This is a genomic window from Shinella sp. GW821-FHT10F02, from assembly GCF_058809275.1.
Genome location: NZ_JBXASL010000001.1, coordinates 1,184,899 through 1,298,665, shown reverse-complemented (window position 1 = coordinate 1,298,665; position 113,767 = coordinate 1,184,899). Strand labels below are relative to the sequence as shown.

The 113,767-nt window shown below is 64.8% G+C and carries 100 protein-coding genes (2 of these 100 running past the window's edge); 39 read left to right on the top strand and 61 right to left on the bottom strand.

Annotated features, from left to right (window positions below):
- On the bottom strand, positions 1-124 hold the 5' end (the start) of the coding sequence (locus AC1RWL_RS05965; protein ID WP_493092808.1) for a CoA transferase subunit A. It extends 593 nt beyond the left edge of the window; the window shows 124 of its 717 coding nt (coding positions 1-124); it begins with the start codon at positions 122-124; its stop codon lies beyond the left edge, outside the window.
- Positions 125-201: 77 nt separating this feature from the next.
- On the opposite strand from AC1RWL_RS05965, the gene AC1RWL_RS05960 reads away from it, so the two are divergent.
- Positions 202-804, top strand: a complete 603-nt coding sequence (locus AC1RWL_RS05960; RefSeq protein ID WP_256114440.1) for a PAS and helix-turn-helix domain-containing protein — start codon at positions 202-204, stop codon at positions 802-804.
- A 52-nt stretch (positions 805-856) separates the two neighbouring features.
- On the opposite strand, the gene AC1RWL_RS05955 is transcribed toward AC1RWL_RS05960, so the two are convergent.
- On the bottom strand, positions 857-2,023 hold the full coding sequence (locus AC1RWL_RS05955) for a multidrug effflux MFS transporter (RefSeq protein ID WP_493092809.1): 1,167 nt from the start codon (positions 2,021-2,023) through the stop codon (positions 857-859).
- 323 nt (positions 2,024-2,346) lie between these two features.
- Here AC1RWL_RS05955 and AC1RWL_RS05950 point away from each other — a divergent pair, with 323 nt between their 5' ends.
- The 3 genes from AC1RWL_RS05950 to AC1RWL_RS05940 all read left to right on the top strand — a co-directional run bounded on the left by AC1RWL_RS05950 (position 2,347) and on the right by AC1RWL_RS05940 (position 4,432).
- Positions 2,347-2,901: a methylated-DNA--[protein]-cysteine S-methyltransferase gene (locus AC1RWL_RS05950; protein WP_493092810.1), complete on the top strand. Its 555-nt coding sequence runs from the start codon at positions 2,347-2,349 to the stop codon at positions 2,899-2,901.
- A complete protein-coding gene (locus tag AC1RWL_RS05945) occupies positions 2,898-3,617 on the top strand; it encodes a 2OG-Fe(II) oxygenase (RefSeq protein ID WP_493092811.1) in 720 nt (239 codons plus the stop codon). Before AC1RWL_RS05950 ends, AC1RWL_RS05945 begins: the two co-directional genes overlap by 4 nt.
- A 110-nt stretch (positions 3,618-3,727) precedes the next feature.
- Positions 3,728-4,432, top strand: a complete 705-nt coding sequence (locus AC1RWL_RS05940; protein ID WP_439622006.1) for a DUF599 domain-containing protein — start codon at positions 3,728-3,730, stop codon at positions 4,430-4,432.
- A gap of 10 nt (positions 4,433-4,442) precedes the next feature.
- Here the strand turns inward: AC1RWL_RS05940 and AC1RWL_RS05935 are convergent, their stop codons facing one another.
- The 10 genes from AC1RWL_RS05935 to AC1RWL_RS05890 all read right to left on the bottom strand — a co-directional run bounded on the left by AC1RWL_RS05935 (position 4,443) and on the right by AC1RWL_RS05890 (position 18,948).
- Positions 4,443-5,384, bottom strand: a complete 942-nt coding sequence (locus AC1RWL_RS05935; protein WP_493092812.1) for an MBL fold metallo-hydrolase — start codon at positions 5,382-5,384, stop codon at positions 4,443-4,445.
- A 43-nt stretch (positions 5,385-5,427) separates the two neighbouring features.
- Positions 5,428-6,228 carry an SDR family NAD(P)-dependent oxidoreductase gene (locus tag AC1RWL_RS05930; RefSeq protein WP_493092813.1) on the bottom strand — a complete coding sequence of 267 codons (801 nt, stop codon included), beginning with the start codon at positions 6,226-6,228 and terminating at the stop codon, positions 5,428-5,430.
- A gap of 77 nt (positions 6,229-6,305) precedes the next feature.
- Positions 6,306-7,286: an alpha/beta fold hydrolase gene (locus AC1RWL_RS05925; protein WP_493092814.1), complete on the bottom strand. Its 981-nt coding sequence runs from the start codon at positions 7,284-7,286 to the stop codon at positions 6,306-6,308.
- 144 nt (positions 7,287-7,430) lie between these two features.
- Positions 7,431-7,973, bottom strand: a complete 543-nt coding sequence (locus AC1RWL_RS05920) for a type 1 glutamine amidotransferase family protein (RefSeq protein ID WP_493092815.1) — start codon at positions 7,971-7,973, stop codon at positions 7,431-7,433.
- An 81-nt stretch (positions 7,974-8,054) separates the two neighbouring features.
- The gene (locus AC1RWL_RS05915) at positions 8,055-10,742 is read right to left on the bottom strand and encodes an ATP-binding protein (RefSeq protein WP_493093827.1); all 2,688 of its coding nucleotides are present in this window, start codon (positions 10,740-10,742) and stop codon (positions 8,055-8,057) included.
- Positions 10,743-10,911: 169 nt separating this feature from the next.
- Complete coding sequence (locus tag AC1RWL_RS05910; RefSeq protein WP_493092817.1) at positions 10,912-12,126, bottom strand: MFS transporter; 1,215 nt, start codon at positions 12,124-12,126, stop codon at positions 10,912-10,914.
- A gap of 28 nt (positions 12,127-12,154) precedes the next feature.
- Positions 12,155-14,425, bottom strand: coding sequence for a TonB-dependent receptor (locus AC1RWL_RS05905; protein ID WP_493092819.1), 2,271 nt, complete (start codon positions 14,423-14,425; stop codon positions 12,155-12,157).
- Positions 14,426-14,707: 282 nt separating this feature from the next.
- Complete coding sequence (locus tag AC1RWL_RS05900; protein ID WP_493092820.1) at positions 14,708-16,495, bottom strand: ABC transporter ATP-binding protein; 1,788 nt, start codon at positions 16,493-16,495, stop codon at positions 14,708-14,710.
- Positions 16,485-18,260: an ABC transporter ATP-binding protein gene (locus AC1RWL_RS05895; protein ID WP_493092821.1), complete on the bottom strand. Its 1,776-nt coding sequence runs from the start codon at positions 18,258-18,260 to the stop codon at positions 16,485-16,487. Before AC1RWL_RS05895 ends, AC1RWL_RS05900 begins: the two co-directional genes overlap by 11 nt.
- A complete protein-coding gene (locus AC1RWL_RS05890; RefSeq protein ID WP_493093828.1) occupies positions 18,253-18,948 on the bottom strand; it encodes a protein-S-isoprenylcysteine O-methyltransferase in 696 nt (231 codons plus the stop codon). The genes AC1RWL_RS05895 and AC1RWL_RS05890 overlap by 8 nt, the downstream gene beginning before the upstream one ends.
- Positions 18,949-19,176: 228 nt before the next feature.
- Between AC1RWL_RS05890 and AC1RWL_RS05885 the strand changes: the two genes are divergently transcribed.
- On the top strand, positions 19,177-20,160 hold the full coding sequence (locus tag AC1RWL_RS05885) for a helix-turn-helix transcriptional regulator (protein ID WP_493092822.1): 984 nt from the start codon (positions 19,177-19,179) through the stop codon (positions 20,158-20,160).
- On the opposite strand, the gene AC1RWL_RS05880 is transcribed toward AC1RWL_RS05885, so the two are convergent.
- From AC1RWL_RS05880 to pstS, 7 genes are all read right to left on the bottom strand, one after another.
- Positions 20,157-21,182, bottom strand: coding sequence for an ABC transporter ATP-binding protein (locus AC1RWL_RS05880; protein WP_493092823.1), 1,026 nt, complete (start codon positions 21,180-21,182; stop codon positions 20,157-20,159). The two genes, AC1RWL_RS05885 and AC1RWL_RS05880, sit on opposite strands and share 4 nt — an antisense overlap.
- A complete protein-coding gene (locus AC1RWL_RS05875) occupies positions 21,170-22,864 on the bottom strand; it encodes an ABC transporter permease (protein WP_493092824.1) in 1,695 nt (564 codons plus the stop codon). The genes AC1RWL_RS05880 and AC1RWL_RS05875 overlap by 13 nt, the downstream gene beginning before the upstream one ends.
- A 19-nt stretch (positions 22,865-22,883) precedes the next feature.
- Positions 22,884-23,861: an ABC transporter substrate-binding protein gene (locus tag AC1RWL_RS05870; RefSeq protein ID WP_493092825.1), complete on the bottom strand. Its 978-nt coding sequence runs from the start codon at positions 23,859-23,861 to the stop codon at positions 22,884-22,886.
- Positions 23,862-23,925: 64 nt separating this feature from the next.
- Positions 23,926-24,891: a magnesium and cobalt transport protein CorA gene (locus AC1RWL_RS05865; RefSeq protein WP_256114451.1), complete on the bottom strand. Its 966-nt coding sequence runs from the start codon at positions 24,889-24,891 to the stop codon at positions 23,926-23,928.
- A 32-nt stretch (positions 24,892-24,923) separates the two neighbouring features.
- Positions 24,924-26,381, bottom strand: a complete 1,458-nt coding sequence (locus AC1RWL_RS05860; RefSeq protein WP_493092826.1) for a CYTH and CHAD domain-containing protein — start codon at positions 26,379-26,381, stop codon at positions 24,924-24,926.
- A 121-nt stretch (positions 26,382-26,502) separates the two neighbouring features.
- Positions 26,503-28,233: a Na/Pi cotransporter family protein gene (locus AC1RWL_RS05855; protein ID WP_493092827.1), complete on the bottom strand. Its 1,731-nt coding sequence runs from the start codon at positions 28,231-28,233 to the stop codon at positions 26,503-26,505.
- A 43-nt stretch (positions 28,234-28,276) separates the two neighbouring features.
- Positions 28,277-29,353: a phosphate ABC transporter substrate-binding protein PstS gene (gene pstS, locus AC1RWL_RS05850; protein ID WP_493092828.1), complete on the bottom strand. Its 1,077-nt coding sequence runs from the start codon at positions 29,351-29,353 to the stop codon at positions 28,277-28,279.
- Between the two features lie 293 nt (positions 29,354-29,646).
- On the opposite strand from pstS, the gene AC1RWL_RS05845 reads away from it, so the two are divergent.
- From AC1RWL_RS05845 to AC1RWL_RS05830, 4 genes are all read left to right on the top strand, one after another.
- Positions 29,647-30,453 carry a 3-hydroxybutyrate dehydrogenase gene (locus tag AC1RWL_RS05845; RefSeq protein ID WP_493092829.1) on the top strand — a complete coding sequence of 269 codons (807 nt, stop codon included), beginning with the start codon at positions 29,647-29,649 and terminating at the stop codon, positions 30,451-30,453.
- A 43-nt stretch (positions 30,454-30,496) separates the two neighbouring features.
- Positions 30,497-31,240: an acetoacetate decarboxylase gene (locus AC1RWL_RS05840; protein ID WP_256114460.1), complete on the top strand. Its 744-nt coding sequence runs from the start codon at positions 30,497-30,499 to the stop codon at positions 31,238-31,240.
- Positions 31,241-31,251: 11 nt separating this feature from the next.
- Entirely contained in the window at positions 31,252-32,424 is a 1,173-nt protein-coding gene (locus AC1RWL_RS05835; RefSeq protein ID WP_493092830.1) for a patatin-like phospholipase family protein, read from the top strand.
- A 135-nt stretch (positions 32,425-32,559) separates the two neighbouring features.
- A complete protein-coding gene (locus AC1RWL_RS05830; RefSeq protein ID WP_435264994.1) occupies positions 32,560-32,841 on the top strand; it encodes an amphi-Trp domain-containing protein in 282 nt (93 codons plus the stop codon).
- A gap of 93 nt (positions 32,842-32,934) precedes the next feature.
- Here AC1RWL_RS05830 and AC1RWL_RS05825 read toward each other — a convergent pair whose 3' ends face one another.
- Genes AC1RWL_RS05825 through AC1RWL_RS05815 form a run of 3 tightly spaced genes read right to left on the bottom strand, consistent with a single transcriptional unit; the run spans position 32,935 to position 35,869 of the window.
- Positions 32,935-33,708 carry an SDR family NAD(P)-dependent oxidoreductase gene (locus tag AC1RWL_RS05825; RefSeq protein ID WP_493092831.1) on the bottom strand — a complete coding sequence of 258 codons (774 nt, stop codon included), beginning with the start codon at positions 33,706-33,708 and terminating at the stop codon, positions 32,935-32,937.
- Positions 33,705-34,502 carry an SDR family NAD(P)-dependent oxidoreductase gene (locus AC1RWL_RS05820; protein ID WP_493092832.1) on the bottom strand — a complete coding sequence of 266 codons (798 nt, stop codon included), beginning with the start codon at positions 34,500-34,502 and terminating at the stop codon, positions 33,705-33,707. Before AC1RWL_RS05820 ends, AC1RWL_RS05825 begins: the two co-directional genes overlap by 4 nt.
- Positions 34,503-34,504: 2 nt before the next feature.
- Positions 34,505-35,869 (bottom strand): transaminase, encoded by a 1,365-nt coding sequence (locus tag AC1RWL_RS05815; protein ID WP_493092833.1) that lies wholly within the window; start codon positions 35,867-35,869, stop codon positions 34,505-34,507.
- 155 nt (positions 35,870-36,024) lie between these two features.
- Here AC1RWL_RS05815 and AC1RWL_RS05810 point away from each other — a divergent pair, with 155 nt between their 5' ends.
- A complete protein-coding gene (locus AC1RWL_RS05810) occupies positions 36,025-36,798 on the top strand; it encodes an IclR family transcriptional regulator (RefSeq protein WP_493092834.1) in 774 nt (257 codons plus the stop codon).
- Here AC1RWL_RS05810 and AC1RWL_RS05805 read toward each other — a convergent pair.
- The 4 genes from AC1RWL_RS05805 to AC1RWL_RS05790 are packed head-to-tail and all read right to left on the bottom strand — an operon-like array spanning position 36,770 to position 41,323.
- Positions 36,770-38,257 (bottom strand): aldehyde dehydrogenase, encoded by a 1,488-nt coding sequence (locus AC1RWL_RS05805; protein WP_493092835.1) that lies wholly within the window; start codon positions 38,255-38,257, stop codon positions 36,770-36,772. The genes AC1RWL_RS05810 and AC1RWL_RS05805 overlap by 29 nt on opposite strands.
- Positions 38,258-38,267: 10 nt before the next feature.
- Entirely contained in the window at positions 38,268-39,770 is a 1,503-nt protein-coding gene (locus AC1RWL_RS05800) for a tripartite tricarboxylate transporter permease (protein ID WP_493092836.1), read from the bottom strand.
- A gap of 12 nt (positions 39,771-39,782) precedes the next feature.
- Entirely contained in the window at positions 39,783-40,340 is a 558-nt protein-coding gene (locus tag AC1RWL_RS05795) for a tripartite tricarboxylate transporter TctB family protein (protein WP_493092837.1), read from the bottom strand.
- Positions 40,341-40,384: 44 nt separating this feature from the next.
- The gene (locus AC1RWL_RS05790) at positions 40,385-41,323 is read right to left on the bottom strand and encodes a tripartite tricarboxylate transporter substrate binding protein (RefSeq protein WP_493092838.1); all 939 of its coding nucleotides are present in this window, start codon (positions 41,321-41,323) and stop codon (positions 40,385-40,387) included.
- A 155-nt stretch (positions 41,324-41,478) separates the two neighbouring features.
- On the opposite strand from AC1RWL_RS05790, the gene AC1RWL_RS05785 reads away from it, so the two are divergent.
- Genes AC1RWL_RS05785 through AC1RWL_RS05775 form a run of 3 tightly spaced genes read left to right on the top strand, consistent with a single transcriptional unit; the run spans position 41,479 to position 44,765 of the window.
- Positions 41,479-42,729, top strand: coding sequence for a Tm-1-like ATP-binding domain-containing protein (locus tag AC1RWL_RS05785; protein ID WP_493092839.1), 1,251 nt, complete (start codon positions 41,479-41,481; stop codon positions 42,727-42,729).
- On the top strand, positions 42,729-43,409 hold the full coding sequence (locus AC1RWL_RS05780) for an HAD family hydrolase (protein WP_493093829.1): 681 nt from the start codon (positions 42,729-42,731) through the stop codon (positions 43,407-43,409). The genes AC1RWL_RS05785 and AC1RWL_RS05780 overlap by 1 nt, the downstream gene beginning before the upstream one ends.
- Before the next feature lie 3 nt (positions 43,410-43,412).
- The gene (locus AC1RWL_RS05775; RefSeq protein ID WP_493092840.1) at positions 43,413-44,765 is read left to right on the top strand and encodes an aminotransferase class III-fold pyridoxal phosphate-dependent enzyme; all 1,353 of its coding nucleotides are present in this window, start codon (positions 43,413-43,415) and stop codon (positions 44,763-44,765) included.
- A 9-nt stretch (positions 44,766-44,774) separates the two neighbouring features.
- Here AC1RWL_RS05775 and AC1RWL_RS05770 read toward each other — a convergent pair whose 3' ends face one another.
- The 4 genes from AC1RWL_RS05770 to AC1RWL_RS05755 all read right to left on the bottom strand — a co-directional run bounded on the left by AC1RWL_RS05770 (position 44,775) and on the right by AC1RWL_RS05755 (position 48,169).
- Positions 44,775-45,266, bottom strand: a complete 492-nt coding sequence (locus AC1RWL_RS05770) for a GAF domain-containing protein (RefSeq protein ID WP_493092841.1) — start codon at positions 45,264-45,266, stop codon at positions 44,775-44,777.
- A gap of 69 nt (positions 45,267-45,335) precedes the next feature.
- Positions 45,336-46,106 carry an ABC transporter ATP-binding protein gene (locus AC1RWL_RS05765; protein WP_493092842.1) on the bottom strand — a complete coding sequence of 257 codons (771 nt, stop codon included), beginning with the start codon at positions 46,104-46,106 and terminating at the stop codon, positions 45,336-45,338.
- Complete coding sequence (locus tag AC1RWL_RS05760; RefSeq protein WP_493092843.1) at positions 46,103-47,131, bottom strand: FecCD family ABC transporter permease; 1,029 nt, start codon at positions 47,129-47,131, stop codon at positions 46,103-46,105. The genes AC1RWL_RS05765 and AC1RWL_RS05760 overlap by 4 nt, the downstream gene beginning before the upstream one ends.
- The gene (locus tag AC1RWL_RS05755) at positions 47,132-48,169 is read right to left on the bottom strand and encodes an ABC transporter substrate-binding protein (protein WP_493092844.1); all 1,038 of its coding nucleotides are present in this window, start codon (positions 48,167-48,169) and stop codon (positions 47,132-47,134) included.
- A 139-nt stretch (positions 48,170-48,308) separates the two neighbouring features.
- Here AC1RWL_RS05755 and AC1RWL_RS05750 point away from each other — a divergent pair, with 139 nt between their 5' ends.
- From AC1RWL_RS05750 to AC1RWL_RS05710, 9 genes are all read left to right on the top strand, one after another.
- A complete protein-coding gene (locus AC1RWL_RS05750; RefSeq protein ID WP_493092845.1) occupies positions 48,309-49,541 on the top strand; it encodes a DUF2325 domain-containing protein in 1,233 nt (410 codons plus the stop codon).
- A 166-nt stretch (positions 49,542-49,707) separates the two neighbouring features.
- The gene (locus AC1RWL_RS05745; protein WP_493158253.1) at positions 49,708-50,415 is read left to right on the top strand and encodes a GntR family transcriptional regulator; all 708 of its coding nucleotides are present in this window, start codon (positions 49,708-49,710) and stop codon (positions 50,413-50,415) included.
- Complete coding sequence (locus AC1RWL_RS05740) at positions 50,412-51,272, top strand: ABC transporter permease (RefSeq protein WP_493092846.1); 861 nt, start codon at positions 50,412-50,414, stop codon at positions 51,270-51,272. The genes AC1RWL_RS05745 and AC1RWL_RS05740 overlap by 4 nt, the downstream gene beginning before the upstream one ends.
- Positions 51,269-52,057 (top strand): ABC transporter permease, encoded by a 789-nt coding sequence (locus AC1RWL_RS05735; protein ID WP_493092847.1) that lies wholly within the window; start codon positions 51,269-51,271, stop codon positions 52,055-52,057. Before AC1RWL_RS05740 ends, AC1RWL_RS05735 begins: the two co-directional genes overlap by 4 nt.
- A 31-nt stretch (positions 52,058-52,088) precedes the next feature.
- The gene (locus AC1RWL_RS05730; RefSeq protein ID WP_439615130.1) at positions 52,089-53,117 is read left to right on the top strand and encodes an ABC transporter substrate-binding protein; all 1,029 of its coding nucleotides are present in this window, start codon (positions 52,089-52,091) and stop codon (positions 53,115-53,117) included.
- A 100-nt stretch (positions 53,118-53,217) separates the two neighbouring features.
- Entirely contained in the window at positions 53,218-54,303 is a 1,086-nt protein-coding gene (locus AC1RWL_RS05725) for an ABC transporter ATP-binding protein (protein WP_493092848.1), read from the top strand.
- A gap of 14 nt (positions 54,304-54,317) precedes the next feature.
- Positions 54,318-55,013: an RraA family protein gene (locus tag AC1RWL_RS05720; RefSeq protein ID WP_256114489.1), complete on the top strand. Its 696-nt coding sequence runs from the start codon at positions 54,318-54,320 to the stop codon at positions 55,011-55,013.
- On the top strand, positions 55,006-55,728 hold the full coding sequence (locus AC1RWL_RS05715) for an HpcH/HpaI aldolase family protein (RefSeq protein ID WP_493092849.1): 723 nt from the start codon (positions 55,006-55,008) through the stop codon (positions 55,726-55,728). Before AC1RWL_RS05720 ends, AC1RWL_RS05715 begins: the two co-directional genes overlap by 8 nt.
- Positions 55,729-55,748: 20 nt before the next feature.
- The gene (locus tag AC1RWL_RS05710; RefSeq protein WP_493092850.1) at positions 55,749-57,350 is read left to right on the top strand and encodes a 5-guanidino-2-oxopentanoate decarboxylase; all 1,602 of its coding nucleotides are present in this window, start codon (positions 55,749-55,751) and stop codon (positions 57,348-57,350) included.
- A gap of 9 nt (positions 57,351-57,359) precedes the next feature.
- On the opposite strand, the gene AC1RWL_RS05705 is transcribed toward AC1RWL_RS05710, so the two are convergent.
- Entirely contained in the window at positions 57,360-58,358 is a 999-nt protein-coding gene (locus tag AC1RWL_RS05705; RefSeq protein ID WP_493092851.1) for a helix-turn-helix transcriptional regulator, read from the bottom strand.
- A gap of 108 nt (positions 58,359-58,466) precedes the next feature.
- Here AC1RWL_RS05705 and AC1RWL_RS05700 point away from each other — a divergent pair, with 108 nt between their 5' ends.
- The 10 genes from AC1RWL_RS05700 (at position 58,467) to AC1RWL_RS05655 (ending at position 75,603) form a co-directional block, all read left to right on the top strand.
- Entirely contained in the window at positions 58,467-59,720 is a 1,254-nt protein-coding gene (locus tag AC1RWL_RS05700) for an MFS transporter (RefSeq protein ID WP_493092852.1), read from the top strand.
- Positions 59,720-61,720: a TonB-dependent receptor gene (locus AC1RWL_RS05695; protein ID WP_493158251.1), complete on the top strand. Its 2,001-nt coding sequence runs from the start codon at positions 59,720-59,722 to the stop codon at positions 61,718-61,720. The genes AC1RWL_RS05700 and AC1RWL_RS05695 overlap by 1 nt, the downstream gene beginning before the upstream one ends.
- Positions 61,721-61,730: 10 nt before the next feature.
- Positions 61,731-62,888, top strand: a complete 1,158-nt coding sequence (locus tag AC1RWL_RS05690) for an FAD-dependent monooxygenase (RefSeq protein ID WP_493092855.1) — start codon at positions 61,731-61,733, stop codon at positions 62,886-62,888.
- Between the two features lie 88 nt (positions 62,889-62,976).
- Positions 62,977-63,804, top strand: coding sequence for a helix-turn-helix transcriptional regulator (locus tag AC1RWL_RS05685; protein ID WP_493092856.1), 828 nt, complete (start codon positions 62,977-62,979; stop codon positions 63,802-63,804).
- Positions 63,805-63,904: 100 nt separating this feature from the next.
- Positions 63,905-66,010 (top strand): TonB-dependent receptor, encoded by a 2,106-nt coding sequence (locus AC1RWL_RS05680; protein WP_493092857.1) that lies wholly within the window; start codon positions 63,905-63,907, stop codon positions 66,008-66,010.
- 5 nt (positions 66,011-66,015) lie between these two features.
- Positions 66,016-67,266 (top strand): MFS transporter, encoded by a 1,251-nt coding sequence (locus AC1RWL_RS05675; protein ID WP_493092858.1) that lies wholly within the window; start codon positions 66,016-66,018, stop codon positions 67,264-67,266.
- A 16-nt stretch (positions 67,267-67,282) separates the two neighbouring features.
- On the top strand, positions 67,283-67,918 hold the full coding sequence (locus AC1RWL_RS05670; protein WP_493092859.1) for a class I SAM-dependent methyltransferase: 636 nt from the start codon (positions 67,283-67,285) through the stop codon (positions 67,916-67,918).
- Positions 67,911-68,192 carry a cupin domain-containing protein gene (locus AC1RWL_RS05665; RefSeq protein WP_493092860.1) on the top strand — a complete coding sequence of 94 codons (282 nt, stop codon included), beginning with the start codon at positions 67,911-67,913 and terminating at the stop codon, positions 68,190-68,192. Before AC1RWL_RS05670 ends, AC1RWL_RS05665 begins: the two co-directional genes overlap by 8 nt.
- A gap of 156 nt (positions 68,193-68,348) precedes the next feature.
- Positions 68,349-73,832: a glutamate synthase-related protein gene (locus AC1RWL_RS05660; protein ID WP_493092861.1), complete on the top strand. Its 5,484-nt coding sequence runs from the start codon at positions 68,349-68,351 to the stop codon at positions 73,830-73,832.
- 10 nt (positions 73,833-73,842) lie between these two features.
- The gene (locus tag AC1RWL_RS05655) at positions 73,843-75,603 is read left to right on the top strand and encodes a sulfite reductase subunit alpha (protein WP_493092862.1); all 1,761 of its coding nucleotides are present in this window, start codon (positions 73,843-73,845) and stop codon (positions 75,601-75,603) included.
- Positions 75,604-75,605: 2 nt separating this feature from the next.
- On the opposite strand, the gene AC1RWL_RS05650 is transcribed toward AC1RWL_RS05655, so the two are convergent.
- A complete protein-coding gene (locus AC1RWL_RS05650) occupies positions 75,606-76,103 on the bottom strand; it encodes a DUF3016 domain-containing protein (protein WP_493092863.1) in 498 nt (165 codons plus the stop codon).
- Positions 76,104-76,298: 195 nt separating this feature from the next.
- Between AC1RWL_RS05650 and AC1RWL_RS05645 the strand changes: the two genes are divergently transcribed.
- Positions 76,299-77,192, top strand: a complete 894-nt coding sequence (locus AC1RWL_RS05645; protein WP_493092864.1) for a helix-turn-helix domain-containing protein — start codon at positions 76,299-76,301, stop codon at positions 77,190-77,192.
- Between the two features lie 10 nt (positions 77,193-77,202).
- Here AC1RWL_RS05645 and AC1RWL_RS05640 read toward each other — a convergent pair whose 3' ends face one another.
- On the bottom strand, positions 77,203-79,320 hold the full coding sequence (locus AC1RWL_RS05640; RefSeq protein WP_493093830.1) for a TonB-dependent siderophore receptor: 2,118 nt from the start codon (positions 79,318-79,320) through the stop codon (positions 77,203-77,205).
- A gap of 269 nt (positions 79,321-79,589) precedes the next feature.
- On the opposite strand from AC1RWL_RS05640, the gene AC1RWL_RS05635 reads away from it, so the two are divergent.
- The 4 genes from AC1RWL_RS05635 to AC1RWL_RS05620 are packed head-to-tail and all read left to right on the top strand — an operon-like array spanning position 79,590 to position 83,459.
- Positions 79,590-80,588: an iron-siderophore ABC transporter substrate-binding protein gene (locus AC1RWL_RS05635; protein ID WP_493092865.1), complete on the top strand. Its 999-nt coding sequence runs from the start codon at positions 79,590-79,592 to the stop codon at positions 80,586-80,588.
- On the top strand, positions 80,585-81,622 hold the full coding sequence (locus AC1RWL_RS05630) for a FecCD family ABC transporter permease (RefSeq protein ID WP_493092866.1): 1,038 nt from the start codon (positions 80,585-80,587) through the stop codon (positions 81,620-81,622). Before AC1RWL_RS05635 ends, AC1RWL_RS05630 begins: the two co-directional genes overlap by 4 nt.
- The gene (locus AC1RWL_RS05625; RefSeq protein WP_493092867.1) at positions 81,619-82,659 is read left to right on the top strand and encodes a FecCD family ABC transporter permease; all 1,041 of its coding nucleotides are present in this window, start codon (positions 81,619-81,621) and stop codon (positions 82,657-82,659) included. Before AC1RWL_RS05630 ends, AC1RWL_RS05625 begins: the two co-directional genes overlap by 4 nt.
- Entirely contained in the window at positions 82,656-83,459 is an 804-nt protein-coding gene (locus AC1RWL_RS05620) for an ABC transporter ATP-binding protein (RefSeq protein ID WP_493092868.1), read from the top strand. The genes AC1RWL_RS05625 and AC1RWL_RS05620 overlap by 4 nt, the downstream gene beginning before the upstream one ends.
- 30 nt (positions 83,460-83,489) lie before the next feature.
- Here AC1RWL_RS05620 and AC1RWL_RS05615 read toward each other — a convergent pair whose 3' ends face one another.
- From AC1RWL_RS05615 to AC1RWL_RS05600, 4 genes are all read right to left on the bottom strand, one after another.
- Positions 83,490-85,940 (bottom strand): TonB-dependent siderophore receptor, encoded by a 2,451-nt coding sequence (locus AC1RWL_RS05615; protein WP_493092869.1) that lies wholly within the window; start codon positions 85,938-85,940, stop codon positions 83,490-83,492.
- Positions 85,941-86,046: 106 nt separating this feature from the next.
- Positions 86,047-87,012 carry a FecR family protein gene (locus tag AC1RWL_RS05610; RefSeq protein WP_493092870.1) on the bottom strand — a complete coding sequence of 322 codons (966 nt, stop codon included), beginning with the start codon at positions 87,010-87,012 and terminating at the stop codon, positions 86,047-86,049.
- Positions 87,013-87,140: 128 nt separating this feature from the next.
- Complete coding sequence (locus tag AC1RWL_RS05605; protein WP_493092871.1) at positions 87,141-87,659, bottom strand: RNA polymerase sigma factor; 519 nt, start codon at positions 87,657-87,659, stop codon at positions 87,141-87,143.
- Position 87,660: 1 nt separating this feature from the next.
- Positions 87,661-87,843, bottom strand: a complete 183-nt coding sequence (locus AC1RWL_RS05600; protein ID WP_493092872.1) for a hypothetical protein — start codon at positions 87,841-87,843, stop codon at positions 87,661-87,663.
- A 60-nt stretch (positions 87,844-87,903) separates the two neighbouring features.
- Between AC1RWL_RS05600 and AC1RWL_RS05595 the strand changes: the two genes are divergently transcribed.
- Positions 87,904-90,615 (top strand): GAF domain-containing protein, encoded by a 2,712-nt coding sequence (locus AC1RWL_RS05595; RefSeq protein ID WP_493158249.1) that lies wholly within the window; start codon positions 87,904-87,906, stop codon positions 90,613-90,615.
- Here AC1RWL_RS05595 and AC1RWL_RS05590 read toward each other — a convergent pair.
- The 8 genes from AC1RWL_RS05590 to AC1RWL_RS05555 all read right to left on the bottom strand — a co-directional run bounded on the left by AC1RWL_RS05590 (position 90,612) and on the right by AC1RWL_RS05555 (position 96,232).
- Positions 90,612-90,989, bottom strand: coding sequence for a response regulator (locus AC1RWL_RS05590; protein WP_435264963.1), 378 nt, complete (start codon positions 90,987-90,989; stop codon positions 90,612-90,614). The genes AC1RWL_RS05595 and AC1RWL_RS05590 overlap by 4 nt on opposite strands.
- 17 nt (positions 90,990-91,006) lie before the next feature.
- Positions 91,007-91,198, bottom strand: coding sequence for a DUF3008 family protein (locus AC1RWL_RS05585; RefSeq protein ID WP_256115396.1), 192 nt, complete (start codon positions 91,196-91,198; stop codon positions 91,007-91,009).
- 145 nt (positions 91,199-91,343) lie between these two features.
- On the bottom strand, positions 91,344-91,901 hold the full coding sequence (locus AC1RWL_RS05580; RefSeq protein WP_493093831.1) for a fasciclin domain-containing protein: 558 nt from the start codon (positions 91,899-91,901) through the stop codon (positions 91,344-91,346).
- Positions 91,902-92,056: 155 nt separating this feature from the next.
- Complete coding sequence (locus AC1RWL_RS05575) at positions 92,057-92,779, bottom strand: anti-sigma factor (RefSeq protein ID WP_493092874.1); 723 nt, start codon at positions 92,777-92,779, stop codon at positions 92,057-92,059.
- Positions 92,776-93,315 carry a sigma-70 family RNA polymerase sigma factor gene (locus AC1RWL_RS05570; RefSeq protein ID WP_493092875.1) on the bottom strand — a complete coding sequence of 180 codons (540 nt, stop codon included), beginning with the start codon at positions 93,313-93,315 and terminating at the stop codon, positions 92,776-92,778. The genes AC1RWL_RS05575 and AC1RWL_RS05570 overlap by 4 nt, the downstream gene beginning before the upstream one ends.
- A 76-nt stretch (positions 93,316-93,391) precedes the next feature.
- Positions 93,392-93,850 (bottom strand): DoxX family protein, encoded by a 459-nt coding sequence (locus AC1RWL_RS05565; RefSeq protein ID WP_493092876.1) that lies wholly within the window; start codon positions 93,848-93,850, stop codon positions 93,392-93,394.
- Positions 93,851-93,871: 21 nt separating this feature from the next.
- Positions 93,872-95,056, bottom strand: coding sequence for a DUF5624 domain-containing protein (locus AC1RWL_RS05560; protein WP_493092877.1), 1,185 nt, complete (start codon positions 95,054-95,056; stop codon positions 93,872-93,874).
- A gap of 33 nt (positions 95,057-95,089) precedes the next feature.
- On the bottom strand, positions 95,090-96,232 hold the full coding sequence (locus AC1RWL_RS05555) for a hypothetical protein (RefSeq protein ID WP_493092878.1): 1,143 nt from the start codon (positions 96,230-96,232) through the stop codon (positions 95,090-95,092).
- A gap of 160 nt (positions 96,233-96,392) precedes the next feature.
- Here AC1RWL_RS05555 and AC1RWL_RS05550 point away from each other — a divergent pair, with 160 nt between their 5' ends.
- Positions 96,393-97,295: a LysR family transcriptional regulator gene (locus tag AC1RWL_RS05550; protein ID WP_493092879.1), complete on the top strand. Its 903-nt coding sequence runs from the start codon at positions 96,393-96,395 to the stop codon at positions 97,293-97,295.
- Between the two features lie 45 nt (positions 97,296-97,340).
- Here the strand turns inward: AC1RWL_RS05550 and AC1RWL_RS05545 are convergent, their stop codons facing one another.
- The 16 genes from AC1RWL_RS05545 to AC1RWL_RS05470 form a co-directional block, all read right to left on the bottom strand.
- Positions 97,341-98,930, bottom strand: coding sequence for an ABC transporter substrate-binding protein (locus AC1RWL_RS05545; RefSeq protein ID WP_493092880.1), 1,590 nt, complete (start codon positions 98,928-98,930; stop codon positions 97,341-97,343).
- Positions 98,931-98,963: 33 nt separating this feature from the next.
- Positions 98,964-99,869 carry an ABC transporter permease gene (locus tag AC1RWL_RS05540; protein ID WP_493092881.1) on the bottom strand — a complete coding sequence of 302 codons (906 nt, stop codon included), beginning with the start codon at positions 99,867-99,869 and terminating at the stop codon, positions 98,964-98,966.
- Between the two features lie 4 nt (positions 99,870-99,873).
- A complete protein-coding gene (locus tag AC1RWL_RS05535; protein ID WP_493092882.1) occupies positions 99,874-100,827 on the bottom strand; it encodes an ABC transporter permease in 954 nt (317 codons plus the stop codon).
- Positions 100,828-100,831: 4 nt separating this feature from the next.
- Positions 100,832-102,823: an ABC transporter ATP-binding protein gene (locus AC1RWL_RS05530; RefSeq protein ID WP_493092883.1), complete on the bottom strand. Its 1,992-nt coding sequence runs from the start codon at positions 102,821-102,823 to the stop codon at positions 100,832-100,834.
- A gap of 96 nt (positions 102,824-102,919) precedes the next feature.
- Entirely contained in the window at positions 102,920-103,798 is an 879-nt protein-coding gene (locus AC1RWL_RS05525) for an amidohydrolase family protein (RefSeq protein ID WP_493092884.1), read from the bottom strand.
- Between the two features lie 31 nt (positions 103,799-103,829).
- On the bottom strand, positions 103,830-104,633 hold the full coding sequence (locus AC1RWL_RS05520; protein WP_493092885.1) for an HpcH/HpaI aldolase family protein: 804 nt from the start codon (positions 104,631-104,633) through the stop codon (positions 103,830-103,832).
- A gap of 182 nt (positions 104,634-104,815) precedes the next feature.
- Entirely contained in the window at positions 104,816-106,084 is a 1,269-nt protein-coding gene (locus AC1RWL_RS05515; protein ID WP_493092886.1) for a hypothetical protein, read from the bottom strand.
- A gap of 2 nt (positions 106,085-106,086) precedes the next feature.
- Entirely contained in the window at positions 106,087-106,941 is an 855-nt protein-coding gene (locus tag AC1RWL_RS05510; protein WP_493092887.1) for an ABC transporter permease subunit, read from the bottom strand.
- 11 nt (positions 106,942-106,952) lie between these two features.
- Positions 106,953-107,741 (bottom strand): SDR family NAD(P)-dependent oxidoreductase, encoded by a 789-nt coding sequence (locus tag AC1RWL_RS05505; protein WP_493092888.1) that lies wholly within the window; start codon positions 107,739-107,741, stop codon positions 106,953-106,955.
- Positions 107,742-107,754: 13 nt separating this feature from the next.
- Complete coding sequence (locus AC1RWL_RS05500; RefSeq protein ID WP_493092889.1) at positions 107,755-108,732, bottom strand: ABC transporter ATP-binding protein; 978 nt, start codon at positions 108,730-108,732, stop codon at positions 107,755-107,757.
- 13 nt (positions 108,733-108,745) lie between these two features.
- Positions 108,746-108,991 (bottom strand): hypothetical protein, encoded by a 246-nt coding sequence (locus AC1RWL_RS05495; protein WP_256114523.1) that lies wholly within the window; start codon positions 108,989-108,991, stop codon positions 108,746-108,748.
- Position 108,992: 1 nt separating this feature from the next.
- A complete protein-coding gene (locus tag AC1RWL_RS05490) occupies positions 108,993-110,138 on the bottom strand; it encodes an ABC transporter ATP-binding protein (RefSeq protein WP_493092890.1) in 1,146 nt (381 codons plus the stop codon).
- A 30-nt stretch (positions 110,139-110,168) separates the two neighbouring features.
- Entirely contained in the window at positions 110,169-111,026 is an 858-nt protein-coding gene (locus AC1RWL_RS05485; RefSeq protein ID WP_256114525.1) for a carbohydrate ABC transporter permease, read from the bottom strand.
- Between the two features lie 11 nt (positions 111,027-111,037).
- Positions 111,038-112,003, bottom strand: coding sequence for a carbohydrate ABC transporter permease (locus tag AC1RWL_RS05480; protein ID WP_256114526.1), 966 nt, complete (start codon positions 112,001-112,003; stop codon positions 111,038-111,040).
- A gap of 78 nt (positions 112,004-112,081) precedes the next feature.
- Positions 112,082-113,506, bottom strand: coding sequence for an ABC transporter substrate-binding protein (locus tag AC1RWL_RS05475; RefSeq protein ID WP_493092891.1), 1,425 nt, complete (start codon positions 113,504-113,506; stop codon positions 112,082-112,084).
- Positions 113,507-113,554: 48 nt separating this feature from the next.
- Positions 113,555-113,767, bottom strand: the 3' portion of a protein-coding gene (locus tag AC1RWL_RS05470; protein WP_493092892.1) for an ABC transporter ATP-binding protein. It continues 942 nt past the right edge of the window; 213 of the gene's 1,155 nt are visible here — the last part of the coding sequence; its start codon lies beyond the right edge, outside the window; the stop codon is at positions 113,555-113,557.

Genomic DNA, 113,767 nt, shown 5'->3' with positions numbered 1-113,767 from the left:
CACGCACCGCCTCGATCAGCGCTTCGGGAATACCGCAAAGCCCGAAACCGCCGGCCATGATGGTCATGCCGTCCTTGAGCAGTCCCGCCAGGGCCGCCGTCGCATTGTCGTGGATTTTCCGCATGGTTCCTCCCATAGAAAACGTTCCAGGCGAGACATTACGGCTTGAACGGCGGCAGGCGTTAGCCGTATTTATACGGCATGACGCGACGTGCCGGCTCGATCGAAGGCTTCGGCAGGGAAGGGGACTTACGCTTCTCCCTGAACGAAATTCCCGTGCCGATGGTCTACGCGACCCACCGTATCATCCGCGATTGCAACGACGCCTTCGCCGAACTCTTCGGCTATGCCCGCCCGGACCTGATCGACCGCAGTTTCGCGGTGCTCTATCCGAAGATTGCCGACTTCATCCATACCGGAAAAATGTGGCTGGAGCACCTGCCGGGCGGCCGCAGTTATTATGACGAGCGGATCATGATGTCGGTGACCGGGCAGCGTTTCTGGTGTCAGGTCACAGGTAAGAGCTTTCAGCACGACGACCCATTCGCCCACGCCCTCTACTGTTTCCAGCGGCTCAACCGCCCGACGACCAGCCCGCAGCTTTCCCTGACGGAACGCCAACGGCAGATCCTGACGCTGGTGTCGCAGGGAAAGACCAATGCGCGCATCGCAGACGAACTTGACCTGTCGGTCCGCACCGTCGAATCCCATCGCGCCCGGCTGATGAAGATCACCGGCTGCACCAATTCCGCCCAACTGACCTCCTGGTTCGCCCATGCGCCAGGCCCGGATGGGGCAGGGTAGGGAACAAGTTGGGGCGGCCATCATGGCCAACCGGGTTGCTTTTTGCTTCCGTTTATCGAGCCGCCTCGACGGGTGATACGTCGCCGCCTTGCGCCACATGCGCCAGAATGAGCGAGCTGACGCCGGCGAGGAAGAAGCCTGCGGACAAATTGATAGTCGTGCCGTCATAGAAATTCCCCATGCCGACAGCGAACACGGTTGCAACAAGGCTCGATCCGGAAGCGAGCAAGGAGGCGCCGAGGCCGGCAACCTGGCCAAGAGAGCGCATGACCATGGCGTTCAGGTTGCCGAAGAGGATGCCGATGGCGAAGAAGGCCGCAAACCCGAATGCCATGAAAGCTGCAAACGGCAGACGACCGCCGCACAACGTGGATGCAACCAGCATCAGAAAACCAACCGATGCTAATCCCAGGAAGGCGGCACGCGCCATTCTATCCATGCCGAACCGCTGCACGAGCCTGCCATTGGTGAATGAAGCAAGCCCCACCGCCGTGGCCAGCGCCGCAAAATAGAGGGGAAAGGTTTCCCGGATTGCATAGGCGTCAAAGAACAGATCGGCCGCCGTGCTGAGATAGAGAAGCTGCGCACCGAAAACGAGCCCGGTCGCCACGATCAGCAACGTTACGCGACGGTTGGAAAGGATGCGGCGGCCATTCAGGAGCAGCAGGCCAGGTCGAAACGGAATGCGCTTTTGTGCGGGCAAAGTTTCCGGTTGGCGAACCAGCAGCCACAGGCCGAGAAGACCCGCAATGACCAGATAAGCCGCAAAGACGCTGCGCCAGCCGGCAAGGGCGATCAGGCCCTGCGCCAGGGCCGGCGCCAGCATCGGCACGAGAATGAACAGGGTGAACATGAAGGACATGACGCGGGCCATCGCATCGCCCTCGAACTGGTCGCGGATCATGGCCCGTGTCGCAATCTTCGGGCCGGAAACGCCAACACCCTGAAGAAACCGGCCGAGGATCACCATCTCCAGCGTTCCCGCCAGCATGGCGATGACGGTTCCGGCGACATAGACACAAAGACCGAGCACAAGCGCCTTCTTCCGTCCGATCGCATCGGACAGCGGACCGAGCAGCAATTCACCGAACGCCATGCCGAAGATGAAAAGCGATATGATGTGCTGCGTCGAAAGCGGCGGCGCGACACCGACATCCGCACCAATCTCCCGCAACCCCGGCAACAGCGCATCGATGCTGAGGGAGGTCAGTGAGGTCAAAAGCGCATAGAGCGCGATGCGTTCGCGAAAACTGATCGAGGATGTCATGCGCCGTGTGTGAAACGTATTTGCCGCAGCCTCAAGTGCCTGAGAGCGTGAAATCGATTAGTTCCATAAGATAGATTACACGATTTCCATCTGTATCTGGGTATGCCCTATTCTCAGCGCGGCATGTGAGAGATGCAACAGCCTATCTCTACCCGGTCTGCCCACCGCTTCGCCACGCCTTGACGGAATTTCTCGATTTGACAGCAAGGATCGGAGTTTGGTGCGGCATCGTGCGGCCTAGTGTCGATCTCCAAGACAAACAAGGAGTTACGACGATGAACCTTATGATCGCCAACAAGGCGTTGCGCGCCGCACCAAGGGTGAAGACCTCCGATATTCTTTCCTTCGCCGTCGCCGATTGCACGCTTGGCAAGGTCTTGCTGGCGCAGAGCACCAAGGGCGTTTGCGCGATCCTCATCGGCGACAGTCCCGAAGACCTGGTGGCGGATCTCGCCCGTCGCTTCCCGCAGGCGACGCTTGTCCCGGGCGAAGCTGCGGTGAAAGAGGCCATGGAGGCGGTGCTGCGTTTCATCGCGGAGCCTGCTGTGGGTCTCCACTTCATGCTCGACATGCGCGGGACGCCGTTCCAGCGGCGTGTGTGGGAAAGGCTGCGGACGATTCCCGTCGGCAGTACGGTCAGCTACCGGGAACTGGCCGGCTGGATCAGCCCGCTCGCAAGCGCGCGGGCCGTCGGCGCTGCCTGCGCCGCCAATCCGATTGCGCTCGCCATTCCGTGCCACCGGGTCCTGCGTGCAAACGGTGAACTCGCCGGCTACCGCTGGGGCATCGAGCGCAAGCGCGAACTCCTCCGGAAGGAGGCCTTGGCATGAGTGTCGCGACGTCTGCCAAGGCACGGGTCGCCGCCTATGATTGGAAAGCGCTTGCCGACGAGCTCGATGGTTTCGGCTGCGCGGTCCTTCCAAAACTGCTGACACCGGAGGAGTGCCGCGGGATTGTGGCGCTCTATCCCGATGAAAGCCATTTCCGCAGTCACGTCGTCATGGCGCGGCACGGTTTCGGCAAGGGCGAATACCGCTACTTCAAATATCCCCTGCCCGACCTTCTCGGCAGCCTGCGCACGGCGCTCTATCCCCGCCTTGCGAGCGTCGCCAATGCCTGGAACGCGCGCATGGGGATCGCGGAGCGTTATCCCGGCGAGCACGCGCCGTTCCTTCAGCAATGCCATGACGCCGGCCAGGTACGGCCGACGCCGTTGCTGCTGCAATATAGGCCGGGTGATTTCAACTGCCTGCATCAGGATCTCTACGGCGATCTCGCTTTTCCGATCCAGGTGGCGATCCTGCTGTCGGAGCCCGGCAGCGACTTTACCGGCGGCGAATTCGTGCTGACCGAACAGCGGCCGCGCATGCAGAGCCGGGTGGAGGTCGTGCCGCTGCGCCAGGGCGATGCGGTGGCCTTCGCGGCGCATAACCGCCCGGTGCAGGGAACGAAGGGCAATTACCGCGTCAATCTCCGGCACGGTGTCAGCCGCGTGCGCTCCGGCAAACGCCACACCCTTGGCATCATCTTCCACGACGCCCGCTGACGGCCGCCGCCGCCCTGCCCGCAGAACTGTGGAGCGAGGATTGAGCAATCGGCGATTCTTTGCCACAGTCGGCACCGGGGAAACAGGGGGGCGGCAACGACCGACCAAAGATGCCGCTCGAGGACATAGGCGCGATTGCGTTTTTCTTGCTGGTCTGGGTCTCCCTGGAGCCATGGCTGGAATATACCAAGCGCAAGAACAGCATTCCGCGCAACATGGAGGCGATCCGACGGGCCTGGATGCGGGAAGTGCTGACGCGCGATACCAACTTCATCGGGGATGCCGCCATCCTCGGGCACACGATCAACTCGGCCTCGTTCTTCGCCTCGGCCAACCTGCTGGTCATCATGGCCGTGGTGGGCTCGTTGTCCATTGATCCCGCATCGTTCAGCAAAACGGGGCTGATCGCGACCTTTGCGGGCGACACGCCGGCCTGGCTGCTCCAGACGAAAATCCTGCTGGTCTTCGGAACCCTGCTGCGCGGGCTTTCGGATTTCGTCTGGGCCGTCCGCCAGCTGAACTACTGCCTGGCGGCGATCGGCAGCAGCCCGTCCAAAAACGAGGACCGCGATCTCGATGCCTGGACGGACGCGCTGACCTCCGTCGTCAATCCGGCGCTGCGGACGTTTTCCAAGGGCGTGCGCTCCTATTATTTCACCTTCGCCGCCATCCTCTGGTTCCTGGGGCCTTGGGTGTTCTGCGTCGGCACGCTCCTATCCGCATCCCTCATGGTATGGCGGCATACGTCATCCCGCACGGCCCATGGCCTGAGCCGCATCCACGATCTCATCGAGGCGCAAAAGAGCAAATCCTGACCGCCCGACGCTATGCCGGCACGAACCGGTAAGCCTGCCCGGCGGGCTCCGCAAATCCGACGCCCGGATAGGTCCAATGATAGCCGAGCATCTTCACCTTTTCCGAAGATGCGCGGTCGAGCAACATCTGCCTGCTCTTCAAAGCGATGTCCGGCTGGGTGTCGAAACCGAAATGCCAATCCGGCCGCTCGAAGAAGATCGTATCGCTGGTGCAGGCATCGCCCGTGATCAGCAGGTTTCCGTCGCCGGCAATCTCCACCGACATATGGCCGGGCGTATGGCCCGGCGTCGATACCATGGCCATGCCGGACAGGATTTCATCGTCCGGCTTCACCCGCGTCAGGCGATCTTCGACGGCGGAAAGGTCGCGCCTTGCGCCTTTCGCAAAGCCGTGAAGCGCGGCGGGCTGGCGGGCTTCGAAATCGTCGGCCATCCAGAAGGCCCATTCCGCCTCGCTGACATAGTAGTGCGCGTTCGGAAAAAGCACCTTGCCGTCGGCCGTGGTCGTGGCACCGGAATGATCCGGATGCACATGGGTGAAGACGACCTTGGTGATCTGCTCCGGCAGCACGCCGAGCGTCTTCAGGTTCTCCGCCAGGCGCCCCGCGCTCGGCTGGAAATTGGTTCCCGAACCGGTGTCTATCAGGATGAGGTCCTGCCCGTGCCGGATCAGCGGGATATTCGCCTGCACCGCGGCCCCTTTCGCGTCACCGCCGAGACGCTTCAGGAAATCGGCGCGCTCCTCGGCCGACGCATCGGGCAGGAGAACCTCGGGCGGCAGCATGATGAAGCCGTCGCTGACGACCGAGACGTCGAATGCGCCGTGCGAGAATGTATGGACCGGAGCGGCAAGGACATTCCGCGGCAGGGCGAGCGAAACGCCCGCGGCCGCCGCGCCGGCGAGCACCTGTCTGCGGGTGGCCTGGATATTTCCAAACTCGAAGGCGGACATGACAAATCTCCTTTGAAAAATCGCCCTGATCCGTTCCGCTACGTCAAACCGCTTCGACAAAGATGCCGTATCGCGGTGCCGCGTGTTTCAACGACAGATGCGGGCCGAGCGCGTGGCGGGCAGTTTCCAAAGCCTGCCAGAGCCCATCATCGGCGAGCGACGGGATGGTGATGAGTTCTCCGCGATCGAAACCCGCCAGCGCAGCATCCACCATCTCTTCCGCCCCCATGATCATGTCGGCGGGGATGACGTTGATGTCGATGCCGGCGCGCTCGAAGATTTCCGTGCGCGTGAAGCCGGGCAGCACCGCCTGGATCTGCGTGCCCTGCCCCTTCAGCTCCTCGGCCATTGCCTGGGTGAAGGCGAGCACGAAGGCCTTGCTGGCGACATAGGCCGCGTTGAACCGCTCGGGCATCAGCGCCACGACCGAGGCAATGTTGATGATCGCCCCCTCGCCGCGCGCCGCAAAGGCCTTCGCCGCTTCCACCGTCAGGGCATGCAATACATCGACATTGAGATGAACCATGGCGGCAAGGCCAGTGGCGTCGGATTGCAGCACCGGGCCTTTCGGGCCGCTCCCCGCGCAGTTGACGAGCATGGTGATCCCCGTGTCTTCCCGAAGTTTCGCGAGCACCGGCTCCAGCCCCTCGTGACCGGAAAGGTCCGCCGGAAGCGGCGTCACGTTAACGCCATGGCTTGCGGCAAGGCGCGCCGCTTGTTCTTCCAAACGACCGCGGTCGCGGGCGACGGTCAACAGGTCGAAGCCGCGCCCGGCGAGGCGATCGGCATAGATGGCGCCGATCCCCGAGGAGGCTCCGGTCACCATTGCGGTTTTCCTTGGCATTCGAAATCTCCTCTTCCTCATATTGTGGCAAAGCGCACGCCGGATCAGCGGCCCGGCGTGCATGGCGATCAGTCGGACTAGCTCTTGATGAAGGCCAGAAGATCGGGATTGATGATCTCCGGATGGGTCGTGCACATGCCGTGCGGCAGGTCCTTGTAGGTCTTGAGCGTGCTGTTCTTCAGCAGTTTTGCCGAGAGCGGCGCGGAGTCGGCAATCGGCACGATCTGGTCATCCTCGCCGTGCATGACGAGCACCGGCAGGTCGATCGCCTTGAGGTCCTCCGTGAAATCGGTCTCGGAGAACGCCTTGATGCAATCGTAATGCGCCTTTGCGCCGCCCATCATGCCCTGCCGCCACCAATTGTTGATGACGCCCTCGGAGACCTTCGCGCCCGGCCGGTTGAAGCCGTAGAACGGGCCGGAGGGGACATCCAGGAAGAACTGGGCGCGATTGGCGACGAGTGCCGCGCGAAAACCGTCGAAGACCTCGATCGGCAGTCCGCCCGGATTCGTCTCGGACTTCACCATGATCGGCGGCACCGCGCCGATGATGACCGCCTTGGCGACGCGCCCCTTCTTGGCGCGGGCGACATAGTGCACGACTTCACCGCCGCCCGTCGAATGGCCGACATGGATGGCGTCCTTGAGGTCGAGTGCATCGGTGAGCGCCGCGACGTCGGCGGCGTAGGTGTCCATCTCGTTGCCGGTCCAGGTCTGGCTGGAGCGGCCATGGCCCCGGCGGTCATGGGCAATGACGCGGTAGCCGTTTTCGAGGAAGAACATCATCTGGTTGTCCCAGTCGTCCGCCGAAAGCGGCCAGCCGTGATGGAAGACAACGGGCTGCGCGTCCTTCGGACCCCAGTCCTTGTAATAGATTTCGACGTCGTCGGCGATTTTGATGAAAGGCATGGCGGTGTCCTTCGTTTCGTCCTGATTGGTGTTCGATGTCTGCGCGTCGGCATATGTCGGAAGTGCAAGCGCCGCGATGGTGGCTGCGGCTCCAAGAAGAAGGCCGCGGCGCGTGGCTGCGACCGGAAAGGCGGTGGCCCATTCATTCATGGCTTCCCTCCTGTGCGGACTTTGCCCGCGTCTCGTTGACGAAAATCAAGGTGACGCAGACGAAGCCGCAACACGAGTAAAGCGTCGTAAATCGATGCAAAGGCGACGTGCAGTAAGCGCAGTCTAGCGTCGTTCCCGGCTTCCTTAAAGCCGTTGAATGTCAGGGGCGGCGTGCATCTCGCAGACCAGATGGACCAGGGCGCGCGCTGCATGGAGCGGCGAGGCCTCGCTATCGCCGAGTATCAGCAGCCCGGCGCCCGCACCTTCGGGCGTGACCATTGCGTATTTGCCGGGAACGAGGGCAACCGGCTTTCCCGCGGACAGGAAGGCACGCATGAAAGCGGAAACCGCGCCGTCTACCTCCCAGATCTGACCCGAAAAGCCGAGGCAAAAGGCCGCGTCGAAGTCTTCCACGACGATCTGGTCGAGGCTCAGCGTGTCGGCAAGTTCGTCGCGGGCGTTCCTGTCCGCCTTGAACCGCTCCACCGCGAAACTTTCGTCTGCCGTCGCCCGCAGGGTCGTGAGGATCGGCGGACCGCCGAGCAGTGTGGCGATGGCCACCTCGACGCCCATGTCCCGGAAGGCATAATAGGCCGGCGCAATCCACGGCAGGCCGACATCCGGCCGCTCTTCCTCATCCTCCACGATCAGGATCACAAAACGCGGGATGAAGGGCATTTCGGTCATTCCACTCTCCCATTCTCGCCGCATCATCGCGGTTTCGCGGCGGGAGAACGAGTTGAGAGTTGTAAATCCGTGCAAATCGGCTCAATCACCGATGACGGCGCCGAGCGCACGCCGATCCCGATCGATGCGGCGCGTCCAGGCGACCGCGTTGTCCTCCGAAGCCGTCGCCGCGGCGAGGTCGAGATTTTCCATGGCACGGGCAAGCGCCCCTTCCCCATCCGCAGCAAAAGCAACGCGAGCCTTCACTCGGAAAAGCTCCGGCAGGCACCAGCGCTCGCCGGACTGGCGGCAATGTTCGAGCGCCGTTTCCACAAGCCGCATGGCTTCTGAATGCTGAGCCTGCTCACTCAAGGCCAGCGCGGCGACCGACTGGAAATAGGTCTGGAACAGGGTGAAGCCTGCGCCTTCAAGCGTGGTCATCGCGGCGCGAAGCTGCCGGCTGCTTTCCTCCGCCCGCCCTGCCCGCAGCACGAGTTCCGCCTCGAAACAATCGGCATAGGCGTGCCACACATCCAGCGAGAGCGCCTTGGTGTGCTCCCGCAAAGACGCGATGTAGCCGACCGCAAGATCGTCCCGGCCCGACAGCAGCGCGAGCGGGCATGCCGCTTCGGCCAGCACATTTGAGAGCGAGAGCGTGTGGCGGATCTCGCTGGCGTAATCGACGGTCTCCTGCACCTCCCGCAGCGCGCCGTCCTCGTCTCCCAGCAGCCACATCGCCCGGGCAAGGATGATGCGGGCAGTGACGCGCTGGTCGAACTGGAAGCGGATGGAATGCTGCCCGGCCCTGAGGCTGGTATAGTCGCGCAGCATCTGCCGCAACTCGTCGCGGCATTCCCGGTGGCGGCCCAGCCAGTGAAGCGTGGCGCCACGCATCCGCTTGCCGATGATGACGTCCATCGGATCTGCCGATGCCTGGGCGAGCGCGCCGAATTTCTCGGCGAACGCCATGCCAAGCCGCGGTTCTGCACGATTGATGGCATCGACCCACAATGCCCAGGTCGCCCGCAACTGATGGTCGGCGTCGCCGATCTCCTCGGCGATCCTGAGCGTCGTCGACCAGGCCGCGATGCCGTGCTCGGGCGCATCGGTAGCGCGCATCTGCGGCCAGCCGAGTGCCGCATAGAGCTTCATGCGGCTGCGCTCGTCCAGGCCGGGCCGCTCTTCGAGATAGGCGATCGCCCGCGTGACGGCGACCAGGCATTCATCGAGCAGCGACAGGCGGAAGAACAGCGGCAGGCTCGCCACCGTCAGCCGCACGCCGAGCAGCGTATCGCCGGTCGGCGAGAAGGCCCAGTCGAGCGCGGCGCGCAGGTTCGCCATCTGCGACGCGAAATCCTCCGACCAGTCCGCCATGGCGGCAGAATACAGCTCCTGCTCGGCGCGCTCGAAACGCATCTGAAGATAGGCCGCGAGCCGCGCCATCGCCGCGTCCGTCCCGTTTGCCGCCGCGAGCTTCTCGGCGGCATAGATGCGCGTCGTGTCGAGCAGGCGATAGCGCGTGCCGATCGCATGCGGATCGGCGGCCACGAGAGACTTGGCGACGAGGGAGGCCAGGTCGTCTTCCGCCTCGGTTCTCGAAAGCACGGCCATGCCGGCATCGCCGCTGAACCAGCCGCGCAGGACCGAGAGTTCCGTCAGCGCCGTCTTTTCATGCGCCGACAGGATGGTGTAGCTCCAGTCGAGCGTGGCCCGCAGCGTCTGGTGCCGGGGCAGTGCGGTGCGCCGGCCACGCGTCAGCACGCGAAAACAATCGGAGAGGGACGACGCAAGGCCCGGAATGCTGATCGTTTCCAGCCGCCCGGCCGCAAGCTCGATCGCCAGCGCGATGCCATCGAGCCGCGCGCAGATATCGACGACATGGGGCGCGTCCGCGTCGGACAATTCGTAGCTTCCAAGGCAGGCATCGGCGCGCTCGACGAACAATTGCACCGCCGGCGACATCATCGCGTCCCGCGCGCCGCCAGCCGTCAAAGGTAGTTCGAGCGCCGGCAGCCGATGCACGCGTTCGCCATCCGCCCTTAGCGGCTCGCGGCTCGTCGCCAGGATGCGGGCGGCCGGCGCGCCGCGCAAAATCGCCTCCACAAGGGCAGCAGCGCCGTCGACCACCTGCTCGCAGCTGTCGAGTACCAACAGGATATCGCGCTCAGTGAGGTGGCGGGCGATATCGCCGGCAAGATCGTCGGTCCGCGAGAGGATTCCAAGCGCCGAGGCAATCGAAGTCGCGACCAGCCCAGACTGTGCAACTTCGGAAAGATCGACCCACAAGACCTCCCCCGCCAGCCCCTCGCCCGCGGCTACGGCCCGGGCGACGATGGACTTGCCGATACCGCCCGGCCCGACGATCGTCAGCAGGCGGGAGCGAACGAGCTGCGACGCGATCAGGGCAATCGACTGTTCGCGACCAAAGATGCGTGGCCCCGTGGGAAGGCCCACCGGCACTGGCGCGGGTTGTGGCGGTCGCGATGCTGGCGAAGCCAGATCGGCGATAAACGTATACCCCCGCCCCGGCACGTTCGTGATGAACTTCGGTTCCTTCTGGGTGTCGTCCAGCGCCTTGCGGAGTGCGGAAATATGGACCCGAAGATTGGCCTCCTCGACAAACGTGTTGGGCCAGACATGCCGGACGATCTCCGCATTGGTCTTCAGTTCACCCGGATGGGAGGCGAGGAAGATGAGGATATCGGCGGCGCGGCTGCCGAGCGGCACGAGCTTTCCATCCCGCAGCAGTGCCCTTCGGCCCGGCGCGATCGTGAACGGTCCGAATTGCATGTCGCTCACGGCTTTGATCACTTTCCACCATCCGTCCGCATACCGGAAACACGACGCCATGCCACCGCCTGCGTCATGGCTTCGGATGCGGAACTTGAGCGAAGGCCGGCAAAAACGCAAGCCGGTTGCAACCGCCTTCGCGTCGGCTTCTCATGGTGGTATCAGTCACTCAGGCAGCGCCATAAGCGGGCGCTGCGCTGCTCACTGGTCGCTCCTCGCGGTAAAGTCGCAGCGCTAGAAACCCGGCGACGAGCGCGAGGCCAGCGGCGATGAGAACCAGTGCCGGATACCCCGCCGCCCCGCCGATCTGTAGCGCGACCGCACCGGAGAGGAAACCCATGAAGCTGTAGAGACTGTATTGCGCCGTGAAATCGGTGCCTTCGCTGCCCGCCGTCGTGCGGTCCATCATGATGGTCAACATCACGGTGGCGATGGGATTGTAGATCAGAAACACGAGCAAGAGGCCAGGCAGGATCACCCAGGTCTCCCGCGCCCCGACGGCCAGCGGCAGCACGGTGAGGATGATCGCAGCCTGCACGAAGGCCGCCGCCACCAGCATGCGCCGCCGCCCGAAGCGACGGATGAGCATCCCGGCGCCGAAGACGGCGACCAGCCCGACCAGCGAACCGACGATATTGAGCGTGAAGCCGACGGCATCGACCGGCCAGCCGATATCGATCAGCATCGGGCTCAGCATGGCGAAGACCATGCCGATGCCGAGCGGCACCACCATCATCAGCGCCGCCCAGCCCGCCATGCCCGGCTTCGCCCAGACCCGCCAGATGCGGCCATAGGCACCCCGCTCCGCCGTGACCGCCGCCTGTTCCCTGAAGAACAGGATTTGCACGAGGCAGCACGCGAGAGCCGCCGCCATCAGCAGGAAGCAGCCCGCCCAGCCGATGCGCGGATAGAGCGCCAGCGTAAGACCACCGCCGAGCATGATGCCGACGAGACCGCCCGCGACCTGCACGCTGTTGCCGAACCCCCTCAGTTCGCCCGGCAGCAGCCGGCAGGTGATGGCGTCCGTCGCAATGTCCTGTGTGGCCGAAAACACCGTCAGCACCAGGCCGAGCACAACCAGAAGCGGGAACTGGCCCAGCCCGTCGATCCGGCTGATCACGACCAGCATGGCGATCATCGCCGCCTGCATCAGGATCAGCCAGCCGCGATAATGGCCTAGCCGGCCGAAAGATATCCTGTCGACGAGCGGCGCCCACAGGATCTTCAGCACCCAGACGAAACCGAGCAGGTAGAGAGCGCCGATCTCCTCCAGCGTCTTGCCCTGTTCCCGCAGGATCGCCGGCAGCCCCATGAAGAAGAAGGAGACCGGCAGGAATTGCGTGACGTAGAGGCTGGCGATCAGGACCCAGTTCGCGGGTTTCATATCATGTCCTTGTGATGTGCTTCGGCGATCAGAACCTTGTCGTGACGCCGACGCCGATCGTCCGACCGCGTGAGACCACGACGGAATTGATGTTCGCCGTCAGATGCGCGCCCTGCTGCTCCAGCAGATCGCCGACCAGATTTTCGCCGAACACGTAGAACTCGGTCTCATCGATCTTTAGGCCGAGCCGTGCATCGACAATGTGCTGGGCTTCGAGATCGAAATTGTTGCCGGTGTCGCCGGCGCGTTCGCCGACATAGCGGTAGCCGAGATAGCCGGTGAGCTGCGGATTGCCGGTCATGTTCAGGAAGTCCGCATCGCCGCGATAGGTGAGGCCGAGATTGGCCGACCAGAGCGGCACGTTCGGCACCTCGTTGCCGACCTTCGCCTGAAGCACACCGCCCGCCGGAATGCCGGTGATCTCCGAATGGGTGAGCGTGACGCCGGCAAAGACGCCAAAGCCGTTGTCGAATTCCTTGCGGACTTCAGCCTCGGCGCCATAAGTCTTCAGGTCGAAATTCTCGATCGGGAAGGTCATGGTCGCGGGGTCGAAGCCGAAGATCGCCTCGTCCTTGACGTCATTGTAGAAGCCGGCGATGGCAAGGCTCGTGCCGCTGTCGACGAGGTCGCCCTTCCAGCCCAGTTCATAGGCCCAGATCGAGGTGGTGTCGTACCCGTCTTCGGGCAGGCCGATCGCGGCATTGCCCGTGAAGCGCGGGAAGCCGCCGGCCTTGTTGCCGCGGCTGACGCTGCCGTAGATCAGGCTGTCGTCTGTCGGCTTGTAGCTGAGCGAGAGGCGTCCGGAGAGCATGTCGAAATTGCGCGAACTGTCCTGCGCAAAACTCGCCACGGTGCCAGGGAAGCCTGTGCCGGTATAGAGCGCGTCGATCTCCTTGCGTTCATGCGTGTAGCGCAGGCCACCGCCGATCTCGAAGCGCTCGGCAAAGGGCTGCGCCACGTCGAAGAAGATGGCCGACGAGGTCGAGGTCAGGTTGACGTCGCGCGTGCCGTTGATCGAGGCCGACATGGTGGACGTGCCGAAGGCGTTCTCCGAAAAATCGTTGTAGGAGAACACCGCGCCTGCCACCCATTTCGTCTCGGAGCCGTCGAGCGATTGCAGGCGGACCTCCTGGTAGAACTGGTTTTCCTTCTGGTCCGTGACGTTGAACTCGCCGTCGTTGGTATAAAACTCCGGCGGAATGACCATGCCGAAGGCACCGAATGTGGCGCTGTTGATGTAGCCGTCCGAATTGTCCGTCCAGTTGTAGATGTCGTAATAGGTGAAGCCCGTCGTCGTCTTCAGCGCGAAACTCTCGAAATCATGCGAGGTGTTCAGCGTGACATAGGCGAGGTCGCGTCGGAATTCCGGCGTCTCCTGATAGGCATGGCTGTCGCGCAGCAGGTAGGGATAGCCGGTATCGCCATCGTATTTCTCGAAGCCGAGGGTGAGTTTCACCTCGGTCGTGTCGCCCGGCGTCCACAGAAGCGTTCCCTTGGCGGCGCCGACGTCGAAGCCGCCAATGTCCTTTTCTCCCGGATGGTCGTTTTTCACATAGGCGCCGCGGCCCTGATAGCGCACGGCGACGCGGCCGAAGAGCTCTTCGTTGATCGCGCCCCCGAGGATGAACTCGCCCTTGCGATAGCCTTCCGTGCCGACCTCCGCCGTGATCTGGCGGATCGTCTCCTCGTCGGGCACCATGCTGGTGATGTTGATCGCGCCGCCGGTCGAGTTGCGGCCGAAGAGCGTGCCCTGCGGCCCGCGCAGCACATCGACCTGGCCGACATCCAGCATCTGCCCCGAGGCGGCGAAGGCCGGCATGGGAACGCCGTCGATGATGGTCGGCGCCGTGCTGTTGTCCGGCGACAGCAGCGTCGAGAGCGTGCCGACGCCGCGCACGATCGGCTGGGCGGTGCGGGGGTCGTCGCCGTAATTGGGGATCTGCAGGCCGACGACGCGGTCCGACAGGTCCTGCACGTCGTTGATGCGCTCGTTCTCAAGCTTCAGTCCGGTTACGATCGAAACGCTGACCGGCACGTCCAGCGGGTTTTCGCTGTACCGGCGGGCCTCGACGGTGATCGCCTTCAACGTGGTGGTCTCGCCTGCCGGCACGCGTGATGTCTTGTCCTCCTCGCGCACGTCCTGCGACAACGCGGCACCGGCCGCGACGATCGTCACCGCGAAGGCGACGCCTGCGAGAAGCCGCGTCCGGCTCGGCAGAACGCCCCGCCGTTTGGCGCCGGCGGCCGTGAACGGGCGGGCCGGGGGAACGCTCTGCAGGTCAATCTTGGCGGACGGCATTCGATACTCCAGTCGAATGGGCGAAACGAGCCGGCGGCGGGTCCGGTGGACTCGCGGTCGGCTTAGCCTCGCGGTTTGAAATCAAAGGAAGATTATTGTTTCAGGACCGACACTGCCATGGAGCGGGCTTATGCGCGCGGCCAGATGGATTATTCAGGGAGACAATTTTCGCCTGCTGCCCTGTGCCCTCCGTCAAATTTGCGCACTTCCCGCAAGCGTTCATGATGCCCTTCAAATCAGGCACGACCCCGCGCCAGAAAAATATGAATATTATAATCATGATTATTTGCAAGCAGGGACGGGGTGGTGCCCTCCGACCTGCCAGTGCGAGGCCTGCGCGCGCTCACTCCAGAGGAGGGCGAACAGTCCGCCCCCTGCAATGAGGCCGTCGAACGAGCCATGTTCGCAGACCCGGCCGTCTTCCAGCACAAGGATGTGGTCGGCATCGCGGATGGTGGAAAGGCGGTGGGCGATGACGATCAGCGTGCGGTCTGCCACGAGCCGGGCGAGCGCGGTCTGGATCGCCCGCTCGTTGCTGGGGTCGATTGCCGTCGTCGCCTCGTCCAGCAGCACGATCGGCGCATCCTTCAGGATGGCGCGGGCGATGGCGATGCGCTGGCGCTCGCCGCCGGAAAGCCGGCCGCCGCCCTCTCCCACCGCCGTGTCGTAGCCCTCGGGCAGCACCGTGATGAAGTCATGCGCCTGTGCCTCCCGCGCGGCCGCCTCCACCTCCGCCCGGCTTGCGCCGAGCCGTCCTTCCGCGATCGCGTCATGGATAGTGCCGGAGAAAAGATAGACATCCTGGAAGACGACCGCGATCTGCGCGGCGAGCGTCTCGTAGGACATGGCGCGCAGATCGACACCCCCGAGCAAAATGCGGCCCTCCCCGACATCCCAGAAGCGGAGCAGCAGATTGAGGATGGTCGATTTTCCAGCACCCGACGGACCGACGATCGCCAGCATTGAGCGTGCCGGCACATTGAAACTCACTTCTCGCAGCGCCGGCTTGCCCGGAACGTAGGAGAAGCCCACCTTGTCGAAGACAATATCGAATCCGTTGGGAAAGGCTGGCACAGCCGGTTCCGGCAGCGGCGTCGTGGCAAGAATGCGGTCCATGCGGGCAAGCGATGCATCGGCAAGCCGCGTCGTTTCCATGATCGCGATAAGTGACAGGACCGACGGGTAGAAGGCCATTGCGAGGCCCAGAACGGTGATCAGGACATCTGTCGGCATGGTTCCTGTGGCATGTCGATAGCCCAGAAATGCGATGAGTAGCGGCAGGCCCAGCATCACGATGGCGGCGAAGGCGATGATCGGCGCGGCCAGTGCGGCAATCATGTGCGCGGAGGCTGTGTGCAGCCGGTCGAGCGCCTGCCGGAACGCCAGATGTCCGTCGGCCAGCCTGTTGAAAGCGCGGATGACCTTCATGCCGTTCACATATTCGACGATGCGCGTCGCCGCCTCCGCCTGAATCGTCTGGCGACTGGCAGCGAGCCTGGCAAGCCGGCGGCTCGACCAGAGCAGGACGGGCAAGGCCAGCACGATCGACACCGCCCCGACCAACCCTGCCCGCCAATCCGTCGCGGCGAGCAGACAGAACAGGACGAGCGGCAGGCCAATGGCCTGTGCGATGCGGGGCAGGCCATCGGCGATGAAAACCTCCAGCGCCTGCATGTCGCCGGTCAGTGCCGTCACGGCATCGCCGCGGTGGCGGGCGATGTGAAAATCCATCGGCAGGCGGCGTAGCCGATCCAGCATCACCAGCCGCAGGTGGCCGGTGATCCGATGGCTGGCGATCCAACAGGCCCTCGTCGCCAGGATGCCGAAGACGAGCTGGCCAGCAAGCGCAACGGCCATCAGCGCCGTCACCCGCATCGCAAGGGTTTCGGTTACCGCTTTGCCGTTCGCAAGGTTCGCAATCATGGTGACGGCGAGCACGATGGTGAGGCCGAGGGTGCCGGCTTGCAGGAAGCGGCAGAACATGCCGGTGAGCACCAGGCCGCGATGTCTCGCGGTCAGGCGCCAAAGCCGGCGAAGCGCTGCGAGGTCCGATCGTCTTTCAGGCGTCAACGGGCGCGTCCTTCTCGGCAGCGGACCGCAGCGTCATGGACCGCGCGGCGGTCCAATCCGCCCAGAGGCGGGCATAGGCACCCTTTCGGCCGAGCAGCGAAGCATGGTCGCCGCGCTCGATGACCCGGCCGCCGCTGAGCACGACGATCTGGTCGGCAGCGGCGATGGTGTGCAAACGGTGGGCGATGACGAGCAGCGTGCGCCCGGCCGCAAGCGCGCCGATCGCCTGCTGGATCGCGGCCTCGCTGCCGGCGTCGGCGAAGGCAGTCGCTTCGTCCAGCACAACGACGGCCGAGGCTTTCAGCATGGCGCGCGCTATGGCGATGCGCTGCCGCTCGCCGCCGGAAAGCGTGCCGCCGCCCGTTGCGAGCTGCGTTTCGTAGCCATCCGGCAAGGCGGTGATGAAGGCATCGGCCTGTGCCGCGCGCGCGGCGGCGCGGATTTCTTCAAGGGTCGCGCCGGGTTTTCCCAAGGCGATGTTGGCGGCGATCGTGTCGGCAAAGAGAAAGACGTCCTGAAAGACGACGCTGACCTCCTCCATGAGCTGTTCGACCGCGATCTCCTGCAGATCGACGCCACCAAGCGTAATACGGCCGGCGGAAACGTCGTCGAAGCGCGCAACCAGTGACGCGACCGTGCTTTTGCCGGAACCGGAGGCGCCGACCAGCGCCGTCACCGTGCCCTGCCGCGCCGTGAACGAGATGTCGTGCAACACCGTGCGGTCGCCGTAGGCGAAGCAAACCTTGTCGAAGACGATATCCCTATTCGGCAGTGGAACGCTACAGCCGGTGTCGCTCTGTACGGGACCATCCAGCACGCTCGCGACCGCGGTCGAGGACACGGAAATCTTGGCGATCGCCTGAAACAGCACGAAGAGCTGGACGAGCGGCTGGCTGTAGCCCGCCCCGACGATGACGAAGAGCAGGAAGGTTTCGACGTCCAGCGTACCCGTGCTCATCAGCCAGAGACCTGCGGGCAGGATGATGGTGATGTTGGCCAGCACCAAGGCATTGAAGATGCCGAGGAAGACGACGTGATCACGCGCGATCGCCGTTTCGATGCGCAGATAATCGCGAACGGCATCGTCGACGCCGGAAAAGCCCGCGCCGCCAAACACCTTGACCACCGGCATGCCGGCGAGAAATTCGACGATCGCCGCATTCATGCGCTCGTTCGCCTTCTGGAAGGCCGGAACCTCTCGCCCGGAGCGCGCCATGCCGAGGCCGATGGCGAAAAACGCGATGGGCGTCAGCACGACGGCGGCAAACGCCATGCGCCAGTCCACCGCAAAAAGCCAGAGCGAGACCGCAAACCAGGTGACGAGTGCGCCTGCGCCTTCCGGCAGGCCATGAGCGATCACCGTTTCCAGGCGGTCCGGTTCATCGACGATCAGTGCCTTCGCCTCACCTGCGCTGAGGCGCGACAGCCGGCCGAGCGGGAAGCGCGCGAGCCGGAGCGCGACGGCAAGGCGAAGCGTGTGGATCATCCGAAAGGCGGCACGGTGCGCCCCAGCGATGGAGATCGCCTGCACCGCATAACCGATAAGGATCACCGACGCCGTCATCCCCGCCGTGAGGAGGAAACCGGAAATCGTCGCGGTTCCCTCGACAATCGAGACGACGAGTCCCCAGACCAACCACAGCGGCAGCAGTTCCAGCCCGGACGAGACGACCGCGAGCAGCACCGATAGCAGGAGACCGACCCTTGCCCCGGCCGAATGGCGCGCGAGCAGCCGGAGACTTGCGAAATAATCGATTCTATCCATGTCGCCGGACCGGCAGGAGGCGGCCGGTTCTGGCGGCGTACGCCGCGTAGGCATCGCCGAAATGCGCGGCCATCATGCGCTCTTCCGCCGGCACGCGCAGGAACCAGAAGGCGCAGACGGCAAGAAGCACGGGTGGACCGGCAAGCCAATTCTGGATGAGCAGCGGCTGCGCAAGCGCCGAAAGCCCAACCGCCGCATACATCGGGTGGCGGATCCGATTGTAGACGCCATGCACTACCAGTTCATGCCCGTCGCGGATTTCAAGCCCGGGGCTCCAGTTGCGCCGCAGGTCCGCATGGGACCGATAGAAGAGCCAAAGATAGGGCCATTGCAGCAACCCGCCGACGAGCGTGCAGGTGAGTGGCAGGCGACAATCGAACGACGGCAGACCATCGGTCGCAAGATGCACGAGCGGCAGGAGAAGAGTGACAAGCAGGATGAGGACCGGGAGTGTCTCACTGCGGCTTTTGCGCGGACCGCGGACCTTGTTCCCGCTGTTGCGCTTGAGGTGCGTCATGCGGATCAGCATCGTCAGGATGAAGGCGGCGAGCCAGATCCACTCGCCCAATGTCAGCGCCTCCCAACGCCAGAGGGCGCCGGCGATGAGAGCCAGCGTCACAAACGAAACCTGTCTGGAGAGCATGCCGGACAGCAGGGTCGCCTGCACCTCGTCGCCATCGTCCGTCATTTTCACCACCCATTTTCCACCATGGCAGCTTCTTAGTCGGATGCCTCCAGGTTGTGCCAGAGGGCGGGTTTATGCGGGACGGCAGCTTTGTTATGCGAGCGGCCAAATCCACGCGGATTAAAGTAGATTAAAAATATCATGTTTATTGCATCCGCACTGCCCTGCGCTTATCCTGGCGCGACACATGGCGAAAAAACCGCCGCGCTCCAACCCCTGCGGTAGACCAGCATGACAGACCCTTCGATCAGTTCCGACACGAAGCGGCGAACGGTTTCCGCCCAGGACTTTTCCGACGCGTCGATGCTGTTCTGCGATCGCTATGCGCTGCTCGACCAGCCGGCGGAGGACGAGGAGAACCGGCTTTTCAAGGGCAGGCTCTACACGCAGGCCATGAGCTCCGGCATCAATGTCTCGACGGCCGATATCGTGGCATTGCGCGACAGCGACCATGCCGTGACCTTTCCGCGTTCGCTGAGCCTTGTCTTCTCGCTCGAAGGGCGACCGTCGGAGGTCAATGCCGGCCGGGGTCGCGAGACAGTGATCCTGCAACCGGGCGAGGCCGCGCTCTTCAGCTTCAACGACGAGGAGGAAACGCGGGGGCGCTATAGCGCCGGCCATTGCAGCAAGTCTATCCTGCTTCAGCTCAGGCCCGGCATGATGGCGGACGAGGGGCTCGCTGATTTCGTGGAACAGCAGGTCCGTTCCAGCGAGATGATCATGCTCGGCAAGAACCACCGCCTGAATGTCCTGTCGGCCCAGCTCTTCGGCGAGCCGCTGGAGGGCACCATTGGTGGTCTGCTGACGGAAAGCTACGCGCTCGAACTCGTCGCCCGCACCTTGCAGACGATCGACCGCCCGGGCAGTGATCTGCCGGCGGACATCCGGCCCGGCGACCGCATGCGGATGAGCAAGGTGCGGCACATGATCCTCGACGAGCCGGGCGCCGCGTACAGCCTGCAATCGCTGGCCCGCGAGGCAGGCCTCAGCATATCCGGCCTGAAGACGAAATTCCGCCAGGTCTATGGCCAGTCGGTCTTCGCCTTCGTGCATGACGTGCGCATGGAAACCGCCAGGACGGGACTGGAACGGCAGGGCTGGAGCGTTGCGCAGGCCGCGCATTTCACCGGCTACAACCATGCCAGCAATTTCTGCACCGCCTACCACAAACATTTCGGCCACTCGCCGGGCAGCACGGAAAAGCGCGACGCCTAAAGCCGCCAGGCCGAGTGGATCGTTACATGCACGATCTCGCCGGTCTGCGGCCGGTGGCGGCTGAAGGCGCGCAGGATCTGGCCGTCTTCGAGTTCCAGGATCAGGCTGTAGCGCTCGCCTTCGTAGAGCGAGGAGCGCACCCGCGCCGCGATGCCCTCACCCGAAATCGCAATATCCTCCGGTCGCACGAGGATATCGGCCACCGGGCCGGGTATCGGCGAAACGAGGATCGAGCGCATGCTGTCCCAGGCGAGTTTTCGCGGCAGGCTGTCCGGCATCGCAAGTGAAAGCACCGAGCCCCGGCCGATCAGGCTGCCGACGAGGCGGCCTTCGGGGCGGGCGTAGATCTCCTCCGGCGGCGCGACTTGCAGCAGCTTTCCCTGCGACATGACGGCGACGTCCGTCGCCAGCGCCATGGCCTCGCTCTGGTCGTGCGTGACATAGACCATCGTGGCGCCTGATCGCTGGTGGAACTCGCGAAAAGTCTCCTCCATCTCCTGGCGTAGGTGCCGGTCGAGATTGGCGAGCGGCTCGTCGAGCAGCACGACATCCGGCTCGGTGACGAGGCATCGCGCCAACGCCACCCGCTGCCGCTGGCCGCCGGAAAGTTCTGCCGGCCGGCGTTCCGCATGGTCGGCGAGCCGCACCGTATCCAGTGCCTCGCGAATGCGGTTGCGATAGATTTCGCGCGAGACGCCCCGCACCTTCAGCGGATAACCGACATTGTCGGCGACGCTCATATGCGGCCAGAGCGCGTAGGACTGGAAGACCATTGCCATGTTGCGCCGCTCCGGCGGCAGGGATTGTGCGGCATTCGCAAGCAAGCGCTCGCCAAGGAAAATCGCCCCGTCGCTCGGTCCCTCGAAGCCGGCGATCATGCGCAGCACCGTCGTCTTGCCGCAACCCGAAGGCCCGAGCAGCGCGAGGAAACCGCCCTCGCGCACGTCGAGCGACAGGCCGCTCACCGCCGGACGGCCGGTGCCGAACTGCTTGCTGACATGGTTGAGGATCAGCTTCGCCACGGCACCACTCCCTTCGGCAGGCGCTTCGCCAGCCATTCCAGCAACAGCATCATGACGACGACCATGAGGACGACGAGCACGGAGAGCGCCGAGGCGAGATCGGAGCCGCCGCTGTCATCGAGATTGTAGATAACGACGCCCAGCGTCTGGGTGCCGGCAGACCAGAGAAGGGCGGAGACGGTGAGTTCGTTGCAGGCGATGAGGAAGACCAGGATGACGGAGGCGCCGGCGGCGGGCGCCACGAGCGGCACGAGAATATCCTTCAGGCGTCGGAAGAAGCCTGCGCCGGCCAGCCGCGCCGCCTCTTCCAGCGCCGGGTCGAGCTGGCGGTAGGCGCTCACCACGGGTTTCAGGCTGACGGCGAAGAAGCTTGCGAAATAGGCAAGCAGGATGATCCAGATCGTGCCGTAGAGCGTGACGTTGAAAACCGGCAGCGGTGCCGCGAAGACGAGGATGAACGCGACGGCGACGATGATGCCCGGCAACGCATAGGGGATTTCGATGAGGCTCGCGGCGATGCGGGCAACGACATCCCGCCGCCGCGTCAGCACGTAGCCGGCCAGCACCGAGAGGCCGAGCAGGCCGACCGCGGTGACGGTGGCCAGGAAGAGCGAATTGGCGAAGGCCGTGCGCGTCACTGCTTGGCGCAGCAGCACTTCCTGGAAGGCGTTGAACGACATGGTTTCGAGCGTCAGCGGCACGCCATAGGCCGGCACCAGCGCGCCCGCCAGCAGCGCGAAGAACGGCGCGACGAGCATGAAGAAGAGCACGATCAGCAGCATGGGGACGAACAAGAACCTCCACCAGCCGACCTGAAAACTCGTCGCGGCGCCCGCCTGTCCGAGAATCCGGTAGTCGCGCCCGCCAAGCGCGCGCTCCTGCACCGCAAGCCCCGCCACGGAGATGAGCGCGATGACGCCGGAGAGCACGGCGACCTCGCCGAAGGTGCGGTCGGTGAAGGCGGCGAACTTGGTGAAGATCAGCGTCGCCAGCGTGTAGATCGAGGCCGGAATGCCGAGGATCGCCGGAATACCGAAATTGCCGATGCAGGACACGAAGGCGATGGCGGCACCGGCGATCATGCCGGGCAGCGCCAGCGGCAGCACGATATCCCGGAACGTGCGCAAGGCCGGGGCGCCGGACAGCCGCGCCGCCTCGATGCCGTCGCGCGGCACGCTGAGCAACCCAGCCCTCAGCGCAAGATAAACCAACGGCGCATGCTGCACGCCGTAGAGCAGCGCGATGCCGCCCAGCGAATAAAGCGGCTGCGGCGAGCCGAGCGGCGGGGCGATGCCGAGCGCTTTCAGGAGCGGGCTGGACGGGCCGGACATCTGCACCCAGGCAAGCGCCGTCACCTGCGGCGGGATCATCATCGGCAGCACGAAGAGGAAGCTGAGCGGCCCCTTGGCCGGGATGTCGGTGAGCGTCAGCAGGAAAGCGAAGAGCGAGCCGATCAGGACCGAGATGACGGTTCCGAAAATGGCGGTCACCAGCGTGTAATAGGTCGCCTGCCAGAGCGCGCGATTCGTCAGCACCGCGACGGCCCCGCCATCGGCGAACGCCGCAATGCCGGTCACGGCGAGGCGGGCGAGCGGCAGCACGCTGAGGATGACAACCACACTGACGATGAAAGGAAACAGCCAGGCTGGCTGGCTGTTTCCCGGGCGAACGTAACCGTGCATGTTAAGGCCGCGTCGAGCCTTAATTGGAGCCGAAATAACCGGAGAAGGTCTTCAGATCGGCATCGGTGTTCTTCAGCGCCGTGGCGGCATCGAGCGGCAGCACGCGGATGGTGTCGCGCGCCGGAAAACCTTCCGGCATGGCAACGCCGTTGCGGGCCGGGATATAGCCGAGCTTGACGAAACCTTCCTGGCCCTCGACCGACAGAACGTAGTCGACGAACTTCTGGGCGGCCTCGACATTCTTCGACGAAGCGAGGATGCCGACCGGCTCGGTGACGGCGGAAACGCCTTCGCTCGGGAAGACGAACTCGACCGGCGCGCCCTTCGCCTTCTCACGGATCGGCATGTAGTCGACGACCATGCCATAAGCCTTTTCGCCCGAGGCGACGGCCTTGAGGATCGCGCCATTGCCGCCGGCCGCCGTCGTGCCGTTTTCGGCGAGCGCCTTGTAGTAGTCCCAGCCGAGGCCGTCGACGGCCGTCAGCGTCTGGGCGTGGATGAGGGCGGCACCCGAGGTCAACGGGCTCGGCATTGTGACGAGGCCCTTGGCTTCCGGCTTCACGAGGTCCTGCCAGCTGGCGGGCTTGAGGCCGGCCGACGTGTTGTAGACGATGCCGGTGGTGATCAGCTTGGTCGAATAGTAGTGGCCGTCCTTGTCGTAGAGGGCCGCGTCGTAGTTCGCGGCTTCCGGCGACTTGTAGGCGAGCAGCTTGCCGTCCTGCTTGAGGCGCTCGAGCGTGACGGTGTCGGCGATCAGCAGCACGTCGGCAACCGGGTTGCCGGCCGCGATTTCGGCCTGGAGCTTGGCCATGATCTTCGGCGTGCCGTCGCGCACCCAATCCACCTTGATGTCGGGATTGGCGGCCATGAAGCCGTCGACGGTCGCCTGCGCGTCCTCGTTCGGCTGGCTGGTATAGAGCACGAGGTTTGCGGCAGAGGCCGGGAGGGCGGCAAAGCCAGCTGCGAGGAGGGCGACGGCGGAAACGAGATTTTTCATGGGAGCATCCTTCCGGGAAAGTCATCGCTCCCTACCCCCCTCGCTTGACACCTGTGTGACACTCTTACAGCCACTTGGCGCGCTTGAACCGCCAGTAGAGCCCCACGCAGAAGACAGTGATGACCCCGAGCACGACGAAATAGCCGTATTCGGTCTTCAGCTCCGGCATATTGTCGAAATTCATGCCGTAGAGACCCGCGATCGCCGTCGGCACGGCGAGGATTGCGGCCCAGGAGGCGAGCTGGCGGGTGATCACGCCCTGGCGCTGCTGTTCCAAGAGGTTGCTCGCCTCGAAGACCGACGTGATGACGTCGCGCAGGCCGCCCACCATCTGCTCGACGCGGTGCATGTGTTGCAGCGCATCGCGGAAATAGGGTTTCGCCTCGACATCCAGGCACGGCAGATCAAGATGAACGAGCTTGCCGCAGAGATCCAGCATGGCGTCCAGCACGCGCTGGAACAGGATGACCTCGCGGCGCAGCCGGAAGATGCGCTTGATCTGGGCGCGGTCGAGGAAGGAATCCAGCATCTTGCGTTCCATGTCGAGCACGGAATCCTCGATCGTGCGCACGATCGGCAGATAGCCGTCGACGACGAAATCGATGATGGCATGGAGGATGTAGTCGGTGCCGTGGCGCAGCGTGTGCGGCGAGGTCTCCAGCCGGCCGCGCAACTCGCCATGCCCGCGCTCCGAGCCGTGGCGCACGGTAATGATGTAGCGGTCACCGACGAAGATCGCCGTGCGGCCATAGGTGATGCGGTCGCTATCGAGCTTCGCGGTCTGGGTCAGCACGAAGATCTGGTCGTCATAGGCGCTGAGCTTCGGCGTCTGCAACGGATTCAGCGCGTCGCTGACCGAGAGCTCGTGCAGGCCGAACCGTTCCTTCAGCACGGAGAGTTCCTCGACCGTCGGCTCGTGCAGGCCGATCCAGATGAAATCGGTCTTCTCGGTCGGTATCGCAACGGTTTCGAGCGGGACTTCCTGCAAGCGCCGTCCGTCGCGGTAGAGATAGGAGGCAACGACGGTCATGGGGGCTCCTTGCGGGCAGAAAGACTGCGGCTTTAGCGCCAGAAACGCTTGGTGTCGATGAGCGCGTCATGCGCATCCGCCGCCGCCTTGATCACGGCCTGCTTGTTCTCGATGGCATTGGAGGGAAAAGCCGTCGCCGCATCGCCATCGAAGCCGAGCCGTGCCAGCACCTCCGGCATCGCGGCCGCGTCGTTCAGCGTGCCGAGCTGGTCCTGAAGCCCTTCCAGCGCAGCAAGGAAGCGGCCATGGCGGCGCTTCTGGCGCTTGCGGTCGAATAGCGAGGCGAAAAACTCTGTGGCATAGCGTAATTTCTTGGCGTCCTTGCGCACCTCATGGCGGTCCTCGTCGTCGAGATCGACCAGATCGCGGCCACCCTTCTTGACCTTACGGCGCAGCCGATCGAGCGCGCCTGCCGCAAAATCGCCGACCGGCCGCTCGCGGATTTCACGCGTGTGGGCAAGGCTGAGCCAATCGCCGCAGGCAAGCCAGTAGGAGAAATCCAGCATCAGTTTTCGCGCACGCACGGAGGCGAGCGCTGCGGTCGCCTCGTCGAAGGCGCGTTGGCGGGCCTGCGTCAGTCTTTCTCCGAGCGTGTCGTCCTTGCAGCGGGCAATCAGCACGTCGATGTCCCGCACCTCGCCGAGAAGGCCGGCGAGCCATTTCAGCTCTTCCTTCAGATGCGCAAAAGCCTCGTCCTCCAGCACCGCCTTGAACACCGAAAGCGCGGAGCGCAGCCGGCGCAGCGCGATACGCGCCTGATGCACGGCCTCCTCGCCGCGGATATCGAGCAGCATTTCGTTCAAGCGGAACTGGCGCAGGCACGCATCCGCAATGACCCGGAAGATGCCGGGAACGGTCATATCGATGGTGAGTGCGATGGGCTGGGACTTGACGGCACGCGCCGCGGGGGCGAGCAATCGGTAACCGCGCTCCGCCTTGCTGAGCACGCCAAGCCGGACAGGGGCGACGGCATCGAGCTTGCGGGCGAAGGAAAACAGCGCGGCGGGGGTGCCCTCCACCAGTTCCAGCTCGATTTCGCTGATCGGCGTGCGGCGGTCGCCGGCAATGATATCACCGCGATCCAGCGCCACCTCGATGCGGGCATCCTCCCACTCCACCGACCAGCGGCGCCGTTCGACGGCGACCTCGAAGGCCGGCTCCAGCGCGTCGATGCGCCGGCCGAGGAAGGTGCGGATCGGCGTCGTGTCGTCGAGCACGGGGTCGTCACCCTCAACCTTCTGCTCCCATTTCGGGCGGGCAAACAGGCTGGCGGCACTGGCGCCGACCGCCTTGACGATCTGCACGCGCCCTTCGGCGTCGTTGCGAATGCGCAGGGAAAAGCCGGCGGCGCGCAGATCCTCGCCCGGCGTATCGAAATAGACGGCGCGCCGCTCGATTACCAACGGTTCGCCAGGCAGAAGCCCGGATGCCAGAAAATCATCCGCCGCGTCCGACACAAGATCGAGCTTCAGTTCGATTTCCTGTCCCAAATGCCGTTCTCCAGACTAAACCGGCCGACGCAAGAGCTACCGCACCCGTGGACAAGATCAACCCGGAAGCCATGCAAGACAAGAGGCGCCGCGACCCAAAGCCGCGGCGCCTCCTCATAAATCACTCGGCGGGAACCGGGCTGAAGCCGCCCGAGCCCATCGACTGGTCGCGGGTTTCCTTGCGAACGGACGCTCGCGCCAGCACGCTCTGCCGGTTGACCGACTTGCGTTCGGCGTCGATGCGCTGGATCAGGATTTCCGCACGCTCGATGGAACCGAGCAAAGCGAGGATCGTGCCGCGTTCGGCGGCACCCGCATTCGGACCGAGCGAAAGGGTGCGCGCGCGCAGCTCCTCGACGGCCGGATGGTTGACATGGCCTGCCGGCATCTGCGGATCGGCCAGGCCGTAATCCGGCATGATGCTGCGCAGCGTCGCGTCGAGCTTGTTGAGTGCGGCATCGACGATCGGCTGGGCTTCGGCGCCGAACTTTTCACGTCTGACGCGACGGGCGACTTGGTGCATCGATTCCGTCAGCGCGGCGGTGAAGTCGGCCTCCTCGATCAGGCTCGCGATGAGGTCGAGCTGGTCGTAAGGCAGGTCTTCTTTCATCAGGTTCGACGTGTAAAGGCGGATGTCGCGGCTGAGGATATCGGTCGCGAGATAGTGCTCGCCCGGATCGGACGGCGCCTTCTTGTCGCCGCGGGCGATATTGAGGAACATCGCACCGGCCTGGAGGTGACGCGCGGTTTCCTTCTGGATCGCCGGCACGGCCTGGGCGAAGTCGTTGGCGAGCTTGCGATCGAGGAAGCGCGGGGTCGAATAATCCTCGATATCCTCCTCGTCGGTGCGGCCGACGCGTGACAGCACGCGCTCGAACACGCCGATGAAGGGGAAGAGGAGAAGCGTGTTGAAGACGTTGAAGAAGGTCGAGTAGAGGCCGACGGCGACAGGCACGAGCGGGAAGGTTTCCTTGCCGTCGACCAGCACCGGCACGGCCGGGTCGCCGCCGAACCACTGCATGGCCCATTCCAGGATGCCGATGGAGACGAAGAACAGGGGAACGGTGATGCAGACGCCAATGATGTTGAAGGAAATGTGGGCGTAGGCAGCCCGCTTGGCGTTCTTGGAGAGGTTGAGCGAAGCCATCCACGAGGTGATCGTGGTGCCGAGGTCGGCGCCGAGCGAGAAGGCAACGGCGGTCGTCCAGTCGAGGATACCGGCAGCACCAAGGCCCATGACGATACCGATCGTCGCAGACGACGAGTGGATCATCGCGGTCACGCCGGCGGCGATCAGCACGCACTTGATGAGGTTGAAGTAGGAGTCGGCCTTCAGCGTCTGCAGGAGTTCCATGACCTCGGGCAGGTTGCGCAGCGGACGCAGGCCGCCGGTCATCAGGTTGAGGCCGTAGAAGATCAGCGCGAAGCCCATGCAGGCGAGCGCGATGTTGCGCACCTTCTCGTTCTTCGCGAAGCAATAGATCAGCGCGAAGATGCCGCCGAGGATGAGGCCGAGCGGGCCGAGCGGCAGCGCGATGAGGCCGTTGCCGAGCGTCGTGCCGATATTGGCGCCCATGATGACGCTGATGGCGGGTCTCAACCCCACCACACCGGCATTGACGAGGCCGACGACCATGACGGTCATTGCGGTCGACGACTGGATGACGCCGGTGATGAAGGTGCCGGCGAGCACGCCCTTGACCGGGGTGCCGGCCACTTTGGCGAGGAATTCGCGCATTTTATTGACGGAGAGGGCCTGAATGCCGTTGGCCATGAATTCCAGGCCGAGCATGAAGATGCCCAACCCGCCGATGACCGGCACCAGAACGTCCTTGAAGATATCTATTTCCATGGGAATACTCGTTTCTATTGGAGCAAATACGGCGTGCCGGGGCCTAGTTGTTCACGGCGCCCAGGTTCGCGGTCCAGTACGCTTCGATCTGGCCGGCCAGCGCTGACGGCACGGGGATGTAGCCGAGCGCGCTCGCCTCGTCCGCACCGCGGCTGAAGGCGACGCGGAAGAGATCGAGCACCCGGTTGATGCGCCCCTCGCCGCGATCCTTCGGCACGACCGCATAGGTCACCACCGCCATCGGATAGGCTTTTTCACCTGCGAGATTGGTCGTGTCGGCCGAAAAGCCTTTCGCGCCATCCCAGGCGACCGTCGCAAGACCCGCCTCGAAGGCTTCCGGTGCCGGGCGGATGAAGGCGCCGGACTGGTTCTGGAGGGTCGCGAAAGGAAGACCGAGCCGGACGACCTGGCCATATTCGAGATAGGAGATGCTGTTCTTCGTCGCCGTGGTCAGGCTTGCCAGACCGCCGGTGCCTTTCTCGCCACGACCCATCGGCCATTTGACGAGCGTGTCGGCGCCGACCTTTTCCTTCCATTCCGGGCTGACCTTGGACAGGAAGCTCGTGAAGGTGAAGGTCGAGCCGGAACCGTCCTCGCGGCGCAGCACCTCGATCGTCGCGTCGGGAAGCGCAAGATCGGGATTGATCGCCTTGATGGCCGGATCGGACCATTTGGTGACCTTGCCGAGATAGATATCGGCGATGACCGGACCGGTGAGGCGCAGTTCCCCTGCCCCGACATTGTCAAGGTTTGCGACGACGACGATGCCGCCCATGACGACCGGGAACTGCGCGAGCCCCCGCTTCTCCAGTTCCTCCGCCGTCAAAGGTGCATCGGTTGCGGCAAAGTCCGTTTCCGGCTGGTCGAGGCGCATGACGCCCGCAAGCGAACCGACCGGCTCGTAATCGACACGCCAGTCCGGCGAGGTGAATTCGCCGCCGTCCGTACGGAGTGCCTCATAGTCGCGCGACCAGAGATGGATGATCGGTGCTGCAAAGGTGGAGCCGGCGCCGCGGATCGGTTCGGCTTGGGCGTTTGCGGAAAAAAGCGTGAAGGCGCCGAGTAGAAACCCGATCCTGCACCAGGCATTACAGGCGGGAGGCCTGAGAAAATTCATCATGAATCGCCCCTCATGAATACGCGCTACCAAGACAAAGCGTTGCTACCCCGGCAGGTCCTTGCAGACTGCCGGGCGCGGAAACGCGCTAAAGATCAAGACGTCAAATTATCGTCGGCGTATTCGACATTTCTTTACTAGTAACCTTGCTTGACGCGCGGATGACAATATTGGCGGCATTGGGAAATCTCCGTCACAATTGCCGAAAAACCCGCTGTCATCTCAGTGAAATGTCGATGTGATCCAAAACCACGCAGCAAGAGCGGACCTGCTCCCACGCGACGATGGAGAACCCGATGAACGACGCGACACAGCCGAAAGCCCTCGATACCCGAACCGCCATCGTCACCGGCTCCACGAGCGGCATTGGCCTCGCCATCGCCCGCCGCTTTGCCGCTGCCGGCGCCAATGTCGTCATCAACGGGCTCGGCGATGCGGGCGCCATCGAGACGGAACGCGCGGCGATCGAAGCGGATTTCCGCGTACGCTGCGTCTATTCCCCGGCCAACATGCTTTCCGGCGCCGAAATCGCCGAAATGGTTGCGCTGGCGCTGGAAACCTTCGGTAGCTGCGACATCCTCGTCAACAATGCGGGCATCCAGCACGTCGCCCCCATCGAGGACTTTCCGGACGAGAAATGGCAGGCGATCATCCAGATCAACCTGATCGCCGCCTTCCACTCGATCAAGGCAGCGCTTCCGGCGATGAAAGAGCGCGGCTACGGCCGCATCATCAACATCGCCTCCGCCCACGCGCTCGTCGCCTCGCCCTACAAATCCGCTTATGTCGCGGCCAAACACGGCATTGCCGGCCTCACCAAGACCGTGGCGCTCGAAGCCGCCACCAACGGCGTCACCGTCAACGCCATCTGCCCCGGCTACGTCTGGACGCCGCTCGTCGAAAAGCAGATCCCCGATACGATGGCGGCGCGCGGCCTCACCAAGGAAGAGGTCATCCATGACGTGCTGCTCGAAGCGCAGCCGACGAAGGAGTTCGTGACGGTCGAGCAGGTTGCGGGCCTCGCGCTGTTCCTGACGAGCGCCGAGGCGGCCTCGATGACCGGCGCGATCCTCTCCCTCGATGGCGGCTGGACGGCGCATTGATACGACCGGCAAGCCGGATTTCTCACGATCAGGAACGGAAAAGATGAAAGCCGAAGACGTTCGCAACGCCTATGCCATGCCGCTGACCAACCCCGCCTATCCGCCGGGACCTTACCGCTTTATCGACCGGGAATATGTCATCATCAGCTACCGCACGGACCCGGAAGCGCTGCGCGCCGTCGTGCCGGAGCCGCTAGAAATCGTCGATCCGATCGTCAAATACGAGTTCATCAAGATGCCGGACTCGACCGGCTTCGGCGACTATACCGAATCCGGACAGGTGATCCCTGTCCGCTTCGAGGGCGAAGAAGGCGTCTATGTGCACGCCATGTATCTCGACGACGACGCGCCGATTGCCGGCGGACGCGAGATCTGGGGCTTTCCGAAGAAACTCGCCTTTCCGAAGCTCGTACATGAGGGCGAAGTGATCGTCGGCACGCTGCATTACGGCTCGGTACTCTGCGCCAGCGCGTCCATGGGCTACAAGCACCGCTCGGTGGATGCCGGCGAGATCGCCCATTCGCTTGCCAAGCCGAATTTCCTCGTCAAGATCATCCCGCATGTCGACGCGAGCCCACGCATTTGCGAGCTGGTGCGCTATCATCTCGAAGACATCACCGTGAAAGGTGCTTGGACCGGACCAGCCGACCTGCAACTCTTCCGCCACGTCATTGCCGATGTCGCCCGCCTGCCGGTGCTGGAGATTGTCTCGGCCGTGCATTTTGTCGCCGACCTCACGCTGGGACTTGGCGAAGTGGTGCATGATTACATGGGCGAACCGGAGTGAAGGACAGGATCATGGACGAACAGGTCAGGTTGCAGCCCAAGCGCAAATCCGAAACGCCGGACATCGCCGACATCGTCGGCGGCTATCCGGCGGTCGGCCTCGTCTTCCAGGGCGGCGGCGCGCTCGGTGCGTACCAGGCTGGCGTGTTCCAGGCGCTCGACGAAGCCGGCATCGAGGCGAATTGGCTCTCCGGTGTCTCGATCGGCGCCGTGAATGCCGCGATCATCGCCGGCAACACCAAGGGCAACCGGCTCGACCGGCTGCGCGACTTCTGGGAGACGATCTCCGCCCGTAAGGTCTGGCATTTCACCCCGGAAGGTGACGTCTTCCGCAAGCTGCGCAACCAAGCGAGCGCCATGATGACGATGACATCCGGCCTGCCCGGCTTCTTCGCGCCGCACCGCATCAATCCCTGGTTCCAGCCGCCCGGCGCCTCCACCGCCACCAGTTTCTACGACACCGCAGAACTCAAGTCGACGCTCGACCGCCTGATCAACTGGGATGTGCTGAACGACCGTCGCCAGCGGCTCAGCGTCGGCGCGGTCAATGTGCAGACCGGCAACTACCGCTATTTCGACAGCCATATCGAAGTGCTCGGGGCCGAGCACGTCATGGCCTCGGGCGCGCTTCCGCCCGCCTTCCCCGCGGTCCTCATCGAAAACGAGTATTACTGGGACGGCGGCATCGTCTCCAACACGCCGCTGCAATACCTGCTCGAACAGGAGGACGTGCGCGACACGCTGGTCTTTCAGGTCGACCTGTTCAGCGCGCGCGGCATCCTGCCCCGCGACATGGCGGATGTGCTCGCCAGGCACAAGGACATCATGTATTCCAGCCGCACCCGCAACAACACCGACACGTTCCGGCGCATCCACAATCTGCGCCTGAAGCTGCACCAGGCGCTGCTGCGCGTACCGCCGGACGCGCTGACGGATGCGGACCGGGAATTCCTCACCGCCATGGAGGACGTGCCGCAGATCAACATCGTGCACCTGATCTACCAGCAGAAGATCTATGAGAGCGATGCCAAGGACTACGAATTCTCCGGCACATCGATGCGCGAACACTGGGATTCCGGTTACCAGGACACGCGCAAAACCCTGAAACATCGCCGCTGGCTGGAAAAGCCGCCGGAATCCGTCGGCATGACCGTGCATGATGTGCATCGGGACGATCCAAGCTGATCCATACCAGAAATACTACTCCTCTAAAATAAAACCCAAGATTTCACTGTCACAGACTTAATATTATACGGTCATCACGGCATTACAATTCCACGTTTCTATGAAGAGGCCAACTCTTAAACAGGAGAGAGAGACATGGAAGCCAACCGTGAAATCGAGAAGGATTATTCGCTGATGGAGTTCGTTGCTGAACTCCGCCGGCTGGCAGACACGCTGGAATCGAACGAGCGTTTCTCGATCCAGATCGACGAAGAAGAAGTCCTCGTCCCCGAGCACGCCACTGCTTCGATCGCCTTCGAGATCGAAGACGGCCGCGCCGAAATCGAATTCCAGCTGACCTGGGAAGCAGGTGAAGCCGAAGGCGAAGACGACGAGCAGGACGACGCCGAAGAAAAAGAAGAAGAAGCCGCCGCTTAAACCGCATCGGCCGGCACAGGGCTAGCCTTTGAGCTGCCGGGTTCTGCGGCGAAGCCTCCGCCGCAGAGCTTCTGCCCGCGAAGCCGACCGGCTTCACACCGCCCTGTTCTGCACCGGCGCCCGCCCACCACCGTCCGCCACCAGCACGGCGCCGGTGACGAAGGAGGCCTCGTCCGAGGCGAGGAACAGGCAGCAGGCGGCAATTTCCGCCGGCTCGGCAACCCGCCTCAGCGCAATGCGGCCGGTCAGCGCGGCAAATTCCGCCTCCACCGTCGTGCTGTTCAACCGTGCCGCCTCCCGCATTTCCTCTTCGCTCATCGGCGTGCGCACCCAGCCGGGCGCAACCGCGTTGGCGCGAATGCCGTCCGGCCCATGCGCATAGGCGAGGCTGCGCGTGTAGGAAACCAGCGCGGCCTTGCTCGCCGAGTAAGCGGCGTTCTGGCCGCTGGCGTTGAAGGCACCGACGGAGGCGATGTTGACGATCGCACCGCCCTGACGTTTCAAGAGTGGCAGTGCCGCCCGACAAGTCATCATCGCGCCCGTCACATTGATGGCGAAGGTCTTTTGCCACACATCGTCAGTGAGGCTTTCCGGCTCATCGGGAATGAGGATGCCGGCGGCGTTGACGAGAATGTCGAGCCGGCCGCCGCAAGTTGCGATCGCCGCTGCAATATCCCCGGCATCAGTAATGTCGCCATGCACCGCCACTCCGCCGCAGGCCGCGGCCGCGGCATCGAGCGCGGCACCGCCGAGACCGAACAGCAGGACGTCGGCGCCCTCACGGGAAAACCGCTCGGCGGTGGCGCGGCCCATGCCGGTCGCGGCCCCTGTCACGAGCGCCTTGCGGCCTTGCAGTAGGCCGCTCATTCGAGCCCCCAATGCCGTTCAACGGCAAAGCCGGTTTCCGGCAGGCTGGAGCCGCCGTCGACGACGATCGTCTGGCCGGTCGTGTATTTCGCCTGTTCGGAGGCGAGGTAGAGCATGGCGCAGGCAATGTCGTCGGCCTCGCCATAGCGGCCCATCGGGATGAAGCGGCTTGCCTTCCTCATCGTCTCGGGCTCGCTCATCGTGCCGCGTCCCGGCTTCTCTATGAAGCCGGGCTCGACACCGTTGACGGTGATGCCGTCGCGCGCCAGCTCGAAGGCCGCCCCACGGATAAAGGCATTCACCCCGGCCTTCGCCGCCGAATAATGCGCGCCCCCGGCCATGGCCATTCGCGCCGAAACGGACGAGGTGACGAGGATGCGGCCGAAACCGTTGGCGCGCATGACGGGTGCCGCCGCCTGCGCCAACCAGAAGCAGGCCTTCAGGTTGAGCGACAGTGCCTCTTCCAGTTTGTCTTCGTCAAGATCGGCGATATTGGCCCATGGGCAGCCGCCGGCATTGTGCACGACGATATCAAGGCGGCCAGCCTCCTCCGCCGTCTCGGTGATTAGTCGGGCAACACCGCTCCGGCCGAGATCTCCGAGCGGCACGGCGCTAGCCGCAAGCCCGTGTGCCAGGAGATCGGTCGCAAGCACCTGCCCTGCCTCAAGCGTGCGGTTGGCGATGACGACCTTGGCGCCTGCTTCGGCGAGCCGCGTGACGGTCGCCGCACCGATGCCGCGCCCGCCGCCGGTGACGAGCGCAACCCTGCCCGAGAGATCGAAGGGGCGCGCCATGATCAAACCACTCCCGCTTCGCGCAAAAGCGACACGAAGCGGCCGAACACCGCGGTGTGGCGATCGGCATCCTCGGCGGTCGTCGCAGGGCACATCAGGAACATCGTGTGGAAGGGCGTCACCAGAATGCCCTCGTTCATATAGAAGGCGTGCAGCAGCGTCTCTAGGTCACCGCGCCGGGCGGCAATGACGTCTGCGCCGTTATGTGGCGGCTCGGGCATGAACATGATCTCCGCCCGCGCGCCAATCTGCGTGACGTGCCAGGGCAGACGGTTTTCCGCGATGATGGCGCGGGCGCCGTCCGCCAGCCGCGAGGCATTGGCGATCATCCGCTCGAAATTCTCCGGCGTCAGCACCTCCTCCAGCACCGCGCGCATGGTGGCGATGGTGAGCGCATTGCCGGCCAGCGTGCCTCCGATGCCGAGATGGGCGGACTGGCGCACGCGCGGATCGACCTTCGGCACGATCGCCCAGAGCCGCGCGGCGATCTCCTGCGAGACGCCGAAGATGCCCGCCGGTATGCCGCCGGCAATCGCCTTGCCAGCCACCAGCATGTCCGGCTCCAGGCCGTTGAGGCGCGCATACCCGCCGGGGCCGCTGGAAATCGTATGCGTTTCATCGATGATCAGCACCGTGCCGGTGCGCCGGGTGATGTCGCGCAAGGCTGCCAGAAAGCCCTCGGCGACCGGGATCATGCCGAAATTCGTCATCAACGGTTCGGTCAGCACGCAGGCGACGTCCTCGTCCGAAAGCGCGCGTTCCAGCGCCTCCACGTCGTTGAACTCCACCACCTTCGAGACGGCGGAATGATCCACGCCGTTCGGGTGGATCATGTTGCGCATGCCGACGCGGCCGTCACGGAGTTCGACATGCGCCTCCTCGACACCGCCATGGTAGCAGCCGGAAAACACCAGCACCTTCGGCCGCCCGGTGATCATGCGGGCGATGCGGATGGCGCCCCGGTTCGCGTCGGTGGCCGAGGTGGTCAGCGTCCAGTACGGCAGGCCGAAGCGGCGGGTGAGTTCTTCACCAACCCAAAGGCTGTCCTCCGTCGGCAGCATCGTGGTGACGCCGCGGCGAAGCTGGCGCATGGCGGCATTCGTTACCGCTTCCGGCGCGTGGCCGCACATGCCGCCGGTATCGCCGAGGCAGAAATCGACATAGTCTCGACCGTCGATGTCGCGGATATGGGCACCGCTCGCCTCATCGACGTAAATGGGAAAGCCGCCGGCCCAACGGCGCATCCAGTGCGACGGCCCGCCATAGAGGAAATGGCGCTGACCCTCCTGCCAATCGGCGAAGGAACGCGGGTGCTCCCGCTTGAAACGGTCCTGCTCGCGGTCGAGCAGGTGGTCGATCACCGTCACGGCCGATCTCCTCCAGTCAGCGGTTGAAAGTCGCTTTCACATGGTTCATTATATGAACCATCATTTTGTATATGAAACCAGATTGCCGGGCCGGACCCGGCCTGTCAAGATACTTCACATGCGAACTATCTTGTCGATGCCAGAGAGGATGCCGCATGAGCACTGTCGGGAAAGCCGCCGCGCTGCTGGAGCTTTTCAGCATGGCCGAGCCGGAAATCGGCCTGTCCGAGCTCGCCCGTCGCGCGAACCTCAACAAGGCGACAACGCGGCGCCTGCTGGTGGCGCTCGCAGAGCACCGGCTGGTCGAGCAGGCGGCCGGCACCCGCCACTACCGCCTGGGCGCCGGTCTCTCGCGGCTCGCCCGCATCCGCGATGCGAACTTCCCCTTCGCGCGCATCGCAACGCCTGTCCTGCAGGACCTCGCGACGGCGACCGGCGAGACCGTGCATCTGTCCGAATTCAGCGGCGGGGCGCTGTTCACCGTCGGCGTCGAGCTTTCCGCGCAGGCAAACCGCGTCAATGTCGATGCCGGCCAGATTTTGCCGCTGCACGGCACCGCCTCGGGCATCGCCTTCCTCGCCTTCACGACGCCGGATTTCGTTGCGACCTATCTGGCAAAACGCCTGGAGGCATTCACCCCCCACACGCTCACCGCGCGGGAAAAAGTCGCCGAACAGGTGCGGCTTGCCGCGGAACGCGGCTATTCCGTCAGTGCGCAGGGCTATTCCGAGGGTGTGCATAGCATTGCCGCGCCGGTGCTCGGCCCGGATGGGCACGCGGTGGGTGCGCTGTCGGTGGCGGCACCGCTGTCGCGGGTCGACGATGCGGTCGCGGCCGCCCAGGGCGAGGCCGTCGTGCGGGCGGCGCGGGATATCGCGGCGCGCCTCAATGGCGAGCCCCTCACCCGAGCGAGATCCAGGCCGTCTTGAGATCGGTATATTTGGCGAAGGCATGCAGGGACTTGTCGCGGCCGAAACCGGACTGGCCGAAGCCGCCGAGCGGCACGGTGATATCGGCGCCGCCATAGGTGTTGACATGCACGACGCCGGCGCGGACCGCGCGCACCATGCGGTGGGCGGTTGCGAGGTTCGACGTCCACACCGCGGACGCCAGGCCGTAGACGGTGGCGTTCGCAAGCCGCACCGCCTCCGCCTCATCCTCGAAGCGCGAGACGGCGAGCACGGGGCCGAACACCTCTTCGCGCGCAAGCCGCATCGCCGGCGTCACCTCGTCGAAAATGGTCGGCGCCATGTAGTAGCCGCCCGTTTCCTCCCTCAAGCGGTTGCCGCCGGTGACCAGGCGCGCGCCGTCCTCTTCCGCAGCCGCCACATGGCCGAGATTCTTGGCGAGCTGTTCGGCGCTGCTGACAGCCCCGGCATCCGAGGCGAGGTCGAGCGGATCGCCGACCCTCATGCCGCGTGTCACCGCCACCAGCCTCTCCACGAACCGGTCGTAGACCGGGGCCTGCACCAGGAGGCGCGAGCCCGCGACACAGACCTGGCCGGAATTGCGGAAGATGCCGAAGGCCGAGATTTTTGCTGCCTGGTCGAGATCCGGCGCATCGGCGAAGACGATGTTGGGTGACTTGCCGCCGAGTTCGAGATGCACGCGCTTGAGGTTCGAGCGGGCGGAATATTCGAGCAGCCGGCGCCCGACGCTGCCCGAGCCGGTAAAGGCGATGGCATCGACATCCATATGCAGGCCGAGCGCCTCGCCAGTGACGCTGCCCCGCCCGGTGACCACGTTGAACACGCCGTCCGGAAGGCCGGCTTCCGCCGCAAGCTCACCGAGGCGCAGGAGCGTCAGCGATGCCACCTCCGCCGGCTTCAGCACGACCGAATTGCCGGCAGCGAGTGCCGGCGCCACCTTCCAGGCGCCGATCATCATCGGGAAATTCCACGGCACGATGGCCGCGACCACGCCGAGCGGCTCGCGGTGGATGAGCCCCAGCACGTCGGCCTGCGTCGGCGCGATCTCGCCATAGACCTTGTCGATCGCTTCCGCATAATAACGGAAGGTGCCGGCGGCCGAGAGCGGCTCCGCCTTGTAGGCCATCGAAATTTCGGTGCCGTTGTCGCGCACGCCGAGCACCGCGAGTTCCAGCGCATGCGCTTCGATGAGGTCGGCGAGCTTCAGAAACACCTTTTTGCGCCCGGCCGGCGCCATGCGCGACCAGGAACCCCGTTCGAAGGCGATGCGGGCGGCGCGGACGGCGCGGTCGACATCCTCGGGACCGGCGTCGGCGATGGTGGTGAGCACCGTGCCGTCGATCGGCGAGAGTACGTCGAGATGCCCGCCGCTCAATGGCTCCGTCCAGGCTCCGGCGATGAACAGGCCCTGCGGCGCGACGGGTCTGCCGCGCAGCGCGTCGATCTCGGCTTGGTTCATGGGTCCTGTCCTATGGATTGGCGGGCGCGACCACCACCGCGGGGCGGGCGCGCCACAGGCCGATGGCGAAGATGGTGAGGCCCAGCAGCGAGATGGCGAGCAGCACGGCGGCGATCGGGCGGGTGATGAAGATGCTCACGTCCCCGTTGGAAAGCGCCAGCGACTGCATCATGCGGTTTTCGAACAGCGGGCCGAGAACGAGGCCGATGACGAGTGGGAAACCGGGAATATCGTTGCGCAGCATGATCTTGCCGATGATGGCGAAGACGACGGCGATCAGCGCGTCCGAGATACGGTAATTCTGCGTGTAGCAACCGACCAGCGAGAGCACGAGAACGGTCATGCCGATGAAACGCGGTTCGATGCGCGCGAGCTTCATGATCGGTTTCGTGGCGAAGAGCAGGATGCCGAGGATGACGATGTTGAGCAGGAACAGCGAGATATAGAGGCCGGAGATGAATTCCGGATGCTGGGCGAACAGCTGCGGCCCTGGAATGTAATTGTGGATCATGAAGACCGACAGGATCATCGCCATCAGCGGATCGACCGGGATGCCGAGCGCCAGCAGCGGCACCAGCGTGGTGGAGGTGCAGGCGCTGATCGACGCCTCGGACGCGATCAGCCCTTCCGGCGAACCCTTGCCGAACTGTTCCGGCGTCTTCGAGGCACGCTTGGTCAGCGAATAGGAGAGAAACTGCGCGCCGAACTCCCCCACACCGGGCAACAGGCCCATCGTGACGCCGAGCCCGGCGGAACGCCCCAGCGTGCGCGGATAACGCAACGCCTCCAGAAGGCCGCGAAACCGGTTGTGATAGACGGCGGAGGGGGGCGCCTGCTTATAGCCCGGCGTGCGCAGCAGCACGAAGGCCTGTGACATGGCGAAAAGGCCGATCACCGTCGGCACCAGCGGAATGCCGCCCATCAGGAACGGCTCGCCGAAGGTGAAGCGCTGCGTGTTGAAGAAGCGCTCGAAGCCGACGGTGCCGAGCAGGATGCCGAAGCCGAGCGAGATGATCGCCAACAGCCCCTGGTGCTGGTGCGCCAGAAGCACCGAGACGATCGCCACCAGTGCGACCATCGCATATTCCACCGCGCCGAAATGCGCGGCGATGGTGGCGAGGTAGGGCGCCAGCACCACCAGTGCCACGACGCTGATCGTGCCGCCGATGAAGGAGGAGGAATAGGCGAGCGACAGCGCGCGATGCGCCTCGCCGCGCTGCGCCATGGGGTAGCCGTCATAGGTGGTCAGCACGTTGACGGGCGTTCCCGGCACCTTGATCAGGATGGCCGGTATCGCACCGCCGTACCAGGCGCCGCCATAGGTGCCGAGTAGCAAGGTGACGCCGGCAAGCGGCTCCATGCCGAGCGTGAAGGGCAGCAGGATCGCCATGGCGCCCGCAGGCTCCAGGCCCGGCACCGCGCCGATGAGGATGCCGATGAAGGCGCCCGCGACCAGTGCCAGGAGGACGTTGAAATGCGCGATGTTCTCGAAGCCGAGAATGATGGAGTCCATGACGGCGGGTTCCTACAGATAGGGGCCGATGAGGTTGCCGATGCCGCCCGGAAGCCAGGTGAAAATCGACGCGTGAGGGAACCACAGGCCCATGACGCCGCGCAGCAGCACCACGATCACCCCGGTGAAGGCGAGGTTCCACGCCATCCAGCGCCGGCTGCGAAGGCCGGAGGCCCATAGGCAGGCCTGGCCGAACAGCAGGGTGGACAGCGCAAAACCGAGGATTGGGATCGCCGCCATGTAGAGGCAGAACAGGGCGGTGTAGCCGAAGGCCGGCAGCAGATCGCCGAACCCCGAGCGCGCGCGGTCGAGATAGGCGTGCGGATCGGGCGAAAGCCGCCAGCCGCGCAGGAGCCGCAGCGCCAGCACCAGCCCCGGCAGGCCGATCATGGCGATGCCGAGGATGGGAATGTTGCGCGGCGAGAGGAACCAGGCCTTGTCGGCCGGCTGCACATGGGTGGCGAACGGCAGAAGCAGCACAAGCCCCACGGCGATGACGAGGCAGGCAAGCCCCACCGCCGCCACCGCTTCGCCCGGCGGAAATTCCTGGTTCTGGCCCTGCTCGTCCATGCTCGTTGTCCCCCGCGATTTTCAGATGGATTGGAAGCGCCGGCCTACTTCTTCAGGTCCTTCATCAGCTCTTCGGCCGCGGCATAGTCCTTGTCGATGCGCGCGGCGGCGTCTGTCGCATTCATCCAGTAGACGCCGGCGCCGGTCGCCTCGGAGACGGCCTTGGCCCGGTCGCTCTTCATTGCTTCTTCGGCGATCGTCGCGATCTTGTCCTTGATCTCCTGCGGCGTGCCCTTCGGCACGAAAAGGCCGTTCCACAGCGTGATATTCAGGCCCGGCACCTGATCGGACAGCAGTTTCGCCTCCGGCTTGATGGAGAGCGGCGCGTCCGTATAGGTCGCCAGCACCTTGACGTCGTCGAGGCAGGACAGCACCGTCGCCATGGTCGTGTTCATCACGTCGGCGTCGCCATTGGCGAGAGTCGAGCAATCGAGCGAGTTGAACGCCGCGTCGGCGCCGAAGGTGAAACCGAGCTTCTTGGCGGCTGCGAAGGTCGCCATGGTGGGGATCAGGTCGTAGCCGAAATGGCCGAGCTTGACCGGGTTCGCCTTGGCATAGGCGGCAAGGCCGGCAAGATCGTCATAGGGCGCATCCTTTTTGGCGACGAGCGCGAAGGGATAGGTCAGGAAGATGCCGACCGGCTCGAAGGCGTCGCGGCCATAGGGCGCGTTGCCCTGGATGACATGCATGGTCGGGACGTCGATGACCAGCGAGCCGACCGTATAGCCGTCCGGATCGGACTGGGCGACGGCGGTCGCGCCTTCCACCGCCCCGCCGCCCGGCCGGTTGACGACCTTGGCCGGCGCGCCGGCACTGGCGGTAAACGTATCGGCGATGATGCGGGTCAACTGATCTTCCAGGTCGCCCGGAGGCCAGGGAACGATGAAGGTGACCGGGCGCTCGGGATATTCCGCGTAAGCCGGCATTGCCAGGGCGGCGGCGAGTGTCGTCGTGGCGAGCGCAAGGGTGAGAAATCGAGTCATGCTGCTTTTCTCCCATACAGTGCGGACAGGATATCCGCCGTTCCCATCGGTTCATTTATTGAACCATCATTTTGACTATAGACTTGCAAACGAACCGGCTTGCTGTCAAGTTAATTCACATGTGAAGTAAGTGGCGCCTTGGAGGAGGCATCGGCATGGTCAGAGAGGGCAGTCCACGCATCCTGGTGATCGGCACCGGGGACACCAAGGCCGACGAATTGACCTTCATGCGCGAGCGCATCGAAGCCGTCGAAGGCCACGCGGTCATGATGGATGTCAGCGTGCTCGGCGACCCGCCCTATCGGCCCGACCATGACCGGCACGCGGTGGCGCAAGCCGCCGGCACGACCATCGACGCCATCGCCAACAGCGGCGACGAAAACAGCGCCATGACGCTGATGGCACTCGGCGCCGCGCGGCTTGCCCGCAGCCTCTACGATAGCGGCGAGATCGACGGCGTCATCGCGCTCGGCGGCACGATGGGCACCGACCTCGCCCTTGACGTGGCGCTGGCCCTGCCGCTCGGCGTGCCGAAATTCGTCGTCTCGACCATCGCCTATTCCCATCTGGTGCCACCGGACCGCATTGCCACGGACCTGATGATGATCCTGTGGGCGGGCGGCCTCTATGGCCTGAACAGCACCTGCAAGGCCGTGCTCTCGCAGGCCTGCGGCGCGGTCGTCGGCGCCGCGCAGGCCGTGGTGCGCCCGCAGGCGGAGCGGCCGATCGTCGGCATGAGTTCACTCGGCAAAAGCTGCCTGAAATACATGGTGACGCTGAAACCGGCGCTGGAGCGGCGTGGCTATGAGGTCGTCGTGTTCCACACGACCGGCATGGGCGGCCGAGCTTTAGAGGCGATCGCCGCACAACGCGGCTTTGCCGCGGTACTCGATTTCTCCCTGCAGGAAGTCGCCAACCAGCATATGGGCTCGGTGGTGAATTCCGGTCCCGACCGCCTGGAAAACGCCGGCCGCAGCGGCATTCCGCAGATCGTCGCGCCCGGTGCCATCGACATGGTGGATTTCCCGACCTGGCAGCCGGTGCCGGCGCGTTTTGCGGAGCGCCCCTACCACGCGCACAACCGCCTGCTCGCCTCGGTGACCTCAGACGGCGAGACGCGCCGCGAGATCGCCCGCGCCATCGCCGGCAAGCTGGCGACCGCGACGGGCGCCACCGCCTTCATCCTGCCCGCCGGCGGCCTCCAGCAATGGGACCAGGAGGGCGAACCGCTGCATGAGCCCGATGCGCTCGCCGCCTTCGTCGAGGAGATGCGCAAAACCATGCCCGAGAGCGTCGAGCTGCACGAGATCGCCGGTCACATCAACGACGGCGCCTTCTGCGCCAAGGCGCTGGAAATCTTCGACCGCTGGGTGGCCGAGGGCATCATCCGGCCGGGGTTGGTATGATGACGAAACCGGCCGCACTGGTGCTCGATTTCGGCGGCGTCGTCACCAAAACGCTGTTCGAGACGCATGCTCTCAGCGAAAAGGCGCTCGGCCTGCCGCCCGGCACGCTTGCCTGGCGCGGGCCGTTCAATCCGGCATCCGATCCGCTCTGGCGCGCCATGCAGGCCGACGAGATCAGCGAGCGCGGCTACTGGAAGGCCCGCACAAGCGAGGTCGGCCGGCTGGTCGGCGAGGAATGGACGGACATGTCGACCTTCGTGCGCCGCGCCCGCGGTGCCGAGCCTGAAGCTGTGATCCGCCCGGAGGCCATAAACGCCATCCGCACGGCGCACGAAAACCGCATCCGCCTCGCCATCCTCTCCAACGAACTCGACCTGTTCTACGGCGAAGATTTCCGGCAACGCCTGCCCCTGCTTTCGCTGTTCGAAACTATCGTCGACGCCACCTATACCGGCATCCTCAAGCCGGATGCCCGCGCCTATGCCGCCGTCTGCGAGACGCTGGATCTCCCCGCCGAAGCCTGCGTCTTCGTCGACGACCAGAAACGCAATGTGGACGGCGCCATCGCCGCCGGCATGCGCACGGTCTGGTTCGACGTCGCCGAGCCCGCCCGTTCCTATGCCGCAGCGCTCGCCCTGTTCGGCCTGCCTTCACCCGAAATCCGTCACGAGAGTATCTGAGCCATGCGCGACATCAATTTCCTCAGCGAGAACAATGCAAAGCCGATCTGGCACCCGATGGCGCATCCGGCAGAAATGCGCGCCTCGCCGCCGCGTGTCATCATGCAGGGCGAAGGCGCGATGGTGACCGACATCGACGGCCGCACCGTGCTCGATGCCGTCGGTGGCCTGTGGAACGTCAATCTCGGTTATAGCTGCGACCCCATCAAGCAGGCGATCGCCCGTCAGCTCGACGCCCTGCCCTATTATTCCGGCTTCCGCGGCACCTCCACCGGTCCTTCCATCGAGCTCGCCTATGAACTGGCGCAATGGTTCGAGCCGGAGGGCATGGTGCGCAGCTTCTTCACGTCGGGCGGCTCGGATTCGGTGGAGACGGCGCTCAGGCTCGCGCGGCAATACTGGAAGATCCGCGGCCAAGCCGACCGCACGAAATTCCTCGCGCTGAAGAAGGGCTATCACGGCACGCATTTCGGCGGCGCCTCGGTCAACGGCAATGCCAATTTCCGCCGCAACTACGAGCCGTTGATGCCCGGCGTCTTCCACACGCCCGCCCCCTGGACCTACCGCAATCCCTTCGACGAGACGGACCCGGCAAAACTCGCGGCCCTTTGCGCCCGCGCCATCGAGGAAGAGATCACCTTTCAGGGCGCCGACACCATCGCCGCCTTCATCATGGAACCGATCCTCGGCGCCGGCGGCGTCATCGTCCCGCACGAGAGCTTCATGCCGCTGGTGCGCGACATCTGCGACCGCCACGAAATTCTGCTAATCGCCGACGAGGTGGTGACCGGCTTCGGGCGCACCGGCGCCTGGTCGGGCTCGCGGCTGACAGGCGTCAGGCCGGATTTCATGACCATCGCGAAGGCAATCACCTCCGGCTATTTCCCACTCGGCGCCACGCTGATCTCCGCCAAGGTGGCCGAGGTCTTCGAGGCCGACAAGACCAGTTTTGGCGCGATCGGCCATGGCTACACCTATTCCGGCCACCCGGTCGGCTGCGCCGCCGGGCTTGCAGCACTCGCCGAAACGAAGCGTCTCGCGCTCAACGAAAACGCCGCCGCACGCGGCGCGGAACTGGCAACGGCGCTGGAAGCCCTGAAGGCAAAACACGCCCCCGTCGGCGACGTGCGCGGCAAGGGGCTAATGGCGGCGCTCGAAATCGTCGCCGACCGCAAAACAAAGAAGCCGGTCGACAAGAAGACCATGGCGAGGATCGCCGATGCTGCCTACGACGCCGGCGTCATGCTGCGCGTGTCCGGCAACATGATCATCCTCTCCCCGCCGCTGATCGTCACGGCGAAGGATATCGCCACGATCGCTGAAGGGCTGGACGCAGGGCTGGCGGCGGCGGGTTGACTCCTGCCGTCAGAGATCACTGGCGTTGACGTAAAGAGCGGCAAGCGCCTCGAAGCCGGCCTGGTCTTCCTCTGTGAAACGGCTCGGCAGCGGGCTGTCGAGATCGAGCACGCCAAAAATCCGGCCGTCCCGGACAAGCGGCACGACAAGTTCGGCGCGCGAGGCGGCGTCGCAGGCGATGTGGCCGGGGAAGGCGTGCACATCCGGCACCAGCTGGCTGCGCGCCTCGGCGACCGCGCTGCCGCAGACGCCCTTGCCGACCGGGATGCGCACGCAGGCGACCTTGCCCTGGAAGGGGCCGAGCACCAGTTCGTCGGCGGATTTCAGGAAGTAGAAGCCGGCCCAGTTGAGATCGGCGACCGCATCGTAGATCAGCGCGGAAAGGTTCGCCGCATTGGCGATGGCGTCGCGTTCGCCATGCAGCAGGCCCTCGGCCTGCGTGATGAGGTCACGGTAGAAGCTCGGCTTGTCCGCGGCCTCGATTTTCCGGATGTCGTGCATGGCATGTCCTCGGCTGGGTACGAGCTTCGTCGATAGACCCGGGAAATGCGGCTGGCAAGCATACTCCGCTCAGGCGCGCGGCGCGCAGACGAGCGCCTCGCTGCCTTCGACCCGGCCAATCACCACGTCGATGCCGTAGACGTCTTTCAGGGTCTGCGGCGTCAGGGTCTCCGCCGGCACGCCGAGCGCCATCAGCGTGCCGCCCTTCAAGAGCGCCACACGGTCGGCGACCTGCAAGGCGTGGTCCGGATTGTGCGTGGAGAGCACGATGGCGAGGCCCTGGCCGGCGAGCGTGCGGATATGGGTGAGCAGCCGCATCTGGTTGCCATAGTCGAGATTGGCGGTCGGCTCGTCCATCACGATGATGCGCGCCTGCTGCGCCAGCGCCCGGGCGATGAGGGCCAGCTGCCGCTCGCCGCCGCTGATCTCGGTGCAGGGCGTATCGGCGAGACCGGTTATGCCGAGGCTTTCTAGCGCGGCATGCGCAATCGCCCGGTCCCGCTCCCCCGGCATTGCAAAGGCCTTGAGATGCGCGGCGCGGCCCATCAGCACGACATCGCGAACGGTGAACGGAAAGGGGGCGGCGTGGGCCTGCGGCACATAGGCGATGCGGAGCGCCCGCTCGCGCCGCGACCAGGCAGAGAGCGGCTTCCCATCGAGCGTGACCTCGCCGGCCTGGACCGGCAGGAGGCCGAGCATGGTCTTGAACAGTGTGGTTTTGCCGGCGCCGTTCGCGCCGAGAAGCGCCAGCACCTCGCCCTCGGCCAATGACAGGCTGACCGCGTGGCCGATTTCGCGATCCCGGTAACCGAAGGCGAGCGATTTCAGCGCGAGCGTCATGACCAGCCCCGCTTTCCGGCAATGAGCAGCCAGAGGAAAAACGGCGCGCCGACCACCGCCGTCAGGATGCCAAGCGGCACCTCGATCGTCGCGATCGAGCGCGCCAGCATGTCGACGACGATGAGATAGGCGGCGCCGAGCAGCATGGCGGCCGGCAGCAGGCGGCGGAAATCCGGGCCGACCAGCATGCGCGCGACATGCGGAATGATGAGCCCGATCCAGCCGACGATGCCGGTGACGGAGACCGTCGCCGCCGTCACCAACGTAGCGCCGGCAATGAGCGCGATGCGCGTCTTCAGCGTGTCGATGCCGAGCGTCTGCGCCTCCTCCTCGCCGAGCGTCATGACATTCATGCGCCAGCGCAGCAGCGCGAGCGGCACGAGGCCGAGCACGACGGCCGGCAGGATCGACAGCACGTCGAACCGCGTGATCGCCGTCATGCTGCCGAGAAGCCAGTATGTGATCGCCGGCAGCTGGTCGTATGGATCGGCCAGAACCTTGATCAGCGATATGCCGGCGCCGATCAGCGCCTGGATGGCGATGCCGGCCAGCACAAGGGTCAGCACCGGATCGCGCTCACGCACCAAGGCGCCGATCGCCGAGACCGCAAGTACGGCGACAAGCCCGCCGGCGAAGGCGGCCAGCTGGATGGCAAGCACGGGCAGCGACAGGAAGATGCCCAGAACCGCGCCAAGGCTGGCGCCGACCGACACGCCGAGCAGATCCGGCGAGACCAGCGGGTTGCGAAAGAGGCCCTGATAAGTCGCCCCTGCGGCGGCAAGCGACGCACCGACGATGACCGCCGCCACCACGCGCGGCAGGCGCACATTCCACAGAACCGTCGAGAGAACAGGGTCCGCGCCCTCGCCCGTAACAAGCTGCCGCAGCGCATCGAACACAGGCCCCGGCCCGCTGCCATATTTGCCGACCATCATGGAGAGGGCAGCAAGCAGCAGCAGGGCAAAGAGGCCCGCGCCGATGAAGAGCCTGCCCTGCCCTTTCGGCAGGGTGGCCTTGTCGCGCATCTACTTCGCAGCCGCCTTGCCAGGCCCCAGCAGGGTCTCAAGCTGGGCGTCGTCCAACTCGACCTGGTAGAAAAGCTTGAAGAACTCCCGCACTTCCTGATCGAGCGCGCCCGGGAAAGCCTCGGGATAGAGCGTGTGTTCGAGCCAGGCGATGCCGATCAGGCGGTTGATGCCGGGCGGGGAATCGATCCAGCCGAAAGGCAGGTTGGGCGTGACATGGATGCGTGCCGCCTTGACCGCTTCGAGCCCAGCCCAGAGCGGGTCGCTCTTCACGCTCGCCGCAAATTTCGGCGAGGCGGCGAGGATGACGTCCGGTTTCCACGACAGGATCTGTTCGAGCGACACCTGGGTGAGGCCGCCCTTGCCGGCGGCGGCCGCGACATTTCTGGCGCCGGCCGCTTCGAGGATCTCCATGTTGATCGAGCCGGAGAGGCCCGTTTCCAGTCCCTCCGCGCCGCGGCCGTAATAGACCGCCGGACGCTTGTCCTCGGGAATTCCGGCGAGGCCCTTCTCCAGCGCAGCGAGCCTGGCTTCGGCATAGGCCGCGAGGGTTTCCGCCCGCTCAGAGACGCCGAGGATGGCGCCGGTTTCCCGCAGCGTTTCGGCGCTCTTCGCAAAGGCGCCGTCGATCAGGATATAGGGGATGCCGGTCTGTGCCTGCACCTTGTCGGCAAGCGAGGCATAGGTCGGGTTGACCGTGCCGACATCGATGATGATGTCGGGCTTGGCCGCCAGCACCGCCTCCATATTCGCCGTGCCGCCCTTGCCCGTCAGTTGTCCGAAGGTCGTAAGATCACGGACGGAGGGTAGCAGGAAGGCCTTTTCCTCACCCTTCGGCTCACGCACCCAGCCGGCGAGCTTTTCCGGTGCGAGCACATAGACGAGCACCGAGGCCGGCGGACCTGCGGCCAGCACCCGCTCGATCTTGTCCGGCACCTCGACGGTCCGCCCGGCCGCATCGGTGATCGTGCGCGCCGCGGCCGGCAGGACCGAAGCGAGGAAGACGACGAAGACAAAAAGGCAGCGCAAGACCGGCATGGACTCTCTCCCGCGATATAGTGAGGCAAATATATCGTCGGTTCCTGACAGCAAGGCAACACCCGCCGTCGTCCCCGTGCACTCTTCCAAAACGTTATGTTTTATGGAATATAACGTTATACGATCCGCTGGACTTCCCATGCCGACATTGCCGCGCCCGCAATCCCTCTCCACCCCCAGACGGCTGCTTCCCGTCGAAGCTGCGCCGGAGGAGATTGCTGTGAAGGCCGGTTCGCAGCGCCTGAAGACCTGGGACATACCCTCGACCTTCCACTGCTCGATCGTCGGAACCTGCCTGACAACGGGCGAGCTTCGCCAGCTTCTCGCGAAAGCCGGGCAGGAGGATGCGCGCAGTGCCACGGACCACACGCTGCACGGCCGCGGCGTGCGCACCGCCGGACAGCGGGATTATGCCGCAAAACTCCTCAACAAGGCGCTCGATAAGCGCCATGAGGTGAGCATCAAGCGGATTCCGCTGCAGGCCGACGAGCAGGAATTGCGCCGGATCTGGCGAGAAAGCTTTGATCGCGGCGATATTGCCGGCCCCTACTGGGCCTTGATGAGCCATCCGGCGAGCCCGCCAGCGCTGATCCGCGACATTTTCGGCGAAGTCCACATGCTGTCGCATCTCGTCGGCAGCGCGAGCCGCCTCGATCTCGCCCGGCTGACGCGGCTGGAGAAGGAACTCGAACAGGAGAAGGACAAAGGCGAGCGCCAGGAAAAGCGGCTGGCCGTCGCCGCTGACGAGCGCGTCGCGCTCCGCCAGCGCATCCGGCAGCTCGAAGAGCGGGTCGTGCAGGCGGAAGCGACCGCCGCCCCCTTCGGCCAGCGCACACGCGCGGAAGAAGGCAGCCCCGCCGAACGCGCGGAGACCGAGGCCGCGCGCGCCAACGCCCTCTCGCTGCGGCTCGCCGAGGCCGAGGAAAGGTGCCGCGCCTTGCAGCGCGAACTCGAACAGTTGCAGGACCACAGCCATTCAATCCTCCGGGAGAACGAGGCGCTCGAAGCGGCCGTGACCGCGCAGCTCCAGGCCGGCGACAGCCAGGCGAACCCGCAGCCGGCCGGCCCCGTGCTCTATGTCGGAGGCCGGCGCAATCTTTTCGATCACCTGCGCGCCTATGCCGAAAGCCGCAATGTCGACCTCCTGCTACATGATGGCGGCATGGAGGACAGCACGACGCTTCTGCCGGCGCTCGTCGGACAGGCGTCGACCATCCTGTTTCCGGTCGATCATATCAGTCACAGCGCCGTCGGCCTGGTAAAACGCCTCTGCCGTGCGCAGGGCAAACCCTACCTCCCGCTGCGCTCCGCCGGCCTCGCGAGTTTCCTCGCCGCCATTACAGGAGCCGGCGGCGCCTACGGCCGGCTGTAGCCGCCTCTTCCCTCTCTACCTCTGATTTGCCTGCCAGCTGGCAGGCACAAGCGCACCGCGCCGCCCATCGGTCGCCAGCCGATGGAGCGGCGTTTTGTCGTTTTCGCGATCCTTCAAAGAGGTCGTTGACAGCAAATATTCAGATGATATCTTGAAAATATATTTTATGGAGCGACCCAAAGTGCAGCCTCTCTCCACCAAGAAAATGCGCCTGAGCGACGTCGCCTATCACGGGCTGCGCACCGCCATCATCAAGGCGGAACTGCTTCCGGGCTCGCCGATCGACGAGAAGGAATGCATGGAGCGGCTGGCGGTCGGCCGCACGCCGTTGCGCGAGGCGCTGCAAAGGCTGGCGCAGGAGGATCTGTTGCTGGCGGTGCCGCAGCGCGGCTATTTCGTTTCCTCCACCTCAGCCACCGATTTCTTTCAGCTCCAGGAGTTCCGCCTCCAGGCCGAGCTCTGGGCCGCGCGGCTTGCCGCCACCCGCATCAGCGATGCGCAGCTCGACCGTCTGGCCGCGCTGATCGAGGAGGCGCGCGCCGGCGTCGAGGCCAAGCGCATGGAGATCGAATGGCATCTCGGCATCGACGAGGAGATGCACAAGCTGATCGCCGAGGCCTCCGGCAACACCTACCTGATGCAGGCGCTGACGCGGCTCTATGCGCTGTCGGTGCGCAGCCTCTATGTCTCGCGCATGCCCGTCGCGCTGCTTTTCGAAGACCTGAACGACATGGTGGTGATCCACGAGGCGCTTGCCAGCCGCGATCCCGACAGGGCGGAGGCGGCAATGCGCGGGCACCTCTCGGTCAGCGCGACGAACCTCATCCGGCCCGTCGAGCCTTCCCGCCAGACGCGCATGGAGACACGGAAATGATCGCCGCGCGCCGAGGCAATCTCGTGACACTGGCGCTTCTCGCCCCGTCCCTCCTCAGCGCCATCCTCCTGCTGGTCATCCCGACCCTCATCGTCATCGCCTTTTCCTTCGCCGAGCAGGATACCTATGGCGGTGCGAAATTCGGCTTCACGCTGGCGAGCTACCGCGAGCTCTTCCAGGCCATCTACCTGCCGATCTTCCTGAATTCGCTCCAGCTTGCCGCTGTCTCCACCGTCGTCTGCCTGCTGGTCGGCTATCCGATCGCCTATTTCATCGCGCTGCGCGCCGGGCGCCATGCCGGGCTGCTGCTGGCGCTGCTGCTCATTCCCTTCTGGATCGACTTCATCGTGCGGATGTCGGCCTGGATGGTGCTGCTCGGCCGGAACGGCACGATCAACAGCGCGCTCCTCGGCCTCGGCTTTATCGAGCAGCCGATCCGCATGATCGGCACCTATCCGGCCGTGCTCGTCGGCATGCTCTATGCCTTCCTGCCCACCACGGTGCTGCCGATCCATGCCGCGCTCAACGGACTCGACAAGCGTCTGCTGGAAGCCGCCGACGATCTCGGCGCGACGCCGCTGCAATCCTTCTGGCGGGTTACCTTCCCGCTGTCGCTGCCGGGCGTGATGGCCGCGATCCTCTTCGTCTTCGTGCCCGCCATGGGCGTCTACGCCATCCCCGTCCTGCTCGGCGGCGGCAAGAGCATCATTCTCGGCAACCTGATTGTCCAGCTCTTCCTCGATTTCCGCAACATGCCGCTGGGCGCCGCCGTTTCCGTGGTGCTGCTGGTCATCTCGTCGGGCATCATCGTCTGCTACATGCGCGTGCTGCGCTCCGTCGAGGAGGCGCGAACATGAAGAAGCTGATCGCGCTCTACGTCCCCGCCGCCACGCTTATCGGCTACATCTTCCTCTTCGCGCCCTTGCTGGTCCTCGTCATCTACGCCTTCAATGCCGGTCGCTCGACCGTGGTCTGGGAAGGGTTTTCGCTCGCCTGGTTTGCGGAAGCGCTGCGTGACCGGGGGCTGCGGGCCGGCCTGCAGGTCAGCGTCATCGTCGCCATCGCCTCGGCGGCACTCGCAACGATGATCGGCACCAGCGCCGCACTCGCCGTGGTCAAGCGCCCCTTCACGGGAAAGAACCTGTTCTCGACGCTCATCATCGCGCCGCTGGTGCTGCCGGAAATCGTGCTGGCCGTCGGCCTGCTTGTCGCGACCGTCTGGACCGGCGTGCCCCTCGGCTACGGCACTTTGATCGCCGGCCATGTGCTCGTGTCGATCCCGTTCAGCTTCCTGATCGTGCGCGCCGCCGCCTCTGGTCTCGACCCGCGCCTCGACGAGGCGGCCGCCGATCTCGGCGCCAATGGCAAGCAGGCCTTCCTGCGCGTGACGCTGCCGCTGCTGGCGCCCGCCATCCTCTCGGCCTTCCTGCTCTGCGCGGTGATCTCCTTCGACAATTTCGTCGTCTCGACCTTCGTCTCGGGCGTCGGCTCGACGCCGCTGCCGATCCAGATCTACGCGACGCTGAAATCCGGCCTCACGCCGAAGATCAACGCGCTCGGCGCCATGCTGATCGCCGTCAACGTGCTGGTCATCCTGGTCGTCATGAGCCGCTACCTCAAGACGATCCGCAAACAATCATAAGAACCACCAACCAAGAAATGGGGAATACGCAATGAAAAACTGGAGAACGCTTTTTGCATCGGTCAGCCTGGTCGCCATCGCGTCCGGCGCTTCGGCCGCCGAACTCAATATCTACGCCTGGTCCGGCGAAGTGCCGCAGGAGATCGTCGACGACTTCGCGAAGGAGACCGGCATCACCGTGACCTTCGACACCTATGATTCCAACGAGACGATGATGGCGAAACTGTCGGCCGGCGCCAGCGGCTATGACCTCATCGAGCCCAGCCAGTACACCGTGCAGGTGCTCGCCAAGCAGGGCCTGTTGCAGGAACTGGACCACGCCAAGATCCCGAACATCGGCAATCTCGGCGCACCCTTCAAGGAGGTTTCCTACGATCCCGGCCAGAAATGGTCGGTGCCCTATATCTGGGGCACCACCGGTTTCGCCTATAACGAGGACTGCGTGAAGACGCCGCCGACGAGCTGGAAGGCGCTGTGGGACCCGCAGTATGAAGGCCGCATCTACATGCTCGACAACATGCTGGCAGCCTACATTGCCGGCCTTCAGGTCAACGGCTTCGATGCCGGCACCACCAAGCCGGAGGAAATCGAAAAGGCGACCCAGTCCCTCATCGAGCAGAAGAAGGTGCTTGGCGGTTACAACAGCACCAATTACGGCGACCTGCTCGCCTCGGGCGAAGCCTGCATCGTGCAGGGCTGGAACGGTTCCATCGCGCAGGTGATGGTGAGCAATCCGAAGGTGAAGTACGTCATCCCGGATGAAGGCGGCTCGATGTGGATCGACGGTTTCGCCATTCCGACATCGGCCAAGAATGTCGAGGAAGCCTACAAGTTCATCGACTACATCATGCGGCCGGACGTTGCCGCCAAGGCGGCGGATCTCTCGAAATCGGCAACCGTCATCGACAAGGCCAAGGCGCTGCTGCCGAAGGAAACAGCAGGAAACGCCGCCATCTATCCGCCGGAAGACAAGCTGATGAAGGCCGACTTCATCCTTGACGTCGGCGACGCCACAAAACTCTACCAGGATGGCTGGACCAAGGTGAAGACCGCCCAGTAACGGCGGCCCGGACCATCGGCGGCCGGGTTGCCGGCCGCCCCTTTCCCTGAGCGAGTTCCAGAACGATATGCCGCCTGACATCACGACAGAGCCGGCCGGCGTGAGCCGTGCTGCCATCGAACTGATCGATATCCGCAAGGCCTTCGGCACCGGAGCCGAGACGGCCTATGCCGTCGACCGCCTGAATCTGACGATAAAGGCGGGCGAATTCTTCACCTTCCTCGGCCCGTCGGGCTGCGGCAAGACGACGACATTGCGCATGATCGCCGGCTTCGAGGAGCCGACCTCCGGCCGGCTGCTGCTCGACGGCCGCGACGTGACCGGCGTGCCGGCACACCAGCGCAACGTCAACACCGTGTTCCAGAGCTATGCGCTCTTCCCGCATCTGAACGTCGGCGAGAATGTCGGATTCGGCCTTTCGGTAAAAGGTGTCGCGAAGGACGAGATCCGCGATCGCGTAAAAGCCGCGCTCGACAGCGTGCACATGACCCATGCCATCGACCGCAAGCCCTCAGCCCTTTCCGGCGGCCAGCAACAGCGTATCGCGCTTGCCCGCGCGTTGATCAACCGCCCCTCCGTGCTCCTCCTCGATGAACCCTTCGGCGCGCTCGACCTGAAACTGCGCCGCGAGATGCAGATGGAGGTGAAGGAGATGCAGCGCCGCCTCGGCATCACCTTCATCTTCGTCACCCATGACCAGGAAGAAGCGCTGACCATGTCGGACCGTATCGCCGTGATGAACAACGGCGTCGTCCAGCAGGTCGGCGGTCCGGTCGAGATTTACGAGCGCCCGGCCAACCGCTTCACCGCCGGCTTCATCGGCGACATGAACCTGATCGAGGCGCGCGTCGCCGCCCGCACCGGCGACCAGTTCACTCTGGAGGCCGTCGGCAGCCGGATCGATTTCCCCTGCACCCTGCCCTTGCAGCCCGGCGATGCGTGCACACTCGCCATCCGGCCGGAGGCGCTGCATTTCGTCGAGGGCGAGGCCGGCGGGTCGGTCCGCTTTTCCGGCGCGCTCGGCGAGGCCGTCTATATCGGCACCGACACCGTCTACGCGCTCGTGCTCGCCGACGGCACCCGCCTTCATGCCCGCGTGCGCAACGGCGACCGGCCGATGCCGCAACCCGGCGCGCCGGCCACGCTCGCCTGCGCCCCCTCCGCCATCAGACTCCTCACGCAATAGGATCTTCTTTCATCATGTCGATCAAATCCTACCGGATCGCCGACCCTGCGCCGCAGCTCGACGCCGGCCTTCTCGCCCGCTTCGCCCGCGTCGAGGCCGCAACCGTCGGCCACTACCTGCACGACCGTTTCATGCGCAATGACCTGCGCCCGCTGATCGATGGCGTGCGGGTGGCCGGCACCGCGCAGACCGTGTCGATCCCCGGCCCGGATTCCACCCTGCTCTATCACGCGATGGACCGGGTGCGCCCCGGCGACATCCTGGTGATCGACCGGGCGGGCGACGAGCGCCACGCCGCCTGGGGCGGCTTCATGGCCGCCGTCGCGAAGGAGCGTAAGCTCGCCGCCGTCATCGTCGACGGCATGATCACCGACCCGGCTGCTATCCGCGAGGCCGGCGTGCCGACATGGGCGCGCGGCGTCTCGCCGATCACCACGAAGCTGCTCAATCTCGGCGGCGGCTACAACATTCCCGTTTCCTGCGGCGGCGTCACCGTCAATCCGGGTGACGCGATCCTTGCCGACGACTGCGGCATCCTGGTGCTGCCGCCGGACCAGGTGGCCGGCATCGCCGACATCGCGCTCGCCGACCAGGAAGATGAAGGAAGCTGGGTGGCGCGCATCAATGCCGGCGCCACATTGCAGGAACTGGTCGATATTGCCGGCATGATCGCCGACCGGCAGAAGAAGGATGGAGCCGCCCATGGCTGACACGCTCGACAATCTCGCCGTCTGGCTCTCGACCCCGCACCAGGCGATGATCGAGATCGCCCATGATATCGGCTATCGCCATATCGTGCTCGACATCGAACACGGCCTGTTCGACCTCGAAGCACTGGACCGCATCCTCGCCCTCGGCAAGGCGCTCGGCATGACCATGCATGCCAAGGTGCTGGGGCCGGAGGCGATCCCGATCCAGCAGGCGTTGGACATGGGCGCCGACAGCGTGATCATCCCCCATATCGGCGATGTCGAACACGCGCGCGGCGTCACCGCCTCGGCCAAATACCCGACGCTCGGCACGCGCAGCTTCTCCGGCACCCGCCCCGCTCGCTACGGCGGCGTGAAGCCGGAATATTACGACACGGAGAATGCCAAGACACGCTGCTATCCGATGATCGAGTCCGCCGCTGCCCTCAAGGATGTCGAGGCGATCCTTGCGCTGCAGACCGTCGATGGCCTCTTCGTCGGCCCGAGCGACCTCTCGCTCGATTCCGGCCGCGGAGCGTATCGCAACACCGATGCGGACAAGGCAGACCTTAAAAAGATCGCGCAAGCGGCTGAAAAAGCTGGGAAACCCTGGATCATGCCTGCCTGGTCGCGCGCCGAGCGCGCCTTCGCAAAGGAACTCGGCGCGAGCCTGATGGTGGTCGCCGATGAATACGGCTCCATCTGGACGGGCCTCGAAGACGCCGCAAAACCCTGAAAATCGAACGGAATTTCATCATGAACGAGACCATTTCCTGCGGCAGCCGCCTGATGCAGATCCTGAAGGCCTATGGCGTCGACACCGTCTTCGGCATGCCGGGCGTGCACACGCTCGAAGCCTATCGCGGCATGGATGCCGCCGGCATCCGCCATATCGGCGTGCGCCATGAACAGGGCGCCGGCTTCATGGCCGACGGTTATGCCCGCATGTCGGGCAAGCCCGGCGTCTGCGTGCTGATTTCCGGCCCCGGCGTCACCAATGCGGCGACCCCGATCGGCCAGGCCTATTCCGACAGCGTGCCGATGCTGGTCATCACCTCCGTCGCCGCCAACAAGGATCTCGGCATGGGTCGCGGCATGCTGCACGAGATCACCGACCAGTCCGCCGTCACGCGTCCCCTCACTGCCTTCTCCGAGACCGCGACGAGCCCCGACCAGGTGCGCGAATACATCGCCCGCGCTTTCGCCCTCTTCGAAAGCGGCCGCCCGCGCCCGGTGCATGTCTCCATCCCGCTCGACGTCTTCAAGGCGCCGGACGACAAGCCGGCCACCCGTCGCACCACTGCACGGCGCCGCGCGCCCGATGCCGCGCAGGTGGAGGCGGCTGCCGCCATTCTCAACGCCGCAAAGCGGGCTGTCATTCTCGCTGGCGGTGGCGCGGTTTCCGCAACCGCCGAAGTCCGCGCTTTGGCCGAAAAGATCGGCGCGGCCGTGGTGCCGACCATCGCCGCCAAGGGCATCCTGCCCGACGACCATCCGCTCGCCCTGGAAGTGACGGTCGACCGCGGCGCCACGCAGGATTTCGTGCGCGAGGCCGACGCGGTGCTGCTGATCGGCACCGAGCTTGCCGAACCGGACATCTGGCTCGATGGCCCGCTGCCGATGGACGGCAAAATCATCCGCATCGATATCGACCCCGCAACGCTGGTGCGCGACTACGACGTGGACGTCGCCATGGAGGCGGATTCGAAACTGGCGGTCGCGGCGATCGCGGAGAAAGTCTCGCCTGCCACCGGCTTCAAGGACAGCAATGCCATCGCCGAACTGCGCGCCACCGAGCGCGACGGGCTGACGCCGCTCGAACAGAAACACGTCCGCGTGCTCGACAGCCTGCGCAACGCCATCCCCGACGACGGCGTCGTCTATACCGACATGACGCAGCTCGCCTATACCGGCTACGCCTTCTACCGCAGTGCCCTGCCGCGCACCTGGCATTTTCCAGCCGGCTTCGGCACGCTCGGATATGCCCTGCCGGCGGCCATCGGCGGCAAGATCGCCAGCCCCGAGACGCCCGTGGCCGTCATCGTCGGCGATGGCGGTTTCCAGTTCACGCTCCAGGAACTCGGCACGGCGGTGGAAAACAAGCTGCCGCTCGCCATCATCCTGTGGAACAATGACAGCCTCGCCCAGATCCGCGACGGCATGATCGCGCGCGACATCCCGACCATCGGCGTCAACCAGCACAATCCGGATTTCGTCAAACTGGCCGAAGCCTATGGGTGCCGCACCGCCGAGCCGACGAGCTTCGAGGACCTGGAAGCCGCCGTCAAAGCCGCCTTCGCCGCGGACGGCCCGACGGTCATCCACCTTAGGGAAAGCGCCCCCTTCCTGAAGGCGTAATGCTCCCCGTCACGGCTCGCCTTCCGCGGACCGTGACGCCAGCGCCCTCGACGGCTGCATGCCGAAACGGCGCAGGTAAAGCTGCGAGAAGTGGCTGGGATTGCTGTAGCCGACGGCGATCGCCGCCTGGGTGATATTCATCGCGCCGCCCTCGATCAGGCGGCGCGCCTCCAGCAGACGCTGTTCCTTGAGGAAGGCGTAGACGGCGAACCCATACAGGCTTTTAAAGCCGGATTTCAGGCGCTTCTGCGTCAGGCCCACCTCGCGGGCGAGGTCGTCGAGCGTCCAGGGGCGGGCGAGTTCGGCGATCAACAGATCGCGGGCGCGCTGGAGCGGCCGGCGGTCACGCGGTGGGATTGTCTGGGCCGGCTGCGTGCGGCGCATGGCGACAATCGAGGCATTGATGATATCGAGCGCGCGCGCCTCGAAGGCAAGGTCGTCGCTTTCCACCATGGCGCTGTCGAACAGCGCGCGGGCGACGGCGAGAAGATCGGGCGGCACCGGCAGCACGCCGACCCAGGTGCCGTTGCCGGATGCCATGTGCAGCGCGTGGTGCTCGTCGAGCCCCACCAGCACATCACCGGCGCCGAGTTTCTGCCAGAGCGCGATATCGACACGGATATCCATGCCCTTGAAGCGCGTGCCGATCGGCACATCGTAGAACCCGACCGCGCCGGTGGGTGCGGCCATGATGTAGATGCGACCCGGCCGATAGGGAATGGCGGAGAGCCGCTGCTCGGCATCCTTGTCGAGCAACCAGCCCTGCCCTGACGCCTCGAACAGGAAATCGATCGCCACGCAAGGCTCCGTCGCGAAGCGGCCGACGAAGTCGGCGCCAACAACCATGTCGAAGACGGAAATCGTCAGCCCCGGCCGCACGCCGAGGATCTTGTAGGCGCCGTCTGTCGACGCCGCGGAGAAACTGGCATCGGCCGGGCTCGGGCCAAGCACGACCACGTCGTCCTGGTCCGATTGCGCAAGCGCGCGCTGTTCCACTCTCAGATTCATCTGTGCCACCAAAATAATGGACCCGATCGCAATATCGGTGAACCTGATTACAATAGTCAAGTTTTCTGCGACAGCCTACTGAGATCAGGAAACCCGTTGCGAGGGGCAATGTCGACTGCTTTTACGAATATCGCCGCCCGATCCACCAGCTGGACCGTGCTCGGCCTGCTTGCCGGCCTCTATGCCGCACAGTCCGTCACCGGCAGTATGGTGCAGACGGCACTTCCCGTCGTGCTGCGCGATGCCGGCATGCCGCTCGACCAGATCGGCTATCTCGCCGTGCTGTTCCTGCCCTGGGCGCTGAAGTTTCTATGGGCGCCGCTCATCGACCGGTTCCTCAGCGAGCGGACATGGATATTGCTGTGCCAGCTCGGCATCATCCTCTGCTTCCTGGCCGCAACCGCGCTGCCGCCGCAGACCCACATGGCAGCGCTCGCTTGCGTGTTGCTCGTCATGGGCATCTTCGCCGCCACGCAGGATGTGGCGACCGATTCGCTTGCCGTCCGCGCGTCGGACGAAGATAGCCGCGGTCTTGCAAGCGGCGCGTCGACGGCCGGCGCCTATCTCGGTTTCCTGATCGGCGGCGGCCTCTGGCTCGTCGTCTACCAACATGCCGGCTGGGCCGTTTCCATGGCCTCGATGGCGGGCTTCGTCTGCCTGCTCACCGTCCCGGTCTTCCTGTCCGGCGGCCTCGCCGGCCCGCGGGCGACGGTCGTAGCGACCGGCCGGCGCATCGGCCTCGGCATGACGATCAAGAACCGCACACTTATGCGCGGCCTCGTTTTCCTCGTCGTCTACCAGGTCGGCCTTCGCATGGGCTCCTCGCTCACCGGCCCCTACCTCGTCGACAAGGGCATCGCCCTCGACACGATCGGCCTCCTGCGTGGCGCGGGCGGCGCGGTCGCCGGCCTCGCCGCAGCGTCGCTGGGTGCGCTTGTCGTGCAGGCCGCCGGCATCGTCCGGTCGATCGTCATTGCGGCTCTTCTCAACGCCCTGCTGCTTGCGGCGCTCGCCGCCGTGGAATTCGCAGGCTCGGTCTCGCCCACGGTCGCTGTCGGCATTCTCCTGCTCCAGGTGGGCGCGGTCGCCTTCTCCTTCGTCGCGCTCTACGCAGCGATGATGAACTGGTGCAACCCGGACCAGACGGCGACGGATTTCGCCGCTCTCCAGAGCATCGATGCCATCCTGGCGATCGCCGCATCCTCCATCGCCGGCGTGCTCGGCAAGTCTTTCGGCTACGGCTGGCTCTTCTGCGTGTCGGCCGGCTTCATCCTCGCCGCCATCCTCATCGCACCCCGCATGCTCGCCGACCCGGCACAGGGCCGGCGTCCGACAGTCCCAGAAAAGGTATTGGAATCATGATGCGTCACCGCTTGTCCGGCGTCTCCCTTCTTAGCCTCCCCATCAGCCTCTCGCCGCAAGGCGCGAGCGCGCAGGACGCCGCCGCCGAGGCGATGACGCTGGAGCCGATCATCATCACGGCTACCAAGCGCAGCGAGGATTATTTCCTGCTGCCCTCCGCAGCCGACGTCGCCACGGCGGAAGAGTTGCAGACGCGCGACATCGACACCGTCGCTGATCTCGACCGCATCTTCCCCGACGTCAACATCCGCTCGCGCTCCAGCCGCACCTATGCCAACTTCACCATCCGCGGCCAGGCCTCGCTCGATTTCTACAATCCCAGCACGCAGGTCTATGTCGACGGCCTGCCGCAGGACAGTTTCAACCTGACGCGCGCACTGCCCGGCAGCCTCGAAAGCGCCGAACTGCTCTACGGACCGCAGGGCACGCTTTACGGCCGCGGCGCGATCGGCGGCGTCATCAACATCGTCACCCGCAAGCCCGACGACGAGCTGCGCTTCGGCTTCGACGGCAACATCACCAATGAAGGTGCAGGCGCCACGGTCTTCGCCAACACGCCGCTGATCGACGGCGTGCTTTTCGGCGATGCGAACCTCTCCCTGCTGCACGGCAAGGACAGCTACACGACCATGCTCGGCGAGGATGTCGGCGGCACGGACGACGTCTATGGCCAGGTCCGCCTGCGCTATGCGCCGGAGGATAGCCCGTGGGATGTGATGGTGAGCGCCGGCCGCGGCCGCGTCTCCTCGACGGAAGAGCATTTCGTCATGGAATCGATGCTGGACGATCGCATCGCGCTGCCGATCCCGTCTGAATACGACCTCGACACCTGGAATGCCGGCATCAACGCGTCCTATGATCTCGGCTTCGCCACCATCACCGCGCTGACCGGCTACCAGAAGAGCGATCTCGACCGCACCGTCTTCGGCACCTATACGCCGGAAAAACAGTGGACGCTGAGCCAGGAACTGCGCATCGCCTCCAACCCCGACCAGGGCAGCGCGATCGACTATGTCGCCGGCCTCTACTACCAGCATCTCGACTTCACCCGCACCGTGCCGGTCGCCGGCCAGGTCTCGCGCCAGAAGATCGATTCCTATGCGCTTTTCGGCGATGTGACGTGGCATGCCACCGACCGGCTCGACATCTCCCCGGGCCTGCGCCTCGATTACGAGCGCGCGGCAGCGGAAGCGCAGGGCGGCGTCGCGCTCAACGACGACAATTCCTTCACCGCACTCTCGCCGAAGCTCGGTGTGAGTTACGGCCTTTCCGACGAATGGCGCGTCTACGGCCTGTTCAGCACCGGCTTCAAGGCCGGCGGCTTCACGCGCAACGTGACGCCCGCCAACATCGCCTTCACCTACGATCCGCAGCACACCTACAACGGCGAAGTCGGCCTCAAGTACCGCGACGAGGCGGGCACGCTGGAGGCCCAGCTTTCCGCCTATTACAACGTCACCAAGGACTACCAGATGTTCGTCGGCGTGCAGCCGCTGCAATATCTCCAGAATGTCGGCGAGGTAACGGCGAAGGGCGTGAACCTGAAGGTGCGCGCCAAGCCGACCGACGAATTCGGCATCACCGCCGGCCTCGCCTACAACCACACGCGCTTCACCGACTACAGGAATCCGGTCACGCCCGGCATTGATTTCACCGGTAATACAGTGCCTTATGCGCCTGAGTTCACAGCGAACCTGATGCTCGACTATCGTTTCGACCTGGAGAACGGCCGCGGCGCGCTGATCCCCTATGCCGGTCTCACCTATGTCAGCGAGCACTATTTCGACGAGACTGACACGATCGGCCAGAAGGGCTATGCATTGGTCGACCTCGGCGTGAAATGGCAGCTCGACGACAAGATCGCGGCCGAAGCCTTCGTGACCAATGTCTTCGACAAGACCTACACGACCTACGGCTTCAATGCCGGACCTGAATACGGCAACGTCTACCAGCTCGGTCAGGGCCGCACGATCGGCGGCCGCATCAACGTGACGTTCTGAGGAGACGGTCATGCGCATCCTCATCGTCGGGGGCGGCCCTGCGGGCCTGACCTTCGCCGCCTGCCTGCTGCGGCACGGAATCGAGCCGGTCGTGGTGGAAAAGGCCGCGCGCGGGCGCACCGGAGGCTATTCCATCGGCCTGCACATCAACGGCTGGCTGGTCGCCGACCGGCTCGGCCTGGTGGAGGCGTTCCGCGCCAAGGCCATGCCGCTCGGCGCAGCGCACCATCTCGACCGGCGCGGCAGAAAACTCTTCTCCTACGACTACCGCACGCTGGCGAGGGCGGCCGAGGGGCGCCTTCTCGCCATCATGCGCAGCGATTTCCAGGCGATCCTCACCGACGCGGTCGCAGGAAAATGTCCGATCCGCTACGAGACGACCGCGACCGCGCTCGTCGACGACGGATCGGGCGTGGACGTCAGCTTTTCCGATGGCAGCCGCGACCGTTTCGACCTCGTCGTCGGGGCGGACGGCTATCGCAGCAGCGTGCGGGCGATGGCCTTCGGGCCGCACGAGGATTTTCTCCGCCCGCTCGGCTATCGCGCGAGCGCCTGGCGCGTGCCGCTGGCAAAGCCGCTCGGCGCAAGCTTCGTCGGCATGATGGATGTCGACCACCAGGGCGGCCTCTACGCGGTCGGCGACGGCACGGCGGCGACACTGTTCTGCTGGCGCGACGAACGCACCGACCGGCTCGACCCGGCGGCCCGGCGGGCGGTGCTGATGGAAAAGTTCGGCGCCTGGCCGGAGCCGGTCGCCTCCGCCCTCACCTCCGCGATCGACTGGGACCAGGCCTTCTTCGACACCGTCTCGCAGATCGAGGTGCCGAAATGGGCGAAAGGTCGCGTGGCCCTTCTCGGCGATTCCGCCTGGTGCCTGACCTTCCTCGCCGGACAAGGCACCTCCACCGCCATGGCCGGCGCCTATATCCTCGCGGCGGAACTGGCGCAGAAGAGATACGCGGAAGCGCTCGACAGCTATGAGGCGCGCATGCGTCCGCTGGTGACGCGGATGCAGGCGGTCTCCCGCAAGATCGGCGGCCATTACATCCCGCAGAGCACGTTCGGCATGCGCGTGCAGTCCTGGTTGCTGCCGATCATGCTGTCGCGGCCCTTCATTCGATGGACCACGCGCCGGCTGGCGGCACCGCCGCTCGACATCGGTCCATAAGGGCACAGATATGACGATTTAACTTGACTAATAAACTCATATATTGTGATCGTCTCCCACGAAAAGACCCTCTCCCCCGGAGACTATCGTGGAGATCATCCGCGCCTGCGGCCTCAACATCTTTCTGGAAACCTCGCCCGTGCGCCGGGAGATGGTCTGGGAAAGCGTGACGCCGCCCGGCCACTGGATCGGCACGCTGCTGGAAGGCAGCCTCTCGGTGGAGCAGGAGGGGTTCGGCTCGCATCTCTGGCAGAGCGGCGGCGGTACGATCTTTTCCGCGAGCGAGCATGTGCATACGCGCCATGTTGTGCTGCGCGACGGCGGCGTCGCAGCGGTCTTCGTGCAGATCGAGGAGGAGATGGCCGAACCGCTGGTGGGGGGCGATATGCTGTCGCTGATCGCCCGCAAGACGCCCGACCCGCGCCTGGCCCTGCCGGAGGCGGCACGCATGATCGCCTGGCAGATGCTCGGCTGCCCGCTGCAAGGCCCGGCCCGGCGCCTCTACATGACCGGCAAGGCCATGGAGATGGTGGCGCATATTCTCGACGACGCGACCGTGCGCGACCATGGCGGCGCGGCCAATTGGCCGGCGCGCGACATCGCCCGGCTGCACGAGGCGCGCAGCATCCTGCTTGCGGAGCTCGCCGCGCCGCCGAGCGTGCCCGAGCTCGCCCGCCGGGTGGGCACGAATGCCAAGAAGCTCGGCGCGGGCTTCCAGGCACTGTTCGGCAGCACCGTCTATGGTTTCGTCAAGACGAGCCGGCTCGATGCCGCGCGGCTGCTGCTCGAAGGCGGCGAGACCTCGATTGCGCACGTCGCGCGGCAGGTAGGCTACCAGCCGCAGCATTTCGCCACCGAATTCCGCCGCCGCTTCGGCATGGCGCCCACCACCATCACGGGCCGGGCGCGCACGTAGTCCGGTTCCCGAACACCTTTGGCGCAATCCCGAACGTGCGCCAGATTGTGCCCCCGGCAGGCCGCATGCGAAGACCCACGCAAAGCTGAGGGAATTCGTCATGAATCAAAAACGCCACGCCGCCTTGCGCACCGCCACCATCCTCGCGACCGCGGGCTTCGTTCTCTTCGATGCCGCCCGGCTCTCGGCGCAGGAGCAATCCGCTGAAGGTGCGACGGTGCTTGAACAGATCGTCGTAACTGCCCGCCGTCGTGAGGAAAAAATCCAGAACGCGCCCGTCGCCGTCACCGCCATTGCCGGCGAAGACCTTGGCAAGGGCCGGACGGACACGATGGAAGACGTAGCCTTCAAGACACCGAACGTGCTGTTCAACGGCCAGGGCGGCCCGGTCAGCATCCGCGGCGTCACCTCGCTCGGCATTTCCGGCGGCGTCGATCGTCAGCCGGCCGTCGGCATGTTCCTCGACGACGTCTACATCGCCCGACCGATGGGCTATCCCTTCATCCTGGAAGACCTGGAGCGCGTCGAGGTCGTGCGCGGCTCGCAGGCCACCCTCTACGGCAAGAACACGATCGGCGGCGCGGTGAACCTCATCTCGCGCGAGCCCGGCGACACGGCCGGCGGCGAATTCTCCGCGACGATCGGCACCGATCTCGACAGCCGCTTCAAGGCTGCCTTCGAAACGCCGATCGAGGGCACCGGCTGGTCCGTGCGCACCTCCGCCGCCTGGAGCGGCAATCGCGGTTACATCGAAAACCTCGTCAACGGCGATGACGTCAGCGATACCGACGTGTTCGGAGGTCGCGTTGTGGCGACCGGCGAAGTGGGCGACGGCACCCGCGTGAAAATCATCGGCGATTTTACCCGCGACCGCAGCGATGGCGGGCTCTGGTATGCGCCCCTTCCGCTCGCCTTCGACCATAAGGCGACACATGATTTCGAGCCGGAAAACAGCGTCGACAGCGGCGGCGTCTCGGTGCGCATCGACCATGACTTCGAGACCGTGCGCCTGACCTCGGTAACGGCCTTCCGCGGCCATGAGATGAGCAGCTATCTCGACGGCGATTTCACCGCCACGCCCTATATCGGCCAGGCGCAGGAGGAGACCCAACGCCAGTTCAGCCAGGAACTGCGTCTCTCATCGCTCGACGACGACGTCTTCCGCTGGAGCGGCGGGCTGTTCTACATGCACGAGCGTTTCGAAGGCACGCAGTTTTTCGATCTCGTCTCCTTCCCGCGCAACGTCTGGAGCCGCGACGTCTTCGAGCAATCGGCCGACACGTTCTCCGTCTTCGGCGAGGCGAGCTATTTTGTGACGCCGCAATGGGAACTCTCGGCCGGCGGGCGCTACACCTATGACCGCAAGTCGACGACGAGCGAGATTTCCTCGCCGAGCGGCAGCTTCATGTTCGGCACGCCGGGCCGGGCGGAAGGCGACGTCTCCTTCTCCAACTTCTCGCCGGAAGCGGCCATCACCTACCACGTCTCGGAAGGCAACATCGCCTACGCCAAGATCAGCCGCGGCTACAAGTCGGGCGGCGTCAGCCCCTATATCGAGGAAGACGGCTCGGCGAACCGCTACGATCCCGAAACCACCATGTCCTACGAACTCGGCACCAAGGCGACGTCTGACGACGGCCGGTTCACGTTGGCGGCATCGCTGTTCTACATCGATTGGAAGGACCAGCAGGCGGTCATCTACACGACGCCGTTTACGCGCGTCTATCGCAACGCAGCCGCCGCAACATCGAAGGGTTTCGAGATCGAGGCGACGGCGCAGTTGACCGAAGAGATCGGCCTGCGCGGTGGCTACGGCTATACCCATGCCCGCTACGACGAATTCGTCGATACCGTGATGGGTGCGGACTATAGCGGCAACGACCTGCCCTTCGCACCGCGCCACAGTTTCAGCGCCGGCGTGAATTTCGCCCGCGAGCTCGAAGCCGGCGCCACACTGAAGGCCGGCATCGACTACACGTTCCGCAGTTCCTACGCCTTCACGTCCGACAACAAGTACCGGCAGGACCCGAGCCACCTGGTCGACGCCCATATCGGCATCGAGAAGGACGGCTGGAGCGCCAGCCTGTGGGCCAAGAACCTGACGGACGAGCGCTACCTGAAGAACTATTTCAGCTATAGCGGCACCGATATGGGCGTCGCAGCGGCCGGCCGCACCGTCGGCATCACGCTGGCGAAGGTGTGGTGATGAGCGTGAACTCCGACACCCTGCCGCTCGCCGCCGCCAACACTTCCAGCGAAGCAGGGCGCCTGCGCTTCTTCCTGCTGATTGGCGCGCTCTATTTCACGCAAGGGCTGCCCGTGGGGCTGTCCATGGAGGCCGTGCCGGTGCTGATGCGCCAGTCCGGCGTCTCGATGGATGTCATCGCGCTGGTGCCGCTCGCCGGCCTGCCCTGGATCATAAAATTCCTCTGGGCGCCGATGGTCGACAACCGCTGGCATGCCGGCCTCGGGCGGCGCAAGAGCTGGATCGTGCCGATGCAGGCGATCCTCGCCGCCTGCCTGCTGCTGCTCGGTTTCCTGCCGCTCGAAGGCAGCGGTCTGTGGATGGCGGTGACGGCGCTCGCCATCGGCACGATCGCCAGCGCCACGCAGGACACCGCGACGGACGGCCTTGCCGCCGAGCAGCTGGCCGGACGCGGGCTCGCCTATGCCAATGCGTTGCAGGTCGGCGGCATGATGGCCGGTTTCATGATCGGTGGCGGCGGCGTGCTGATGGTCGCCGATGCGCTCGGCCAGCAGGGCGTGTTCCTGCTACTGGCGCTGTTCCCGGCCCTGACCGTCGCCATCGCGCTTGGCTGGCGCGAACCGCCAAGGCCGGTTCCGGCACGCGAAGACACGAGGGCACGGCTTGCCGATACGTTCCGGCGGCCCGGCGTGGTCCTCCTCCTCGTGCTTGCCTTCATCTATGGCGGCGCGCATGCGGGCGGGCTCAGCGTCAGCAAGATCTTTCTCGTCGACCAGGGCTGGTCGAACCAGGATACCGGGCTCGTCTCGACGATCAGCGGCCTCGTCATGCTCGCCATCGGTTGCCCGCTCGGCAGCGCGCTGACCGCACGCAACCGCTGGGTCGCCATGGGCACGGGCATGCTGCTCGCCGCCACGTCCTTTGCCGCCTGGGGGCTGATCGCCGGTGGCGTCCTGCCGTCCGGCTGGCTCTCGGTATCGCTGGCGATCGGGCTCCTGTCGGTAGCAAGCGGCTTCATCGCCGTCTCCTCGGCAACCATCATCATGGCCTTCGGCGGCGCTGGCAAACAGGCAGGCACGGACGTCACCGTGCTGCAAAGCGCCAACGTGCTCGGCGAGATGGCGATTGCCGGCGTCGTCGTCTGGGTGGCCGGGCGCACCGGCTATGCCGCGACGTTTGCCGGCGCCACCGTGGCGCTTGTGCTCGCCGCACTCTTCGTCTCGCGCGCCGCGCGCTCCCTCCCCGTGACCCGATAGATCGAGGATCCGATCCATGCTTTCGCTCTCGTCCACCATGGTCGACCGCATCGCGCGGCGGCCGGGCGGCCTTCTCGGCTACCTGCTCTACCGCTTCCCCTTCGGCCACAAGATCGGCTTCAACCTGGCCTTCGACCGCCTGCCGCCGGAAAAGAGCGACCTCGTGCTCGAAGTCGGTTGCGGCGGCGGCGTCTTCCTACGCCGCCTGCTCGCCAACGGCTGTCGCGCCATCGCGATCGACCACAGCCCGGACATGGTGGCCAATTCCGGCAGACTGAACGCCCGGGCGCTCGCCGAAGGGCGGCTGGCGCTGCACCAGGCGGATGCCGCAGCCCTGCCCGTGGCGGATGGCGCGGTCGATAAGGTCTACTGCCTCAACGCCTTCTTCTTCTTCCCGCAGCCGGCCGAAAGCCTGCGCGAAATGGCGCGCGTGCTGAAACCCGGCGGCCGGCTGGCGCTGATCACCTCGCCCCCCACGTTTCGCCAGCAGATCGCGCGGTTCTCCCCCAGCATGGCGGAGAACATGCGCTTCGACGCGCCGGAGACGCTGGCCGAATGGGCGAGCGAGGCAGGCCTGAAGCCTATCGAGACTCGTGAGGTAGCGACCGCGGGTTTCCTGTTCATTGCCAGTAAGGAAGCGGCGCATGAGTGATCCGTACATCATCGAAGGCCCCGGCTTTCGCGGCCGCATCACCGGCAGGCTCGGCGACATGCTGGTCATTGACGCCGAGGTGGAGGCCGATATCCCGGCGCACGCCGCCGACACTGAAGAATTCGCCATCGTCGTCTCCGGCCGATTCGAGGTGACGATGAATGGCGCGACGCTGCCCTGCGGCCCCGGTGATCACCTCGTCGTCGAAGCCGGCGTGGAACACGCCATCCGCGTCATCGAGCCCGGCCGTCTCGTGCTGATCGGCAGGATGTAGCGGCTCTCCGGCGGAAACTTGCCGGCAACACGGCATCCGCGTCAAGAAATTACGCGCGATGACATCCTCGCGAATTTTTCTAACAAAAACTTGACTCCATTACTCTTATTAAGATAGGTCAGCATCACTGACACATTCGATATAGGAGGATGCGACTTGGAGCACAGTGGCGACACCACCGGCCTTTACGATCCCTCGCAAGAGAAGAGCAGTTGCGGCGTTGGCTTCATCACGCGAAAAGACGGCATCCAGACGCATGACGTGCTCAAAAGGGGCCACGAGGCGCTGTGCGCCGTGCCGCATCGCGGCGGCATGTCGGCGGAAGGCGTGGGCGATGGCGCCGGCGTCTCGGTCGATCTGTCGCTCGGCTTCTTCCGCAAGCTGACCGCACGCCCCGACCTCCAGCCGCGCCGCTTCGGCGTCGGCAACTTCTTCCTGCCGAGCGACCCCGCCTGCCGCGCGGAAGCGGAACAGATCATCGGCGATGCGCTCGCCGAGCAGGGTTTCGCCCTGCTTTTGGAGCGTGCCGTTCCGGTCGACGAAAGCGCCATCCGGCCGGCCGCCGTGCGCTACCAATTGCCGATCCGCCAATGGGTCTTTGCCTGCCATGACGCGGCGGCAAGCGAGGCTGAATTCGATTTCCGCATCCACAAGGCGCTGCTGGCGATCGAGGCTCGTGCCTATATCGAGCCGCACCTTGCCGGGCTCTATCCGCTCTCGATGAGTGCAAGGACGCAGGTGCTGAAGGGCCGGCTGAACTCCAACGAGGTCATGCCCTATTTCCGCGACCTGGTGGACCCCGACCACACCGTCAACACCATGTATTTCCACACGCGGTTTTCCACCAACACCGACCCGCACCCCTCGATGGCGCAGCCCTTCCGGCTGATGGCGCACAATGGCGAGCTCAACACCGACCGCAAGAACCGTCTCTCCGAGGCCGCGATCGCGCTTGCGAAAAACGCCTCGATCATCCGGCCGAAGGGCCAGTCGGATAGTTGCCGCCTCGACCAGACCTTGCAGACCCGCGTGCTGGAAGACGGGCTCGATCTCGTCACCGCTGTCGTCTCGATGATGCCGCCGGCCTGGGAGAACGACGACACGCTGTCGCCCGAGGTCGTCGCGATGCTCGAATATTTTTCGCTCTACGAGGAGAAGAACGACGGCCCCGCCGCCCTGATCTTCGGCGACGGCGACATTATCGGTGCACGGCTCGACCGGCTGGGCCTGCGCCCGCTGCGCACGGTCGAGACGGCGGACTATCTCTGCGTCATGTCGGAAGCGGGCCAGATCGCCTTTCCGCCAGAAACCGTACTACGGCGCGGCCGCATCGAAGCCGGCGGCATGCTCTGCTATGATCACACCGCCAAGCGCGCCTTCGGCACCAACGAGGCGCTGGAGATGCTAGCCGCCCGCCGCCCCTATCGCGACCTGTTGCGTGATGCGCGCGTGAACCTCGCCGACCTGCCGGAAATCCCGGCCGACGCACAGGGCTCGCCGCTGCGCTACAATGGCGATCTCGAACGCCAGCAGCGCTACGTCGCCTATTCGTTCAACCAGGAAAGCTTCAAGTTCCTGATGGACCCGATGCTCCAGACCGGGGCGGAGAAGATCTCCGCCATGGGCTACGGCAACGCCATCAACGCGCTTTCCGACCAGGAAGGCGGCGTCGCGAAATATTTCTCGCAGCGTTTTGCGCAGGTGACGAACCCGCCGCTCGATTCGATCCGCGAGGCGGACGGCATGACGCTGCGCGTGGCGCTCGGCGCCAAGCCGAATATCGGCGCGAGGGCGGCCCGCCAGATCGTCGTACCCTCGCCTATCCTCACCCATCTCGACATGCTGCGCATCCGCGAGCAGGCGGAAACGCCGGTGCGGCGCTTCGAAATGCTGTTCACGCCCGACCTTGAGGACGCGGCGACAAACGAGCAGGCGCTCGAACAGGCAATCGCCACCCTCTGCGACGCGATTGCCGGCTTTGCCCGCGGGGAAGGCGGCATCGCCGTCGTCACCGACCGGCATGTGGCGAAGGGCCGCGCCGCCTTGCCGATGATCCTCGTCGTCTCCGCCGTCAACCAGAAGCTCATCGAGGAAGGCTTGCGACTTCGCCTCTCGCTGGTCGTCGAAAGCGGGCAGATCTGCTCCTCGCACCATGTCGCGGCCGTGCTCGGCTTCGGCGCCTCGGCGGTCTATCCGCTCGGCGTGCAGTTCCGTGCGGAGGAGAAGTTCGGCGCGGAGGCCGACAAGGCCTTCAAGCGCTTCGCCAAGGCGGCCGAAAAGGCGCTGATGAAGACGATGGGCAAGGTCGGCCTCTGCACCGCCGAAAGCTATATCGGCGGCGAGTTCTTCGAGCCCAACTTCCTCGACACCAACGATCCGGTGCTGAAGCGCTACTTCCCCAACGTGAAGACACCGGTCGGCGGCGTGAATTTCGAGGTCATCGCAGCCGCCGTCGCCGGCTGGCATGCCAAGGCGCTGACCGTGAAAAGCGAAGACGACATCCCGCTGCTTGGCCTCTTCAAGGAGCGCGCCGAGGGCGCCGGCCATTCCTTCGGCACGGCGGCGGTGCGCGGCTTCGTCGACATGACGGAGGAGAAGATCGCCTTCGACGGCGCGGGCGAGGACGATCCCTTCCTGCGCCTCCTGACGCTCAACCGGCTGGACGACGCCTTCGGCCTCGACGATACCGCCTATAGCAACAACGGCTTCGAGAAGCTGACATCCGAGGCGATCGACCGTTTCACCATCACGCCCGGCTACCGCACCTTCATCCGCCAGATGACTGAGGAACGCACGCGGCGGCCCGCGGCATTGCGCGACGTGCTCGCGCTGCCGGCGGATATCACCTACCTCGCGTCGGCAGAGGACTTCCGCAAGGAAATGGGCCGCTTCTCCCGCAAGGGCAACAACGGTTTCATGGTGCGCGGCCTCGCCTGCGAAACCCTTGCCGACGATACCTTCCGCCTGACCCTCGCCGGTGGTGAACTGGCGCGGCTTGCCGCACTTGGCCAGTCCCTCGTCATGCGGTTCGGCCCGGACATCCTCGGCCATTGGCTGGAGGGCGGGGCGCTGATGGTGCAGGCGGCCGGCGAGGCGTTGGACTATCTCGCACTCATCCGCACCGCGCCGCAGAGCATCCCGCTCGATGCCGTGCAGAAGGCGAGCGAGATCACGCCGCTGCTCGCCTCCGGCGCCATGAGCCATGGCGCGCTGGTCGCCAACGCCCACGAGGCGGTCGCGCACGGCACCAACATGGTCGGCGGCATGTCGAATTCCGGCGAGGGCGGCGAGCATCTTTCACGCTACGGCACGATCCGCGCTTCGCGCATCAAGCAATTCGCCTCGGGCCGCTTCGGCATCTGGGCTGGTTATCTGGCCGATCCAATGCTGGAGGAGCTGGAGATCAAGATCGGCCAGGGCGCCAAGCCCGGCGAAGGCGGCCAGCTTCCGGCGCAGAAGGTGACGGTCGAGATCGCCGCCGCGCGCGGCGGCACGCCCGGCGTCGAGCTCGTCTCCCCCCCGCCGCACCACGACACCTATTCGATCGAGGATCTCGCCCAGCTCATCCACGACTGCAAGGCGGCGCGCGTGCGCGTCATCGTCAAGCTCGTCTCCTCGGAGGGCATCGGCACCATCGCCGTCGGTGTCGCCAAGGCGGGCGCCGATGTCATCAATGTCGCCGGCAACACCGGCGGCACCGGGGCTGCCGCCGTCACCAGCCTGAAATATACCGGCCGCGCCGCCGAGATCGGTATTGCCGAAGTGCATCAGGCACTCTGCGCCAATGGCATCCGCCAAAAGGTGCTGCTGCGCTGCTCCGGCGCCCACCAGACGGCAAGCGACGTCGTCAAGTCGGCGCTTCTCGGCGGCGACAGCTTTGAATTCGGCACCACGGCGCTGATGATGCTGAAATGCGTGATGGCGAAGAACTGCAACATCAAGTGCCCCGCCGGCCTCACCACCAATCCGGAGGTCTTCGACGGCGACCCACGGGCGCTCGCGCAATACCTCCTCAACATCGCCCACGAGACGCGGGAAATCCTGGCGGCGCTCGGCCTGCCGTCCCTGCGGGAAGCGCGCGGCCGCAGCGACCTGCTGCACCTTCTCGACCATCCTTCGAGCGTCGGGCAGCTCGACCTTCGCGCAATGCTCGCGGTCGTGGACGAGGTGAAGATCGCCGATCCCGTCTATATGGAGAAGGATTTTGCGGTCGACGACGGTTTCATCGATCTCGTCCGCTCCGCCCTCCTCGACGGCAGGCGCCAGACGGTGGAGCTTGGCGGCAACCGCTACCTGAACAATTGCAACAAGACCGTCGGCGGCCAGCTCGCCGTCGATATCGAGCGCCTGCTCAACCACGAGCTCACCGAAGCACAGGCACGCGACCTGCCCGCCGTGCGACAGGACGATCGTGGCCGCCGCTTCCTCGATGCCGACAGCGTTCGGATTTCCACCTCGGGTTCGGCCGGCCAGTCCTTCGGCGCCTTCTGCAACGACGGCATGGCGCTGACCCATACCGGCACCTGCAACGACGGCGTCGGGAAAAGTGCCTGCGGCGGCGTCATCACCGTGCGCTCGCCGGGCGGTGGTTCGCAGGAGGCCGGCGGCAATGTGCTGGTCGGCAATTTCGCGCTGTTCGGCGCCACCGGCGGGCGCCTCTTCGTCGAAGGCCAGGCCGGCGACCGCTTTGCCGTGCGCAATTCCGGCTCGACCGCCGTGGTCGAAGGCGTCGGCGATTTCTGCTGCGAATATATGACGAACGGCGCGGTGCTGAACCTCGGCACCTTGGGCAAGGGTTTCGGCAATGGCATGAGCGGCGGCTTCGTCTACCAGTACGATCCCTATGGCGACCTGCCGAAGAAGATGAGCCACGACTCCATCCTGCTCGGCACGATCGGCGACGAGACGGATGCCATGGCGGCGGTCCATGCGGATGCCATCCGCCTGATGCTGGAATGGCATGTGGCCGCGACCGGCTCCGAAAAGGCCCGCTGGCTGATCGAGAACTGGGAGAGCGAAAGGCACAATTTCGTCTACGGCCTGCCGCGCGCGCTGCTGCTCTACCAGGACAGCGACGCCATCCTGAAGGCGAAGAGCCGCAAGGATCTCGTCGAGGAACTGTCCACGGCGCTCGCCGCCCACCAGGTGCGAAAATTCAAGCTCGCCTATCGCGACCGGAAGGCGGTCCTCAACGGCACCGTGCCGGGTTACGGCGAGACCGACACGGAGGGCATGTTCGTGCTCCTCAACAACTACACGGTGCTCAGCATGGCGCAGTCGCTTGCGCTTTCGCGGGTTCCCGCCGCGCGCGGCCCGTCCGATCCGGCCGTCGAGAAGGCGGTGCGCAACCTGCTGCTGACGGAGGATTTTTCGCTCATGCAGCGGCTTGCCCGCTACGCCCGCGACGCCATCGCCGACTATGACGACGAAGCGCTCGCCGTGATGGTCGCCTCGAAACGCCTTGATGACTACCGCCAGGCGCTCAAGGGCCGCAACACGCGCTCGATCGACAGCCCCGGCACCTATGGCTGGATCCTCCACCAGACCGCCCGCAACGTCGAACGTATCGGCCGCATCCCGAGCTTCGAGGAATTGTTCGCGCGGCAGGCGATTTCCGGGTTCGCCCCGGCCAGACAGTGAGGCAGAAACGATGAAGATCCCCTACATCCCGGAAGACGCACCGTTCAACGCAGACCAGCGCGCCTGGCTTTCCGGCTTCCTCGCCGGCCTGCATTCCCGCCTCGCCATCGAAACGCCGGCCGTGGCCGCCGCTGCCGCGCCCGCGAAGGCGGCGAGCCTGCACATCCTCTACGGCACCCAGACCGGGAATGCCGAACGGGTGGCGATGGATGCGGCGGCGATCGCCCGCAGCCTGGGGCTCGCGCCGGAAGTGGCCGGTCTCGACGATATCGGCATGACCGAACTTGCCGCCATGCAGCGCCTGATCGTCGTCACCTCCACCTATGGCGAAGGCGAGATGCCGGACAATGCGCAGCTGTTCTGGGAGGCGCTTTCCGCCGCCGCCGCGCCGCGGCTGGAAGGCCTGCGCTTCGGCGTGCTGGCGCTGGGCGACACCGGCTATGACGGCTTTTGCCAGGCGGGAAAACTCATCGACATGCGCCTCGAACAGCTCGGCGCGACGCGCATCCTCGCCCGGCGCGACTGCGATATCGACTACGAGGACCCGGCCGCCGCATGGGTCGGCGAGGCCCTGCCGCTTGCCGCCGCGACGGCGGACACCGATGGCATTGCGGTTGTGGCACAGCCGCTTGCCCCCGCCGGCCCGGCCCGCGAAGTTTCCGGCTGGAGCCGCAAGAACCCCTACCCGGCCCGGCTCGCCGTCAACCGCCGGCTTTCCGGCAGCGCGTCGGCCAAGGAGATCCGCCACTACGAATTCGACCTCGGCGATAGCGGGCTCACCTACGAAGCCGGCGACGCGCTCGGCGTCATGCCGGTCAACGACCCGGCGCTCGTACACCTCCTCCTCTCGCGCCTCGGCGCCGATCCGCGAGTGTTGGTCGGCGACATCCCGCTCGAAGCCCTGCTCACCACGAAGGTCGAAATCTCGACCCCATCGCGCGACTTGATCGCCGAAGTGGAGCGCCGCGCCGGCAACGAGGAACTGACCCATGTACTGCGCAACGGCGACAAGGAAGCGCTCGACGCCTTCCTCTGGAGCAAGGATATCTGCGACCTGCTGGCGCTCGCGCCCGAGGGCGCCTTCTCGCCGGCCGAGTTCACGGCCCTGCTGAAGCCACTCCAGCACCGCGCCTATTCCATCTCGTCCAGCCCGCAGGCCGCCGCCGGCAGCGTGCACCTGACGATCGCCAGCGTGCGCTACCACGCGGATGGCCGCGACCGGGGCGGCGTGTGCTCGACCTTCCTCGCCGACCGGGTGGCCGAGGGTGAAGCGGCGGGCATCTTCGTTTCCCAGAACAAGTCCTTCCGCCTGCCGGCCGACAATGACGCACCGGTCATCATGGTCGGTCCCGGCACCGGCATCGCCCCCTTCCGCGCCTTCCTGCAGGAGCGCCGCACCCGCGCTGCGAAGGGCCGCAACTGGCTGTTCTTCGGAGACCAGCACCGCGCGAGCGATTTTATCTACGAGGACGAACTGGCCGAGATGAGCCGCGACGGGCTGCTGACCCGGCTCGATCTCGCCTTTTCCCGCGACCAGCAGGAGAAGATCTACGTGCAGACCCGCATGCGCGAGAACGGCAAGGCGCTCTACGCCTGGCTTGAGGAGGGCGCGTCCTTCTACGTCTGCGGCGACGCCAGCCGCATGGCCCGCGACGTGGACAGCGCGCTTGCCGACATCATCGCCACCCATGGCGGCATGACGGCAGACCGCGCGACCGACTACATCGCCGGCCTCAAGCGGGAAAAGCGCTATCTGCGCGACGTCTACTGAGCTCAGCCGGCGGACGCCGAGAGCTTGCCGAAGCGTTTGCGGAACCAGTCGGCAAGCAGCTCCTTCTCATGCGCCAGCCGTTCGGATCGCCGCGCCGCCGGGCTCCAGAGATAGGTGGCATTGGTGAGGGTTTCCTCGCCGCGGGCGAGGACCCTGTCGCCTGCGCGAAGTGTGTAGCGCAGCTTGAAGCGCGGCGGCGTGGAATCGCGCAGGATGCGGACATCGTACAAGCCGGTATTCCAGGGTTCGTATTGCCCGGCAAGCCGCACATCCACCACTTCGATCTCGAGGCGCTGGCCGGGCTTCAGGTAGCGCTTGTCGAGTTTCTGGAGATACCGCGTCAGCTCGGCGGTGATGCGCTCGCGTTTCGCCTCGCTGCGGAAATCCCGGTCGCGGTATCGTTCGGGATGGACGAAGGCGACGCGGACCGCCGCCTCGGCAACGGCTGTGGTGAGCATCAGGGCAATGGTGGCCGCTGCAAGGCACTTTACGACACGCATGGATCTTCTCCGCTCATCGGCATGGTCGCATAGGCAGAAGATAGGTTTTTATGCGCCGATTTCACCGGCGTGACGATCGAAACACATTCATCTCTTGTCACGAGACAGAAACATGATAATTTTTATCATCTTAATACATCCAGCTCGTGCCTTTGCGCAATTGCAAATTGCTGGCCATCGGAGACACGAACTGCCATGAACTATCGCCATTCCATGACGTGCTATACGGAGGGCATCAAGGTGCTGGCGCCGGTCAAGTGGCGCGGCCTCGACGGCCTGATGAGCGTGTTCTGGGATGCCGAAGGCCAGCCGGGCGCAAAGGGATATTACCTCTCACCCGATCCGCGCATCGTGATCTTCTTCAACGATGTCTCGCCCCATATCCGCATGACCAACCGGGACGGCGGCATGGTCGACCATTCCCGCCCGATGACGCGCGCGGTCTACGTGCCCGCGGGGGTTCCGCTCTGGACGAACTTCACCTCCCCGCACCGTTTCTCCCATCTCGACCTGCACCTGCACAAGGACAAGCTGCTGCGCTTCCTGTCGCCCTCCGTCGGGTCCTCGGCGGCGCTGACGGCGCTGCGCCGCCCGGTGGAAATCCAGGATGTCGGCGCGATTGAGACTTTGGCCGCCCTGCTGGTCGACGAGGTTTCGAACCCGTCGAAACATGCCATCTACGCCGAAAGTCTGGTCGGCAGCATCGTCAGCGGCCTGCTCGACATCCCCGATCCCGCAAGCGAACAGGCCAATGGCCGGCTGACCCAGGCACAGATGAACAAGCTGGTCTCGCGCATCAACGCGCAGAGCGACGGCCGCCTGACCGTCGCCGAAATGGCGTCCACCGTCGGCCTATCCGAAAGCTGGTTCGCCAATGTCTTCAAGCAGACCACCGGCAAGACGCCGCTGCAATGGCAGCTTGGCAAGCGCATCGACCTGGCGCAAAAGCTGCTGGTCGAAAGCGAGCTGACCATCGCCGATATCGCCGCCCAGCTCGGCTTTTCCGACCAGGCGCATCTCACGAAAGCCTTTCGCCAGATCGCCGGCGAAACACCCGCCGCCTGGCGGCGGATGCAGCACCTCCTCTAAAATTGGCCGATTACCAAGTCTGGCGCAGCGTCGCCGAAATCGCCCGGCCGGGATTGTAGAAATCCGCGCCGAAGCCGCCGTAATCGACGTGTTTGCGGTCGAACAGGTTGCTGACATTCACCTCCAAGGCAGTGTTTTCGAAGACCTTGTAGGTGAAGGCCGCGTCGACAACGAAGTTGCTGCCCGTCTTCACCGTATTCGCATCGTTGAAGTAGTAGGACCCGGTATAGCGCCCACCAAGGCCGAAGGTCATGTCGCCGCGTTTGCCATCGCTTTCGAGCGCGTAGTTCACCCAGAGCGAGGCGATATGCTTCGGCACATGGTAGGGACGATTGCCCTCGTTGCCATCCGTGCCGTTCTCGATAATCTCGGCATCGAGATAGGAATAGGCGGCCGTCAGGCTCCAGTTGCTCGTAAGCTCCGCCTTCGCCTCCAGATCGAGGCCCCGCACGCGAACCTCGCCGATGGTTTGCTGCAGGTTGGTCGCCGGGTTGGTGCGCGTGATGTTGTTCTTGGTGAGGTCGTAGATCGAGGCGGTGAGCAGCGCCGGGAAGGCGTCGGGCTGGTATTTCACGCCGAGTTCATACTGTTCGCCCCGCTCCGGTTCCAGGCCGAGGGAGGGTGCGGCGACGGATTCGGCATAGCTGATGTAGGGCGCGATCTCGTGGGTCAGCCGGTAGGTCAGGCCGATGCGCTTGGTCAGCTCGCTATAGTCGCCTTCGCTCCGCGTGCCGGTCAGCCTGTCCGTCTCGCGGATATCCAGCCAGTCGTTGCGCAGGCCGGCCGTGACGATGAATTTATCCGCAAAGGTCAGGTCCTGCTGGACATAGAGGGCCTTGGTCTTCTGGTCGCTCTTGGTGCTGGCGATGAGCGGAAGCCCTACCGGGCCGCCGGTATAGACGGGGTCCGTCCAGTCGATGCCCGGCGCCGGCCCCCAATAGGTGTCGTCGTCCTCGGAAAAGTCATTGTATTCGACGCCGACCAGGCTGCGGCTTTCCACGTTGTCGAAGCTCGCTTCATATTGCAGATGTGCGTCGATGATGAACTGCCGGCTCGACGTCTCGTTGCCGAAGAAGGCGCGCGACGCCGTGGTCGAGCCGTCCGTCGGCGTGGCGGAAATATAGGCGTAGCCGAAATTGGTGTCGGTGTTGCTGTAGCGCGCATTCGAGCTGAAGGTCAGGCCCGAGCCGAAATCATGGTCGAGCAGGACGCTGACCGTGTTGCGGTTGGTGCCGCGGAAATTGTAGTCCGGCTCGCCGAAGAAGCGATCCCGGTCGAAATCCGTGCCGACCGGATGCCCGCCGCTGCCCGGCACGCCATCCTTGTTCAGGTGATCGTAGACGATGGAGAGACTGGTCGCATCGGTCGGGCGCCAGGTCAGGCCGCCCATGAAGAATTTCTCATCGTCGCGCGAATGGTCGTATTCGGCGTCGCCATCCCTGAGCTTGCCGGTGAAACGATAGGAGAGCGTGTCGTCGCTGGTCAGGTTGTCGCCGAAATCGAAGCCGACCTCCTTGCGGTCGAACGACCCGCCCGTGACATAGGCCTCGCCGAACTTCTCGCTCCGCGGCCGCTTCGTCACATAGTTCACCGAGCCGCCCGGATCGGAAACGCCGAAGGCCGAGGAACTCGCGCCCTTCAGCACCTCGACGCGCTCGAAGGCATAGGCCTCTTCGCGCACGCCGCCGAAGGGACGGCCGAGCACCAGCCCGTCGCGGTAGGTGGTGGCGTCGAAACCGCGGATCTTGAAGAAATCATAGCGGTCGTCCGAACCGTAGAAATCGGTGGTCACGCCCGCCGTATATTGCAGCACCTCTTCGACGCTCTCGGCGCCGCGCTGCTGGATTTCCTTCGCCGTAATGACGGAGACGGAGGCCGGCGTATCGAGGATCTCGGTCGCCATCTTGCTGCCGCCCGAAGTTTTCCGCGCGACGATCGTCTTGGCGTCGTCGTCATAGGCGGCAGTCGTGCCGCTGCCATCGACAGTGATCGTCTCCAGGACGGTGGTGGAGCCCGCATCCGCCTGCTGGGCCAGCACGAAGCTCGGCGTGAGGGCGACAAGCGCCGTGCACCCCAGAAGGACCACGTTCCTGTAGTGCCTGTTGTCGCTCGTCTTTTTGATATCCATTGCCCCGTTCCAGAAGTCGATGTTGCCATTGCGCGGGGTCATGGCCGCGTCTTCGCGGCCGAGGCGTCTCAAGCCGAGCCGCGATTTGCGATGTCCCCTGAACGACCCATTAACTTGAGATGATTTGTCCAGTATTGTAAATTTCCGCGGTTTTGTACAAACCCACGGAAACTTCGCCGCCGTCTCGCAGCCGCACCGGCATGCGCCTTGACGCCGCCTCATGAACCTGAAACGGAACTCCACTTTAAACAGCCTGGAGGGTTTCGCCAATGCCGCGGCTCTTTCGTCTTCCCCTGTCCTTGCTCGCCGTTACCCTCTGGCTCATCGGCTCCGGCGGCGCATGGGCGGCGGAGAACACCGTCTATCCGATCGTCATCAAACACGCGCTCGGCACGACGACGATCCCGAAAAAGCCGGAACGCGTGGCGACGGTCGCCTGGGCGAACCACGAGGTGCCGCTGGCGCTCGGCATCGTGCCGGTCGGTTTTGCAGCCGCCAATTTCGGCGATGATGACGGCGACGGGCTGCTTCCCTGGGTAGCGGAAAAGCTGGCGGAACTCGGCGCCGAAAAGCCGGTGCTCTTCGACGAGGGCGACGGCATCGATTTCGAGGCGGTCGCGGCGACGGAGCCGGATGTCATTCTGGCCGCCTATTCCGGGCTCAGCCAGGCTGACTACGACACACTGAGCCAGATTGCCCCGGTGATCGCCTATCCCGAATCCGCCTGGGCGACCGACTGGCGCGAGATGATCCGCCTCAACAGCGCCGGCCTCGGCATGCCCGCGGAAGGCGACGCGCTGATCAAGCGAATCGAGGGCGAGATCGCCCATGTGGTCGCCGGCCGTCCGGAACTCCGGGGCAAGACGGCGATGTTCGTCACCCATCTCGACACGACCAATCTCAGCATCGTCAACTTCTATACGGCCAACGATACGCGGGTAAAATTCTTCGCCGACCTCGGCCTCACGTCGCCCAAAAGCGTCGTCGAGGCGACGAAGCCGGGACAATTCGCCATCGGGATCAGCGCGGAAAAAGTCGATGCCTTCGACGATGTCGACATCGTCGTGACCTATGGCGGCGAACAGCTGCTTGCGGCGGTGCGGGCCGATCCCCTGCTCGCAAAAATGCCGGCCGTCGCCAATGATGCGATCGTCATGCTCGGCATGAACCCGCTCGGGACGGCATCAAATCCGACGCCGCTCTCGATCTCCTGGGTCCTGAAGGACTATGTCGACCTGCTCGCGAACGCTGCCGGGAAAACCCGGTGATCGCGAACGCCGCCACCACAACGAGGGCCTATGCCGCCCGCTCCAACCGGGCGCGGCTGCTCGGGCTGATGGGCGTCGCCGCCCTCCTCGCCCTGCTTTGCGTTCTCTCGGTCGCGATCGGCACGCGCGCGGTCGGCTGGGCCGATGTCCTGGCAGGGCTTGGCGGCGGGGTGGACAGCATCGGCCAGGCCGCCGTGGCGGTGCGCATTCCCCGTACGGTGCTCGCTCTGCTCGCCGGTGCAGCCCTCGGGCTTGCCGGGGCAATCATGCAGGGCGTGACGCGCAATCCGCTGGCCGATCCCGGCATCCTCGGCGTTAACATGGGCGCGTCGCTGGCGGTCGTGGTGGGCGTCGCCTGGTTCAACATCGCCTCCGCCCATGCCTATATCTTCGCCGCCATCCTCGGCGCCGGCACGTCCGCGGTCTTCGTCTATGTCATCGGTTCACTCGGGCGCGGCGGGGCGACACCGCTCAAGCTGGCGCTTGCGGGCGCCGCCACCTCCGTCGCCTTCTCCTCGCTGGTCATCGCCGTCGTGCTGCCGCGAAACGACATTGCGGGCGGCATCCGCGCCTGGCAGATCGGCGGCGTCGGCGGGGCGACCTTCGAGCGCATCCTGCCCGTGCTGCCCTTTCTCGCGGCGGGCTTCGTCATCAGCCTGCTCTCCGCCCGCAAGCTGAACTCGCTGGCGCTCGGCGACGAGCTGGCGGCAGGCCTCGGCGAACGGGTCGCCACCGCCCGCGCCGTCGCGGCCTTCGGCGCGATCCTGCTCTGCGGCGCCACCACCGCGGTCTGCGGCCCGATCGGCTTTCTCGGCCTGATCGTGCCGCATCTCTGCCGCCTGCTGGTCGGGGTCGATCACCGCTGGCTCCTGCCCTTTTCGGCGCTCGGCGGTGCCAGCCTGCTTCTCGCGGCCGATATCGTCGGACGCATCATCGCCCGGCCGGCCGAACTCGACGTCGGTATCGTCACCGCCTTCGTCGGCGCGCCGTTCTTCATCTGGATCGTCCGGCGCCAACGGGTTCGCGACCTATGACCGTGCTGTCTCCCATCATCACCGACCTCGTCGACAACCGCGCCCGCCGCACCCGTCGGCATGCGCTGGTCATCGGCATACTCGTCGCCATCCTGGCCGCCGCCTTCGTCCTCACCCTCCTGCTCGGTCAATCCTTCACCGCGCCGCAGGACATCCTGCGCGTGCTGATGGGCGAGGATGTGCCGGGCGTCGCCTTCACCGTCGGGCGTCTGCGCCTGCCGCGGGCGATCCTGGCGATCCTTGCCGGCCTGAGCTTCGGCCTCGGCGGCGCCGCGTTCCAGATCATGCTGCGCAATCCGCTGGCGAGCCCGGACATTATCGGCATCAGCTGGGGCGCAAGCGCGGCCGCCGTCTTCGCCATCGTCGTGCTGTCGCTGAAAGGGCCGGTGGTGTCGCTCTTCGCCGTGGCGGCCGGCCTCGGCGTCGCGCTGCTGGTCTATGCGCTGTCGTTTCGCAACGGCGTCGCCGGCACGCGGCTCATCCTTGTCGGCATCGGCGTTTCGGCCATGCTGGAAAGCTTCATCGCCTATATCCTGTCGAGCGCGCCGGCTTGGAGCCTGCAGGAGGCGCTTCGCTGGCTGACCGGCAGCGTCAACGGCGCACAGCTCGGCCAGGCTTTGCCGCTTTTCCTGGCGCTTGCCCTGTTCGGCGGCCTGCTGTTGAGCCGCGCCCGCGATCTCGAAGCCCTGCGGCTCGGCGACGACACAGCCGCAGCACTCGGCGTCCAGGTCGGCCGCACGCGCATCCTCATCATGGTCGCTGCCGTCGGCATGATCGCCAGCGCGACCGCCGTCACGGGACCGATCGCCTTCGTCGCCTTCCTCTCCGGGCCGATCGCCGCGCGCATCGTCAGGAACAACGGATCGCTCCTCATCCCGGCCGCGCTCACCGGCGCGGTGCTCGTGCTCGTCGGCGATTATTGCGGCCAGTTCCTGCTGCCGAGCCGCTATCCGGTGGGTGTCGTGACCGGGGCGCTCGGTGCGCCCTACCTGATTTTCCTGATCATCCGCGTCAACCGCGCCGGAGCCTCCCTATGACGACCCATTCCCTTACCGCAACCAGGCTTTCGGCCGGCTATGGCGACAGCGTCGTGCTGGATGGCCTCGACCTCACCGTGCCGCCCGGCCGGATCAGCGTCATCGTCGGCGCCAATGCCTGCGGCAAGTCCACGCTGCTGCGCACCATGTCGCGGCTGCTTTCCCCGCAGCGAGGCCATGTGCTGCTCGACGGCAAGTCGATCCACCGCATCCCGCCGCGCGAACTCGCCCGCGCGCTCGGCCTGCTGCCCCAGTCGCCCATCGCGCCGGAAGGCATCACGGTCGCCGATCTCGTCAGCCGCGGGCGGCACCCGCACCAGGGCCTGTTTTCGCGTTGGACGAAGGCGGACGACGAGGCCGTGGCGGCAGCGCTCGCCGCCACCCGGACTGTCGATCTTGCCGAACGGCCGGTGGACGAACTCTCCGGCGGGCAACGCCAACGCGTCTGGATCGCCATGGCACTGGCGCAGCAGACGGAACTCCTGCTGCTCGACGAGCCAACGACCTTCCTCGACATCAGCCACCAGATCGAGGTGTTGGACCTGCTCACGGACCTCAACCAGGCGCGCGGCACGACGATCGTCATGGTGCTGCACGACCTTAATCTCGCGGCACGCTACGCCGACCACCTCATCGCGATGGCGAACGGCCGCCTGCATGTTTCCGGCAGTCCGGAAGTCGTGCTGACGGTAGAGACAGTGCGGGATGTCTTCGGCCTCGAAAGCCGCATCATCACCGATCCGACCTCTGGCCGGCCGACCATGCTGCCGATCGGCCGGCATCGCATGCTGGCGGGGTAAGACAGGCTATTCGACGAGGAATCGACGAGATCACCAGTGGCGCTTCAACGTCGCCAGAATGGTCCTGCGCTGGCCGAGCGAGCAATAGTCCGCGCCGAAGCAGACGTTGATGGTTTCCTTGTCGAGCAGGTTGGTGGCGTTCACCTGGAGCGTCGTGCCCTTCGCCTCCTGCCAGAATTTTTCGAGATCGAGCGTGAGCGAGGCGTCCACCAGCGTGTAACCGGGCGTCTTCCAGTCATTGGCCGCATCGCCATAGTTCGGGCCGATATAACGGATGCCGCCGCCGAGCGTCAGGCCGTCCAGCGTGTCGCCCTGGAAGGCATATTGCGCCCACAGGCTCGCCTGCTGCCGCGGCACGGAGGGAAGCTGGCGGCCGATCTGGGTTTCGTCATTGCTCTTCGTCACCTCCGTATCCGTATAGGAATAGGCGGCGATCAGGCTCAGCGCTTCGGTGACATTGGCGCGCGCCTCGAACTCGAAGCCTCGTGCCTGAACCTCGCCGGTCTGGACCTGGTACTGGACGTTGTCGGGGTCCGTGGTCAGCACGTTGGTCTGCGTCAGGTCAAAATATGCCAGGCTGAACAGGCCGTCGAAGGCCGTCGGCTGGTATTTGATGCCGACCTCGAACTGCCGTCCTTCCGTGGGCTCGAACGGCTGGCTGCCGCGTTCCGCCGAGGTCGCGCCCAGCACAGGCTCGAAGGACGTGGAATAGCTCGCATAGGGCGCTAAACCATTGTCGAAGACGTAGTTGAGGCCGATGCGGCCGGTGAAGGCGCGATGGTCGACCTCCGTCAGGGTGTCGGCCATGCGATCGTCATAACCGGTCGTCGTCCAGTCGTGCCGGCCGCTCAGCGTCAGCCGCCACTGGTTGAAACGGATCTGGTCCTGCGCGTAGATGCCGACCTGCCGGCTGGTTTCCGAATAGTCCTGGTCGTAGACCAGCGGACCAAACGGTTTGCCGTAGACGGGATCGAAGAGATCGAGGTCCGGCGCGTCCGCGCTGCCGTTCAGCGCATCTTCCTTGCTGTCTTTGTAGTCGATGCCCGCGATGAACTCATGCGAGACCGATCCGGTGTCGAACGCGGCCAGCACCTGGTTGTCGATGGTGAAATAGCGCAGATCGCGATTGATCAGGCTGAAAGCACGGCTGATCGTCCGCTCGTCCGGCAGCAGCCCCATGGTGAAAGTCTGCGTGTTGTAGACATCGATGTAAGTGTAGCGGGCGTTCTGGCGGAAGGTCAGGCCGTTGTCGAATTCGTGCGAGAAATCGTAGCCGATCGAATTCTGGTCGCGCCGCTGGCGGTCCCTGTCGGGCTCCCCAAGGTTGGTGCTCGGATCAATCTGGCCGTGGGGATTCTTGTAGAGCGTTCCGAGCGAGGGGAAATATTGCTCGCTGATGCCCGCCCGGTCGCGCTGGATCTGCCCCAGCAGCGTCAACGCGGTCGCATCGTCCGGCTGGAAGGTCAGGCTCGGGGCGAAGAAATAGCGGTCGTCGTCGACATGATCGACTTCCGTGCCGCTCTTGCGTGCCATGCCGACGGCCCGGTAGAGCAGCGTCTTGTCGTCGTTCAGCGGACCGGTGCTGTCGAACCCGCCCTGGAAGCGATCGAAGGAACCGGCCTGGAGGAAGACCTCGTGCTGCGCCTCGTCACGCGGCCGCTTGCTGACCATGTTGATGATGCCGCCCGGCGGGTTCTGGCCGAACAGCACCGAAGACGGCCCGCGCAGCACCTCAAGGCGCTCCATGCCATAGGGCTCCGATTGCCCGCCCTGGGCGGTGATGCCGTAAGGCAGGATCAGGCCGTCCTGATAGTAGTTCGGCGAGAAGCCGCGCACGCGAATGTAGTCGCGCGATGTCGATATGCCGAAAATGTCGCCGCGCGTGCCGGGCGTGTAGCGCACCGCTTCACCCACGCTTTGCGTCGCCTGCTGGGTGATCTGGTCCGCGGTGACGACGGAGACCGATTGCGGCGTTTCCACCAGCGCCGTCGCCGTCTTGGTGGAGGAGGCACTCAGATGCGCGACGAGGCCCTTCACCGGCCCCAGCGCCGTTTCACCCTCGCCGTTCACCGTGATGGTTTCCAGCACCGTGGCGCCGCCCGTGCTTCCGGTGGTCTCCGGCACCGAGGGGTCGATGAGCACGATGGAATTCTGCCCGACGACGCGGTAGCCAATGCCCGTGCCGGCGAGAAGGCGCGAGACCGCCTCGATCGGCGTCATCGTGCCGGAGAGGGCAGCCCCCCTCGCCGACCGCGGTAGTGCGAAGGCATAGGCGATCCTCCAGCCGGAGACGGCACCGACGTCGGAGATCGCGGAGGCGAGCGATTTTGCCGGAATGTCGAATGCATAGGCCTGGACACGCCGCTCCATGCGGGCCGTCGTCTGCTGCGCCATCGCGGCGAACGGCGTGACGACCGCGACCGAGGCGAACAGGGCGCCGATTACCGATAGAGAATTCCGTCCGTATATTGCCCTCGGCATGCAACCGCTCCTGCATAATGACTGGGAGCGGTGTCCCCCTGCTCCTACGAGTGACAACGGGCGGGGGAAAAAAGTCCGCACATGGCCATGTGCAGTTTTTTGCCGGTCAATAGAGGACGGAAAGCCAGCGGCCGGTGCGCACGACGCTGCCACCCGTGGCGGCGGCGATCGTCTCCAGCGAGGCGGGCACGTCGGTGGTCGGGAACGTTCCCGAGATGCGCCGGTTGGCGAGAGAGCCGCGCACGAAGATACGCCCTTGCGAATGGCGTTGCAGCGCGGCGACAAGGTCGCGCACCAAAACGTTGCGGACGCTGAGGCGGCCCTTCATCCAGGAGAGCGCCATGTCGATGTCCGCCGCCTCGACGGCGCCGGCCCGCCCTGCGGTGACGATCACCTGCTGGCCGGGAGACAGCAGCAGCCCTTCCGCTTCAACCTCGCCCTTCACCTGGACGGCCCCCTCCTCCACGCTGACGGTGGTCCGGTCGCGGACCTGATCGACATTGAAGCGGGTGCCGACGACGCGGACCTGGTTTCCGAGCGAATCGACGAGGAAGGGCGCTGGTAGGCCATGGCGGATCTCGAAAAACGCCTCGCCCCGCAGGATCTGCACGTTGCGGCGGTTTTCGGAGAAGTCGATGTCGAGAGCGGTGTCGGCACCGAGGCGGGCGACCGACCCATCCGGCAGGGTCACGTCGGTGACTGCCTGCTGGCCGGAGACGAAATCGGCCTGCCAATCCTGAACGAGCGTCGGCCGCGCAACCCATATCCCGAGACAGATAAACATGGTGAGGCCGAGCGCTGCAAAAACCGGCGCGCTTCGACGCGACGCACCCGAACGATTGCGTGCAATGACCGGCGCCCGGCCCGCTGCCGCGGCCCGCATCGCCGGCGCTTCGAGCTGCGCCCAGAGCACACGCAACTGGTCGAAGGCCAGCCTGTTGCCGCGGTCGGCATTCAGCCATTTTTCCAGCTCTTCGGCCTCGGTGGGCGTCAGCGAGCCGCCCGCACGTTTGCCGAGCCACAGCGCCGCCGCATCCTTCTGCTCTTCCGTCGGTTCGGCGTCGCCGCGCATCGAAGTCCCGTGTCGGTGGTTGTGCCTGTCCCTTCCGGCCATCCCCTGCCGGAAGCGCATGACGTTTCACGCTTCTCTTAGTCCTAACGGGCGACGGGTAGAAGACCTCATCCAGTCGCGTGAAGCGATCAATCGTCGCCGCGGAAGGCTGCGAGATAGGCCTGGCAATGGCGCATGACGCGGGCAAGGTGTTTTTCGACGGCGCTGACGGAAATGCCGTAGCGCTTGGCAATCTCGCCGTTGGTCAGACCGTCGACGCGGTGGAGAATGAAGATTTCGCGGGCACGCGGGCTGAGCTCCAGCAGGGCGCGGTCGAGCATCGAAAGCGTCTGGCGCGCTTCCAGTCGCAGCTCCGGCGATGCCACGTCGTTCAGGCCGAGCTGTTCCGGCAACAGCCGTTCCAGCGCATTGGCGCGCCGTTTCGTCGAGCGGTAGTGCTCGATGGCGGCGTTGCGCGCGGAGGCGTAGAGAACCTTGGTATCGTCCTCGACGCCGCCCCGGCTCCCGGCCTGAAGCAGGCGGGTATAGACGTCCTGCACGAGATCCGCCGCGACATCCCTGTTGCCCACCCGGCGTGTTACGACCGACAGGAGCTGATGCCGGTGATCCTCGAAAAGACGCCCGAGACGGGTCCGCCACGAACTCATGCTATCTGTCCCGCAAAAGGAGAATCGTCGCCGGCGCCGTTCCGCAAACCGGATTATTGAACTCATATTTTTCATATCGGCGAAGACCGGGGATTTCAATAGGCCGCAAGCCACGCAGAATTTGACGGATGCCAATTCCATTGACCGCAGAGATGGGTACAATCCGGCAAACTGCTTTGCTCATCAGTCGAGGTCCTATCACGTGCCGGCGCAACAGGACGACGATCAGAAGGCCCAACCGACCGTGACCATGCCGCCCGCCTCCACCGAAGGCCTTGCCGCGAGCGAAGCGCGCCTGCGCTTTCTCGACGTGCTCGGCAAAGCGACGGCACCGAGCGCGGATGCCGACGAGATTCTCGCGATCACCACGCGGATGCTCGGGCAATATCTCGACGTCTCCGTCTGCGCCTATGCCGACATGGAGCCCGACCAGGACCATTTCACCATCCGCGGCGACTGGAGCGCCTCCGGCTCGTCCAGCATCCGTGGCTACTACAGCCTCGCCGCCTTCGGCGTGCGCGCGGTGGACGACCTGCATGCGGGGCGGCCGCTCGTCATCAACGACAACCGCGCCGAACTGCCGCCGCAAGAGGCCGCCACCTTCCAGGCGATCGGCATTTCCGCCACCATCTGTATGCCGCTCGTCAAGCAGGGCCGCCTCACCGCGCTGATGGCGATCCACCACCGGCAGCCGCATGTCTGGCGGCCCACGGAACTCGCGATTCTCGGCGAAGTGACGGAGCGCTCCTGGGCGCATATCGAGCGCGTGCGCTCGCAGCAGACGGCACGCGAAGCGGCGGAGCGGCTGAAGCTTGCGACGGACGCCGCCTCGATCGGCATCTGGGACTTCGACGTCACCGCCAACCGGCTGACCTGGGATACCCGCTGCAAGGCGCTGTTCGGCCTGCCGCCGGATGCCGAGATCACCTATGAAGGCAGCTTCCTGGCCGGCCTTCATCCGGACGATCGCGACCGCGCGGACAAGGCGGTGCAGGAATCGGTCTTCGGCACCATCACGAAGCCCTTCAATATCGAATACCGGACGATCGGCATTACCGATCACCGCGAGCGCTGGATCGCCGCCAATGGTGACGTCGTCGCCTCGGACGACGGCGTGCGGTTCGTCGGCTCCGTGCGCGATATCACCGCGCAGAAGAAGGCCGAACGTCACCTTCAGATCATGAACGATACCGGCGCGACCATCGCCGCCGAACTCGATCTCGAAAAGATCGTCCAGACCGTCACCGATGCCGGCGTCGAACTGTCGGGCGCGGAATTCGGCGCCTTCTTCTACAATGTGCTCGACAATGAAGGCGGCAGCTACATGCTGTACGCCCTGTCGGGCGCCCCGCGCAGCGCCTTCGAGACCTACCCGATGCCGCGGGCGACGGATGTCTTCAAGCCGACCTTTCTTGGCGAAGGCGTGGTGCGTTCCAACGACATCCTGAAGGACCCACGCTACGGCCACAACCTGCCGAGAAAGGGCATGCCGGAAGGCCACCTGCCCGTGCGCTCCTATCTGGCGGTTCCGGTCATCTCGCGGTCCGGCGCGGTGCTCGGCGGCCTGTTCTTCGGCCACCAGGAGACCGAGCGCTTCGGCGAGGAACACGAGACTGCACTGCTCGGCATTGCCGGCCATGCCGCAACCGCGATCGACAATGCCCGGCTGTTCCAGGCCGTGGAGGCGGAACTCGCCGAGCGGCGGCGCGCGGAGGCGGCCCTGCAGGCGCTGAACGCCACGCTGGAAGAGCGGGTCGCCGAAGAGGTGGCCGAGCGCGCCAAGGCCGAGGAGCAGCTTCGCCAGGCGCAGAAGATGGAGGCGGTCGGTCAACTCACCGGCGGCATCGCCCATGATTTCAACAACATGCTGGCCGTCATCCTCGGCGGGCTCAGCATGCTGCAACGGCGGCTTGCGCGCGGCGACACCGATGTCGGCCGCTTCGTCGATGGGGCGGTGGATGCGGCGCAGCGCGCGGCGACGCTGACCCAGCGGCTGCTCGCCTTTTCCCGGCGCCAGCCCCTTTCGCCGCAGCCGCTCGATCCCAACCGCGTGGTCGGCGGCATGAGCGAGCTCCTGAACCGCACACTCGGCGAGACCGTCGCGCTCGAAACCGTGCTTGCCGCCGGCGCCTGGCAGATCAATGCCGACCCTGGCCAGCTCGAAAACACGCTGCTCAATCTCTGCGTCAATGCCCGTGACGCCATGCCGAACGGTGGGCGACTGACGATCGAGACGGCGAATATCTATGTCGACGAGCGTTATGCGCGCGATGCCGGCCTGGAAACCGGACAGTTCGTGCTGATCGCGGTCACCGATACGGGCACCGGCATGGCCGATGCCGTCGTCGCCAAGGCCTTCGACCCCTTCTATACGACGAAGGCCGTCGGCAAGGGTACGGGGCTCGGGCTCAGCCAGGTCTACGGCTTCGTGCGGCAATCGGGCGGTGCGGTGAAGCTATACTCGGAAATCGGCGTCGGCACGACGGTCAAGGTCTACCTGCCGCGGCACTACGGGGCGATCGCCGCCGCGGAAGAAAACACGGCGGTGCAGCACCTTTCCCCCGGCCGCGAGGGCGAGGTGATCATGGTGGTGGAGGATGACAACCGCGTCCGCGCTGTCTCCGCCGATGCGCTGCGCGAACTCGGCTATACCGTGATCGAGGCGGCGGACGGCGCGGAGGCCCTTCGCATCATCGAGGGTGGCCAGACCCTCTCGCTGCTTTTCACCGATGTCGTGATGCCGGGCATGTCCGGCCGCGAGCTGGTCGACCAGCTGCGCACGAAGGGCGTAAGCGTGCCGGTGCTCTACACGACCGGCTACACGCGCAACGCCATCGTGCACAACGGCATCCTGGAGCCCCATACGCAGCTCCTGCCAAAACCCTTCACGATCGAGGATCTCGCAAACAAGATCCGCTCGATCCTCGACGTGAAATCCCTGCGGGAAACCGATTAGGACGCGATGCGGCGTCCGACCGAGCGACTGCGCTTGTCCAGCGCCTTTGCGAGCGCATCGATGATGTCCTCGTCGCTGAAGGGCTTGCGCACCACCGCGAGCGCGCCGTCGAAACCCTGCTGCACCGGGCCTGGATCGCCCGTCACGAAGATCACGTCGATGCCGAAACGGTCGATCAGGCGGCGGGCGAGCAGATGGCCGCTATTGCCGTCGGAAAGGCCGAGATCCACCAGCGCAATATCGGTGCGCGGCGCATAGGCAAGCGCCTGCTCCATGGTCGAAACCGGGCCGATGGTCTCATGGCCCTGTTCCTGCACCACCGTTTCCAGAAGCTCCGCGATCAGCGATTCATCCTCGACGATCAACACCCGCATATCCATCCTCCTCTAGCTCAATCCGATTTCGACACATGTTCCGGCTTGCCCTTTCGTTTGGTCGAAGCCATTTCCTTCAGTTCGCCTTCGGACATCGATTTCTCCATGTCCTTGGACGCGCCTTTCAATTCGCTCTTTTTGATATCGCCGCGCTTGGCAGCAAGGGCTGCGCCCGCGGCCTTTTGCTGGGCTTTCGATTTTGCTGGCATGGGAAGACCTCCGTGAGCCTGTCGCCTTCGAACTGGCGAAGGGGCCAAAAGTTCCACGCAGCAAAAAGGCCGCCGGCAAAACCGGCGGCCCAGGGCTGCTGAAGACTGATCCGCGCTGGATTCGAGGCGAACGCGGATTTCGAGGTCAGGCCTTCGGCAGCAGAACCTTGTCGATGACGTGGATGACGCCGTTCGACTGCTTGACGTCGGCGATGGTCACGGTGGCCGTGCCGCCGGTCTCGTCGGTCAGCGTGATCTTGTCGCCGTCCATCTTGGCCGACAGCGTGCAGCCGCCGACGGTCTTGACCGGGTGGTCGCCCTTGTCATCGGCGATCATCTTGCCGATCGCATCCGACATGGCGTTGGCCGAAACCACATGGCAGGTGAGCACCTTGACGAGCTGGTCCTTGTTTTCCGGCTTCAGCAGCGAATCGACCGTGCCGGCCGGCAGCGCCGCGAAGGCTTCGTTCGTCGGTGCGAAGACGGTGAAGGGGCCGGCGCCGGAAAGCGTCTCGACAAGGCCGGCGGCCTTCACCGCGGCGACCAGCGTGGTGTGATCCTTCGAGTTGATGGCGTTCTCGACGATGGTCTTGTCTTCGAACATCGCCGCGCCGCCGACCTTCGGGTTTTCGGCATGGGCGGCAAAGGCACTGAGGGCGAAAACGGAGGCGAGCGCGGCGGTGCGGAGCGTGAAACGGATCATGGTGGAGTGGTCCTTCTTTTCGGCCCGCATGATGCGGGTCCTCCCGGTTGCGATGCCCGACGGGCGATCACTTCGAGCAACGGGACCTTGGGAAAAAGAGTTTCAGGACAGGCGATCTTTTTTCATAATAGATTGAAAAGGCGCGGACAATTCGGTCAATCGAACCGTGCGGCACCCGACGCGATGACGGGACCGGTCGCGCTGCCCGTCGGAGAACCACCGAAGGGTTCGACGCTGACGGCCAGCACTGCGCCCTGCACGAGACGGCCGCGCATGACGGCCGGCACGGCGAGTTCGCCCTCGCCGGTCTGCGGCAGCACGCCGAGCGAGACCGGCGCCTTGCCGTCCTCCACGAGCCAGAGTTCCAGCGATTTTTCCTGCGCCCTGCCGGCGGCGACCGGTGTCACGCGAAGCGTACCGCTGGCATCGTCATACCGCGCCACCAGGTTGACCGTCGCCCCCTCGCCCGCCAGATCCGCGACCAGCCGCCCACCCTGCACGTCGCGAGGCCCGACGAGCGTGCTCATCCAGATGCCAAGGCCGGCGGCGACAGCGATCGAGGCGAAGGCCAGCGAGCGCCAGAGCGCCAGCGAATTCCAGAAGCCGCCAGACAACACCGTGTCGCGCGGGGTGGCGCCGAGAATGCGCTGTTCGATGGCGGAAAAGGTCAGCGGCGAGGGTTGCAGCGCCTCGTAGTCGTCGTTGAAGGTGGCGAGGTTTTCCTCCCAGCGGCTCACCATGGCAGCGAACGCGCGGTCGCGCGCCAGCCGCGCCTCGACCTTGCGGCGGTCTTCGGCGGAAAGCACCCCGAGCACATATTCGCCGGCGATCACCTCGTCGCGGCGCGGGTCCTTCATGTCTTTGTCGGGCGCCGTCATCGGCTCATGCACTCTCTCAGTTTCAAAAGGCTCCGGCGAAGCCAGGTTCTCACCGTGTTCAGCGGCACGCCATGCATCTCCGCGAGTTCCTCATAGCTGAGGCCCTCGACATAGGCGCGCCGCACGGCGGCAGCCTTGTCGGGCTCGAGCCGATCCATGCAGGCGTCGATCCGTCGACCCTCCGAGCGTAATATGGCATTTTCTTCCGGCGTCGCCAGCGTGTCGGCAATATCGTAGGCCGCATCGATGTCCGACGCCACAGGCTTGCGCGCCCGGATGCGGTCGATCGCCTGATGGCGGGCGATGGCGGCAAGCCAGGCCATCGCATGGGTTTCACTCTCGACATAACGGTCGGCGCGCTGCCAGATCTTGACGTAGACATCCTGCAACACCTCTTCCGCATCGCTCCTGTCCTTGAGGATACGAAAGCAGATGCCAAAAAGTTTCGAGGCGGTCAGATCATAAAGGGCGGCGAAGGCCTTGCGGTCCTTCAGTGACACGCGCCCGATGAGATAGGAGATGTCGTCGCCGGTCACACGCGTCTTCCGTCATGTCGCTGAAGTGCACTCCCCCATTACGCTGCGCGCCGCCGAACGGATCATCAGCGGCGGGTTAGATCTGCCGGCCGATGAGGTGATCGAGCGAATGCCGGTTGGCGCCGCGCACCACGAAGAAGAGTGTGATGGCCGCCCAGAGGATCGATTTCTCCGCGCCGAACAGGCCCTGCTCCTGCAGCACGCCGTGGAAATAGACGGTGACAAGCAGGATGACGGTCGTCACCAGCGCTGCGAACCGGGTGAAGAGCCCCAGCATCAGGCAGACGCCGCCGGCAAACTCGCTGACCGAAAGCAGCGGCGACCAGAAGGCGCCCGGATAGAAGCCGATGCTCTCCACCATGCCGGCGGCACCAAACGGATCGAGAATTTTCGGCAGGCCATGCGTGATGAGAAGCCCGCCGGCCACGACGCGCAGAAACGTCTCGGCGCCGACATGCAGCCGATCGTAGAGCGGGGAAAGCGACGGGATATAGAGGCGTGCGGAAGCCGTGGGCCCTGCGTTGGAATTCGACATGGTACTCTCCTTTGGGGTTTTTCAGTCGGGACAGTCGGCCCGGCCGGCAACCGGATAGGTGGTATTGGTGAACCCGGGGATGGTGATCACCGTCGGATCGAGGCCGTTGTCGCTCAGCTCGTCGATGATGAATTCGGCGACGGAGTTCGACAGGAGCTGGCGCGGGTCCTCCATCACCATGCGCAGCCGGGAGATGGCGGTGAAGCGGTCGTCCGGATGTTTGAGCCGCGGCATTTCGCTGAGCGTGCCGAGGGGATCGGCGATCACCGAGGCCTCGCCGATATCGGGCACGAAGGCGGGAAAGCCGGCGAACATCTTCCCGCCGATCTCCGCCGTCACCCGCGTCTTGCACCAGAGCGTGCGGTAGGCCTTCTCCAGGTCTTGCAGGTCGGCACCGCTCTTGATCATGTCGAGGTTGAGGCTCGGCGCGTGCGGCGAGATCAACAGATGCTCGGGCGCAAGCGTCTTTTGCGAGGCGCGCCACAGGAGGTGGCACATATTGTTGGTGGCCCAGGTAAGGCCCGCCGTCGGCCGGCCGGAACTGCCGCAGATCATCACCATCACCGTGCGCCAGTCGAGCTCCAGCGAATTCAGCCAGCGCATCATGCGGTGGGTAATGTCGAGGAAGGTCAGCGCGAAGGTCGCGACCATGACGTCATTGTAGGGAACCGGCAGGCTGCCCGGCTGCGACGGCTCCAGGAAACGCTCGCGAAGCGCTGCGTAGGTGAAGACGGACGGGTCCGAAAGCCCGGCGCGCAGATAGTCTTCGCTGGCACGACAGGCATAGTCGACCACGTCGACGATCTTCGGCTCCCAACCTTTCCAAGCCTCGACCGCGACCTCGTCGGTCCAGTAGGGCACGGTCGAGATTGCGCGCACCGCCTCGCATTGCGCCAGGAACCGGCGAGCCCAGACCTGCCATCCATCCATGCCTTCCTCCTGCATCTCGACCACCCAAGCCATGGAGGTGCCGAGATGGGAGACGGCGGTCAGTTCCTTGAAGCCGCGGGTGCTGTGACGAAAGCTCTCATAGACAGGATCGCGACCGCGGCCGGGAAAAAGCACGAGGTCGGAACCAGTCGAGATCAGAAGGGGCGTATCGGCCGTCGCATCGCGCTTCTTCTGGCTGAGTTCGGCCGCAATGCTGTTTGGGCCGGTGTAAAGCTCGTAGAGATCGACGAAACGCGGCTCGGGTCTGTAGGACATGGACTGCTGCTCCTGAAACGGCAAACGCGCCGTTCAACCTAGAAATTCATAAATCGCGGTGTTTTCCGAGAACCGGACGTCCGGCGTCAGGCTGTTCGTCACGACAAGGTGCTGCCTGCCATCGGCCTCGAAGAAGGCGGCATCCGTGCCGCCGAAGGTTTCGAACCGGTCGATCCGCTCCCAGGTTTCGCCGGACCAGACGTAGATCACGGACAGGAGATCGGTCTTCGGCGCCTTCGGCGAGCCCTCGATGAAATTGACCTGCACGAGATAGTGCCGGCCATCGCGGGTGATGGAAGCGAATTCCCGGCCGCTCGGGCCGCTCAGCACCTGCATTGGCGCGAAACGCTCGCCATCCCACCGGTACACCACCGTGTCGTCGGCGATGGCGGCGAAGGCCACCTGTACGGGGCCTGGCACCGGCAGGACATGGAAGGCGCGGCCGGTCTTGCCCTCGAAGCGCTGGAAGACAGTAAAAGTCTCGCCTGTCCATTCGAGCATCACCGACTTGCCGGTATGGTCGGCATAGGCGAGGAACTGCCGGTCGTCGACCGCGATCTTCGTCCAGTTGTAGCCCCAGGAGCCATCAAGCGTCAGGAAGGGCACGAAGGCGGCACCGTCCCATTCGAAGATCGCGGACTGGCGCGGATTGGTGGCCTCGACGCCCTCGACGGTCACGCCTAGCGCCAGCGCGAGGAAGAGGCGATCATCGAAGCGCAAAGCCTTCCACTGCTTGGCGAGGAAGCCGGCAAAGCGCTGGAACGGCACCCATTCGCCGCCGACATATTCGTAAACAACCGAATTGACATTGGGTTGATAGGGACCGGCCCCCGTGCGGGCGCTGGCGGTGGCGAGGAACTGCCGGTCGCCGATCGTGAAGAATTCCGCATCCTCGCCGCCCGGAACCGGCAGGCTGGAGGCCGGCACGAAGCCGCCGTTCACCCATTCGAAGATCAAGAGGTCGGTATTACTGTCGCCGCTGTTCATATGCGCCGGCAGGTCCGCCACGTCATAAGCAAGCTGCGGGATGGCGAGGAAGAGGCGGCCATCCATTCGAAAAATTTCGCAGGCGCGGGCGCCGGAGGTCGGCAGGCTCGCGACGCGCCGCAGCAGCCCGCCCTCGGACAGGGCATTTCCGCTGCGCTCCTCCCGCTCGCTCCTCATTGCTTTATCCACGGATGCCTCCCTGCCTGATGATTTCTCCGCCCATTATTGGGAGAATTCGCCTTGCGCAGCCAATTCAATTTTTGCGCGTTTTGTTTTGCAAAATGCATCAATCGCCGCTTATCATCTCATCTCCTAAAACAACAAACAAGCGCCGCCCCGGATAATTGCCATGAACTTCAAGCACTTGCTCTATTTTCGCACACTCGCCGAGGAGCTGCATTTTCGTCGCGCGGCCGAAAAGCTCAACATAACCCAGTCGCCGCTGTCGATCGCGATCCAGAACCTGGAGGAGGAGCTTGGGGCGCCGCTGTTCCTGCGCACCCAGCGCAGCGTGCAGCTCACCGAATTCGGCCGGCTGCTCTATCACCACTCGCTCGGCATTCTGGAGCGCATCGATACGTGCGAACAGGAAATGAAGGCGGTGGCGAGCGGCAAGGCGGGGCAGTTGCGCATCGGCTTTACCGCGGCCTCCTCCCTGCTGTCGCCGTTTCCGGCCTTGATCCATGCGTTCCGCGACCACTATCCCGACATCAACGTCACGCTCAAGGAGCACACCAGCATCGCCCAGTTGCAGGCGATCGGCGAGCGGGAACTCGATGTCGGCGTGATCCGCCGTCCGCAGCGCAACCTCGTCTCCGGGATTTCGTTCCGCAAGCTCGCGACGGACCGGCTGGTCGTCGCGGCCCACAGCGGCCACCCGCTGCTCGAAAAGGCAGAGATCCGCATCCAGGATCTCGCCGATCAGAATTTCATCTTCTATCCACGCAAGATCGGTGTCGGCATCTACGACCAGTTCATCGAACTGTGCGGCAAGCGCGGCTTCTTCCCGAATATCGTGCAGGAAGCACAGGAGGCGACGACGATCATCGGCCTGGTGGCGTCCGGCCTCGGCATCGCCGTCGTGCCGTCCGGCCTTCAATTCATCAAGATCCCGAACGTCGCCTTCCTGCCGCTCGCCGATGACGATGCGGAAACCGACCTGTTCCTGGCCTTTCGCGCCGGCGAGGAAAATCCGCGCATCGCCCATCTTATCCGGCTGGCGCAAACGGCCTTCCACAACCAGGAAGGCTGAGGCCTCTCAGCCCCAGCCTGCCCGTTCAGGATTTTTGCGCCAAACCTATTCGTCGAGCCAGGTCGAAGACTGGTCGAGATAAAGGAAGTTGCTGGGGTTGAAGGTCCAGCCCTTCAGCGCGGCATTCATCGCGACGATGCGTTCGAGCCAGACGACCGGCACGGAATAGGACTTTTCATAGAGCCGGCTTTCGAAGGTACGCAGCAGCGCCATGCGCTTGGCTTTGTCCTGCTCCAGCGCCTGCTTGTGCCACAGGTCGTCGAGTTCCCGGTCTGTAAAGCGGCCGGCCGAGCGGGCAGACACGTCATGCGAGACATATTTCGTCATCTGCTCGGTCGGCTCCTCGCGCAGCGCCGAATAAATGTCGATGATAACCTGGTAGGAGCCCTCGGAAAGGGCAGCCGCCCATGGCGGGGTCTCGACAACGACATTGCGGGCGTTGACGCCGATCTGGCGCCACTGGTCCGCCAGAAAGACGCCGAAATCGACGACGATCGGCGGGCCGTTACGCATGGTCAGATCAAAGCTCAGGTTCTCCTGCCCGGCCTCCTTGAGCAGGCGCTTGGCCTCCTCGCGCGCTGCCGCGATGTCGGTGCCGAAGCCGGCCATCTTCTGAAGCTCGGCGTCGGAGGCGGCGAACTGCCCGCCCGGCAGGAAGATACCGCCCGCATAGCGCATCTCGGTCGTGCGGCCGAGGCCCTTAACGCCGCCCCACCGGTCGATGGCGAGGTTCAGCGCGCGGCGCACGCGCTCGTCGTCGAAGGGCGGCTTTTCGGCATTGAAGGTCACCAGGAAATGGGTGAGTGCCGGGCCGGATTCGATGGAAATGCCATCGCCGAGGCTTTGCTTCAGCCGATCTGCACCCTGCGGGCTGACGCCGCGGAAGTCCGTGTGGATCTGCCCGGCCTGGATGGCGTTCACTACCGCCGGTCCCTCCATCGTGTAGGATTCGAGCCCATCGAGATAGGGCTGGCCTTCGCGGAAATAATCCTCGAATTTCGAGGACTTCCAGACCGAGCCCGAGACGAACTCATCGAAGACGAAGGGGCCGCTGCCCATGACTTTCTCTTTCGGATAGCTCGCATCCGACTTCAGAAGTGCTGCCGAATAGACGCAGTTATAGGGCGAGGCGAAGGTGCCGAGCACGGATTCGTCCCATTCCTTCAGCTTGAAGCGCACCGTGTAGTCGTCGACGACGTCGATCTTCTCGATCTGGCGGAAAGTCTCCAGCCTCTCCGAAACAACGCCTTCCGGCGGCCAGGTCAGGCGATCGTAGGTCGCCGCGATGTCTGCCGCCTTCAGGTCGCTGCCGTCATGGAACTTCACACCCGGGCGAAGCTTGAAAGTGTAGGTCAGGTCGGCGGGGTTGGCCTCCCAGCTATCGGCAAGGTCCCCCTCGATATCGGGATAGCTGCCGGGCTTGAAGCGCAGCAGGGTCGAATAGTGCGGCGCAAGCCGCATCAGGGCCGCAAAATGGTTGGCGGCGTGGCAATCGAAATTGGCCGGATCGTCGCTCACGGCATAGCGCAGGATGCCGCCCTCCTTCGGCACCGGCTCCTGCGCGGCCGCGACAGCGCCGTTCAGCAGCAGCGCCCCCATCGCGGCGAGCGCCAGTATCTTCCCGTGGATCGTCATGTCGTTTCCTCCCTAGAAACATGCAAAGCAGTGTCAGCGGTCCGAGCGCGCCTTCGGGTCGAAGACGTCGCGCAGCGCATCCCCGAACATCGAGAAGGCGAAGACCACCAGTGCGATGGCGAGGCCGGGATAGATGACGATCCACGGCGCGGTCATCGAGGTGTTGAAAGCATTACCGGCGAGCATCAGCCCCCAGGACGGCGTGGGCTCGGCCACACCCAGTCCGAGATAGGACAGCGACGCCTCGATGAGGATCGCCTGGCTGATGAAGGCGGTGAGCATCACGATATACGGGCCGAAAATGTTCGGCGCCATATGGCGCACGATGATGCGCAGGTCGCTGAAGCCGAGCGTCACGGCGGCGTCGATATAGGACAGGTTGCGGATGGTCAGCGCCTGCGAGCGGGCGACGCGCGCCATCTTCGGAATGATCGGCAACGCGATCGCAAAGACGAGGTTGAGGTCGACCCCATAGACCATGTTGCGCCCGAGGCTGGAGACGAGCACCAGCGCCAGAACCGTGATCGGGATTGCCAGCAGGATTTCCATGAAGCGCTCGACGATGGCATCGACCCAGCCGCCGGCATAGGCAGACGTGATGCCGACGAAGAGCCCGATCGTGCAGCCGATGAAGCTCGCCGAAACGCCGATGAGGAAGGCCGTCCTGCCACCATAGAGGATGCGCGAGAAGAGATCGCGGCCAAAGCTGTCGGTGCCCATCCAGTGGGCGAAGGACGGCGGGGCGATGGCGTTGCCGTAGTCGGTGGCGAGCGGGTCGTAGGGCGCAATCCACGGGGCGGCGAAGGCGACGACGAAGCCGAGCACGATCAGCACCAGGCCGAGCGCGCCGAGCGGCTGGCCGAGGATGTGTTTCATCACCGGCCCGCGCGGCTTGGGCAGGGTCGTCCAGAGTTCGGTTGCGGCGGAGGATTTGCGCATGGCTTCAGCCCAACTGGATGCGGGGGTCGATGACCGCATAGGCGAGATCGACCAGGAAATTGACGGCGATGAAGATCAGGGTGAGCACCATGACGATGCCCTGGATGACGATGAAATCGCTGCGCGACACCGACTCGATGAACAAGCGCCCGATGCCGTTGAGGCTGAACACCTGCTCGATGACGACGAGGCTGCCGACGAGAAGCGCGAATTCGAGCCCGATCATGGTGATCGTCGGCAGCAGCGAATTGGGGATGACATGGCGCCGGATGATGGTGCGCATCGCCAGCCCCTTGGCCCGCGCGGTGCGCACGAAATCCTCGTGCATGGTCTCGATGACCGAGGAGCGCATCATGCGGATGAGGATGGCGGAGTAGCGGTAACCGACGGCAATGGCCGGCAGGATGAGCTGTTGCAGCGCCGTCAGCGGGTTCTTGAACAGCGAGGCGGTGCCGAGCGGCGGCAGCCAGTTGAAATACCACAACATGGCGAGCGCCACGACCATGCCGAACCAGAAGGATGGCAGCGCGATGCCGGCAATGGCGAAGGAGCGGATCGCGTAGTCGATAGGGCTTCCCGGATACATGCCGGCGAGCGTGCCGAGCGGTATGGCCAGCGCAATCGCGACGATTATGCTCAGCGCCGCCACTTCCAGCGTGACGGGCAGCCGCGAGAAGATTTCCTCCGCGACGGGCTTGCCGGTCCAGTGCGACTGGCCGAGATCGAGCGCGGCGAGCCCCTTCAGGAACTCGAAATATTGCACGATGAGCGGCTGGTCGAGGCCGAGGCGGGCGCGCTCGGCGGCGACGAGTTCCACCGAAGGATTGCCGCCCTCGGCGCGCAGCATGGTCTCGACGAGATCGCCGGGCAGCACATGCAGCATGAAGAAGGTCAGCGTCGCCACGCCGAGAAGGGTGGGAAGGGCCAGAAGCAGGCGTCTGCCGATGAACTGGAGCATGATCTCAGACCCTTATGCAGGCGACGCGGTGGGTATCGGAAAAGGCGACGGGCGGCGGCACGACCTTCGCGCACGCCTCCACCGCCATCGGACAGCGCGTGCGGAAGACGCAGCCGCTCGGCGGATTGAGCGGCGACGGCAGCTCGCCGGTGATCTTCGCCTCCGGCCCCTGCCCCGCATCCGCCGCGAAAGACGGCACGGCCGCAAGCAGGGCGCGGGTATAGGGATGGCGCGGCGTGGAGAAGAGCTCTGCGCGCGTCGCCGTCTCGACGACCCGACCGAGATACATCACCGCCACGACATCGGAGATATGACGCACGACGGCGAGATCGTGGGCGACGAAAAGGTAACTGAGGCCGAGCTTCGCCTGCAAATCGGCGAGCAGGTTCATGATCTGCGCCTGGATCGACACGTCGAGCGCCGAGACAGGTTCGTCGCAGACGATCAGCCGCGGGTTCATGCCGAGCGCGCGCGCAATGCCGACGCGCTGGCGCTGCCCGCCGGACATCTGGTGCGGATAACGCTCCGCCATCTCCGCCGGCAGGCCGACCAGGTCGAGCAGTTCCTCGACCCGCGCCCGGGCCTCGCCCTGTGACTTGCAGAGGCCGTGCACCAGCAGTGGCTCGGCAAGGATGGAGGCGATGCGGTGGCGCGGATTGAGCGAGGTGGACGGGTCCTGGTAAACGACCTGGATCTGCCTGCGCAGCGCGACGAGATCCCGCTTGCCGGCCGACAGGATGTCCCGCCCTGCGAAATCAGCACGGCCGGAGGTGGCGCTCTGAAGCCTCAGCAACGTGCGCACCACCGTCGTCTTGCCGCAACCGGATTCCCCGACGAGGCCGAGCGTGCCGCCTTGCGGAATATCAAAGGACACATCTTCGACCGCCCGCACCACCGCCCTGCGCTTCAAATGAAAGTGACGCGTCAACCCGCGCACGCGGAGCACCGCTTCGCCAGGCGCGTGCTCGGCACCCGCCTCCGCATGCTGTTCGTCCTGCGGCGATGCATCGACGACAGGATGGAAACAGGCATAGCGCCGGCCGCCGAGGACCGTGTCGCCGGGGACACTGCCGCAGGCCGTTGTCGCCGCGCCGCAGCGGGGACTGAAGGCGCAGCCGGCGGGAAAACGCGCAGGGCTCGGCGGTTGTCCGGGGATCGTGTGCAGCCGCGCCGCGCGCGGCAGGTCGAGCCGCGGGACGGCCATCAGCAGGCCCGCCGTATACCGATGCCGCGGCTGGCGCAGCACGTCTTCTACCGTACCGGATTCGATGATCCTGCCACCATACATGACGTTGACGCGATCGGCATAGCGCGCCACGAGCGCCAGATTATGCGTGATCAGCACGAGGCCGACGCCGGTCTCCTTCACCAGCGAGCGCAGGAGGTCGAGGATCTGCGCCTGGATGGTGACGTCGAGTGCTGTGGTCGGCTCGTCGGCGATGATGACCTTGGGATTGCACGACAGCGCGATCGCGATGACGACGCGCTGGCGCATACCACCGGAAAATTCATGCGGATATTGGTCCATCCGCCGTTCCGGATCCGTCACGCCGACCCGTTTCAGGAGATCGATCGCCCGCTCGCGCGCGGCGGCGCGGTCGATGTCGAGATGCTCCAGCATCGGCTCCATGATCTGGCGGCCGACGGTCATCAGCGGATTGAGCGAGGTCATCGGCTCCTGGAACACCATGGCGATGTCCCGGCCGCGCAGGCGCCGCATTTCGCTTTCCGGCAGGCGCAGGTAATCCCGCCCCGCAAGGCGCACCTCGCCGGAAAACCGCGTCGTGGTCGGATCGGACAGCAGGCGCATCACCGCAAGCGACGAGACCGACTTGCCGCAGCCGGATTCCCCCACCAGCGCCACCAGCTCGCCGGCCCGCACATCGTAGCTGACGTCGCGCACGATATGCAGCAGCCGGTCGTTCGATCGGAACTGGACGTTGAGATTGCGGACGGAGAGAAGCGGTTCCGCCGCGGTATCCGGTCGAGCTTGCATGGTTCCGGCCTCAGTCGCGTTGTGTTCCATGGCCGCTATGCTGGGTGATCCTATATACATCTGCGTGCCCTGCCCGCCGGTATCAATGCCGGTCCCTCATTCGAAGCCGAAGAGCCTGTTTGGGTTGTCAACGAGGATTTTCTGCCGGTCGGCCGCATCCGGCGCCCATTCGACGAGAAGATTGAGCAATTCGCCCGTGTCGCGGCCCGATTTCGGGATATGCGGCCAGTCCGATCCCCAGATGGCGCGGCTCGCATCCGTCTCGACGATCGCCTTGGCCACATGGGCGACGGCGCCATAGCCCTTGTCCTTGGCGACGCGGTAGGGGCCGCTCAGCTTCAGGTAACAATGGCTCTCCGTCATCAGCGTCAGAAGTTTTTGGAAATCCCTCTCCGTCAGCCCGTCCTCCTCCATCATGTAACCCATGTGGTCGATGACATAGGGAGCGGTCAGCGTGCCGAGGAAACCGATGAGGTCGCGCACGACGCGGCCCGGCACGTAGAATTGCAGGTGCCAGCCGAGCGGCGCGATCTTCGCCGCCATCGCGGTGATATAGGCCTGGATGTCCGCGATCGGCAGGTCCGCGCGCTTGAAGAGATCGAGGCGCAGGCCGCGAATGCCCTGTTCGTGCAGGGCCTCCAACTCGGCCTGCGAGACATCGTCTTCCACCATGGCGACGCCGCGCGCACGCCGCCCGGCCACCTTCAGCGCATCGAGCATGCAGCGATTGTCCGTGCCGTAAAAGCTTGGCTGCACGATGATGTAGCGGTCGAGATGCAGCACCGTCATCAGGTCATGGAAATGATCGAGCTTGCCGTCGGGCAGCGTGTAATGCGGCTTCGGCACATGCGGATAAAGCGATTCCGGCCCGAAGACATGCATATGCGCGTCGCAAGCGCCTTTCGGCACCGCGAAGGAAGGCCGGGTCAGCCCCGCGAGCGGCAGCATGGGTTCGGAGGTCAACGGTTCAGTCATCGAGAATGGTCCCTGCAATGGTCGTGAAGAATCAGGCGGAGATGGCGGCACGCCAACGGGCGATGCGCTGGTCGAGAACGTCGACGAAGATGTCGGTATCTATGGCCGCGAAGACGTAAGGGGCGGCGCCGAGACCGACCAGTTCGCGGTAGTGATCAGCCCCCTGAAGGCCACCGATGATGACAAGCTTGCCGTGTTTCGCACCGGCCTCGATGGCGCGACGGCAGAGCGTGGTGATCGCCGCCGCCCGCACGTCGCCAAACATGTTCAGGTTCGCGGAAAGATCGTTGAGGCCGAGCCCGATGGCGTCAACGCCGTCAACGGCGGCGATCGCATCGATATTGTCGATGGCATGGGCGGATTCGAGCAGGACCTGCAGGAAGACCGAACGGTTCGCCGCCTCCGCCCGCACCTTCCCATCCATACGACGGAAGCCGAAAGGGGACGTCAGCGCGTTGTGGGAGCGACCGCCTTCCGGCGGATAGCGGCAATAGCTGACGGCCTTGCGCGCATCCTCGGCCGTCTCGACCTGGGGGACGATCAGCCCGGAGGCGCCACCGTCGAGCACCCGCCCGATCACGCCGAAATCGCCCTCCGGCACTCGCACCCAGGCTTCAAGCCCCAGGTCGCGCGCCGTCGCCGTCATCTGGGCCGTCGTGTCGAGCGGAATAGTACTGTGTTCGAGATCGATCCAGATGGCGTCATAGCCGGAACTCGCCGCCATGCGCACGAAATCCACCGAACGGGCGGTGCGGATGCCCAGCGAATAGCAGGGCTCCCCGGCCCGCAGGCGCTCGGCAAAAGTCCGGCCGTCGGGCGACGTCACATCCAGCATAGGCTCTCCTCCCATTCGGATGCGAATGTTCATCCGATGATCGAAGGCTAGCCCATGCCGGTGATTACCTCCAATTCACAAAGCGGGGGAATTGATTGCCGTTTCCAATCAGTGGCGATCCGCAGCCCAAGAATAGATACCCTGGACGCTTCGCGCCTCTTGGGTTTCATGTGCAGCGTGCCTTATGCGTCTGCCTTGCTCTTCGTCCCGCGAAGGATTTTTGGCGCTAGCCAGCCAAGCAGTGGCAAAAGCGCGAGGCCGAGTGCGAGGCCGTCGTGGCGGGGCTGGACCACCACGATCTCCCGCTGAAAGGCGGCGAGGTCTTCTCCTTGCGAGCGGATTTCGCCGCGCGAGACACTGGCTTCCGCAGGCACCGAGACTGCGAAGGCCTTCAGGTCTTCCTTTTCGCCCTCCTTGGCGGCGCGGACCTGATAGCCGAAGCCGGAGCCTTCCGTTTGTACCACCTTCAGGCGGGCGAGTGGCAGGTCCTGCGTTTCTGTGAAGCGTGCCACGACGTTATCAAGCGGCGATGCCGCGCGGCGGATCCAGACGTTTCGGCCCGAAACCGGATCCTGCTGCGGCGAGACCACCGGCAGATATTCCGTTTCGTCAAAACGATCCGCCTCGGAGAGCGTCAAATAGAAGGTGGAGCCGGGCCGGGCGAAGATGCGCATGTCCGCACTGTTGGTGGCGATCGGTCGTGTCCAGCGCTCTTCGGGCACCACATCCGCGACGGTCACCCGACGGCCGGCCATGTCGCCCACGGCGAGGCGGCGCGACGTACCCGGCACAAGCACGCCGTCGACGGAGAGCCCCATTTCGTATGCGCCAGCATCCAGGGCAACGCGATAGGCCGCGGCCGGCACCGTTACCAGCTTCAGGCTCGGCTTGGGCAGCGGGTCGGGCGCTTCGATGACCTCGACCGGCGCACCGCGAAGCCGTGCCGCACCCGCTTCGAGGAGCTTGCGTTCATAGATACGCTGTTGCGCTTCGGCCTCGACATAGCGGCGCGCGAAGGCCCGCTCGTCTTCCTGGTACGTGCTGTAGGCCCGCATGGCGTCCGCGCCCCAGAGGAGCTGGCCGTTCCCGTTCAAGGCGCCTTCGTGATAGAGGATGACATAGGGGGAAGGACCGACCTCGGCGACGGTCTTGCCATCGCGCGTGATCGTGAGGACGCCGTTCACCTCCCGGCGTTTCTTCTCAAGGTCGACATACACCTGCCGGGAGAGCGGCCAGTAATATTCCTGCGTTTCGACGAAGGAGATGGCGCTGTCCTGGCCGGCAAGCAGGTGCAGCGTCCCCGCCTGCGACGGCAGAAACATATCCTTGAAGGTAAACCCATCCCAGACGCGGCCGGTGACGATGACGGCGTCCCGGCGTTCGGGCTCGATGGCTTTAGCGGCACTGGCAGCAGAAAAGCACAGAAGGAGGATGGCGAGAAATCTCCGCATGGCTAGGCCCCCTTCATTCTGGTCACGATGCAGGAGAACAACAGCAGGCCGGCCGTCAGCGCGGCGACGCCGAGAGACTGCGACAGAGGGAGCTCCTGCTGGGTGATGAGCCGCTCGGCCAGGAAGGCGATGCCGGCGACGGGCGAGAGCGCGTGGAACAAGGGGGCCGCCGCCTCCAGCAGCGCTCGCAGGTAGAGCGAAAACAGGCTCATGCTGTCCGCGGGCATCGTACGCAGCAGGCCGAGCACCACCTCGTAGGTCGCAAGCAGCGCCACGAGTGCCAGATAGAGGACAACAGCCATGCGCACCGACGCGGTCATGCCGGAAACGGCAAGCCCCATCGCCATGACTGGCAGCACGAACAGGCCGTTTTCGAGGATGCCGGCGAAATCCCCCGCCCCCGTTACGCCAGCTCCAAGCGGTTGGGCGATAGCGAGATAGAGGCAGTAGATGGCGACGAGGGCGGCAAGCACCAGCAGTTCCGCGAGATATTTCGCGAGCACGACCACGCTCGACGGCACCGGGCCGACGAGCAGCACTTCGAGCGTGCGGTGCTCGCGCTCCCAGCTGAGCGCGCCGGCCAGCCGCAGCCCCAGCACGAGGCCGAGAAAGGCCACCACCAGCGTGTTCAGCCCGGCCAGCGGATCGGCCGTCACCACGACAGACTCCGTCTCGAAGGTGCGTGCGAAACCGGCGCCGTAAACATACGCCATAAGGCAGAGCGCGCTCGCGACCAGCCAGAACCAAACCGACGCGAACTTGGCGGCGACTTCCCGGCGGACCAGCAGGAAGGTCTGCCGTCCCAGGCCGGGCGGGCGCAATCGCGGGGGAATAGAGGGCGGGCGAACGTGCTCCATGGCGCGGCCGGTCACATGACGGTGCGGATCAGGCCGCCGTCGATCCTGAGCGCCGCACCATTGACGATGCCGGTGCGCGTGCTGCCGAGGAACGTGACGAAATCGGCCACCTCCTCCGGCTTCGACAGGCGCTGGATCAGCGAGGTCGGGCGGTTTTCCGCCACGAAGCGCCGCTCCGCCTCGGGTGTGGGAACACCGGGATAGAGGCCGGCGATGAGCTCGGCCACGCCTTCGGTGCTGCATGGGCCGGGCAGTACGGAATTGACGGTGACGGCGGTGCCCTTGGTCGTTTCGGCGAGATTGCGGGCAAGCGATAGCTGCATGGTCTTCGTGGCGCTGTAGGCGGGCATTTCCGGCGCGGGATTGATGCCGGATTCGCTTGCCATGAACACCACGCGGCCGCTGTTGAGCGCCAGCATCTTTGGCAGGTAGTGCCGGGCGAGGCGCACGCCGCTCATGACGTTGACCTCGATCAACGAGTACCAGCGGTCGTCGCCGGCCTTGTAGATATCGACGGCCTCATAGATGCCGAGATTGACCACCAGCACATCGACATCGGGGCAATTGGCGATGAGCTCGTCGCAGCCCTCCTTCGTGCCGGAATTGCCGATGGCCTGCTCCAGCCGCGCCTCCGGCACCTCTGCCCGGATGCGGGCGATGGCCTTGGAGATGGTGTCCTGGCTGCGACCGTTGATGACCACGGTCGCGCCCTCGCGTGCCATGGCCGTCGCAATCGCGAGGCCGAGGCCGCCGGTGGATGCGGTAATCAAGCAGCGCCTGTCGCGATAGCCGAGGTCCATGGTCTTTTTCCTTTCAATGAACGAGCCCTGCGGGCTCCTGCCGGACCGGGCTTTCCGGCCGGGTCAAACCGATAAAGATGTCCTCTAGCGACGGCGTGGCCGCATCGACGGAGAGGACGGTGTAGCCCGCGCTCGAAAGCAGCCGGACCGCATGCGCTCGCGCATCGCGCCCGTCATCGGGCAAGCCGCGCAGCATAAGTTCCAGCCGGTGCGGGCCGATCTGATGCGCCCGCGCCACGCCCGGCAAGGCGACAATCCCCTCGACGCATTGAGCGATCGGTTCATAGAGTTCGATCTGAAGGCTGCCCGCCGAGAGGCCGGCCGGAAGCAACTCCCCCGGCCGTCCTGTTGCCAGAACGCGGCCCTGGCGCATGAAGACCACGCTGTCGCAGACCCGCTCCATCTCCGCCAACTGGTGGGAGGAAAACAGCAGCGTCACGCCCTCCGCCTTCATCTCGCGAAAGATTGCACGCATGTCGGCGACGCCGTTCGGGTCGAGGCCGAGCGTCGGCTCGTCGAGGATGAGCAGTTCCGGCCGGTGCAGCATCACGCGGGCAAGACAGGCGCGCTGCTGCATGCCGCGGGAGAAATTGCCGAGCCGCCGGTCGGCCGCCGCGGTGAGGCCGACGCGTTCGATCACTTCCTTCACCCGGCTGCCCGCATCGGCAATGCCGTAGAGATCGGCGAAGAAGCGGAGATAGGCCCGCGCGGTCATCTCCGGATAGATCCGCGGCTTCTCCTGCAAATAACCGAACAGCACCCGCAGATCCCGCTGGCGGCTGCCCTGCGGCACGCCGAACAGTTCGATTGCGCCGGCATCCGGCGTGGTGAGCCCGACGATCATGTTCATCACCGTGGTCTTGCCCGCGCCATTCGGGCCGAGAAAACCGGTGATCTCGCCGCGCGCCACCGAGAAGGTGGCGTCCTCCACGGCGCGTTTGGCGCCGAAGGATTTGGAGAGCGCGGTGACGGCAAGGGCGGGGCTTGTCATGGGATCATCCTTCTCAATAGGGCAGCGGCGTCACGTAGAGCCGGGCCAGATTGATGACGATCATCGACACGCCCGCCGCCAGCAGGAACTCCATCGGCCAGGCGAGAAGTTTTGCCCGGTCGTTCCAGAGTTTCAGCGAGACGATGACGATGACGGCGATCAGCGAGGCCGGCCAATGGGAGACATCGCCGGCCATGACGGTGCACGAGCCGAGCAGCAAGGCCAGGATGACGAGAAGGATGACGTTGGATCGGTTCATGTCAGATATCCTCTCTCGAAACATCGCTGCCGGCGGCCTGCGCGATGGTGCGGCCCGTCGCGGGATCGAACAGGTAGATCCAGTTCGGATCGAAGCGGGCCGCAAGCGCGCTGCCCTCGTCCTTCGAGAGATGGGCCGTTTCGGTGGTGGAGCTGCGGGTCGTCACCATGACGGAACCGCACTGAAGCACGTAGAGATTTTCCGCACCGGTCGGCTCGAAGGAATAGAGCTCGGCGACGATGCGGTGATCGGCATCCGGCGTTTCGCGGATCGCGATATGCTCCGGCCGGATGCCGAGACGCACCGGCTGATCGACGAGGTTCGCAAGGTGATTTCGCGCCACCCAGTCCGCATCGAGCGGCACCGCGAAATGCTCGGTCATCGCGACGATTTTGCCTTCGAGGCGCGCGATGCGGGCGTCGAGAATGTTCATCTGCGGCTCGCCGACGAAGGTCGCGACGAATTCCGTTGCCGGTCGCTCGAAGATTTCGCGCGGGGTGGCGAATTGCAGCATCTCGCCGTCCTTCATCACGATGATGCGGTCGGCCATGGTCATGGCTTCGAGTTGGTCATGCGTGACGAAAATGGTGGTGACGCCGACGGTCTTCTGAATGTGGCGCAGCTCGGCGCGCATCTGCCCGCGAAGCTGGGCATCGAGATGCGACATCGGCTCGTCCATCAGGAAGACGTCTGCATCGCGCACCAGCATGCGGGCGATCGCCACGCGCTGGAGCTGGCCTGCCGAAAGCTGGTCGGGCTTGCGTTGCAGCACTTCGGTGATCTGCATGGTGCGCGCGACCGCCTCCACCTTGCTCGCGATCTCCGCACGGCCGAGGCGCCGAACTTCCAGCGGATAGGCGATGTTGCCGAAGACCGTCAGGTGGCGGTAGAGGCCGTAATCCTGAAAGACCATGCCGACATTGCGGTAGCGCGGCCGGAGGAACGTGACGTTGCGCCCGCCGATGGCGATGCGCCCGCTGCTGGGCATTTCGAGGCCGGCGATCATGCGCAGCGTCGTCGTCTTGCCGCAGCCGGAGGGGCCGAGCAGGAAGACGAATTCGCCATCGTTCACGGTGATGTTGACGTCGTCGACGGCCTTGAACGCGCCGAACTGCTTCATCAGACTGTGGATCTCGATATCAGCCATGATGGCGTTCCATTCTGTTGGAAAAAGAGGTCATTTGCGCACCACGCCCTGCGAGAGCCCGCTGATGAGCTGGCGTTGCAGCAGCAGCACGAAGAGGATGAGCGGCGCGGTGATCAGCACGACGGCGGCACCGAGCACGTTCCAGCGGATGTCCGCCCCGATCGAATAGGCCATGATCGCTGGGGGCATGGTCTTCGCCTGCGTGCTGGTGAGGAAGGTCGCGAAGGCGAACTCGTTCCAGGACAGGATCATCACGAAGATAGAGGTCGCGGTGATCGACGGCATCATCAGCGGCAGCGTGACCTTGCGGAAGGCGGCAAACCACGTATCGCCGTCCACCATAGCGGATTCCTCGTAGCGGCGGGGAATGTCGCGGAAGTAACCCGTCAGCATCCACACCACGAAGGGCAGCTGCATGGCCGTGTAGAGAAGGACCAGGCCCGCCAGCGTGTCGAGCAGCCCGGCGGTCTGGAAGGTAACGAAAATGGGGATGAGCACCGCCACCGGCGGCATCATGCGGTTGGTCAGCACCCAGAACGACACGTCGTCCCGGCCGGTGAAATCGTAGCGCGCCAGCGCATAGGCGCAGAACATGCCTATTGTCACCGAGAAGAAGGTGGAGGCGAGCGACACGATCACGCTGTTGAAGAAGTTCTTCATGATGCCCTTCTCGACGATCAGGTAATGGAACGCTTCGAGGGAGGGCGTGAAGAACCAGGCGGGCGTGGCTGATGACGCCGAAGCGCCGTCCATGAAGCCGGTCATGACCACCCAGAGATAGGGCACGAAATTGACCAGGCAGACGAGGATAAGCACCAGGTAGACCCACCAGTTGCGCTGCACCAGCGGCGCTGCGGGCGATTCCATATTGTAGGTTGGCTGCTTCATGGCGGCTCTCCTTACTCGGCCACTTCGGTCTTGGACCGGAAGACGCGGATGAACACGAAGCTCATCACGATGATGATCATCATCATGATCAGCGACAGGGCCGCAGCCTTCGACGCATCGAAGAATTCGAGGCCGGTCTTCGTCAGGAAGACATTCATGGTGGTGGTGGCGTTGCCCGGTCCGCCGCGGGTCATGATCACGATCAGCTCATAGGTGCGGAAGGCATCCATGGTGCGGATGACGACGGCGATCAGGATCGCCGGCCGCAGCAGCGGCATGGTGATGGTCCAGAACACCCGCCAGGAGCTGGCGCCGTCGATTTCCGCCGCCTCGTAGGGCTGGCGCGGAATGGAGGCGAGGCCCGCCGAGAGCATCAAGAACATGAACGGCGTCCATTCCCATACATCGACGAACACGAGGGTCTGGAAGGCGATCGTCGGGTCGGACAGGAACGGGATTTCACCGAAGCCGAGGGCCTTGGTGATGCCGCCGACATAGTAGGTCATCAGGCCGGCGCCGGGATAGAACATGTAGCGCCAGATGAGGGCCGCGACCAAGGGCGGCAGGATCATCGGAATGAGGATGAAGACGCGCATGAAGGCGATGCCGGCCAGTTGCCGCTGGAAGAGCAGCGCCAGACCAAGGCCGAGCCAGAATTCGATGAACACCGCCTGCACCGTAAACAGTAGGGTCTTGCGCAGCGCATGCCAGAATTCCGGATCCTGGATCAGCGCCTGGTACTGGTAGAGCCCGACGAAGATGCGCGGCAGGTACGGCTTGGACAGGATGACGTTGTGGCTCGCGATATAGAGCGAGTAGAGAAACGGATAGATGCCGATGGCGAACAGGATGATCAGCGTCGGCGCCATCAGCACCCAGGGGAAGACCGCTCGGTTCGAAGGGCCGAAACGGGACAGGATGCCCCTATGGCTAAGCGCCATCGGCGGGGCTGTTGTGGTGCGTTCCGAGATCGACATGTCTCAGTCCCTTTGAATTGCGGTTGGAGAGGCAGCCGGGACCCGGGCGTGAAATCACGCCCGGGCGCCCTCACGAGATCAGTTCCACTGGGACGGCAGGCGATCGTAGTAGGTCAGATCACGCCACTGCTGCTTCGGCAGGTCGTTGCGGCCGGGAATGTAGTAGCCGCCCTTGCGCATGGCATCGGTCATGCGCTTTTCCATGTTGGCGGCCGCCGTCTTGCTGTCGATCTCGCCGATCCACACGCGGTTGCCCTCTTCACCCATGATGTCGGAAATCTCGGCCCATTCCGGCACGCGAACGCGCTCGTCAGGATTGGTTTCCTTCAGCATGAATTCGTAGACGCCCGGCCACCAGGGCTGATACTTCGCGAGCGTCTCGCTCTTGTAGGTCGAGTGGCGCGACGGGCCGGCACCATACTGGGTGGCGCGTGCCTGAACGTCCTTCGAGGTCACCCACTGCATGAAGGTCCAGGCGGCTTCCTTGTTCTTGGAATCCTTGGAAACGCCGAGCGACCAGGCGCCGAACCACGGGTCGATCACGCCATCGGGACCGGCGGGCGTGTGCAGGTGCACGTTCTTGCCGGCGACCTTCGCCTGCGTTTCGGGATCTTCGAAGAAGCCCTTGACGAAGTCCTGGTAGTTCCAGGTGCCGAAGGCGTTGCCCGCCTGGTAGACGGCGGTCGCCTCGCCGATGCCCCAGTTGGCGCTGTCGGCCGGCATGAATTCCTTGAGGCTCAGGAAGTAGTCGATCGACGCAACGGTGCGCTCGTTGTTGATGGTGATCTTCCAGTCCTTGTCGACATATTCGTCGCCCTTGGTCTCGGGCGTCTGGTAGGCGAACAGGTACGGCAGGTAGGTGACGCCCCAGAACCAGCGGCCCGGAATGTTGGCAAAGCCGATCATGTTGGATTCGGGATTGTTCACCTTCTTGGCGGCGTCATACATGTATTTCGTGGTGAATTCCGGCGAGAAGCGTTCCGGCAGCTTGAAGCCCGCCTTCTCCGCCACGTCCGCGCGGAACGTCGTGCCGACGGGACCTGCGCCGATGGGCAGCGTGTAGAGCGTGTCGTTGAAGACGCCCGTGCCGCTGATGACGCGTGGCAGGAAGTCGTCGATGTCATAGTCGGCATCCGTCAGGTCGGCATTCTTGACATAGGGCATCAACGGCTCGAGGAAGCCGGCCGCGGCATATTCGGCAAGCCACATCACGTCGACCGCGAAGAAGTCGTAGGTGCCGGTGCCCTGCTGCATTTCCACCAGCGATTTCTGGCGGTAGTTTTCGAACGGCACCTCATCGACGACGACCTTGATGCCGTATTTCTCCTCGAATTCCGGGAAGAACTTTGCCAGCGCCGCAAACTGCGGCATGGACGGGGCGAGGAAGTGCACGGTCTTGCCCGAAAGTGCCTTCTGCGCCTCCGTCTGCGCATGGGTCGGCAGGGCCAGCATCAATAGCGACAACCCGGCCGCCGTTGCGGCACTCAATTTCACGATGTTCATTCTCTCCTCCTCAGTTGATGGTGCATGCGTATCCATCGTCACGCCCGGTCAGGCGTGCAGTCGTGCCGGCTTTTGTCGGGTGAAGCGGGCCTGGCGCACGGTGCGGCCGCTATCGGCGTCGAACAGGTAGATGAAGTCGGGATCGATGCGGAACGCGATCGGCGCACCGATCGCGCGCGGATATTTCAGCGCTGCATCGAGCGTGGTCATGGCGCGGATCACCTGGCCTTCCACCTCGATATCGAAGACCACCCGCGAGCC

What these genes read in the sequence shown, in the direction of transcription:
- AC1RWL_RS05960 (WP_256114440.1), top strand. Translation starts at nt 202, where the DNA reads ATGACGCGACGTGCCGGCTCGATCGAAGGCTTCGGCAGGGAAGGGGAC.
- AC1RWL_RS05950 (WP_493092810.1), top strand. Translation starts at nt 2,347, where the DNA reads ATGAACCTTATGATCGCCAACAAGGCGTTGCGCGCCGCACCAAGGGTG.
- AC1RWL_RS05945 (WP_493092811.1), top strand. Translation starts at nt 2,898, where the DNA reads ATGAGTGTCGCGACGTCTGCCAAGGCACGGGTCGCCGCCTATGATTGG.
- AC1RWL_RS05940 (WP_439622006.1), top strand. Translation starts at nt 3,728, where the DNA reads ATGCCGCTCGAGGACATAGGCGCGATTGCGTTTTTCTTGCTGGTCTGG.
- AC1RWL_RS05935 (WP_493092812.1), bottom strand. Translation starts at nt 5,384, where the DNA reads ATGTCCGCCTTCGAGTTTGGAAATATCCAGGCCACCCGCAGACAGGTG.
- AC1RWL_RS05930 (WP_493092813.1), bottom strand. Translation starts at nt 6,228, where the DNA reads ATGCCAAGGAAAACCGCAATGGTGACCGGAGCCTCCTCGGGGATCGGC.
- AC1RWL_RS05925 (WP_493092814.1), bottom strand. Translation starts at nt 7,286, where the DNA reads ATGAATGAATGGGCCACCGCCTTTCCGGTCGCAGCCACGCGCCGCGGC.
- AC1RWL_RS05920 (WP_493092815.1), bottom strand. Translation starts at nt 7,973, where the DNA reads ATGACCGAAATGCCCTTCATCCCGCGTTTTGTGATCCTGATCGTGGAG.
- AC1RWL_RS05915 (WP_493093827.1), bottom strand. Translation starts at nt 10,742, where the DNA reads ATGCAATTCGGACCGTTCACGATCGCGCCGGGCCGAAGGGCACTGCTG.
- AC1RWL_RS05910 (WP_493092817.1), bottom strand. Translation starts at nt 12,126, where the DNA reads ATGAAACCCGCGAACTGGGTCCTGATCGCCAGCCTCTACGTCACGCAA.
- AC1RWL_RS05905 (WP_493092819.1), bottom strand. Translation starts at nt 14,425, where the DNA reads ATGCCGTCCGCCAAGATTGACCTGCAGAGCGTTCCCCCGGCCCGCCCG.
- AC1RWL_RS05895 (WP_493092821.1), bottom strand. Translation starts at nt 18,260, where the DNA reads ATGGATAGAATCGATTATTTCGCAAGTCTCCGGCTGCTCGCGCGCCAT.
- AC1RWL_RS05890 (WP_493093828.1), bottom strand. Translation starts at nt 18,948, where the DNA reads ATGACGGACGATGGCGACGAGGTGCAGGCGACCCTGCTGTCCGGCATG.
- AC1RWL_RS05885 (WP_493092822.1), top strand. Translation starts at nt 19,177, where the DNA reads ATGACAGACCCTTCGATCAGTTCCGACACGAAGCGGCGAACGGTTTCC.
- AC1RWL_RS05875 (WP_493092824.1), bottom strand. Translation starts at nt 22,864, where the DNA reads ATGCACGGTTACGTTCGCCCGGGAAACAGCCAGCCAGCCTGGCTGTTT.
- AC1RWL_RS05870 (WP_493092825.1), bottom strand. Translation starts at nt 23,861, where the DNA reads ATGAAAAATCTCGTTTCCGCCGTCGCCCTCCTCGCAGCTGGCTTTGCC.
- AC1RWL_RS05865 (WP_256114451.1), bottom strand. Translation starts at nt 24,891, where the DNA reads ATGACCGTCGTTGCCTCCTATCTCTACCGCGACGGACGGCGCTTGCAG.
- AC1RWL_RS05855 (WP_493092827.1), bottom strand. Translation starts at nt 28,233, where the DNA reads ATGGAAATAGATATCTTCAAGGACGTTCTGGTGCCGGTCATCGGCGGG.
- pstS (WP_493092828.1), bottom strand. Translation starts at nt 29,353, where the DNA reads ATGATGAATTTTCTCAGGCCTCCCGCCTGTAATGCCTGGTGCAGGATC.
- AC1RWL_RS05845 (WP_493092829.1), top strand. Translation starts at nt 29,647, where the DNA reads ATGAACGACGCGACACAGCCGAAAGCCCTCGATACCCGAACCGCCATC.
- AC1RWL_RS05840 (WP_256114460.1), top strand. Translation starts at nt 30,497, where the DNA reads ATGAAAGCCGAAGACGTTCGCAACGCCTATGCCATGCCGCTGACCAAC.
- AC1RWL_RS05835 (WP_493092830.1), top strand. Translation starts at nt 31,252, where the DNA reads ATGGACGAACAGGTCAGGTTGCAGCCCAAGCGCAAATCCGAAACGCCG.
- AC1RWL_RS05830 (WP_435264994.1), top strand. Translation starts at nt 32,560, where the DNA reads ATGGAAGCCAACCGTGAAATCGAGAAGGATTATTCGCTGATGGAGTTC.
- AC1RWL_RS05825 (WP_493092831.1), bottom strand. Translation starts at nt 33,708, where the DNA reads ATGAGCGGCCTACTGCAAGGCCGCAAGGCGCTCGTGACAGGGGCCGCG.
- AC1RWL_RS05820 (WP_493092832.1), bottom strand. Translation starts at nt 34,502, where the DNA reads ATGGCGCGCCCCTTCGATCTCTCGGGCAGGGTTGCGCTCGTCACCGGC.
- AC1RWL_RS05810 (WP_493092834.1), top strand. Translation starts at nt 36,025, where the DNA reads ATGAGCACTGTCGGGAAAGCCGCCGCGCTGCTGGAGCTTTTCAGCATG.
- AC1RWL_RS05805 (WP_493092835.1), bottom strand. Translation starts at nt 38,257, where the DNA reads ATGAACCAAGCCGAGATCGACGCGCTGCGCGGCAGACCCGTCGCGCCG.
- AC1RWL_RS05800 (WP_493092836.1), bottom strand. Translation starts at nt 39,770, where the DNA reads ATGGACTCCATCATTCTCGGCTTCGAGAACATCGCGCATTTCAACGTC.
- AC1RWL_RS05795 (WP_493092837.1), bottom strand. Translation starts at nt 40,340, where the DNA reads ATGGACGAGCAGGGCCAGAACCAGGAATTTCCGCCGGGCGAAGCGGTG.
- AC1RWL_RS05790 (WP_493092838.1), bottom strand. Translation starts at nt 41,323, where the DNA reads ATGACTCGATTTCTCACCCTTGCGCTCGCCACGACGACACTCGCCGCC.
- AC1RWL_RS05785 (WP_493092839.1), top strand. Translation starts at nt 41,479, where the DNA reads ATGGTCAGAGAGGGCAGTCCACGCATCCTGGTGATCGGCACCGGGGAC.
- AC1RWL_RS05780 (WP_493093829.1), top strand. Translation starts at nt 42,729, where the DNA reads ATGACGAAACCGGCCGCACTGGTGCTCGATTTCGGCGGCGTCGTCACC.
- AC1RWL_RS05775 (WP_493092840.1), top strand. Translation starts at nt 43,413, where the DNA reads ATGCGCGACATCAATTTCCTCAGCGAGAACAATGCAAAGCCGATCTGG.
- AC1RWL_RS05770 (WP_493092841.1), bottom strand. Translation starts at nt 45,266, where the DNA reads ATGCACGACATCCGGAAAATCGAGGCCGCGGACAAGCCGAGCTTCTAC.
- AC1RWL_RS05765 (WP_493092842.1), bottom strand. Translation starts at nt 46,106, where the DNA reads ATGACGCTCGCGCTGAAATCGCTCGCCTTCGGTTACCGGGATCGCGAA.
- AC1RWL_RS05760 (WP_493092843.1), bottom strand. Translation starts at nt 47,131, where the DNA reads ATGCGCGACAAGGCCACCCTGCCGAAAGGGCAGGGCAGGCTCTTCATC.
- AC1RWL_RS05755 (WP_493092844.1), bottom strand. Translation starts at nt 48,169, where the DNA reads ATGCCGGTCTTGCGCTGCCTTTTTGTCTTCGTCGTCTTCCTCGCTTCG.
- AC1RWL_RS05750 (WP_493092845.1), top strand. Translation starts at nt 48,309, where the DNA reads ATGCCGACATTGCCGCGCCCGCAATCCCTCTCCACCCCCAGACGGCTG.
- AC1RWL_RS05745 (WP_493158253.1), top strand. Translation starts at nt 49,708, where the DNA reads ATGGAGCGACCCAAAGTGCAGCCTCTCTCCACCAAGAAAATGCGCCTG.
- AC1RWL_RS05740 (WP_493092846.1), top strand. Translation starts at nt 50,412, where the DNA reads ATGATCGCCGCGCGCCGAGGCAATCTCGTGACACTGGCGCTTCTCGCC.
- AC1RWL_RS05735 (WP_493092847.1), top strand. Translation starts at nt 51,269, where the DNA reads ATGAAGAAGCTGATCGCGCTCTACGTCCCCGCCGCCACGCTTATCGGC.
- AC1RWL_RS05730 (WP_439615130.1), top strand. Translation starts at nt 52,089, where the DNA reads ATGAAAAACTGGAGAACGCTTTTTGCATCGGTCAGCCTGGTCGCCATC.
- AC1RWL_RS05720 (WP_256114489.1), top strand. Translation starts at nt 54,318, where the DNA reads ATGTCGATCAAATCCTACCGGATCGCCGACCCTGCGCCGCAGCTCGAC.
- AC1RWL_RS05715 (WP_493092849.1), top strand. Translation starts at nt 55,006, where the DNA reads ATGGCTGACACGCTCGACAATCTCGCCGTCTGGCTCTCGACCCCGCAC.
- AC1RWL_RS05710 (WP_493092850.1), top strand. Translation starts at nt 55,749, where the DNA reads ATGAACGAGACCATTTCCTGCGGCAGCCGCCTGATGCAGATCCTGAAG.
- AC1RWL_RS05705 (WP_493092851.1), bottom strand. Translation starts at nt 58,358, where the DNA reads ATGAATCTGAGAGTGGAACAGCGCGCGCTTGCGCAATCGGACCAGGAC.
- AC1RWL_RS05700 (WP_493092852.1), top strand. Translation starts at nt 58,467, where the DNA reads ATGTCGACTGCTTTTACGAATATCGCCGCCCGATCCACCAGCTGGACC.
- AC1RWL_RS05695 (WP_493158251.1), top strand. Translation starts at nt 59,720, where the DNA reads ATGCGTCACCGCTTGTCCGGCGTCTCCCTTCTTAGCCTCCCCATCAGC.
- AC1RWL_RS05690 (WP_493092855.1), top strand. Translation starts at nt 61,731, where the DNA reads ATGCGCATCCTCATCGTCGGGGGCGGCCCTGCGGGCCTGACCTTCGCC.
- AC1RWL_RS05680 (WP_493092857.1), top strand. Translation starts at nt 63,905, where the DNA reads ATGAATCAAAAACGCCACGCCGCCTTGCGCACCGCCACCATCCTCGCG.
- AC1RWL_RS05670 (WP_493092859.1), top strand. Translation starts at nt 67,283, where the DNA reads ATGCTTTCGCTCTCGTCCACCATGGTCGACCGCATCGCGCGGCGGCCG.
- AC1RWL_RS05665 (WP_493092860.1), top strand. Translation starts at nt 67,911, where the DNA reads ATGAGTGATCCGTACATCATCGAAGGCCCCGGCTTTCGCGGCCGCATC.
- AC1RWL_RS05655 (WP_493092862.1), top strand. Translation starts at nt 73,843, where the DNA reads ATGAAGATCCCCTACATCCCGGAAGACGCACCGTTCAACGCAGACCAG.
- AC1RWL_RS05650 (WP_493092863.1), bottom strand. Translation starts at nt 76,103, where the DNA reads ATGCGTGTCGTAAAGTGCCTTGCAGCGGCCACCATTGCCCTGATGCTC.
- AC1RWL_RS05645 (WP_493092864.1), top strand. Translation starts at nt 76,299, where the DNA reads ATGAACTATCGCCATTCCATGACGTGCTATACGGAGGGCATCAAGGTG.
- AC1RWL_RS05640 (WP_493093830.1), bottom strand. Translation starts at nt 79,320, where the DNA reads ATGGATATCAAAAAGACGAGCGACAACAGGCACTACAGGAACGTGGTC.
- AC1RWL_RS05635 (WP_493092865.1), top strand. Translation starts at nt 79,590, where the DNA reads ATGCCGCGGCTCTTTCGTCTTCCCCTGTCCTTGCTCGCCGTTACCCTC.
- AC1RWL_RS05625 (WP_493092867.1), top strand. Translation starts at nt 81,619, where the DNA reads ATGACCGTGCTGTCTCCCATCATCACCGACCTCGTCGACAACCGCGCC.
- AC1RWL_RS05620 (WP_493092868.1), top strand. Translation starts at nt 82,656, where the DNA reads ATGACGACCCATTCCCTTACCGCAACCAGGCTTTCGGCCGGCTATGGC.
- AC1RWL_RS05615 (WP_493092869.1), bottom strand. Translation starts at nt 85,940, where the DNA reads ATGCCGAGGGCAATATACGGACGGAATTCTCTATCGGTAATCGGCGCC.
- AC1RWL_RS05610 (WP_493092870.1), bottom strand. Translation starts at nt 87,012, where the DNA reads ATGCGCGGCGACGCCGAACCGACGGAAGAGCAGAAGGATGCGGCGGCG.
- AC1RWL_RS05605 (WP_493092871.1), bottom strand. Translation starts at nt 87,659, where the DNA reads ATGAGTTCGTGGCGGACCCGTCTCGGGCGTCTTTTCGAGGATCACCGG.
- AC1RWL_RS05600 (WP_493092872.1), bottom strand. Translation starts at nt 87,843, where the DNA reads ATGAGCAAAGCAGTTTGCCGGATTGTACCCATCTCTGCGGTCAATGGA.
- AC1RWL_RS05590 (WP_435264963.1), bottom strand. Translation starts at nt 90,989, where the DNA reads ATGCGGGTGTTGATCGTCGAGGATGAATCGCTGATCGCGGAGCTTCTG.
- AC1RWL_RS05585 (WP_256115396.1), bottom strand. Translation starts at nt 91,198, where the DNA reads ATGCCAGCAAAATCGAAAGCCCAGCAAAAGGCCGCGGGCGCAGCCCTT.
- AC1RWL_RS05580 (WP_493093831.1), bottom strand. Translation starts at nt 91,901, where the DNA reads ATGATCCGTTTCACGCTCCGCACCGCCGCGCTCGCCTCCGTTTTCGCC.
- AC1RWL_RS05575 (WP_493092874.1), bottom strand. Translation starts at nt 92,779, where the DNA reads ATGACGGCGCCCGACAAAGACATGAAGGACCCGCGCCGCGACGAGGTG.
- AC1RWL_RS05565 (WP_493092876.1), bottom strand. Translation starts at nt 93,850, where the DNA reads ATGTCGAATTCCAACGCAGGGCCCACGGCTTCCGCACGCCTCTATATC.
- AC1RWL_RS05560 (WP_493092877.1), bottom strand. Translation starts at nt 95,056, where the DNA reads ATGTCCTACAGACCCGAGCCGCGTTTCGTCGATCTCTACGAGCTTTAC.
- AC1RWL_RS05550 (WP_493092879.1), top strand. Translation starts at nt 96,393, where the DNA reads ATGAACTTCAAGCACTTGCTCTATTTTCGCACACTCGCCGAGGAGCTG.
- AC1RWL_RS05545 (WP_493092880.1), bottom strand. Translation starts at nt 98,930, where the DNA reads ATGACGATCCACGGGAAGATACTGGCGCTCGCCGCGATGGGGGCGCTG.
- AC1RWL_RS05540 (WP_493092881.1), bottom strand. Translation starts at nt 99,869, where the DNA reads ATGCGCAAATCCTCCGCCGCAACCGAACTCTGGACGACCCTGCCCAAG.
- AC1RWL_RS05535 (WP_493092882.1), bottom strand. Translation starts at nt 100,827, where the DNA reads ATGCTCCAGTTCATCGGCAGACGCCTGCTTCTGGCCCTTCCCACCCTT.
- AC1RWL_RS05530 (WP_493092883.1), bottom strand. Translation starts at nt 102,823, where the DNA reads ATGCAAGCTCGACCGGATACCGCGGCGGAACCGCTTCTCTCCGTCCGC.
- AC1RWL_RS05525 (WP_493092884.1), bottom strand. Translation starts at nt 103,798, where the DNA reads ATGACTGAACCGTTGACCTCCGAACCCATGCTGCCGCTCGCGGGGCTG.
- AC1RWL_RS05520 (WP_493092885.1), bottom strand. Translation starts at nt 104,633, where the DNA reads ATGCTGGATGTGACGTCGCCCGACGGCCGGACTTTTGCCGAGCGCCTG.
- AC1RWL_RS05515 (WP_493092886.1), bottom strand. Translation starts at nt 106,084, where the DNA reads ATGCGGAGATTTCTCGCCATCCTCCTTCTGTGCTTTTCTGCTGCCAGT.
- AC1RWL_RS05510 (WP_493092887.1), bottom strand. Translation starts at nt 106,941, where the DNA reads ATGGAGCACGTTCGCCCGCCCTCTATTCCCCCGCGATTGCGCCCGCCC.
- AC1RWL_RS05505 (WP_493092888.1), bottom strand. Translation starts at nt 107,741, where the DNA reads ATGGACCTCGGCTATCGCGACAGGCGCTGCTTGATTACCGCATCCACC.
- AC1RWL_RS05500 (WP_493092889.1), bottom strand. Translation starts at nt 108,732, where the DNA reads ATGACAAGCCCCGCCCTTGCCGTCACCGCGCTCTCCAAATCCTTCGGC.
- AC1RWL_RS05495 (WP_256114523.1), bottom strand. Translation starts at nt 108,991, where the DNA reads ATGAACCGATCCAACGTCATCCTTCTCGTCATCCTGGCCTTGCTGCTC.
- AC1RWL_RS05490 (WP_493092890.1), bottom strand. Translation starts at nt 110,138, where the DNA reads ATGGCTGATATCGAGATCCACAGTCTGATGAAGCAGTTCGGCGCGTTC.
- AC1RWL_RS05485 (WP_256114525.1), bottom strand. Translation starts at nt 111,026, where the DNA reads ATGAAGCAGCCAACCTACAATATGGAATCGCCCGCAGCGCCGCTGGTG.
- AC1RWL_RS05480 (WP_256114526.1), bottom strand. Translation starts at nt 112,003, where the DNA reads ATGTCGATCTCGGAACGCACCACAACAGCCCCGCCGATGGCGCTTAGC.
- AC1RWL_RS05475 (WP_493092891.1), bottom strand. Translation starts at nt 113,506, where the DNA reads ATGAACATCGTGAAATTGAGTGCCGCAACGGCGGCCGGGTTGTCGCTA.